The following is an 85,865-nucleotide window of genomic DNA, read 5'->3' on the forward strand; positions in this document are numbered from 1 at the left end:
ATGTGCTGGAGGCGCGCACGTCGAAGAGCCGCCCCGAGCTTGGCATCGTCAAGTTCAAATGCACCGTGCGCAACGCGACGGGACAGGCGCTGTGCGAGATGACCTCGCCGATCCTGATCAAGCGGCGCGAGGGGGCGGTCTGATGCGGTTCTTCGAGGACATCGAGATCGGCCATCGCCGCGAGATCGGCGCCTATACGTTCACGGCGGAGTCGATCAAGGTTTTCGCTGCAAAGTTCGACCCGCAGCGCTTTCACCTCGACGAGGAGGAGGGCAAGAACTCGCTGTTCGGCGGGCTTGCGGCCTCGGGCTGGCATGTTGGCTCGGCCTGCATGAGCCTGCTTGTCGCGGACGGCCAACGCCTGGCGCGGGAGGCCGCAGAGCGCGGCGAGGAGGTCGCGGTGTGGGGCCCGTCACCGGGCTTTCGCGACCTGCGCTGGATCAGGCCGGTGCTCGCCGGCGACACCGTCTCTTACGCCAATGTCGTCATCGACAAGCGCACCTCCGCCTCGCGCCCCGGCTGGGGCATTTTGACGGCCCGCACCACCGGCACCAACCAGCGCGGCGAAGAGGTCTACGCCATCACCGCCAGCGCCTTCGTGCCGATGCGGAAGACGGGTTAGATCAGTTCCAAGATGAACGGCTGAAAAGAGCGCGCAAGTGTTGCCCGCGCGCTATGGACGCTATTCCGGACGGCTGCCATAAGCCTGCGCAACATGGTTACCCGCGAAGCAGTTGGCGGAACCATCGAGTTGCTAACCAATTATGAACCTGTCGCTGTCTATTTGAACGAATAGGCAGAGGATAGGGGACGAGGACCATGGCTGACCGCGGCGCACTCAAGTTTGTTGGATTTATCTTTGCTACCGCGACGCTGGCCGTGATGCTGGTCGCCGGCATGGTGGTGAAGGGCTATGCCGATGGCGCCTACACCCTGGAAGCCTCGACCGTGGAAGCTGCCCGGTAAGACTTCGTTAACTTTCGGGGCCGGCGTCCGGCCTCCGCTCAGCGGCTATAGACGAACGCCAGCACCGCGATCGCAACCGCCAATAATCCAACGAAGCGCAGCATGATCGTGCCGAACTGGTTCGGCGCGGGGCGCAGCGGTATGGGGTCCGTGGTGTCGGGCCGAATGCTTTCCATCTGAAATATCCCCCGGGCCCGGCCGCAAGGCTGCGGGGGCTTGGCATTGGTCGCCGGGAAGGGGCGGAGGGTTCAAAGCCAAATCCTCCGCCGTCATGCCCCGGCTTGACCGGGGCATCCAGCACGCCGCGGCCTCTCGGCTCTTGCCTCACTGTCTCTGGAATACTGGATCACCCGCCTTCGCGGGTGATGACGCCTAGCGTGAGGAGCGTGCGCGCACCCATCACACCCCCAGAATCAAAACCGCCGCGCCCCTTTCGGAACGCGGCGGCCGGTGATGCCTGGTGCTGACCGATCAGCTGTTGCGCAGGCCGTCGGCGGCGCGCTTCCACTGCGCGACGTTGTCGGCGATCATCCGGGTCGACTTCATCGCGGCCTGGCTGAGCTGGGCGTAGCCGGAGATCTCGCGCTGGACGCGCTGGCCTTCGGCATGGAGCAGGTCGCGCAGGCTCTCGAGTTCGGAGATCAGGTTCTCGATCTCGGCGAGCGAGGTGCCGGCGACGCGCTGGATCAGCGAGTTGACGTTGGTGACGGTGGCCTCCGCGCTCGGATCGAGCGCCGGTGCGTCGGTGGTCGTCGCCGCCGGACGGCGCAGATAGGCGATGTCGTTGCGGACGAAGTCACGGATGCCGGCTTCGACTTCCGTCACCGCGGCGAGATTGCTGTCGACGACGGTCTCGGTCTCAGCGGCTTCGATCTTGTCCGGACGAATGGCGTTCATCGTTGTTCCCCTGTTCGCGTTGAGCGCAGCGCGAGTGTCCCCCGCACGACGATGTCTGTAAGGCAATCCGCATCAGGGCGTCGGATTTTGACCGTAACTGGGCCAAGATGCGGCAAGGGCGGACCATTCGGGGGTTTTGCCGTGGCGTATGGTTAGGAATGTCTGAACGACGGCTGCGGCGACGACAGACATGTCCCCTCATGGTGAGGAGCGCGCTCTTCGCGCGCGTAGCGGACGATGCTTCGCATCGCCGCGAGAACCATGCAGGCCCGGCTCTCGCAGCGGGGGCCTCGATCCTTCGAGACGCGCTCCTTTGGAGCGCTCCTCAGGATGAGGGGAGGGAGTGAGGCGCTGGGTTAGCGACTACCAGCTCTTCTTGAACCCCGCCGTCAGGCTCTTGTTGATCGCGCCCTGCGAGGTCTCGCCGACCGAGCCGGAGACGGTGACATTGTCGAACAGCTTTTGCTCGGCGCCGAACTTGCGCAGCCATTTGTCGTCGGTGGTCGACAGCGTCTGGCCTGCCGTGATGCTGGTGCCGGTATCGGTGAGGGTGACCTTGGCGGACTGATCGGTCTCGTAGTTGCGGGTGATGTGACCGCCGATGCCGGGGACCGCGGTCGTGCCCTGCTGGTTGACGCTGTAGCCGTTCTGGAGCGTCAGCGACGTGTCGCCCGACAGCGGCATCGATTTGGTGAGGGAGGCGCCGATCTTGCTCTGCTCGGCGCCGGGATCGACGCGGGCTTCCACCGCCGTCTTGTCCCAGATCGGGCCCGCGCCCGGCGCGGTCGCGGCCGCCCAGGCGCTGCCGGAGGATTGCGGCAGGCTGCCGCCATTGGCGGCCTTCTGCGCCAAGAGCTCGGACATGGTCCGCGGCTCGCTCGTCACCGTCATGTCGGCGCCGATGCGGGCGTCCCAGAACGAGGAGACCGACTGCTTCACCGTCACCGCCGAGGAGCCGTTGGCTTTGGCGTTCGACGACCAGTTCATCCCGTCATTGGCGGCGGCCTGCGCGCGCTTCTTGGCGGCGATGAGGTCGTTGAGCGTGCCGGCGTCGATCGCGAGCTGGCTCCAGTCGAGCTTGTCGACGTCGATGCCTTTGAGCACGTCGGGGTCGTTGACGTCGGGGGCTTCGGCTGCCTCGGCCTCGTCGTCGGGCGTGGCCGCGGGTGGGGAAAAGGGCGGAATGATCTGCGCCGAAACCGTCAGAACCGAGCCCAAAATGAACGCGGCCGCCAGCACCGGCAGCCTGGTCCAGCCGAAACCTGTCGAGAATTCCATCGTCCTGCCCGCGAACCCCAGCGCATGCTCCGATAATATATATCGGCCTTCCGCAATGACCATGCGCCATTCCACGCAAAGGATGCTGATCTATCGTTGCGAAATTGTGGCGGCTCGCCTCGCCCAGAGCATGATCCGGACCCGAAGGGCCGCGCCAGCGCAAAGTGTGCAGCGGTTTTCCCTCGCGACAAACGCGGAACGCGTTTGCGCGGAGATCATGCTCAAACAACTAGAATGGCGAACCAACGGGCCGCGCGAAAGGCGCGCGCCCGATGACGGGCTTCCGGCACGACGGCATCCGGCGGGGCTGGAGGCCAGGACGTCGCGCCACGCATCGTCATCGGTCCCGAAGAGCGGGGCCCGTTGGCGTCTCCCCTCAGCCGACGCTACTCATCTTCGGCAGATGAATGGCGCGGCCGAGTGCCTGCTCGACCAGGTCGAAGGTGTCGATCAGCACGCGCAAGCTGACGAGCTTGCCCGCCCTGAACTGGGCGAACTGCGCGACCCGCAAGGAAATCGGCTTGTTGGAATCCAGCGCCGTCAGCGAATAGCGCAGCATCGAGGCGGCGGAATCGACGCCGAGCATGATGCTCTCGCGGTCGAAGCGGCGGACCTGGAAATTGTCGGCGAGCTGGCGGATGACGTCGAGCACGGCGTCCTTGCCCTGGCGCGCGCCGAGGAACGGAAACATGTCGATCGGGCCGTAGAGCGCCCATTCGACGTCCTCGTCGATCAGGGCCTCGATATCCTCGAAATGCCGGTCGTTGATCGCGCGGTGCAATGCGCGCGAGAAACGCCAGAGGCTGTGCTCTGTCATTTTGGGCAGTCCTGAAGCTGGTTTGCGAAAAACGGAGAACAGCCCGATGCACCGGAAACGTGCCGCGGGGCCGTTCAACTCATTTGTATACGAACAAAATAGGAGATTTCGGCCGAAACGCAATTCACGTTTTCGCAATGCACAATTGACCGAGTTTTGTGAGATTTACAACAGAACCCCGTAATCTTCCGGTCCCTGCCGGGTGCGGGTTCCCGTTCGATCGCGATCGCATCGTCCCGCAGCGCCAGCAGGCGCCTTCAATGTCGTCCTGGCTTTCGCCAGGACGACACCGAGAAGACGGCAAGCAGGTGAGGTCGCGGTTGCCTCAGCCCCCGTCCACCCCCGCTCCCACGATCAGCGGCCCGATCTCGCGCTCCAGCACCTGCTGCACCAGATCGTAGGAATCGATGATCTCGCGGATCTGCGCCACCTGTCCGTTGCGGAAGGTGTAGAACACCGCGATGTCGAACTGCACGACGCGGTCGTTGCTGCGCTTCCTGAAATAGGCGTGCATGTAGGTGGCGACCTCGTCGCCCTCGGCGACGATGTGCGGCGCCTTGTAGCGGACTTCCGAATAGCGCGACCAGACCGTCTGCCAGAGTGTGCGCAATTCGGCCTTGCCGTGGCGCGGCACCATGTGCGGCAGGATGTCGATCGGCGCGTGGGTGAGGAAGTCGACGTCGTCGGTGCAGCACGACAGCGCGGCCTCGATGTCGCCGAGCGCGAAGGCGTCGAGCAGATGCACGACGCGCTGGCGATTGAGCTTCTCGACCGTCATTCCGCCCGTCCTCATTGGCCGCGTGGCGTTGCGCAACGCTAACGCGCGGTTTCGCGCAGCGGCAATCCGCAAAACCACAGGGGTGTTGCAGTCGATTTGACGCGCAAGCGCAATGCCAGGTTCATGGCTGCAATTACGGGTTGAGCGGCCGCGCGCCTGCTCGAATTCACGCTGCATTCGGCTGCCCGGCGCGAGGCGTGTGGACCAATGCGCAATGCCGTGGCCGCGCAGGCGCGTGGAACCGCGATGCGCCCGCGCCCGTTGAGACGCCGACACCGCATCCGGAGACATCGATCCATGAAATCCCCGCTTCTAGCCGTCGCCGCCGCCCTTCTCGTGCTCGGCGCTACCTCCACCGCCAACGCGAAGGGCTGCATCAAGGGCGCCGTCGTCGGCGGCGTCGCCGGCCACTATGCCGGCCATCACGGCGTTCTCGGCGCCGCCGCCGGCTGCCTCTACGGCCGGCATCATGCGAAGGAACAGGAAAGGCAGCGGCAACAGCAGAGCCAGGTGAACGGGCAGGGCAGGCTGTAGCGCCGCGGAAAATTTCGCTCCCCCCGCCTTTGATCGGGCGCGCTCCGATGGTAAGTTCCTATTCGCAAGCGCTAGGGTTGAATCGGGCGAGGGGCGATGGATTTCGGGAAGTTCTTGTGGGGTCTCGTTCTCGCAATCCTGTTTCTATATGCCCTCATCGCTTTCGTGGGAAACGCCTCCCGTTCGCAGGGCGTCAAATACAATTGGCTCGGCGTGCTGCTGTCGTTCTCGACGATTGGCCTCGCAATCTATTTCGTCTTCTTCCGCCAGCTTTGATGCCGCTTGCTCCTGCGCTGCTCCGATACGGTGCGTGAGCCATCTCACATCTCCCTTACGACGTTGTGGCTACCATCATCCGCATGTCATCACGGAGACATGCCATGGCCACCATCGCCGCCGCGAGAAAGTCCCTCCTCCACAACGCGCTCGAAGGCCTTGCGCTGACCGCGATCCTCCAGAGCTTCCCGACCTTCGCCGCCGCCGCCTTCCTGCTCAAGCTCTGCGGCGAACACGACCTCTCCGGCGACCCCGGCGTCGCCATCTTCGTCGCTATCGCCTCGCTGATGCACGCGCTGCTGGCCGTGACCCTCGGCCCGAGCTTCCCCGCTGTCTTCAAGACCGTCTACGAACCGAAATTCTTCGAAGCCCATCTGTCGCTGTCCGACAAGATCACGGCCTGGCGCACCCAGCCGGTCGCCTCGCTCCAGCTCGTGACCATCGTGCTGCTGCTGTCGGTGATGGCGGTGGTGACGGCGAGCGTGGGGTGAGGGGCATACCTCTCCCTCGTCATTCCGGGGCGCCGCAAAGCGGCGAGCCCGGAATCCATAGCCACGACTGGCGCGGGTGATACTGCGCCGCCTACCTCTTCTTCCACCCGCCGCGATGCCCAGGCGCGCCGCCGCTGGAGCGCGGGGTGGGCCCGAACTCCGGCCCCGACTGCCTTGAGTCGGTCGGCTGGATGATCCGGCTCGTGCTGCCGAACGGCTTTGCCGGCAGGCTCGGCTTCTCGCGGTAGGGTAGCGATTCCGGGCCATGCATCTCGTCGAGATGTGGCTTGTGCACCTTCGAGCCGCTGCCGCCGCCGCTGGCTTTCAGCGCCGAGCTCACGGTCTTCTTCTTCATGGCGCTGACGGGCAGGTTGGCGGCGTCGCCGTATTTCTTGGTGCCCGCGTAGGCGCCGGCCTTGCCCTGCACGGTGCGCTGTTTTGCGGTGGGGTCGTCCACGACCGCGAGCTCGGTGGCGCGCAGGCGCTTGACTTCATCGCGCAGGCGCGCGGCTTCCTCGAAGTTCAAATCGGCGGCGGCCTCGCGCATGCGCGTTTCGAGATCGGCCAGCACGGCTTCAAAGTTGTGGCCGATCGAGATGACGTCGTCGGTCATGTCGTGACCGCCGACCTCGACCAGCACGTGGTCGCGCTCGTAGACGGAGTTGAGGATGTCGCCGATCTGCTTCTTCACGCTCTCCGGCGTGATGCCGTTGGCGGTGTTGTACTCGACCTGCTTTTCGCGACGCCGGTTGGTTTCCGCGATGGCGCGCTCCATCGACCCCGTCATCTGGTCGGCATAGAGGATCACCTTGCCGTCGACGTTGCGGGCGGCGCGGCCGATGGTCTGAATCAAGGACGTTTCACTGCGCAAAAAGCCTTCCTTGTCGGCATCGAGAATGGCGACCAGCGCGCATTCGGGAATGTCGAGGCCTTCCCGCAAGAGGTTGATGCCGACCAGCGCGTCGAAGGCGCCGAGCCGCAAGTCGCGGATGATCTCGATGCGCTCGATGGTGTCGATGTCCGAGTGCATATAGCGGACGCGAATGCCCTGCTCGTGCAGATATTCGGTGAGGTCCTCCGCCATGCGCTTGGTCAGCACCGTGATCAGCGAGCGATAGCCGGCCTGCGCGGTGGCGCGCACCTCGCCGACGAGATCGTCGACCTGGGTGCGGGCAGGGCGGATGTCGACGGGTGGATCGATCAGCCCGGTCGGGCGAATGACCTGCTCGACGAACACGCCGCCGCTCTCGTTCAGCTCCCAGCCGCTCGGCGTCGCCGACACCGCGACGGTCTGCGGCCGCATCATGTCCCACTCCTCGAAGCGCAAGGGGCGGTTGTCCATGCAGGAGGGCAGGCGGAAGCCGTATTCGGCCAGCGTCGCCTTGCGGCGGAAGTCGCCGCGGAACATGGCGCCGATCTGCGGGACGGTGACGTGGCTTTCGTCGGCGAAGATCAGCGCGTTGTCGGGCACGTATTCGAACAGCGTCGGCGGCGGCTCGCCGGGGCGGCGCCCGGTGAGATAGCGCGAATAGTTCTCGATGCCGGCGCAGCTTCCCGTCGCCTCCATCATCTCGAGATCGAAGGTGGTGCGCTGCTCCAGCCGCTGCGCCTCCAAAAGGCGGCCCTGGTCGTGCAGCTGGTCGAGCCGTTGCTTCAATTCCGATTTGATCGACTTGATCGCCTGCACCAGCGTCGGGCGCGGCGTTACATAGTGCGAGTTGGCGTACATCTTGATGAATTCGAGCTCGTCCTGCTTGTGGCCGGTAAGCGGATCGAACTCCTCGATGGTCTCGATGGTGTCGCCGAACAGATTCACGCGCCAGGCGCGGTCCTCATAGTGCGCCGGGAAGATGTCGATGACGTCGCCGCGCACCCGGAAAGTGCCGCGGGTGAAGTCGGCCTGGGTGCGCTTGTACTGGAGCGCGACGAGGTCGGCGATGAGCTGGCGCTGGTCGATGCGCTCGCCCTTCTTCAGCGCGAAGGTCATCGCGGTGTAGGTCTCGACCGAGCCGATACCGTAGATGCAGGACACCGAGGCGACGATGATGACGTCGTCGCGTTCGAGCAGCGCGCGCGTCGCCGAATGGCGCATGCGGTCGATCTGCTCGTTGATGGAGGAATCCTTCTCGATATAGGTGTCGGTGCGCGGAACGTAGGCTTCCGGCTGGTAGTAGTCGTAATACGAGACGAAATACTCGACCGCGTTGTCGGGAAAGAAGTTCTTGAACTCGCCGTAGAGCTGGGCGGCCAGCGTCTTGTTCGGCGCCAGGATCAGCGCGGGGCGCTGCGTCGCCTCGATCACCTTGGCCATGGTGTAGGTCTTGCCGGAGCCGGTGACGCCGAGCAGCACCTGCGAGCGGTCGTTGCGCTCGATGCCCTCGACCAGCTCGGCGATCGCGGTCGGCTGGTCGCCGCGCGGCTCGTAGTGCGACTTGATCTCGAAGCGCACGCCGCCTTCGGACTTTTCCGGCCGCGGCGGCCGGTGCGGCGTCCATACCTTCATGGAGCCGTCGTCCTTGCGGAACTCCGGCCGGCCCTCGCGGATCAGCGACTCCAGCGCATCCGCGGTCGCCTTGACGCCCAGCGCCTCCATCTTGGAGCGCGGCGGCCGCGCCAGCGCCTCGGCATCGTCCTCCTCGGTGGGCAGACCAAGCTGCCGCGCCAGTTCCGGATCGAGCGTCGGGATCGTGGCCGCGGTGCCGTAATTGGCCTGCGGCGCCTCGTCCAGTCCCGCCGGGCGGTCGCTGGGGAAGTCCTTCGGCGTGGAGGCCCGCGCGCGATGCGCGGCGGCCTCGCCTCCGGCGCGGCGGTCGCGCGAATTGTCCGGCGGCGGCTGGAGGCCGGTGCCTGATCCAAGCCCGGCATCGCCGCGGTTGATGGCGGGATTGAGCAGCTCGGCCAGCGCCGGCCCGATCGGCTGCACGTCAGGGCGATGCGCCTTCGAGTTCGGGGCTTTGGATTTGGGGGATTTGCCGGATTTTTCGGAGAATGCAGGTTTCTTCGCCATGAGGCGAATATGGGACGAGTCCGCCCCTCAGGAAAGGGCGAATGCCCGTCCGTGCTCAAGCTGCTGACAGCAGGTTGGCAGCAGGCGCAGGATCACGCCACCGGCGGCGGGCCCTCGTCGTCCCCGGCCGCCCGGTGCGGCTTGAGGATGTCGAGGTGGATCCCGCCGCAACCGGTGCAGCGCATGGTCCAGTACTCGCACCCGGCGCGGCCGCCGATCACGCGGACCACAGCGAGATCGCCGTCGCATTCCGGACAATTCGACAGGACGGTGCGGTCGTAGATCCGAGGCCGTGTTGCGTCGTCGAATTCGATGACTGACATGACCGGTTCCCCTTTTGCGCGCTGTCCCTGACCGATCATTCGTCGTCGTTGTCGTCCGCCCGCCGGCGGAAGCGATCGATATGGTGCTTGGCGTCGGCGATCGCGGCGTCGCGATCGGGCCAGGCGAAGCCGACTTCCATGGCCGGAAACAGCACGCCGTCGATGGCAACCGGGCTGAAATCGGCGCGCCGGATGCGGGCGTGCCACAGTCCCTTGCCAGCTTCGAAGGATTCGATGTCAAAGCCGTCGTAGATGGTCGTCATTGGTAGTCCCCAGAGTGTCTAGTTCGAGTCTCTTGCTCGAGTGCCTTGTTGGAGGGTCAGGGGACCACGTTTGCGGATTTCAGGATGTGAAGCCGTTCACAATGGACGGGGTTTTTTGCCGGCGGAACCGCTGAATGTCAGTTCCGCGTGGTGGTGCGGCCGGTCCGCCTCACTGGGCGGGCGGCAGGTTCCGACGCCGCGCGCATGATCCAGCGGCGGAACGCGGCGAAATCGCGCTGCTCGGTCTGGAAGCTGCGATAGACCAGGTACCAGCGCATTCCCTTGGGCACCGAGAGGTCGAACGGCGCCACCAGGCGTCCGGCGGCGAGATCGTCGTCGATATAGGGCCGGATGCCCATGGCGATGCCGAGCCCGTCGGCGGCGGCCTGGAGTGCCTGGCCGTAGAACTGGAACTCGGGCCCGCGCGCATTGATCCGCGCGAGGTTGGCGGCCTTCAGCCAGATCGGCCAGTCCTCGGCTGAATGCGCGACGCGGATCAGGCTGGGTCCCCTGAGATCGGCCGGCCGCTTCAATGAGGCGGCGAGACGGGGCACGCAGACCGGCGTGAGGTCGCCGGCGAACAGCGGTTCGGCGACGAGCCCGGGCCAGTCGCCGGTGCCGAGCTTGATGCCGCAGCTCCAGTCCTCGCCGAACGGCACCGATGCGCCGCCGGTGGTGAAGCGCACCTCGATGTCGGGCTCCTCGTTGCGAAACTCCGACAGGCGCGGGATCAGCCAGCGCATCGCAAAGGTGTGGCCGACGCCGATGGTGAGCACGCGCACGCTGGAGGGCGCCGTCACCTGCGCGGTGAGGCTGGCCAGCGCATCGAAGATCGGCGTTAGCCCGCTCTGATAGGCGCGGCCCGCCTGCGTCAGCACCAGCCTGTTGGCCTTGCGCTCGAACAGCGCGACGCCGAGCCGCTCTTCGAGCAGATGCACCATGCGGCTGACGGCGGCCGCCGACACGTTGAGCTCGACGCCCGCCGCAGCAAAGCTGCCGGTCCGCGCCGCCGCCTCGAATGCCTTAATGCCGTTGAGAAACAGCAGCCGCCGCAAATGACCGACCCTCAGGAAAGCTGATGCCAGGGCAAGATAACTCAGTTTGCGCGAAGGGGGCAAGCGAGGCACGTTCCCCTTCGCCTCTCCCGCGTGCGGGGAGAGGCCGACACGCGAAGCGTGGCGGGTGAGGGGGAGCCTCCGCGAGTCCAACTGCTACCGTCCCCACGGAGGCTCCCCCTCACCCCACCCTCTCCCCGCAGGCGGGGAGAGGGAGTGAAGCAGCCTATGTCCCTGACCGTCCTACAGGAGATTCCCCACGTGACGCCCATCATGATCGCTGCCCTTGGATTGCTGATGGTCGCCACCGCGTTCCTGTCGGGGCTGTTCGGCATGGCGGGTGGGCTGATCCTGATCGGCGTGCTGCTGGCCCTGATGCCGCTGCCCACCGCGATGGTGCTGCATGCGATCACGCAGATGGCCTCGAACGGCTGGCGAGCGTTCCTGTGGCGCGCGCATATCCGCTGGCGGCCGGTCGCGAACTATATGGTCGGCGCTGCCATCGCGCTCGCGGCCTGGTCGCTCACCCGCTACGTGCCTGATAAGCCGACGGCGCTGCTGCTGCTCGGCATCACCCCGTTCATGGCGCGGCTGCTGCCGACGAACATCAAGCCGGACCCCGACAGGCTCTGGCAGGGCACCGTCTATGGCACGATCTGCATGGGCTTGATGCTGATGACCGGCGTGTCGGGCCCGCTGCTCGACACCTTCTTCCTCGGCGGCGATTTCGGCCGGCGCGAGAAGGTGGCGACGAAGGCGATGTGCCAGCTCGTCAGCCATTTCACCAAGCTGATCTATTTCGGCGGCATCATCGACCAGGCGGCGAGCCTCGATCCCGTGCTCGCCGGCGTCGCGATCGCAGCTTCCATGCTCGGCACCACGCTGGCGCGCCGCATTCTCGAAGCCATGACCGACCAGCAATTCATCGCCTGGTCGAACAAGCTGATTACCACCATCGCCTGCTACTACGTCGCCTATGGCGGCTGGCTCCTGGTTCGGACCCCGGTGCTGGCGGCCTTCGACAAGGGAGGTTTGCAATGAGCTGTAACGCCGATCCGCTGGTGCTGGACTTCGTCGAATGGGTCGCGCGCGAGCCGCGTGCCTATGCCGAGGTGGTTTCGACCTGGAGAACCTCGTGCCCGCGCCTCACCATCTGGGAAGACGCCGCCGACCGCGGCTACGTTGCGCGCGAGACGGTTGCCGGTCTCGGGCTGGTCATCGCGGTGACCGAGGATGGCGAAAGGTTTTTGCGAACTAACGGGCGGTAGTTTCTTCGCCTCTCCCCGCGCCCTCGCTGTCATCATCCGCGCAGGCGGATGATCCAGTAAACACCAGCAGCAATGTATCTCACGACCGCCGCGGCGTACTGGATGCCCCGCCGGAGCCTGTCATCGGGCTCGCCAAAGGCGAGACCCGGTGGCGGGGCATGACGACCGAGATTGTTGCGCGCATCTCTCTCCACATCGTCATTGCGAGCGCCAGCGAAGCAATCCAGAATGTCTCCGCGGCGGCAGTCTGGATTGCTTCGCTGCGTTTGCAATGACGGAGCACCAGCCATGTCGCTGAAACTGTTCGAACTCGTCGGCACCGACGCCGCGCGCCCCTTCAGCCCGTATTGCTGGCGCACGCGGATGGCGCTGGCGCACAAGGGCTTGGCGGCGGAATCGCTGCCCTGGCGCTTCACCGAAAAGAGCGCGATCGCGCCGCACGGCTCGGAGAAGGTCCCGGTGCTCCTGCACGATGACAAGCCCGTCGTCGATTCCTGGGCGATCGCGAACTATCTCGAAGACACCTTTCCGGATCGCCCGTCGCTGTTCGGCGGCGAGGGCGGCCGCGCCATGGCGCGCATGATCAACGCCTTCGGCGACATCGCCATCGTCGGCGGCATCTTTCCGCTGATCATCGCCGACATCCCGAAGAATCTCGCCGACGCCGATGCGGCCTATTTCCGCAGCTCGCGCGAAGCGCGCTTTGGCGGCAAGACGCTGGAAGAGATCATGACCAGCCGCGATGCCGGCGTGGTTGCCTTCCGCAAATCTCTCGAAGTCATGCGGCAGACGTTCAAGACGCAAGCCTATCTTGGCGGCAGCGCGCCGAACTACGCCGACTACATCGTGTTCGGCGGTTTTCAGTGGGCGCGGGTGGTGAGCCCGTTCAAGCTGCTGGAGGCGGACGATCCGGTCTATGCGTGGCGCGAGAAGCTGCTCGACGCGTTCGACGGCATGGCGCGGACATCGCCGGGGCACGCGGTGTAGGGCGTACTCCCGCCAGCGTCGTCCCGGCCTAGTGCGCAATTGCGCACGGGGGGCCGGGACCCATACCGCGTGACCTATCCGTTGCGAATGGTCGGAGTACCGAGCGACGAGTCTTCGCCAAAGATCTCCCTGTGGTTATGGGTCCCGGCCTTCGCCGGGACGACAGTGATAAAATGGCACGCTCTCGCGTCTAACCTGCCGCACTCGCCTCCGCCGCCGCCTTGCGCAGACACTCCCGGCACAGACAATCCTCGCCCTTCACCGGCATCGGTAGTCGCGCAGTTTCCTCCGCGCACCAGCAGGTGCCGGAGAGGTCGCAGCCGAACTCGGTGCCGCAGCGGGAACAGGCGAGGCGGCGCGGTTCCTGCATTGGGGATTCCTTCGGAATTGTCATGATTTGCGCAAAAGCTGTGTCGTCATTTTCATGTCGGGTTCATCTCCCGCTGCGGTATATTATCCGCCGCGCACAGACCAGGAAAGCGGTTGGCAATCCGCGAAGGACAAATCGATGGCCCGCGATTCGCAAGCCGCCCTCGTTGCGCTCAACCGTTTCGGCTTCGGCGCCCGCGGCGGGGCATCCGGCGATCTGATCAACGCGGCGTCCGATCCGCGCGGTTTCGTGAAGGCGGAACTGGCGCGCCCCAACGGCGTGCTGCTGGAGGCGCCCGGCCTGCAATCGACGCCGCAGCTCGGCCAGGCCGTGTTCGCCTATCAGGACGAGGTCAAGCAGGCGCGTGAGGCCGCCGCCAAGGCCGGGACGCCGCCCGAAACGCCGCCACAGCCGCCGGCCAATCAGAAGCCCGGACCGCGGCGCAATCTCTCGCTGAACACGGCTGCGACCGAGATCGCCGGCCAGATGACCGATGCGAAGCCGGCCGACACTGCGGCGAAGCCCGAGACCATGCAGCCGAACATGGCCGCACCGCCGGCCGCCAAGCCGGCGCCGCAGCCGCTCAACGTGATCCAGAAAACCTTTCGTGCCGAGGCGCTGGCGCGCTTGCAGCGTGCCACGCTGGTCGAGTGCGGCTTCACCGAGCGGCTGGTCGTGTTCTGGTCCAACCATTTCTGCATCTCCGCGAGCAAGGGCGAGCTGGCGCGGATCTGGGCCGGCGCGTTCGAGCGCGAGGCGATCCGCCCGCACGTGCTTGGGCGCTTCGCCGACATGCTCAAGGCGGTCGAGCAGCATCCGGCCATGCTGTTCTTCCTCGACAACCAGCAATCGCTCGGGCCGGACTCGCGCGCGGGGCAAAACCGCAAGCGCGGGCTGAACGAAAATCTCGCGCGCGAGATCATGGAGCTGCATACGCTCGGCGTCGGCGGCGGCTACACGCAGGAGGACGTCACCTCGCTTGCGCGCATCATCACGGGCTGGACCTTTGCCGGAAGGCAAGGCGGGCTCGGCACACCCGGCTCTTTCGCCTTCAACGTCAATGCGCACCAGCCCGGGCCGCAAGTGCTGCTCGGCAAGACCTATGAGCCGACGGGGCTGGCTCAGGGCGAGACGGCGCTCGCCGACATCGCCCGGCATCCGTCGACCGCGAATTTCATCGCGACCAAGCTCGTCCGGCATTTCGTCGCCGACGATCCCCCTCAGGCATTGGTCGCGCACCTGCGCGACGTCTTCGTCAAGACCGACGGCGATCTCAAGGCGATGGCGGCGGCGCTGGTCGATTCCGACGAGGCCTGGAAGGCGCCGCTGACCAAGATGCGCTCGCCTTACGACTTCGTGGTCGCGAGCGGCCGGCTGCTCGCACGTGTGCCGGAGGATCCCGGCGGCTATCTCAACAATCTCAATCTGCTCGGTCAGCCGCTGTGGTCGCCGGCCGGTCCCAACGGTTTCCCGGACACCACCGCCGCATGGGCGGCGCCCGAAGGCATGAAGCTGCGGCTCGACATCGCCGCGCAGATGGGCGCGCGGCTCGGCAACAACATCGACCCGCTCGACCTCTTGGAATTCGCAGCCGCAGACGCGGCCTCCATCGAAACGCGGCGAACCATCGAGCGCGCGGAATCGCGCCAGCAGGCGCTGGCGCTGCTGCTGATGTCGCCGGAAATGCAGAGGAGATGATGATGATCGACTGCGTCGAGAACCGCCTCCTCACCTCGCGCCGCGGCCTTCTGCTCGGCGGCGCCTCGTTCGCGGCCTGGGCCTATTTGCCGAAATTCGCGCGCGCGGCCGACGGTCGCGATCCCAGGCTGATCGTCGTGATCCTGCGCGGCGCGCTCGACGGGCTCTCGACCGTCGCGCCGGTCGGTGATCCCGATTATGCCGGCCTGCACGGATCGATCGCGCTCGCGTCGGATGGCGCGCATCCCGCGATCATGCTCGATTCCTTCTTCGCGCTGCATCCGGCGATGCCGGAGTTTGCGCGGATGTATCGCGACAAGCACGCCGCGGTGATCCACGCGGTGGCGACGCCCTATCGCGACCGCTCGCATTTCGACGGCCAGGACGTGCTCGAAAGCGGCTATGCCGGTCCGGGCCGCGTGCAGTCCGGCTGGCTCAACCGCGCGCTGGAAGCGCTGCCGCGCGGCGAGCGCGTCTCGAGCGGTCTTGCCGTTGGCCCGACCACGCCGCTGGTGCTGCGCGGCAACGCGCCGACCGTCGGCTGGGCGCCGGTTGCGCTGCCGCAGGCCGACGACGACACCGCGATGCGCCTCGTCGATCTCTACCGTCACCGCGATCCCGCGTTGGCGATGGCGCTGTCGCAGGGCCTCCAGCTCGACAAGGTCGCGAGCGGCGACGACATGAAGCCGAAGGGCGGCAATCAGGTCGCGCAGATGCGTCAGGTGGCGCGCGGCGCGGCAAAGCTGATGGCCGCCGACGATGGCCCACGCATCGCCGCGCTCGCCTTCGACGGCTGGGATACGCATGCCAATGAAGGCGGCCCGGTCGGCCGCCTCGCCTTCCTGCTCGGCGGGCTCGACGGCGCGCTCGCCGAATTCGAGGGCGGCCTCGGCGAGCGCTGGCGCGACACTGTCGTGGTCGTCGCAACCGAGTTCGGCCGCACCGCGCGCATCAACGGCACCGACGGCACCGATCACGGCACCGCCACCGTCGCGCTGCTCGCCGGCGGCGCGGTGAAGGGCGGCCGTGTCATCTCCGACTGGCCCGGCCTCAAGCTCGCCAACCTCTATGAGGCCCGCGACCTCAAGCCGACCACTGATCTGCGCTCGGTGATCAAGGGCGTGCTGCAAGGCCAGTTCGGTCTGTCGGACCGCGTGCTGGCCGAGACGGTGTTTCCGGACAGCGCAAGCGCAAGGCCGATGAAGGGGCTGGTGGCTTAGCCGTCATTCCGGGGCGCGGGTAGCGCGAACCCGGAATCCATACCTCCATACGTTCCGCCGCAAAATGGATTCCGGGCCCGCGCCTTGCGGCGCGTCCCGGAATGACGACATGATGAGCTGAACATCAGGAGACCATCCATGTACATCGCCATGAACCGCTTCCGCGTCGCCAAGGGCTCCGAGGCCGCCTTCGAGCAGGTCTGGCTCTCGCGCGACACGCATCTGGACAAGGTGCCGGGCTTCGTCGAATTCCATCTGCTGCGTGGGCCCGAGCTCGAGGACCACACCCTGTACGCCTCGCACACCGTGTGGGCGAACCACGCGGCGTTCGAGGCCTGGACCAAATCGGAGGCGTTTCGTGCCGCGCATCACAAGGCCGGCGACAACAAGCCGCTTTATCTCGGCCATCCGCAATTCGAAGGTTTCGAGGTGATGCAGACGGTCGGGCGCGGCGCCAAATAGCACCGCGCTTCAGAGGTCAGCCCAGCGTGATCTTGTCGATCTCGGCAAGATCATCAGTGCTGAGCTTCCAGGCGATCGCCTTGACGTTCTCCTCGATCTGCTCGACGCGGGTGGCGCCAGCGATCACGCTCGACACTTGCGGGCGTCCGGCGAGCCAGGAGAAGGCGAGTTCGAGCATGCTGTGTCCGCGCGCCTTGGCGAAGGCCTGGAGCTTCTCGACGATGTCCTCGTTGCGCGGCGTGACGTAGCGGTCGCGCAGCCGCGGCACCTTGCCGAAGCGGCTGTCATCAGGAGCGCTCTCGCCCTTCCGGTATTTGCCGGTCAGAAGTCCGCTTGCGAGCGGGAAGAACGGCAACAGGCCGAGCTTGTATTCCGTTGCTGCCGGCAGCAGATCCTTCTCGATGTCGCGCACCACCAGGGAATATTCGTCCTGGCAGGAGACGAAGCGGCTGACATTCATCGCGCGTGCGACGTACTCCGCCTCGGCGACCCGCCAGGCCGGAAAGTTCGAATTGCCGATGTAGCGGACCTTGCCCTGCCGGACGAGATCGTCGAGCGCGCGCAGGCTCTCCTCGATCGGCGTCAACGGGTCATAGTCGTGCTGCTGGTAGAGATCGATGTAATCGGTCTTCAGCCGCTTCAGGCTCGCTTCCACCGCGTTGATGATGTAGCGGCGCGAGGCGCCCTGCTTGGTCCCGTCCTCCGCCATCGGCTTGGAATACTTCGTCGCCAGCACGATGTCCTTGCGGCGGTCGCCCAGGACAGTGCCGAGCACGTTTTCCGAGCCGCCCATGTTCGAATAGATGTCGGCGGTGTCGAACAGCGTGATGCCGAGGTCGAGCGCGCGATGAATCACCTTGCGCGAGGTCTCGAGGTCGGTGCGCTGGCCGAAATTGTTGCAGCCGAGCCCGACCGCGGACACGCGAAGGCCGGAGGCGCCGAGATTACGAATTTCCATGAGAGATCCTGTCAGATGAGCAGCGGCGCATTGTGACCACCGTGCGCCGCAGCAGCAAGCTGCTCACCGCGCTGCTGCCATGCCGGCAGAGCGGACAAAAAAGTGCGGCCCCTGTCAGACGCGGCGACTGACGGGGACCGCTTGGGGGCGCTTGATCGGTGACGGGGGGCCTGATCAGACGCAGGCGGAGCCTAGTCCCGCTATGTAACGCACAGGTGACATCCGGAGTTATCCACAGGCTGCGCGCTAGAATTAAAACAGCTTGCGATAGACGATGAAGCCGGACCGCTCCGCGACCTTGTCGTACAGGCGCTGCGCCGTGACGTTGGTCTCGTGCGTCTGCCAGTAGACGCGCGGCGATCCCGCCAGTTTCGCCCGCTCGTATACGCCGTGGATCAGCGCCGAGGCGACGCCCTTGCCGCGTGCGGCCTCCAGCGTGAACAGGTCCTGCAAATAGCAGGACGGCTCGATCGCGGTGGTGCTGCGATGGAACAGGTAGTGCGTCAGCCCGAGCAGCCGGCCGTCGCTTTCGGCGACCAGCGCATGCACGGGTTCATAGGCGTCGAAGAAGCGCTGCCACGTCATCCGCGTGATCTCGGGCGCGAGCGCGGTCGGGCCCGAACGGCCGTAGAAGGCGTTATAGCCGTCCCACAGCGGCAGCCATTGATCGTAGTCCTGCTTGGTGACGGAGCGAACGGTGAGCGACATCTGGAAATTCCGCGATCGATGAAGTGCCCTTCATACGTGATGAAGGGCGCGTCGATCAATCGCGCTGTGACGCTATTCAGCGGCGCGCAAGTACCGGATCAGCTTGCGGCCGGTGGGGTCGCGCAGCGCGCGGTAGTAGTCGGCGCGCGAGGGCGCATCGGTGTGGCGTACGAGGTCGGTCACCGGGGTGTAGCTCAGCATGCGCCCGCCGTCGGGCAGCGCGGCGCAGACGAAGCGCAGCACTTCGCCACTGCGCAAGGCGATGTTGATCGGCGTGGCATCGCCGATCCGCACCATCTCCATGCGCTGCGCGATGAAGGTGGCGAGCTCGTCCTCCGGCAGTTCGAACGCGCCGGTGTCGCGGCCGTGATACATCAGCGCGACGAAGGGCGGCTTGCCGTCGGCGATGTCGTCCGGCACAGCAAAATAATCTCGGAACGCGCGGTTGATGAATTCGGCGCGCGTCTCGGCATCGAGCAGCACGATGCCGATATCGACCTGGTCGAGCGCGGCCGACAGCCGCGCGGCGGTGGCGTGGCTCTGACGCTCGGCGGCAAAGGTGCCGAGCAGCCGCTCGCGCATCAGGCCGGTGATCGCGGCAGTGCAGGCGGTCGTCACTGCGAGGAGGCCGAGCTGGACCAGATCCGCGGTCGCAAAGGGCATGGCGCGGTGGAAGAAGAGGAGCAGCGCCGCGCCGGTCACGGCGAGGGCCGCGCTGGTGATGGCGGAGGCGAAACCCGACAGCGCGCCGGCAAGCGCCACGATGCAGACGAACAACGGCGCGGGCGAGGGGACAGAGCGATCGAACAGGATCGCCAGCAGCAGGGTCGCCGCTGTCAGCACCGGACCGCAGATCGCACGCCATCCGAGTCGCATGGCCTGTCTCGTTCCTCCCTGAACGAGGTAAGGCGGCGATACTGACTGATGGGTGCACCGGTGCGGTGTGAATTCGTGCGAAGTGCTTAAGGGCGGCTTGCGGCGGTGCGCAAAGCTTTCGGATGATTTTAGACCAAGTGCGCGTGCCTGACGCGTTGCTGCGCCACGGGCGCATTCAGTGTCGAGGTGCCCGAGCTCTTGCGCATGCCGGTGAAAATCAACAGCGATGCCGCGACCAGGATGGCCGCAGTCAGGGTGATTGCAACGACTACCACAGGTGACTTCATCGATGTCCTGTCGCGATGCCGGTCGGCGCGGGTCACGCGGCGCCCTGAAGGCTGGTCCAGGATGAAACGGGAATCAGACCGGCAGGCCCATCGCCATGGTCGCCTTGGTCGACAGCACCGTCAGGGTGACGATCAGGCACAGCGAGAGCGCGGCGACGGCGAGCGAGGCCGCGACCGCGTTGGTCAGCCGGGAAGACGCAACGGTAGCGGGTTGGCCCTGAAAGCCTGCCGTGCCGGACGCCCGAGTCATGGGTCTAAATCCTTCAACGTGCGAGCGAATCACCCGCGACTTTCCAGAATTTCCCAGTTTCAACCGGCAACATTGCGGCGGCTGCCGCAACGAAAATGGCGGGATTGCGGCAAAGACGACCCTTATGCCCGCTATTTCACCACGAGCGGGCCCGCGACATCAGGCGCTGGCGGCGATGCTGGCGGGGTCGTCGACGTCGGCCGGCCGCCAGTCCATTGAGACGAAGCCGGGCGCAGCCTCCACGCGCTTCAGCCAGTCCCGGATCGCCGGGAAGGTCGAGAGGTCGAAGTCGCAGCGGTCGGCGAGATGGGTATAGCCGTACAGCGCGATGTCGGCGACCGTGAGCTGGCGCGCGGCAAAATAGGCGTTGGTCTTGAGATGGTTCTCCATCACCTGGAGCGCACCATAGCCGCGTTCCATCCAGTCCTCCAGCGAATGGGTCTGGAGGTCGCGGCCGCCCTTGACCAGCGACAGCCAGAAATAGGCGGCGCCGATGTTCGGCTCGAGCGCGTGCTGCTCGAAGAACATCCATTGCAGCGCCTCGGCGCGATCGATGCGGTTCTCAGGCGCGAGCGGCGTGCCGACGGCGACGTACCAGAGGATGGCGTTGGACTCGGCGAGATAGCGGTCGCCGCCGACATCGAGCAGCGGCACCTGGCCTGACGGGTTCTTGGACAGAAAGTCCGGCGTACGGCTCTCGCCGCGCAGAATGTCCACCTCGACCGCTTGGTAAGGCAAGTTCAACAGCGCCAGCGCAAGGCGGACCTTGTAGCTGTTGCCGGAGCGTTGCATCGAATAGAGCTTGTACATTCTGGGAGGTCTAAACCGAGGACGGGAAGGCGCGGCGCTTGTTGCCCCGAACCGCGGCTAAACAATGATGCCGATGCGAATCCGCCGCAAGAGCCAGCCTATAGAAAAACTCGAAAACCCTACCGCACTGCAACGCCACGGAAGATCATTTCCACACGACGATGCAAATCAGATCACGCTTGCGTCAACGTGGGCGACGCATTGCGCCGTGCATTCGTGTGAGATCGCTGAGCGATCCAATCGGGGGTAGGGCGTTGACGCCTCCGCAATCGTCATGGCCGGGCTTGACCCGGCCATCCACGCCTTGCCGCGCGGCACGAAGAACGTGGATGCCCGGGACATAGGCGAGCGCAAGCGACGCCGTCCTTCGGACGACTTTGCTCGGGCATGACGACGGTCTGATTTCATGACGGCCAACACGCAAAATTGCTCCGAGGACAGGCCTTGCCGGATATGAGGGATTCGGGCGGCAAAGTGACGGAATATTGCGGGAAATCGCGCGTCGAAACGCCGGAATCCGTAAACTTTTGCGAGATCGGGCCGAAGTTTCTTGCGGCGCAGCGGCACACGTTTTAGGATGGCTCCATTCCCACAATCAGAGTCGTGACGACCCATGGGTTCACGACGCTTGTCAGGAGATGACGATGTCCTTCCTTGCCGCTGCGCTCGACCGTGTGAAGCCGTCCGCGACCATCGCGGTCACGGATAAAGCACGTGCGCTGAAAGCGGCGGGCCGCAACGTCATCGGCCTCGGCGCCGGCGAGCCCGACTTCGACACGCCCGCCAACATCAAGCTGGCGGCGATCCACGCCATCGAGGCCGGCAAGACCAAGTACACCGCGGTCGACGGCATCCCCGAGCTGAAGGAAGCCATCATCGCGAAGTTTCAGCGCGAGAACGGCGTCGTCTACAAGCCGAACCAGATCATCGTCGGCACCGGCGGCAAGCAGGTGCTCTACAACGCGCTGATGGCGACCATCAATCCGGGCGACGAGGTGATCATCCCCGCGCCGTACTGGGTCAGCTATCCCGAGATGGTGGCGCTCGCCGGCGGCGAGCCGGTGCCGGTGGTCTGCACCGCGGCGACCGGCTTCAAGCTCGGGGCCGAAGCGCTCGAGCGCGCGATCACGCCGAAGACCAAATGGGTGATCCTGTGCTCGCCGTCGAACCCGACCGGCGCGGCCTACACCCGGGCCGAGCTGAAGGCGCTCACCGACGTGCTGGTCAAGCACCCGCATGTGTGGGTGATGACCGACGACATGTACGAGCACCTCGTCTATGACGACTTCCAGTTCACCACCGTCGCGCAGGTCGAGCCCAGCCTCTACGACCGCACGCTCACCGTGAACGGCGTGTCGAAGGCCTATTGCATGACCGGCTGGCGCATCGGCTATGCCGGCGGCCCGGCCCAGCTCATCAAGGCGATGTCGACCATCCAGTCGCAGTCGACCTCGAACCCGTGCTCGATCGCACAGTGGGCCTCGGTGGAGGCCCTGAACGGTCCGCAGGAGTTCATCCCCGCCAACAACAAGGTGTTCAAGGAGCGCCGCGACCTCGTCGTCTCCATGCTCAACCAGGCGAACGGCATCGAGTGCCCGCGCCCCGAAGGCGCGTTCTATGTCTATCCGTCCTGCGCCGGCACGATCGGCAAGAAAGCGCCGTCGGGCAATTTGATCTCCAACGACGAGCAGTTCGTCACCGAGCTGCTGGAGACCGAAGGCGTCGCCGTGGTGCAGGGCTCGGCCTTCGGCCTCGGCCCGGCGTTCCGCATCTCCTACGCGACCAAGACCTCGGATCTCGAAGACGCCTGCAAGCGCATCCAGCGCTTCTGCGGCAATTTGCGCTGAGCCAATCGCGACAATGATTGAAAAGGCCCGCTTCGCGCGGGCCTTTTTTTATTTGTGCGTCGATCGCGCTGAGTCGGATGGACATTTGCCCTGATTGATATGCTGCCATGCCCCTCACCCGGATCGACCGGACGATGCTTCGCATCGCCGAGGCGATCCGACCTCTCCCCGCAAAAGAGCGGGGAGAGGTTAGGGCGCTTGCGTCGTGAGGGACGCAATGCTCGCTCGCTCCCTTGCCCCGTTCTTACGGGAGAAGTGGGGTGAAGGGCTCTCTCCGCGCGTTCGGTTTCAGATGTGTCCGATCTGGCACCGCCAGGACTCTTGTGGCATAGACCATCGCGCGCCACGGGTAGGGTGTCCGCTCTGCTCGCATCACATTCATCGCCGGAGACATTCATGCGCCGCTCATTCCTCCTCGCCGGGCTCGCCGCCGCCAGCCTCGTTGCCTCCGTCGCAAACGGCGGCGCACAGCAGCAGCGGATGGTGCGGGTCGGCGTGCTCGAATGCCGCGGCGGTGCCAGCGTTGGCTTCATCGTGGGATCGGTGACCAATCTCGGCTGCGTCCTGCGTGCCGACGGTTTGCCGGAGGATCGCTACGTCGCGACCATCCGCAAAGTCGGTCTCGACATCGGCATCACCCAGGAGACCGCGCTTGCCTGGGGCGTGTTCGCGCCGGTGGACCGACTCGGACCGGGCGACCTCTCCGGCACCTATGCGGGCGCGCAAGGCAGTGCGTCGGTCGGCGTCGGCCTCGGCGGCAACGTGCTGGTCGGGGGCTCCAACAATTCGATCGCGCTCCAGCCGCTCAGCGTGCAGGGCCAGGTCGGCCTCAACGTCGCCGCCGGCCTCGAGAGCCTGGAACTCCGCCCCGGCCGCTAACAATTATGCGTGTGATCGCGCCGTTCCACCGGCGCGATCACGACGACGCACCGCAGCGACGTTTGACGCTTGCCAAATCTCGGGGACGGGCAGAGCATCCGCGTTTGCCGACCCAATCATGGGCCGAGCTCCACACCAAGGAGGCGGCGAATGGGACAAGACGTCAGAAGTCCCCGAGGTCCACGGTGCATTGCGCTGGTGGGCCCATTCCAAAGCGGTAAAACCACACTTCTTGAAGCGATATTGGCACGAACGGGCGCAATCCCGCGTGCCGGCAGCGTCGATGCCGGAACTTCCGTCGGCGACGCCACGCCCGAGGCCCGTCATCACAAGATGACCGTCGGCCTCACTGCCGCCACCACGAGTTTCATGGGCGACAGCTACACCTTCCTCGACTGTCCCGGTTCCGTCGAATTCGCCCACGACATGCGCGCCGCGTTGCCCGCGGTCGATGCCGTGGTCGTGGTCTGCGAAGCCGACGAGAAGAAGCTGCCCCAGCTTCAGATCATCCTGCGCGAGCTGGAGGAGCTGAAGATTCCGCGTTTCCTGTTCCTCAACAAGATCGACCGCGCCAACAAGCGCATCCGCGAGACGCTCGCAACGCTCCAGCCCGCTTCGCGCGTGCCGCTGGTGCTGCGCCAGATCCCGATCTGGAAGGACGAGTTGATCGAGGGCTTCGTCGATCTCGCGCTGGAGCGCGCCTTCATCTATCGCGAGCACAAGGCCTCCGAGGTGATCGCGCTCGAAGGCGGCGATCTCGACCGCGAGAAGGAGGCGCGCTTCTCGATGCTGGAGAAGCTCGCCGACCACGACGATGCGCTGATGGAACAGCTGCTGGAGGACATCCAGCCGCCGCGCGATGCCGTGTTCGACGATCTCGCCCGCGAATTGCGCGAAGGGCTGATCTGCCCGGTGCTGCTCGGCGCTGCCGGCCGCGAGAACGGCGTGCTGCGCCTGATGAAGGCGTTGCGCCACGAGGCGCCGGGTGTTGCGGAGACCGCCAAACGTCTTGGCGCCCCCGAGAGCAAGGACGCGCTCGGCTATGTCTTCAAGACGCTGCACTCGCAGCACGGCGGTAAGCTGTCGCTGACGCGGCTGCTCGCCGGCCATCTCGACGACGGTGCCACGCTGCAATCCTCCTCCGGCGGCGCAGGGCGCATCTCCGGCATCCTCGCCGTCAACGGCGCCTACGACACCAAGCGCGCCTCGGCGGAAGCCGGCGACACGGTCGCGCTCGCCAAGGTCGATCCGGTCAAGACCGGCGACATGGTCTCGAGCGGCAAGACCCAGCCGGCAGCGCTTGTCGCCGCAGAACCGACGTCGGCCGTGCTCGCGATCTCGGTTGCGGCCACCGACCGCAAGGACGACGTCAAGCTCGGCCAGGCGCTGATGCGGCTGCATGAGGAGGATCCCTCGCTCATGGTCGTGCAGAACGCAAAGACCCACGACACCGTGCTGTGGGGCCAGGGCGAGATGCATCTGCGCGTCGCCAGCGAACGTCTGCGCGATCGCTTCGGCGTCAAGGTTGCCTCGCATCCGCCCGCGATCGGTTATCAGGAGACCATCCGCAAGCCGATCACCCAGCGCGGCCGTCACAAGAAGCAGTCAGGCGGCCACGGCCAGTTCGGCGATGTCGTGCTCGACATCAAGCCGCTGCCGCGCGGCGACGGCTTCAAATTCGCTGAGAAGGTGGTGGGCGGCGCGGTGCCGCGCAACTACATCCCGGCGGTGGAAGAAGGCGTCGTCGACGGGCTCACGCGCGGTCCGCTCGGTTTCCCCGTCACCGACGTGCAGGTGACGCTGACCGACGGCTCCTATCACAGCGTCGATTCCTCCGATCTCGCCTTCCGTACCGCCGCGCGGGTCGGACTCAACGAAGGCCTGCCGCAATGCCAGCCGGTATTGCTGGAGCCGATCCACGTGGTCGAGATCGTCTGCCCGACGGATGCCACCGCCAAGATCAACGCGATCCTGTCGGCGCGGCGCGGCCAGATCCTCGGCTTCGACACCCGCGACGGCTGGAGCGGCTGGGACTGCGTCCGCGCCATGATGCCGGAAGCCGAGATCGGCGAGCTGATCGTCGAGCTGCGGTCAGCCACCGCCGGTGCCGGCAGCTTCACCCGTCAGTTCGACCACATGGCCGAAGTTACGGGCCGCGCCGCCGACCAGATCATCGCCGCGCATCAGCACGCGGCGTAAGTCGCCGCGCGTAGTAAGGGACGCACCGCTCTCTCACTCCCTCTCCCCGTTCTTGCGGGGAGAGGGGGGGCAGGGGCTGCGTCCGAGCGCACGGCGAAAGTTGGACTCACGCACCCTCCTCCTCTTCGTCATTGCGAGCGTAGCGAAGCAATCCAGACTGTCTCCGCGGAGGCGGTCTGGATTGCTTCGTCGCAAGAGCTCCTCGCAATGACGGAGGAGACTGCCGGGCAGCCCTTGCACTCGCCCCACAATGATGTATTTACATCATTGTACATATCTGAAATATCACTTATAAGCTCTGATACGTGAGGCCAAGGTGATCACGTCATTCCAGATGCGGGCAGCCCGCGCGCTGCTCGGCATCGACCAGAAAACCCTGGCCGAGCTCGCCGGCGTGTCGCTGCCGACCATCCAGCGGATGGAGGCCAGCACGGGCAATGTTCGCGGCGTGGTCGAGACCTTGATCAAGGTGGTCGAGGCGTTCGACCGGGCCGGCGTCGAACTGATCGGCGAGCAGGCGCGCAGCGACAGCGGCGGACGTGGTGTTCGCCTGCGGGAGCCCGGGCCGCCGCGTCGCGCCGGAGCATGATCGGGCGTTGATCGTGCTCGGGATCAGAATGACCTAGCGCATCGTCGCGCACGCGGGGGCGCGGGACGCACGATGCTTCGGAGCATTGTGGGGCATGAGCATCACGAGCGATCACGCAAGCCGGCTGCATCAGCTGCGTCAGCCGACCTTTGCCGAACTGTACCTGCCAAAGCTCGTCACCGTCTGGCGTGAGGGCTATGGCCTCGCGGATTTCCGCGCCGACGTCTTTGCTGGTCTCACGGTTGCGATCGTGGCGCTGCCGCTGTCGATGGCGATCGCGATCGCCTCAGGCGTGACGCCGGACCGCGGCCTCTACACCGCCGTTGTCGGCGGCTTCCTCGCGTCGCTGCTCGGCGGCAGCCGGTTCCAGATCGGCGGACCGGCCGGCGCCTTCATTGTGCTGGTTGCGGCGACCGCGGAGCGGCACGGCGTCGACGGTGTGATCCTCGCCACCATGATGGCGGGCCTGTTCCTGATCGCCGCGGGCCTCCTGCGCATCGGCACCTACATCAAGTTCATTCCCTATCCGGTCACGGTCGGCTTCACCGCCGGCATTGCCGTGATCATCTTCGCCAGCCAGCTCCGCGATCTCTCAGGGATCACGCTGGCGGGCAAGGAGCCCAGCGAATTCGTCCCGAAACTCGCAGCGCTGGTCGGAGGCCTGCCTACCCTCAACGCGTCGGCGCTTGCCGTCGCAATCGGCAGCATCGTTATCATCGCCGCCCTGCGGCGCTGGCGGCCGTCCTGGCCCGGTATCCTGATCGCGGTCGTGTTTGCTGCGGTCGTCAGCGCCGTGCTGTCGCTGCCGGTCGAGACCATCGGATCGCGCTTCGGCGGCATCCCGCGCGAACTGCCGTCGCCCGCGCTGCCCGCGTTCTCGCTTGCGAAGGTGCAGGCGGTGCTGCCGGATGCGATCGCCTTCGCGCTGCTGGCCGCGATCGAATCGCTGCTGTCCGCCGTGGTGGCCGACGGCATGACCGGACGCCGGCACCGCTCCAATTGCGAGCTGGTCGCGCAGGGCGTCGCCAATGTCGGCTCGGCACTGTTCGGCGGCATCTGCGTCACCGGCCTGATCGCGCGCACCGCGACCAACATCCGCGCCGGCGCGCGGGGGCCGCTCGCGGGCATGCTGCACTCCGTCTTCCTGCTGCTGTTCATGCTGATCGCAGCACCGCTCGCCAGCTACATCCCGCTGGCCGCGCTCGCCGCCGTGCTGGTCGTGGTGGCCTGGACCATGGCGGAGAAGCAGGAATTCGCGACGCTGCTGCGCTCCTCCTGGGGCGACGCCGTCGTGTTGCTCGCGACCTTCCTGCTCACGATCTTCCGCGACCTGACCGAAGGCATTCTGGTCGGCTTCGCGCTCGGCGCGGTGCTGTTCATCCATCGCATGTCGGAGATGACGGGTATCGAGGAGCGCACGCCGCTGGTGGCCGCCGACCGTCCCGATGACGGCAATGGCGAACGCGTTCCCTACGATCCCGCGCTTGCGGTCGATCGCGACGTGCTGGTCTATCGCATCACCGGCGCGTTCTTCTTCGGCGCCGCGTCCGCGATCGGAGGCGTGCTCGACGGCATCGCCGACAAGCGCAAGGGTTTCGTGGTCGATTTCGCCGCGGTGCCGTTCCTGGATTCGACGGCGGCCAACGTGCTCGGCCGCGTCGCCGCCAAGGCCCACCGCCAGGGCATCAGGCTGTTCATCACCGGCGCCTCGCCCGCGGTCCGCCGCGCGCTGCTGACCCATGGCGTCACCCCGCCGCGCGCCCGCTATCGCGAGACCATCGAGCGCGCGGTCGCCGACATCAAGGGCGGCGCGGCAAAGCGCGCGGCCGCCCCGGATGGTGCCGCCGCGCACTAGTGGCGCTGGCGCGCTTGACAGAGCCCGCGGGACGCGAAATGGATCGCCTCGGATACGATCCGGGGAGAAGATGACCGTGACCAAGGCTCCCGCAGCCTGTCTGATCGGATGGCCGGCAGCGCATTCGCGCTCGCCGCTGATCCATCATTACTGGCTGCGCACGCTCGGGATCGCCGGCGGCTATGTCATCGAGGCGGTCCCGCCCGACGATCTCCGCGATTTCGTGCTGCGGCTGTCGCTGCGCGGCTTCGTCGGCGCCAACGTCACCATCCCGCACAAGGAGGGCGTGCTGGCACTGTCGACGCCCGATGCGCGCGCCAAGGCCGTCGGCGCCGCCAACACGCTGTGGTTCGAGGACGGCGAGCTGCACGCGACCAACACCGACGTCGAGGGCTTCATCAACAATCTCGATGCCAGCGCGCCGGGCTGGGACGTGGCCGAGGAGGCGCTGGTGCTCGGGGCCGGCGGCTCCGCGCGCGCGGTCGTGTTCGGCCTGCGCGAGCGCGGCATCAAGCGCATCCATCTCGCCAATCGCACCATCGCGCGGGCCGAGACGCTGGCGAAGGAGTTCGGGCCGAACGTGCAGCCCGTTACGTGGGACGGGATCAACGACGTGCTGCCGCGTGCAAAACTTCTCGTGAACACGACTTCGCTCGGCATGCACGGGCAGCCTTCGCTTGATGTTGATGTTGCACGCCTGCCGGAGGGGACCGTCGTCGCCGATCTCGTCTATGTCCCCCTGGTGACGCCGCTGCTCGCCGCAGCAAAGGCGCGCGGCCTCAAGACCGCCGACGGGCTCGGCATGCTGCTGCACCAGGCCGTGCGCGGCTTCGAGCTGTGGTTCGGCCGGCGGCCGCGGGTCACGGCCGAGCTACGCGCACTGGTCGAGGCCGATCTCACAAAGTCTTGAAAGAATAGCGCGCGGTCTTCGGAGTTCTCTATCCGTGGGGACAATCGGAGACAATCATGCCTGTTCAACGTGCAACTTTCACACGTCCGCTCATCGCCGTCGCGATGGTGGCCGCTTCCACCCTCTATGCCTTCGCGCAGAAGGCGTCGGTGCCGACGCGCGTGCGCGGCACGATCGAGCGCGTCGACGGCGACACCCTGCAGGTCAAGTCGCGCAGCGGCGAGGACGTCAAGCTCCACATCGCATCCGATGTGCGCGTGTCCGGCATCACCAAAATTTCACTCGCCGACATCAAGCCCGGCTCCTTCGTCGGCGCGACCACGGTGCCGGGACCTGACGGCGGCGACAACGCCGTCGAAGTGCATGTGTTTCCGGAGAGCATGCGCGGCACCGGCGAAGGCTCGCGCCCCTATGACCTCAAGCCCAACTCCAGCATGACCAACGCCACGGTGTCGGAGAGCGTGGTCGGCAATGACGGCCATACGCTGCTGGTCAAGTACAAGGACGGCGAGAAGAAGGTGTTCGTCCCCGACAACACGCCGGTGGTGACCTTCGTGCCCGGCGACAAGACCGACCTGAAGGCCGGCGCCAAGGTGATCGCCTTCATGAAGCAGTTGCCGGACGGCTCGTTCGAGACCAACCGCGTCAACGTCGGGCGCGATGGCCTCACGCCGCCGATGTGATCGTCACGGCCGGGAATAGCGGCGGTCACACGGGGTTGCCGTGTTTGACCGTCGCAACGCCCTGGAGGGGACAATCATGCCGAAGCTGAAAAACTGGATGCCGCGCGCCGTCGCGGCAGCCTTCGCGACCTTTATCGCTGTTTCCTCTGTCTCGGCGCAGCAGGCGCCGACAGTGCGCATCCGCGGCACCATCGCGAGCGTCGACGGCAACATGCTCGACATCAAGACGCGCGAGGGCAGCGACGTGAGGGTACGCATGACCGACAACGTCGCGGTGTTCGCCGTGGTGAAGACGGAGCTGTCGGAGATCAAGGAGGGCTCCTATATCGGCGTCACCGCCATGCCCGAGCCCGACGGCACCCAGAGGGCGATCGCCGTGCACATCTTCCCTGAGAACCAGCGCGGCGCGGCCGAAGGCTTTCGGCCCTGGGACGCGCGCGCCAACTCGACCATGACCAACGCGACGGTCTCGCAGACGATCAAGGGCACCGACGGTCAGAACATCACGGTGAAATACAAGGACGGCGAGAAGAAAGTCGTGGTGCCGCCGGACACCCCGATCGTCACCTTCGTCGCCAGCGACAGGTCCGAGATCAAGCCGGGCGCCAGGCTGATCATCTTCGGCGCGGCGAAGAAGGAGGACGGCTCGCTGGAGGCAAACCGCGTCAACGTCGGCAGGGACGGGATTACGCCGCCGATGTGACACGAAGTGTCATTCTGGGGCGCGCGAAGCGCGAACCCGGAATCTCGAGGTTCCCCGGTGCGCAACTGCGCACCTGAGGTCTGGTCCTTCGGACCATCCCGGAACGACGAACTAAAACTTGTAGGGTGGGCAAAGGCGCAACGCGCCGCGCCCACCGCTTCCCTGCATTTCACGAAGTTGGTGGGCACGCTTCGCTTTGCCCACCCTACGGCACTGCGCTTGTCCGGGACGACGATGTTGATTGTGGCGCGTTCTTCGCGCCTCAACGCCTCACACCGCAATGATGTGATCGTCGATCTCCTCGATCCTGTTGACGCCGCACAGGCCCATGGTCGTCAGCAGTTCCTTCTGGATGATGTCGATCGCTTTGGCGACGCCGGCCTGGCCGCCGGCGCCCAGGCCATAGGCGTAGGCGCGGCCGATCATGCAGGACTTTGCGCCGAGCGCGAGTGCGCGCATCACGTCCTGGCCGGAGCGGATGCCGCCGTCGAACATGATCTCCATCCTGTCACCGACGGCATCGACGATCTCGGGCAGCACCTCGATCGAGGACGGCGCGCCGTCGAGTTGCCGGCCGCCATGGTTGGAGACCACGATCGCCTGCGCGCCGGTCTTCGCGGCGAGCTCGGCGTCCTCGACGTCGAGAATGCCCTTCAGGATCAGCTTGCCCGGCCAGATGCTGCGGATCCAATCGATGTCGCTCCAGTTCAGCGAGGTGTCGAACTGCGAGTTGATCCAGGTCGACAGCGAGGTGATGTCGTCGCTGACCTTCAGATGACCGGCGAGATTGCCGAAGGTGCGGCGCTTGCCCTGCAGCACACCCGACACCCAGGCCGGCTTGGTGGCGAAATCGATCAGCTTCGAGAGCGACCATTCCGGCGGCACGGTCATGCCGTTCTTGATGTCCTGGTGGCGCTGGCCGATCACCTGGAGATCGACGGTCAGCACCAGCGCCGAGCATTTCGCCGCGATCGCGCGTTCGATCAGCGCCTTGATGAAGCCGCGGTCCTTCATCACGTAGAGCTGGAACCAGAACGGCTTCTCGACGCTGGCGGCGATGTCCTCGATCGAGCAGATCGACATCGTCGACTGCGTGAACGGGATGCCGGCGGCCTGCGCGGCGCGGCAGGCGTGGATCTCGCCGTCGCCATGCTGCATGCCCAGGAGGCCCACCGGCGCGAGCACCAGCGGCATGGTCGAGGGCTCGCCGAGGATCGTCGTCGAGGTGTCGCGCTTGGAGACGTCGACCAGGATGCGCTGGCGGAACTTGATCGCCTGCATGTCCTCGCGGTTGGCGCGCAGCGTTTCCTCGGCATAGGAGCCGCGGTCGCAATAGTCGAAGAACGCCTTCGGCACGCGGCGCTTATGCAGCGCGCGAAGATCGTCGATACAGGTGATGTGCTTCATGAACGTGTCCCCGGCCCGTCTCGTATCCGAAAGTCTTGCATCGGAAGATCGAGGCGTCATCTAGCATGGTTGGATGCACAGCCAAATCGTTTGAGAGGAGGGTGCCATGACAAGGCCGCACGCCGCACCGACACCGGAAGAGATCAAGGAGAAGAAGGACCTCGAGGACGCCCTGGAAGAGGGCCTCGAAGAGACCTTCCCGGGCTCGGATCCCGTCAACGTCACCCAGCCGGCGCCGAGCCGCGCTGACGGCCATGTGAAGCGCTCCAAATAGGGGCGGGTTCCGCCCCGTTCCGGTTCCCTAACGGGAAATATAGTGTTAACAATCGGTTAGTGGGGCGAAGTCCGCCCCTATCCCGTAATGATTAATCACATTTTTTGAAGCCAAGTTAGCCGCGATGGCCTTATAAGACCTCAGCAAATCAGGGATGCGGGGCCCGTTCGGGCACTTCGTGGTTGTAGAGGGGATTCCCTGGTTGTTGCGTGGGGGACGATATGAGCCGCAAATATTTCGGGACGGACGGGATTAGGGGCCGCGCCAACGGACTGATCACGCCGGAGCTCGCGCTCAAGGTCGGCCAGGCCGCAGGCCTTGCGTTTCAGCGCGGTGACCACCGCCACCGGGTCGTGATCGGCAAGGACACCCGCCTGTCCGGCTACATGATCGAATACGCGATGGTCGCCGGCTTCACCTCGGTCGGCATGGACGTGCTGCTGGTCGGCCCGATGCCGACGCCGGCGGTCGCGATGCTGACCAAGTCGATGCGCGCCGATCTCGGCGTGATGATCTCGGCCTCGCACAACCTGTTCGAGGACAACGGCATCAAGCTGTTCGGCCCCCAGGGCTTCAAGCTCTCCGACGACGTCGAGAGGCAGATCGAGCAGCTGCTCGACGAGCCCATCGAGAAGCGGCTGGCACAAAGTGCCAGCTTGGGCCGCGCCCGCCGTATCGACGGCGTGCATGACCGCTACATCGAATTCGCCAAGCGCACGCTGCCGCGCGATCTGTCGCTCGACGGGCTGCGCGTCGTGGTCGATTGCGCCAACGGTGCCGCCTACAAGGTGGTGCCGGAAGCGCTGTGGGAGCTGGGCGCCGACGTGGTGCCGATCGGCGTCGAGCCCGACGGCTTCAACATCAACAAGGAATGCGGCTCCACCTCGCCGGAAGCGCTGTCGAAGAAGGTGCGCGAGATGCGTGCCGACATCGGCATTGCGCTGGACGGCGACGCCGATCGCGTCATCCTGGTCGACGAGCGCGGCCACATCGTCGACGGCGACCAGCTGCTCGCGGTGATCGCGCAGAGCTGGAAGGAAGACGGCCGGCTGTCGCGGCCGGGCATCGTCGCCACCGTGATGTCCAATCTCGGGCTCGAGCGCTTCCTGAAGGGGCAGGGGCTCGATCTCGTGCGCACGCCGGTCGGCGACCGCTACGTGCTCGAGCAGATGCTGAGCGGCGGCTACAATCTCGGCGGCGAGCAGTCCGGCCACATCATCCTGTCCGACTACGCCACCACCGGCGACGGCTTCGTTGCTGCCTTGCAGGTGCTGGCCGTGGTGCAGAAGTCGCGCCGGCCGGTGTCGGAAGTCTGCCACCGCTTCGATCCGCTGCCGCAGATCCTCAAGAACGTTCGCCACAAGGGCGGCAAGCCGCTCGACGATTCCGACGTCAAGTCGGCGATCTCCGACGGCGAGAAGCGCCTCAACGGCCACGGCCGCCTGCTGATCCGCTCCTCCGGCACCGAGCCCGTGATCCGCGTCATGGGCGAGGGCGAGGATCGCATCTTGGTCGAGGATGTCGTCGACACCATCGTCTCGGCGCTGGGACAGGCGGCGGCCTGAGCTCGTAGCCATCCTTCGAGACGCCCGCCTTTGGCGGGCCCTCAGGATGAATTCTTGTTTCTCGGCGAAATCTGAAACCCTCATGGTGAGGAGCCCGCCCAAAGCGGGCGTCTCGAACCATGCAGGCCGCGCTGCTTCGCAGTGAAACCGGCCGCGGAGCGCATCCCAGCTATCGACGTTTGGCGGTGGTTCCACCGCCGCTTGCATCGTAGTTAGGCAGTGCGGCGGTTCGCCGCGCCTGCCGGGATCGTTCCATTGAACAAGCCTGTCGTCGTATCTGCGGAAACGCTGACCGAGCCCGTCGTCGTCGGCGACGTGGCGCCCGCCGCCGCCAGGGCGGCGGGGCCGGCCTATGTCGTGCTCGCCGGCATCAGCTTCTCGCACTTCCTCAACGACACCATGCAGTCGCTGATCGCCTCGGTGTACCCGATCCTGAAAGACACCTACGCGCTCGACTTCGCGCAGATCGGCATGATCACGCTGGCCTTCCAGTTCACGGCTTCGCTGCTTCAGCCGGTGGTCGGGCACTACACCGACAAGAAGGCGCAGCCTTATTCGCTGGCGATCGGCATGGCCTCGACCTTCTTCGGCCTCCTGCTGCTCAGCGCCGCGCACCAATATCTCGTTATCCTCCTCGCCGCTGCGCTGGTCGGTCTCGGCTCGGCGGTGTTTCATCCCGAATCCGCGCGCATCGCGCGGCTCGCCTCCGGCGGCCGCTACGGCTTTGCGCAATCGGTGTTCCAGCTCGGCGGCAGTTTCGGCACGTCGATGGGCCCGGTGCTGGCGGCGCTGATCGTGGTGCCGTTCGGGCAGGGCAGCATCGCCTGGTTCTCCTCGATCGCGTTCCTTGCCATCGTCGTTCTCTGGCGCATCGGCCGCTGGTACGCGCCGCAGATCAAGGCGAAGAAGACGGCGGCGGTTCAAGCCCATCCTGATGCGCCGAGCTCGCGCCGCGTCGCGGTCGCGCTCGCCGTGCTGGTGGCGCTGCTGTTCTCAAAACAGCTCTACGTCTCGAGCCTGTCTAGCTACTACATCTTCTATCTGATCGACCGCTTCGGCGTGTCGACGCAGGCCGCCCAGATCTATCTCTTCGTCTTCCTTGCCGCGAACGCGGTCGGCGCGTTTCTCGGTGGTCCGCTCGGGGATCGCTTCGGGCGCAAGATCGTGATCTGGATCTCGATTCTGGGCGCGCTGCCGTTCACGCTGGCGCTGCCCTATGCCGGGCTCTACGCCAGCGCCGTGCTCAGCGTCATCATCGGCCTGATCATCTCTTCGACGACGTCGTCGATCATCGTGTTCGCGCAGGAACTGGTGCCGCACCGCTTCGGCATGATCTCCGGCGTGTTCTTCGGCGTCGCCTTCGGCATCGGCGGCCTCGGCGCGGCCGTGCTCGGCAAGCTCGCCGACCACACCTCGATCGAGTTCGTCTATCAGGTCTGCGCTTATCTGCCGGCGATCGGGCTGCTCGCGGTGTTCCTGCCCGAGCTGCCGCGGCAGACGCGTTAACGGATCCTGTTTCGCTGCATTGCGGCTTCATACATTGTTAGCAATTGGGACGCGTGGCGCTGCATTTTTGCAACGCTACCGCCGCATCCCGCGTGTGCAGTCACAAAAAATCAACCTTAAAAATTAGGGTTAAGTGGCGCTTAAACATTTGCTGCCATCGTCCGCCTGTGAGTTTCCAGAACGTGAGGCGGCTGCATTTTTTGCCTCACCGGCCATAAGGACGAAGCCAAATGCGTAGCGTTAAGTCTCTCCTTGCCGCGGGTGCGGCAACCCTGATCTCGTCGATGGCGTTCGCCGCCGATATGCCGATCGCGGCGCCCCCTCCCATGTACGCGCCGCCGGCCCCTGCGGCTGACTTCGGCGGCTGGTATCTGCGCGGCGACATCGGCTTCAGCAATCAGAAGGTGAAGCAGCTCAACCCGAGCTTCGTCGATCCCGGCATCAGCATTGCGTCCACCCAGGGGCTCGGCTTCGACACGGCCGGCATCTTCGGCCTCGGCGCCGGTTACAGGTTCAACAGCTGGTTCCGCGCCGACGTGACCGGTGAATATCGCGGCAACGCCAATCTGCATGGTCTCCAGATCATCAATTTCAACGGCGCTCCGGCCTTTACCGACGAGTATCATGGCAGCAAGTCGGAATGGCTGGTGCTCGCCAACGCCTACGTCGATCTCGGCACCTGGTGGTGCATCACCCCGTTCATCGGTGCCGGCGTGGGTGCTTCGCGCAACACCATTTCAAACTTCCAGGACATCAACACGCCGAACGGCGGTGTTGCTTTTGCACCGAACACCTCGAAATGGAACCTCGCGTGGGCCGCGCATGCCGGTCTCGCCTACAAGGTCAATCCGAGCCTCACGCTCGAACTGGCCTATCGCTATGTGGACCTCGGAGACGCAGTCACCGGTACGCTCACCGACTTCACCGGCCTCAACCGCGGCCGCACCATGCAGTTCAAGGACATCACCTCGCATGACCTGAAGTTCGGCGTGCGCTGGGACCTCAGCAGCCCGCCGGTCTACGCGCCGCCGCTCGTCACCAAGGGCTGATCGGCAAGCCGATCGGTTAGGACTTCTTAACGGCGCGGGACCCTCCCGCGCCGTTTTGCTTTGCGTATTTTTCATTGCTCGTGGCGACAAGGGCTCCGACGCAACCATTGGTTAAGGTTAACGAGCCATGATCATGGCGAAAGTTCGAGTTCGATGGAGCGTTCCGATGCGTAGGCTTTTGTTGGCGGCGGCGATGTTGGGGACGGTGTCTGCCGCGCAAGCGGCCGATATGCCGGATCTGCCGTTCCTGCGCGGCAGCTTCACGGACGGTCTGTCGAGATCCAACGTCAACTGGCAAGGCTACTATGTCGGCGGTCAGGGCGAGTACGGCGCGATCACGTCGAAGATCTCCTCCACCATCAACAGCGACATCCAGTCGACCTTCGTCACACCGGGCCCGGCCTACAATTGGCAACCGCTCGCGTTCGCGCACAGCAACAGCGCCGGCTATGGCGCGTTTGCCGGCTATAATGGGCAATGGGACGACGTCGTGCTCGGCGTCGAGGCCAACTACATTCATGGTGGTTTCAAGTCGACATCGAACTCGGTCGGACAGACGTTCAACAACCTCAACGCGGTCATTGCCACCACCGCGACATCCGCAGTCGTCGGCGTGTCTGACTTCGGATCGCTGCGCGCGCGAGCCGGCTATGCCTGGGGATGCTTCCTGCCTTACGCCTTTATCGGTGGCGGGGTCGGCAGCCAGACCGTCGATCGCTACGCCTCGGCGTCTCCGTCGTCGGTGCAGCCTGCGACGACCTTCGCGAGCAAGAGCAAGCTGGTCTACGGTTATTCCGGCGGCCTCGGCTTCGACGCCATGCTGGTCGGCGGCCTGTTCGTCCGTGTCGAATACGAATATTTGCGGGTGACGTCGGACATCGAGTCGAACGTCAATAGCGTCCGCGCCGGGCTCGGATACAAGTTCTGAGCGCCGCGCATGGCGCCGATTGACAGGCCCTGCGAGCCCTGATGCTCTGTCGCCAGACAGTGGGGGCGGCAGCGATGCAGATCTACGGCGATACCAATTCCGGCAATTGTCTCAAGGTGAAGTGGGTTTGCGACAAGCTCGCATTGCCCTACGACTGGATCGAGATCGACACCCGCAAGGGTGAGACGCGCACGCCGCAATTCCTTGCCATGAACGGCGCCGGCCAGGTGCCGACCGTCGCCTTCGACGATGGCCGTACGCTGGCGCAATCCAATGCCATCATTCGCTATCTCGCCCGCGACAGCGCGCTGATTCCGCGCGACGCCTTTGTTGCTGCCAAGATGGATGAATGGTTGTTCTGGGAGCAGTACAGCCACGAGCCCTATATCGCGGTGTGCCGCTTCCAGCTCGTCTATCTCGGCAAGGACGCCTCCGAGCTCGACCCCGAAAAGGTCAAGCGCGGCTATGCGGCGCTCGACCGCATGGAGCAGCATCTCTCCGGCAGCCGCTTCTTTGCGGGCGAAGCGGTCTCGCTCGCCGACGTCTCGCTGCTCGCCTATACCCGCGTTGCGCATGAAGGCGGCTTCGATCTCGGCCGTCATGCGGCCGTTCGCCGCTGGATCGGCGAGACCGAGGCCTTTCTCGGCCTTCCGCCGGCGCGTTGAGTCCGGAGTACCTCATGAACGCCGGAACCGTTTCCATTCGTCGCGCGCGCCGCGAGGATGTCGCCGCGATCGTGGCGATGCTCGCCGACGATCATCTCGGGCGCGCCCGTGAGCGGGTGGAGGATCCGCTGCCCCCGGCCTATTACGAAGCGTTCGAGCGGGTCGAGCGCGATCCAAATCTCACGCTGGTGGTTGCCGAGAGCGAGGGCAGGGTGGTCGGCTGCCTGCAACTTGCTGTGCTGTCAGGCATCAGCTCGCAAGGCGGCACCCGTGGTCTGCTCGAAGACGTGCGCGTTGCCACTGATTGTCGCAGCCGCGGCATCGGCGAGCAATTGGTGCAATGGGCCATCGCGGAAGCGAAAGCGCGCGGCTGCAATCTGGTCGAACTGTTGACGCATCAGACGCGAGTGGACGCGCAGCGCTTCTACAAGCGGCTCGGATTCACAGCTAGTCATGTCGGCATGACTGTCCGCTTTTGAGGCAGTAAGAGCGTTTTCGAGCGAAGTGGATACCGGTTCGCGTAAAGAAAACGCGTCAACACAAAAATCAAGAGTCCCATTCCGATTGTATCGGAATGGGGCTCCGGCCGCGCACCTTGCGCAATCAGCAAATTCGGATCGCGCATTCGTTCATGTTAAGAGCCGGTAAACTACCCAGCCGTCGTTCACGTTGAGGTGGGAACGATCGGTGCTACGGCAGCGTCAGACACCGAGCTCGGTCGGTTCGGGGATTTCGATGACAAGCTATTCGATGATCAAGGTCGGCAACGGCTATGTTGTGCAGGCCAACGACAAGTGCATTTTGAAGGTCGGCAGCCGACGCAAGGCCGCGCAATTGATCAGCGAGGCCACGGACTTGCTGAACGCGCTCGCCACGGTCGAATCCCCCGATATCGCGCCGGAAGCGCCATCACTCGCGCGTGAGGTCCCGGAACTTCCTTGACGACTCTTCCCGTTTCCCGTATCAGCCGCGGCGGGACACCTCCCCCCAACGGGAGGCTTACTATCTGGAAGGGTAGATTATGACTGTAGCGAAGCCCGCTTCGCGGCCCAACGTGCCGCATTTTTCTTCCGGCCCCTGCGCCAAGCGCCCCGGCTGGAACGCCCAAAATCTCAAGGACGCAGCGCTCGGCCGTTCGCATCGCGCGAAGGTCGGCAAGACCAAGCTCAAGCTCGCGATCGATCTGACGCGCGAAGTGCTTGAAGTGCCCGCCGATTATCGCATCGGCATCGTGCCGGCCTCCGATACCGGCGCGGTCGAGATGGCGCTGTGGTCGCTGCTCGGTGCACGGCCCGTCACCACGCTCGCCTGGGAATCCTTCGGCGAGGGCTGGGTCAGCGACATCGTCAAGGAATTGAAGCTCAAGGACGTCACCAAGCTCAATGCGGCCTACGGTGAAATCCCCGATCTCTCCAAGGTCGATCCGAAGTCGGACGTCGTCTTCACCTGGAACGGCACCACCTCAGGCGTGCGCGTGCCGAACGCCGACTGGATCAGCGCGACCCGCGAAGGCCTGACCATTTGCGACGCCACCTCGGCGGCATTCGCGCAACCCCTCGACTGGGCCAAGCTCGACGTCGTCACCTTCTCCTGGCAGAAGGCGCTCGGCGGCGAGGCCGCGCACGGCATGCTGATCCTCTCCCCGCGCGCAGTGGAGCGGCTCGAGACCTACAAGCCGGCCTGGCCGCTGCCGAAGATCTTCCGCATGACCAAGGGCGGCAAGATCAACGAAGGCATCTTCGTCGGCGAGACCATCAACACGCCGTCGATGCTCTGCGTCGAGGACTATCTCGATGCGCTGAACTGGGCCAAGTCGATCGGCGGCCTCAAGGCGCTGATCGCGCGCGCCGACGCCAACACCAAGGTGCTGGCCGACTGGAAGGCGAAGACGCCGTGGATCGACTTCCTGGCCAAGGACGCTTCGATCCGCTCCAACACCTCGGTGTGCCTGAAGTTCACCGATCCCGCGCTCACCGCGCTCTCGGACGACGCGCAGGCCGACTTCAGCAAGAAGCTGGTCGCGCTGGTCGAGAAGGAAGGCGCCGGCTACGACTTCGCCTATTACCGCGATGCGCCGGCCGGCCTGCGCATCTGGTGCGGCGCCACCGTCGAGGCTAAGGACGTCGAGCTGCTGACCCAGTGGATCGACTGGGCCTTCGCCGAGACCAAGGCGCAGCTCGCCAAGGCGGCGTAACGCGCTCTAACTCATTCTCGTCATGGCCGGGCTTGACCCGGCCATCCATCGATTAAGAGAGATGGACCCGCGGGTCAGGCCCGCGGGTGACGTTCCGTAAATGCAGCTCGCACCACGGATCATCCCCATGACCAAGCCCAAAGTTCTCATTTCCGACGCGCTCTCGCCCGCTGCCGTCCAGATCTTCAAGGATCGCGGTGTCGAGGTCGACTTCCAGCCCAATCTCGGCAAGGACAAGGACAAGCTCGCCGAGATCATCGGCAATTACGACGGCCTTGCGATCCGCTCCGCGACCAAGGCGACCGCCAAGATCCTCGAGAAGGCGACCAACCTCAAGGTGATCGGCCGCGCCGGCATCGGCGTCGACAACGTCGAGATCCCCGCCGCCACGGCCAAGGGCATCATCGTGATGAACACGCCGTTCGGCAATTCGATCACGACCGCCGAGCACGCCATCACCCTGATGCTGGCGCTCGCCCGCGAGATCCCGCAGGCCGACGCCTCGACCCAGGCCGGCAAGTGGGAGAAGAACCGCTTCATGGGCGTCGAGATCACCGGCAAGGTGCTCGGCGTCGTCGGCTGCGGCAACATCGGCTCGATCGTCGCCGACCGCGCGCTCGGCCTGCGCATGAAGGTGGTCGCGTTCGATCCGTTCCTGTCGCCGGAGCGCGCCAAGGACATCGGCGTCGAGAAGGTCGATCTCGATGACCTGCTCAAGCGCGCCGACTTCATCACGCTGCACACTCCGCTCACCGAGAAGACGAAGAACATCATTGATGCTGCCGCAATCGCCAAGATGAAGAAGGGCGTGCGCCTGATCAACTGCGCCCGCGGCGGCCTCGTCGACGAGCAGGCGGTGGTCGATGCGCTGAATTCCAAGCACATCGCCGGCGCCGCCTTCGACGTCTTCGTCGAGGAGCCCGCGAATGCCAACGTGCTGTTCGGCCATCCCAACGTGATCTGCACGCCGCATCTCGGCGCCTCCACCACCGAAGCGCAGGAGAACGTCGCGCTCCAGGTCGCCGAGCAGATGTCGGACTATCTGCTCACCGGCGCGATCTCGAACGCGGTCAACTTCCCCTCGATCACGGCGGAAGAAGCGCCGAAGCTGAAGCCGTTCGTCGCGCTCGCCGAGAAGCTCGGCTCGTTTGCCGGCCAGCTCACCGAGAGCGGCATCCTCAAGGTCGAGATCACCTATGAGGGCCATGTCGCCGAGATGAAGATCAAGGCGATCACCTCCGCCGTGCTGTCGGGCCTGCTGCGGCCGATGCTGGGCGAGGTCAACGTCGTGTCCGCGCCCGTCGTCGCCAAGGAGCGCGGCATGGTGGTGGACGAGATCGTGCGCGCCGCGCAGAGCGACTATGAGAGCCTGATCACCGTCACGGTCGCGACCGAACGCCAGGAGCGCTCGGTCTCCGGCACCGTGTACCATGACGGCAAGCCGCGATTGGTTGACGTCAAGGGCATCCGCGTCGATGCCGAGTTCGGCAAGTCGATGATCTACGTCACCAACGAGGACAAGCCAGGCTTCATCGGCGCGTTCGCGAGCCTGCTCGGCGACGCCAAGCTCAACATCGCGACCTTCCATCTCGGCCGCGTCAAGCTGGGCGGCGACGCCATCGCGCTGGTCGAGGTCGACGGCGCGGTGCCGGCCGACGTGCTCGCCAAGGTGCTGGCCCTGCCGCAGGTCAAGCAGGCCAAGGCGCTGACGTTCTGAGACACCGTCATTCCGGGGCACGCGAAGCGTGAACCCGGAATCTCGAGATTCCGGGTTCGGCTCTTCGAGCCGCCCCGGAATGACGCTTATCATATATTCCGACCCGCGGAACAACGCCGCCTCCCTCACCGGAGGCGGCGTTTTTATTTCTCCCGCAGCCTGCCGACTTTGTGTACCAATGGCGACCAGGACGCTCCGTTCAAAATCGTTCGACAAGGGAGAAAACAATGCGTGAAGCCGTCATCGTTTCCTATGCGCGCACGGGCCTCGCGAAATCGGGCCGCGGCGGGTTCAACATCACGCCGCCGATGTCGCTCGCGGCCCATGCCATCCACCACGCGGTCGATCGCGCCGGCGTCGAGAAGGACTATGTCGAGGACTGCTACCTCGGCAATTGCGCCCACGGCGCGCCGAACATCGGCCGCCAGGCCGCGCTGCTCGCCGGCCTGCCGAAGACCACCGCCGGCGTCTCGGTCAACCGCTTCTGCTCCTCCGGGCTCCAGACCATCGCGATGGCCGCCAACTCGATCCGCTCCGACGGCGCCGACTGCATCGTCGCCGGCGGCGTCGAGAGCATCTCGATGCCGGGCGGCGGCACGCCGAAGGAATCGATCGATCCGGAGCTGCTCAAGGTCGCCCCTGACATCTTCATGGCGATGATCGACACCGCCGACATCGTCGCCGAGCGCTACAAGCTCAGCCGCGAATACCAGGACGAGTTCTCGCTGGAATCGCAGCGCCGCATGGCCGCGGCCCAGCAAGCGAACAAGTTCAAGGACGAGATCGTCCCGATGAAGACGAAGATGAAGGTCGTCGACAAGCAGACCAAGGCCGAGAGCATCGTCGACTACGTCGTCGATCGCGACGAGTGCAACCGGCCCGAGACCACGTTGGAGGGCCTTGCCAAGCTCGAGCCCGTGAAGGGGCCCGGCAAGTTCGTCACCGCCGGCAATGCCAGCCAGCTCTCGGACGGCGCCGCCGCCGTGGTGCTGATGGAAGCCAAGGACGCCGAGAAGCGCGGCCTCAAGCCGCTCGGCCGCTTCGTCGCCTGGGCGACCGCCGGCTGCGAGCCCGACGAGATGGGCATCGGACCGGTGTTCGCGATTCCGAAGCTGCTCAAGCGCACCGGCCTCAAGATCGACGACATCGATCTGTGGGAGCTCAACGAGGCGTTCGCCAGCCAGTGCCTGTATTGCCGCGACCAGCTCGGCATCGATCCCGCCAAGTACAACGTCAACGGCGGCTCGATCGCGATCGGCCATCCCTTCGGCATGACCGGCGCACGTCTCACCGGCCACCTGCTCCAGGAAGGCGCGCGCCGCAAGGCGAAGTGGGGCGTGGTGACGATGTGCATCGGCGGCGGCCAGGGCGGCGCCGGCCTGTTCGAGATCTACAGCTGATCCAGGGCACATGAATGTGAAAGGCACGGCGCCGCAAGCGCCGTGCCTTTTTCGTTGCAGATCGATCGTCTCGAAACTATATGTCCTCTGTCGGAAAAGGCAGACTTGGTCTGGTAAGCCCAAGTCCTTTCGGTAACGAAAGCTCTGGTCTTTGGCCTTGTGCACGAGATCCCCGCGACGAACATCGGACGCCATCAAGGCGCCCAATCGTTCGTCCGTGTGATTCTCAAGCCCAGGGAACGCTCCGGTCGAACATCGACCACAGGAGCGTCTCATGCACGATCAATCCTCCATTCCATACGACGTCGTCATTGCCGGTGCCGGTCCCGTCGGCCTGTTTCTCGCGTGCGAGTTGCGGCTCGCCGGTCTCCAGGTTCTGGTGCTGGAGCAATCGCAAGATCCGCATTCGGCCCTGAAGCAACTCCCGTTCGGCCTGCGCGGTCTTTCGATCCCCACACTCGAGGCCTTTCACCGGCGTGGCCTGCTGGAAGAGATCGTGGCCGCGCAGCAGCTTGCCTCAGGCGCGATCAAGAGCGCAGCCCACTGGATGCAGCAGACGCGACGGCCCGCGGGGCATTTCGCCGGCATCCAGTTCTATCAGGACGACGTCGATGTCGCGAAGTGGTCCTGGCGTCTGCCGACGTCGGCCGATGCCAACCTCGCGGTCGACATGGAAACGCTCGAATCCGTTCTGGTTGCGCGCGCATGCAGCATGGGCGTCGAGATCCGGCGCGGTTTTGGTGTGAATGCCATTGTCGCCGCGAGCGAAGACGTGACAGTGCAGGCGGCCGGCGAGACCTTCCGGGCACGCTGGCTTGTCGGATGCGACGGCGCCCGCAGCACGGTCCGCAAAACCGGCGGCTTTGACTTCGTCGGCACCGACCCCGAGTTCACGGGCTATTCCATCGATGTCGAGCTGGCCGATCCGGACAGGCTTCGCCAGGGTCGCAACTACACGCCCGCCGGCATGTATACCTATGCGCAGCCCGGGACGATCGCGATGGTCGATTTCGACGGCGGAGCTTTCCACCGGACCGGGCCGATCACGCGCGAGCATGTGCAGAACGTCTTGCGTCGCGTCTCCTGCACCGACGTCACCGTCACGGCGCTTCGGCTCGCCGCCACCTGGACGGATCGGGCCCATCAGGCAACCACGTATCGCAAGGGGCGTGTGCTCCTGGCGGGCGACGCTGCCCACATCCATTCGCCGCTGGGCGGCCAGGGCCTCAATCTCGGTCTCGGCGATGCGATGAACCTGGGCTGGAAACTGGCGGCGACGATCTGCGGCGACGCACCGGCCGATCTCCTCGACAGCTATTCGCGCGAGCGGCATCCTGTGGGCGCGCAAATCCTCGACTGGTCGCGCGCGCAGGTCGCGATCATGCGGCCGACACCGAGCGCCCGCGCGCTCCAAGCCATCATTGGCGATCTGATCGAGACGCGGGATGGTGCGACCTATTTCGCCGAGCGCGTGCGCGGCGTTTCGCTCCGCTACGATCTCGGTGGCAGCCATCCGCTCGTCGGCCGGAGTGCTCCCGATCTCGAATTGCTTGACGGGGCGACCGTCGGACAACGCCTCAGGACGGCGAAGGGAATATTGCTGGACTTCGGCGCCGGTGCACCACTTCGGCTGCTTGCAAGCCGCTGGGGCGACCGGATTACATATGTCGCCGATGACGCGAAGGACCGGCTGGGCCTGAGTGCAGCGTTGGTGCGCCCCGACGGCTTCGTCGCGTGGGCCTGCGACGGTACGCCCGACCATGAAGAGGTCGCTGACGCCGCGTCCCGATGGTTCGGCCAATCCATGGAGGCGCGAGGATTTCCCTGAGCACCGCGCCAATGTCTCCTCATCGTCATGGCCGGGCATAGCCGTCCGAAGGACGGCATCGCTTTCGCTCGCCTATGACCCGGCCATCCACGCCTTACTTGTTGCACGAAGAACGTGGATGCCCGGGACAAGCCCGGGCATGACGGCATGTCGTGAGCCCTAAGCCCGCGCCACCACTGGCGCGAACACCACTTCGATCAGCGTGCCCTGGCCTGCGCTCTTGATGTTGAAGCGGGCGCGGTTGGCTTCGACCAGCGCCTTGGTCAGCGACAGGCTCAGCGCCGAATTGTCCTCGGCATCGCCCGGCGGCGGGGTGCGGAACGGCTCCATCGCGGCCGCGACCTCGCGCTCGCTAAGGCCATGGCCGGTGTCGCGGATGCGAAGGGCGATCTCGCCGCGATCGGTGAGCGCGGTCGAGACGATGACCTGGCCGCCGGCGCTGGCGAGCCGGATCGAGTTCGAGATCAGGTTCATGGTGATCTGCCGCATCGCGCGCGCGTCCACCGTCACCTGCGGCAGCGCATGGGCGAGCGAGGTGCGGATGATGATGCGTTCGCGGTTGGCCTGCGGCTGCATCACCACGACGCAGGCCTCGACCAGATCGTTGAGGTTGAGGTTGGCGAAGTCGAGGTCGAGCTTGCCGGTCTCGATCCGCGACAGCTCCGAGAGGTCGTCGATGATCGCGATGACGCGCTCGCCGGAGGCGCGGATGTCCTTCATGTATTCGCCGTAGCGCTCGTTGCCGAGCGCGCCGAAGCGTTCGGAGATCATCACCTCGGCAAAGCCGATGATGGCGTTGAGCGGCGTGCGGATCTCGTGGCTGATCCGCGCCAGCATGTCGGCCTTGGCGTTGGCCGCGCCGTCGACGAGACGGCGGGCCTGCGTCAGCTCGCTCTCGCCCTTCTTGCTCTGCGAGAGGTCGCGGAACACGGCGAAGAAGTTCGGGCCGTCGGGCCTGGTGCGGCCCATGATCATCGCAAGCGGAATGACGCCGCCCTTCTTCTCGCGCCCCAGCACCTCGCGGCCGTGGTCGAGCAGGCTCGAAATGTCCTGGCTCTTGACGCTTTCGAGATAGTCGGCGACGACCTGCTGGCTCTCCGGCGCGAACAGCGTCACGAGGTTCTGCTCGAGCAGCGCTTCGCCGTCGTAGCCGAACAGCGCCTCGGCGCTGCGGTTGCAGACGTGGATGTTGCCTTCGGCATCGAACATCACGATGCCCTCGGCCGTGGTGTCGAGGATCGCGGCGAGATCCTCGGCGTCGGCATCGCCGGCCTGGGATTCTAGCTCGGAGGCGTAGGGGAAGGACTCTGCTACAAGAGGCTCGGCGACAACAGGCGCGGCGGCAACGGGCTCGGCGACAACGGGCGCTGCCACAACGGGTGCAGGATTGGGCAGCGCGCAGATCAGCGCATGCGCGCTCTCGCCGTCCCAGTCGATGGTGTGCAGATGGGCTTCAGTCGTCGGCAGCGGCTCCTCGCCATTGGCGAGCGTCGCGCTGATCGTCACCGGCGTGCCGCCATGCGAGGTGCTGCTGGCGGCCGACACGCCCGGCTCGACATAGAGCGCATCGAGGCCGCCGGCATGCTCCAGCGCGCTCACGCTGGCATGGCCCATGCGCGCGAGGAACGCCGGGTTGGCGTAGAGCAGGCGGTCGAGGCGATAGATCAAAATGCCCGTCGGCAGCAGGTCGAGCAGCGCGCGGTCGCGCATGCTGTGGCCGCGCGCCGGCGGCGCCGGCTCGGTCAGCCATTCGGCCGGCGTGTGCGGCGCATCCGGCGCCTCGATCGGCGGTTCGGGGGCGGTCTCCGCCGCAGGTTCAGTCGCGCTGGCTGAGATCGTCTCCCGCTCGCGTTCGAGGCGCTCGGACAATTGCCGGGCGAGCTCGTTGAACGCGCTGTTCTCGATCGGCGTCAGCGTCGGCGATCTCTGATCACCAGGTGATCTGGCATCGCCGGGCGGGCGGAACGGCACGACGTTGGGGGGCGTTTCCACTGGCGTTTCCGGATCGGTTGGTTGTGAAGTCGCGTCGGGTGCGGGCAGTTCAGCTTCAGGTGGAGGCTCAGGCGTGGGCTCGGGCGGCTCGGCTGGCGGAGGCGGCGCCTCTGCTACGGGCTCCGGCTCCGGCTCAGGCTCGACGATGTCGGCGGGCAGGCGGTGCTGCGCGTGCGGTTCCGCGAACTGCTCGAAGCGCCGGAGCGCATCGAGCCGGTTGAGGCCGTCGAGATCGCGGCAGACGCCAAAGCCCTTGAAGCCGGCGAAATTGCGCGCGTGGTCGTAGACCGGCAGGCCCGCGAGCTCGACCGGCAGATGCTCGCCGCCATCGGCCGGCCAGTTCACGGTGATCCCGGCCCAGGTGTCGTGGCTGGCCAGCGCCTGCGCCACGCGCCCCTCCGGGTCGAGCGAGAATTGCTCGGCGATCTCGCGCCAGGGGCGGCCGAAGCCGGCGGCCGTGTGCGCGCCCATCAGGCGGGTGAACTCGCTGGTTGCGAGCACAAAGCGGCCCTCTGCATCCACCTGCCAGAGGAAGCGCAGCGGATGCTGATGCGGCGCGGGCGTCTGTGCGGGACCCGACGGCGGCTCGACCATGCCTGATGTGATCGGCGCGGCCTGAGGCGACACAATGGCTGAGAGCTGGTTTTCAACCGGAGTTTTGGGCGCGGCGTCGGCCGGTTCTTGAGCCGGTTCTTGGGCCACTTCGTCTACGGCTTGCTGGACTGCTGCGATCTCCGGCGCCGCCTCGCGCGCGGGCAGCTCGGCGATCGTCGCCGCTGGCGCGGGCGTCTCGACCGGCTCGGCGAAGGCGTCGAAGAATGCGATGGCGGCCGGCGCGTCGCGCGACGGCGACGGCGCGCTTGGCGCCTCCGCGGCTTGCTGCGTGGATTGAGCCGGCGCCGCGGGCGTGGCATCAGGCGTGCTCTCGGGTGCAGATGCCGCCGGCGCGGCATCGCTCGCCTCTGCCGCTTGCGCCGCGGCCGGCTCGATCAGCGCGACCAGGCCGATATCAGCCCCGAGCCCAACCCGTTGCAGCACCATCTGGCCGATGCCGATCGGCGTCTCGGCGCGGCCGCTGCGAAGCGCATCGCTGCGGGCCTGTTCGAGCCCGGCTTCGCCGAGATCGCGGAAGCCGAGCAGGGCGCGGGCGGCTTCGCTGGCGCCGACGAACATTCCGTCGGGCGCGAACGCCGCCATCGGCATCCCGGCGCCCGCGACGAGGCGATGCAGGCGCTCCACCAGCGGCATGGTGCGCACCGATGGATCCACCGCGGTGACGAGCACGGCCTGGCCGCCATCGGCGAAGCTCAGCCGCGTGCAGGCGCAGGTCATCAGCATGCCGAGCCGGGCGCCGAAGCCGCGCAGCCGTTCGAGCCTGACAGTGCCGTTCGCCGGCAGCTGGCGGGCGAGCCGGGCGACCTGGCGGCGATGGCTGTCAGCCGGGCCGAAAACCTTGTCCGCCAGCGCTGCGGCATGGGCCGCGCCGAAGAACTTTGCGCCGACCGGATTGGCCCACAGCACGCGCGTGCCGTCGACCGACCAGAGCCACGCGGGCAGCGGGGACGTCGCATGCACGGCCAGCCGGGGATCGCCCACGCCTCGCAACTGGAAATCCGAATGACTCATCCAACCGGCTTTAGGTACTCGCTGACACGCGTCTGGCCTTAAGGCTGCCGGGAATGACAGCCTTAAGAAAGGGTTAGTATCGCGCGCAGGCGCGGGCAGGTCCACGGCCCCAGCCTACGGGGAAGGCCCTAAAGCCGCGATAACCTTAATCCGGCCAGACCCGCAAGCCGCGGAGGCGCTGCATCCGCAGGATTCGCGGGGAAGCCCGATCGTCAGCCGCGCGGCGATGGATGCGGCCCGGCCGAAGCACGCGAGCCCCTCCGTCATTCCGGGGCGCGCCATTTGGCGCGAGCCCGGAATCCATGTCCCTGCGATCTCCGCGGCCTGATGGATTCCGGGCTCCCTCGCTCCGCTCCGGCCCCGGAATGACGACCTCAACCACGGGTTCCCTCAGGCAGGAACCTCATCCTCTCCGGGATTAAATTTTCCCTGCGCACCCCGGATCGCATTGCGCTGCACAAAGTTGACATGTTACGCAGCGATACTGCTGGGCGTTGGACGAGCCATCTTTTTCGTTACGCGTATCCAGTCTTCGTACCCGCCAACAGAAGGGCCCCGGTTGGCCGGCGGGCGCGCCAGAAGGCTCACTCCATTTTTCCATGACCGTGAGGGACCAAAATGACAGGTGCGACTGATCCATTCTCCGCCTCCATCATCCCGTTCGAGGTGCCGGAGCAGATGCGTGCGTTCGCCGAAAAGGGCGTTTCGCAGGCCCGCGAGAGCTATGCCAAGTTCAAGGACGCGGCCGAAAGCCATAACGGCACCATCGAGGCCGTGTTCTCGTCCGCCAGCAAGGGCGCGAACGAGTACACCGCCAAGCTGATGGAGTTCATGAAGGCCAACACCACCGCCCATCTGGACTTCACCCAGGAGCTGCTCGGCGTGACGTCGCCGTCGGATGCGTTCGCGCTGTGGAGCAGCCATGGCAAAAAGCAGCTCGAGACCTTCCAGGCCCAGGCCAAGGAGCTCGCCGAGATCGCCCAGCGCGCCGCAACCGCCGCCGCCGAGCCGATCAAGGCCAGCGCCTCGAAGCTCTACCCGCCCGCCGCCTGAGCGGATCGGGCCGGTTTGATTGGGGCCTGATCCGGACCCGAAGGGCCGGGCGCGAAGTGCGCAGCGGTCTTCGGATAAGATCATGCCCAAATAATAAGAAACCCGGGCCCAGGCCCGGGTTTTCCTTTGGAAATAACGTCGTTTGGGGGTGGATTCCGCCCGTTTGCGGCCTTGCCAAAAACGGCCGTTGCACCTAGTTTCCGCCCCGTCCAGCCCCCCTTGGTTCTCGGCCCGTTCAGGGCGCCCCCGGGCGGCTCGCAAGGATGCAGTTGTAGCTCAGTTGGTTAGAGCGCCTGTCTGTGGAACAGGAGGTCGGTGGTTCGAGCCCACCCAACTGTACCAATAAAAACAAATACTTACAGAAATCATCGAAGGCTTGCGGATTGTTGTAGCTACCAGATAGCTACCACGAGAGCGCTAGTGTGCCAGGCACGTGAATTTCGGTCGCGCTGAAGCGGGCGCAATGCACGTTGCCCAGATGCCGCTTAGTCCGGCCTGTGGGTTGCGGTCGGTGTGAATGAAAATGAAGGGACTCACACCGGCATCGTCTCGGATCCGCCGGTCGATCGTTGACACCAATGCTCTCAAACTCAGGCACTTAGGTAGCCATCGGCCGGATTCGTTGAATAACGGTCGAATAAGACGCTGGTGAACAGCGGCGAACGCTTGAGGAATGCCGCAGAGCCGAGCACGATGCCATTCGCCCAGCGGCTCACCTGCACGATTGACAATGCATGCGAAGTGACCGGCTCGGGACGCACGAAGCTTTACGAGTTGATAGGAGCTTGGCATATCGTCACGACAACGATCGGCTACGCTTGGGCGTCTACACCGGTCGCAGCCTCTCTTGGCTCCAGTCGGATCTTACCTATAACCTTGTTCCGTCAGGAAACATCGCGCTCGGGTTCACCTACAAGCACGGCAACGATCAGGATACGGGCGTCTTCGCCAGCTCATATCGCGTCGGATTGACTGGAAAGCTCTGATTCGCGCACGCGCCATCGTGTTTTGCTCACAGCCCGCGGCCGGCTGCTGTTCCTAACGTAAGGACTCGATTAAAGGAGAAAGGCAAGATCCGGGGGGCGGCGCGAGGTCGATGGTGGAGGCGGCAACCCACCGGTCGAGTTTCCGTCGGCTCCTGCCGGGCACCCCCGTCAAGGACAATGGCCGAGGCGGCGTTTCGTGGAGCGAAATTGTATGGTCGCTGAATGAGGCTCGACTACATACCTCGCATTCTTCATCTCGAAGCCGCGGTCATTTCCCAAGAAGACCTACTCGCTCAGCACCAGGTCATCATCGTTCTCGCCGAGCCCGGAGCGGGAAAGACGGAGCTCTTGCAGAGCCTTGCCGAGAGGCTCGGAGTTCAATCGTGCCGGGCCAGCCTTTTTCGTCACCGGCGTATCCAGACGCCGGCAGCCGCGGTGGTCGTGGATGCGGTCGACGAGGTCGCTAGAATTGACGTTGCCGCCATTGATCTCATCATCGAGAAAGCAAGAGAGACGCAAGCGACGACGGTCGTGTTCTCATCGCGTTCAAGCGAATGGGACAGGGCGAGAACGAAACTGGTCAAGGACTGCTTCGGACAGAACCCCGCGGTCGTGCGTCTCCAGCCGTTTTCCACCGAGGAGCAACGGCTCCTATTCGAATCCTATCGCCCCGGAGAGGAATTTTCCCGATTTGAAAGTGAAGCGGCACGGTTTGAATTGACCCCGCTTCTGGGAAACCCGCAATTCTTAAGGCTCTTTGCAGACGCCTATGTCCAAGGCGGCAGACGCTTTACGTCCAAGCATCAGATCTTCATCGATGCGATTGAGAAGCTGGCTTCTGAACTCAATACATCGCCATGGCAACGAGATCGCCCCTCGACGAAGGCTATTGTCTCGGCGGCGAGCGAAATCTTTGCGAAGCTGTTGCTCAGTGGTGGCAGCGGGATCTCGATCGCCGACGAAGGCGACGTCGATTACCCTTATCTTCAGTCTCTGAGTGAGCCCGCTCCCGCATTGAGTTTCGTTCCCAACACTCGTCTCTTCAAGCCCGCGATGGAGCCGGATCGACATGAACCCGTGCATCGCATCGTGGCCGAGTATTGCGCGGCCCAGCATTTGGCAGCCCGAGTAGGGGATCCGGCGGCGCAGCTCTCGGTGAGGCGCCTGCTGTCAGTGATGGCTCCAAATTCCGTGGTTCGTGACGAGCTGCGCGGGGTACTGGGTTGGATGGCTGCCCTTGGAAATCTCCCTGTTCAAGAGATATGTGTCCGGACCGACCCATATGCGGTCCTGTCAAACGGAGATCCATCCCAACTTGCGGCATCCTCCAAGCGGTTGCTGCTTGCCGAGCTGAAAAAGCTATCGGAAATCGACCCATATTTCCGCCGTAGCGACGCCTGGCGGCGTTTCAGTGTGGCCGGCTTCTTTGATCGTGCCATGGTCTCCGAATTGGAGGAGGTCCTCACCGGCAGAGACGTCAATCCAGAACTACGCAATCTAATCTTGGAGCTTCTGCACGGATCAGATGTAGCTTCGTTGCTGACCGCGCAACTGGAAGCTCTGGTACTGGACAGCAGCATTGATATCTACACGCGGCTCCGTACTCAGCAGGTTCTTTCGGGCCTCGGCACCGCTGCGCCGTCTGCGACAGTAAATTCACTGCTCGCCAAAGGCGATGCCGGCTCGCTGCGAATTGTTCTGGAGATCGCTGGCGAGCTCGGATCGGGTGCAATCGGCATGGAGGCACTCCGTGACCTTCTGGAGTGTGTCGGGAAGAGCGAGAACCGTGGTCGAGTTCCGCGTTCCAGAGATCGGGATGCCAATCTCAATCTGTCATATCTGACCAAACAGGTCATTACTTCGCTTGACGCTAGGTCGGTCATTTGGCTGCTGAACGAACTGACCCGCAATCTGCGCTGCAGTTGCGGGAAATCGCAACCGTACGAATGCGAGTGCTTGCCCGGGCCAAGCAAGACTGTCGGTTGGCTTCTTGATCGTTATTTCGAAATCGAGGCTGGTCCGCACGATCCCGCAAGGATCTGGGCATGGACAAGGCATTTGATCTTTTCGGGGCAGAGCGTTCCTCGAGAGAGTGCCGCTGTGCGCGCTTTGATGGAAGACGACAAGCTACGCCACGCCATCCATCGCTTGGCATTTTCGGAGTCCACCGACCTCGACGGGGTGTGGGAAACCCGCATTAGGCTGATGAGTGGGTTCGGTCACGCGGGGTTGGGCATAAAGCTGATGGACTTCCTCGAGCTGAGCGAGCACGCCTTGTCGACCGACAATGCGGCGCTTTGGCAAGGGTTCTATCTTGCGCACAATTTTTATGCGCTGCAGAGAGGTCCCGATGCGCACCGCGCCATTCTAAAGCGGCAAGCCCGAACTAGTCCGCTGCTGTTGGCCGTGTGGTCGAAGCTTGAGCGACGCAACCGCGAGAACCTGCGGAAGGAGCGCCGACTGAGACTGCGTCGTCAGAACCGCTGGCAGCTTCGGGAAGAAGCGCAAAAGAAAGATCGGCGGCAGTTCTATCGCGACAACAAGGCGCTGATTGAAGCCGGTCAGCACTTTGGCGCGCTTCGTGAGCTGGCAGCATATTATCTGCTCAAACCGGACGATCGTGACGAGATACCCGACGACCCGCAGATGGCTGAGCGGGCATTGCTCAATTGCTTCCCATTGCTTGATGCGTACGTGCCGACCCTCTCTGCGAGGTCCGGCAACGACCGCCCCGATATCGTTCTAGTTCTTCATGCTGCCTGCATGGTGATCTACCGGGGACAGGGAAATCTGGATGGCGTAGATCGAAAGATCTTACGGGCGGTGAAGACCGACATCGGTGGTTATTCCGGCGTTTCCAATGAGGAGGCAGCCGCGTTTGAAGCCGAAATCGACAAACTAATCCTGCAATCGGTCGCCGATGCTGAGGCATTCGCTCGTGAATTCATAGAACCAAGCCTTACTGCGCAGACGGATCTGGGAACGAACGTCGGCTGGCTTCGGTACAAGACAGCGTTCAAGCCGCTTCAAAGGACACTGGCGCTGCAGTGGCTCGAGCGCTATCCGAACATGCCGCGCCAGGCTCGAGATAGCCTTTTTGATATGTCCGCCGAGCACGCGGACCGCAACGAACTGATCAGATTGATTGTGGCTCGTTGCGATGAGGTGTTGCAAGCGGCTCCCAACAGCCAGCCTGAGGACCGCGAATTCTGGCTGCTGAGAGCGCTCTTCTTTCTCAACGATCCGCCTTCGGGGATCTGGGAATTACTTGAGAGCAGCGGCGACACGATCTTTGGTATCGAGTCTCGTGCAGGTCGTCTGAGCAGCGGTGAAACTGCCGGCTGGCCGAAGCTTTCCGCCGAAAAGGTATACAAGATCCTCAACATCTATGTGGAGGTGTGGCCGAAAGTCTTTCTTCCCAGCTCGTGGGGGACCGGATCTCCGCGTCCCGAAACGGCTTATCGCTTTCTTAGAGATGTAATCTTCGCCATCAACGGGGATGAGCCTGCCCGAGCAGTGGCAGTCCTCGACAGGATCCTCTCCAATACACGCCTCACTGACTTCCATACGGACGCGAGGAGCCTAAAGGCGGCGGCGCTCCGTAAGCTGGCACTCCGGGATTTCAATCCGCCCTCACCGGAAGCGGTCGCAAACATGCTCGACAATAACCGGATTGCGACGGTGGAGGACTTGCGCGCATTTCTGCTGGAAGAGCTCGAAGCTTATCAGGTCTGGCTACGGAACGCCGAGACCAACCCGCTGGACGTATTTTATGAAAGCGGCGTACGGCTCAATGAGAACGACTCGCGCAACCGCATTGTCGAGCATCTTCACGGTAGATTGGTCAGTCGCAATTTGTCGGTGACCATTGAACACCACATGGCGCACGCTTATCGATGCGACATTACTGCTGCGGCTATGGTCGAGGCCCGGCGGCGTCTTCTGGTGATTGAGGTAAAGGGGCAGTGGCACACCGAGCTCTTTACCGCGGCTTCAGCTCAACTCCATGAGCGCTACAGCGTCCATCCCGATGCGGCCCTGCAAGGTATCTACTTGGTGCTTTGGTTTGGACCGGATGAGACGGTCGCTGGCCGACGGGAGCCATCGATATCAACACCGGAAACGTTGCGCGATCAGATACGGCATAGGATGCCTGTCGAATTGCGTGATTTCGTCGACGTCTTCGTTATTGATCTGTCTCGGCCTCGGTAATAGGGAGGATTGTTCAAGCGTCGCCCAGCAGGTTCCTCATCGGCTCGGCTGCTGTCGGAATCCACGAAGCAATACGTGAGGCGATGCTGCAGAAGCAACGCGCGAAGGCCGCTTGCGCCTTGACGACGTTAGCGGTCTGCCCGAGCTCACCGGTGTGCACGATGCTGCCGCGGGCATAATAGACTTCGCGTACGCTCTGCTTGTATTCGGCCACTCCGGGAAAGCCGCGCAGGCAGATGCCAACGCGTCGGATGATGCGTTCGGCGACACCTTGTTGATAACTGTCCGTGAGCAAAGTCTCGAACGCGACAGCGATCGCGACGATGGCTTCGGATTCGTTTGCATGTGAGCCGAACGACTGTCGAAACCAATCGAGGGCGGTCACGAGCCGCTTGTAAAACCGCGCCTGGGCCTTGGATTTGCTCGTAAGGTTGACGTGCTGAAAATAGCCTCGCTCGACCGTCGTCAGCGCGGCCACGATCTGAGATTCGAAACGCTTCATTCGCGAGGTCGCCATTACCTCGGTCGATATCGTTGCCGCGACGTCCGATAGCCTGACAAGATCGAGAGGAGAGACGTTCATGGGGACCCGCCTGGTCGAGATCTTTCCGTTCGGCAAGCCTTCGCCGATCAGGTAATGACGGATATCGAGCGTTTGAAAGTTGTTGACGTGCAAAGATGAACGAAATTTGTCGACCGGTCCCTGTGCTTCGAGCGAGAGCGCGTGAAGCATCAGCAGTGCCGAAGCAGCCGATCGGATTTTGAGCCTGTAGACAAATTGGTTTTCGTACATATCGCCGGTGTGAGACGTGAGTCTTACCAGCAGAAGAGGATTGCTTCTGAGCCAGGTGGCGCTGTGAGCAAAGTGTTCGATGTCGTCCCAGTCTATTCTTCCTCGGATACCGAGGGCGCGCGCCATCTCATCGAGGCGGCGGTAACCGGCCTTGACTGAGTTGACCTGTGTGCTCGCTGCGAACCCTGCTGTTCGGAAGACGATATAGTCTTTCAAAGTCGGATCGGACTGGAACAGTCCGGGCATTTTCATGCCGAAGCTGGTCAAGGGGTAAAGGACAAATCCGGGCGTCTCCGCTCCGGCGGTTGCCAGGTTGGTCAGCACGCGGGCCGCGGCGCCAGGGCCCCCTTGTTTGGCGGCGCTGAATACGAATTCATCCAGGAGGGATCGGCCGACGTATATTTCTTTCGACCACAGCGCCCGCGCCGTAGCAGCGCGGATGTTCAAAATGTGGTGCTCGATAGCCTGCCGGTCGTCTTCGCTTAGTTTGGTCTCATCGAGCACAAGATCTTCGACGGACTCTAGGCGGTTTAGTTGATTGTGTTTTGCTGCGAGAAAGTCCTCGGGATTGTTTGATCGATTTACCTTGAGGTACCGAAACAGTCGCAATTTTAGGTGCTGCCACGAATCCCCCCGCCAGATCGAACGATTTGATGCTTAACCGGCGTCTGGAATCTGTGCCACGAGTGCGCGAACGGTGTCGAGGCACGTCTCCTGCTCATGCTCCCAGCCAGGTTGGATGTCGAGCTCTGCAAGATCGGCCTTGAGGTAATCGACACGGATGCCATTGACACGCTGGAGAAGGTCGTTCTTCTTCGAAGTGACTGCGCCTAGGTTTGCGGTGAGGGTGTCGCCGTAATTGTTCTTGATGACCGCGATATCGAAGATGTCGCGCGGCTTCAGCATCGTTGAACGATGGTACATCTTCTTGAGCGCGATCTCCGCTGGCGGCTCGATCATGATCGTTGGCTTCCATCCCGCTCGAATTGACGTCAGGTCGATTTCCTTTTCAACGGGATCAAGGTCCGAGAGAGTCCCGCTGACGATGAAGTCAATCTCTCCCTCGGGATATCTGAGTTTGAGATAGTGCGCGGCCTTGTCCCAATCGGTGCAATTCCATACGTCTGTGGTGTCTGGCGACAGCGAGGCAAGATATTGCGGGTCATCGATGAACGCATCGATGTCCCGGCTCAGTCGATGGTTGGTGTATATCATCAGGGCTGTGCCGCCGCCCAGGACCCAATCGGGGACCGGCTGTCCCTGCTGCTTGAGATCCGCGAGCCCGTCGAGGGTTCGGCCAAGGAGTTTACGCCAGCCGCTCAAGTGCGTTCTCCAATGCAGGGTTGCTTTCGCCGGTGGCCGACTTCATCGATCGATAAGAGCCCGCCAAATCTTGAATGGGAATATCGTGGCGCCGAGCAAACTCCAAGATGAGCTCTGGCCGCACTTCCGTGAAGAACGTCGCGACATGTGCGATCCAGTTTTGCCAGTCCCGCGAGGTGATACGAGCCACAAGGTCGGTCGAACTCATCGTTCGGCGATACGGAGCGTTCGTGGTGCCGAGAACGAGTTGATCGATATCACTTGATCTGAAGGCGCGACTGGAAGAGGGCTCGCTGCTCGTCCCAGCTTTTGTCGCAGGACCTGTCGGTTTGTCTGTGTCGACCCCAAGCGCATCCGCCAAGCCGCGACGGCGATCCTCGATGCGCTTCAGTGTCATGACATCGTTGACGAGGACACGTCGATGCCTTCCGACCAGCCGGAAAGGAAGCTTGCCCGAGTCCATCCGTTGGTAAACCAGCGGCCGAGAGATGCCGAGAATTTCGGCCGCCTTCTCGGCTGAGATCTCCGGGTCTGATCTTAGAAGGAGAACCTCACCCGTTTCAGCCAGCGCTGTGAGAATGCTTCTCATCGCACGTAGCAGGGATGGCGGCAGTTCTGACGCGAGTATCTGGCCGTCAGCCTGGGTAACGAACACACCGCCATGCTCAAGCGTCACGGCGTGCTCCAGGAGGTTAGCTCCCTTACGCGCCTTGTCCTGGTCACTACTTTCTATTTTCAGGCGGGTCAGATCTTCGGCCATAACGGCCTCCATCTGTAATAATTGAAATCAATGTAATATCTGTAAAGTCTCTTAACAATCCGTAAATTCGCTACGTTTGCTGTCGGATTCACGAATTTAGCAGGTCATCGACTGCCGCCAGCAATTGCATAAATTGCATTCTTCGCTTCGGGGCGAGGCCCTCCAATTTTGTCGCGATCGTCGCCAGGGATGTCGGCGAAGGGGGCGGAGCGGGTGCCTCGGTGGGCGCGGTGAGCCAAGATTCCAGCTTTGCCGCTGTCTTCTTTGCGAGTTTTATCTTTCGGTTCAATACCTTACTTAGATGAGGCTGCGACAATTCGCACACCTTCGCCACGGTCGACTGGCTCGCCCCAATCTCGCGCATTCTGGCTTCGATATGGGTCAGCAAATCGTCCGGGAGCATTGACCAATTCTATGTAATGCATGATATTGCTTATTCATTGCATAAGAGATTGTCGCATGCAACGCGTCATTGGGAAGTTTGGCGATCGGTTCAACTTCTTGGATCTGCCGGATCCGGAGGCACATCTGCTTGGTGACCTACGCTGGGGCTCATTCGAGCACCCTCTCACGCCGGCGTTTTGGGTTGCCCAGGCATGGATGACGGGAACGCCGTCCGCAGGCAGCTTCCAGCTTGGACGCACGCTTGAGGAAGAGGTGACGTATTGCGTCCTTGGTGGTTACGGCATCCCGGCCGAAGTGGGTGTCGCTGCCGCGGAGAAGGTGTGCCGCGCACTTCCGCAGCTAGCGACCGCTGACGATCAATGCTCGATGCTCCGCGAGCTTCTGTCAAATCCGCTCCAGATTGGTGGCCGCAGCGTGAAATATCGCTTCGCAGCGCAACGTGCGGCGTACCTGGCGCGTGCGCTTTCGATGCTGACCGCCTTGGATGAGTCTGAGTTGTCGGATGTTGCGCTTCGAAACTCGCTTCTCAAGCTACCTGGCGTCGGCCTCAAGACGGCATCGTGGATTGTCCGCAATCGTCGCGCGAGCAACGACGTTGCGATCCTGGATATTCACATCGTCAGGGCTTGCAAGATCATGGGGGTATTTCCACGCGCCGCCGATCCGGCGCGGCGCTATTTCGAATTGGAAGAACGATTTCTTGCGTTCTGTCGAGCCACTGGTTCGGCCGCATCAAGCATGGACGCTGTCATGTGGAGTACCATGAGAGCGCTAGGCCAAAAGTTTATGCAACAACTGGTTGACGGCGTGATGTGCGTAGGAAACTCTTCGGACAGAAATTATTCGGAGGGGGCAAATGACGGGGTCGAGTGGCTCGCGCGATAGCGATGGCGATAGCTTCAGTGGAGGGAGCGGGGGAAGCAGCGATCAGTGCACGCGAAGCCGGCGTGGGCCGATAAACAGCCCAAAATCCGCGGTGCTGTCCGCACTCGGTGTCGGCTCTGTCCTGGGGGTCGAGGTGAGGCGGCCCGGCCCTTCGCCAATCTTGACCGTCGTTGATGCCGCCGGCACCCCCGCCGGTTCGCTAACATTCGTAGGCTATCTTGAGCTCATCGATTGTATCGAGAACCGCAATTTCAAGTATAAGGCGACCATCACGAACATTGCGGGTGGATCCTACGAGGTCCGAGTCGATCCGGTATGACGCGGGATCTTACGATCGTTGGCGGCATCTACCTCGAGCGATGCATTCAGCCATTATGGGATGCCGTCTACGGCTCTGCCGGCCGCGCGGCGCACGCCGCTCGTGACCTGATTCCAGGGCACATAACCCTGCACTCTTATGTTGGGCCTGCGATCAAACCACAGGCAGAACATTTGGCTGAAGATTGCGGCGCAACGCTGGTGCCGTCTCCCGCGGAGCATGGCGTAAGTTTCAGCTACCTTCATCCCATGTCCGTTCCGATCATTCGGCCTTCGCTCGAGCGAATAAGGACGCATGCGGCGATACCCGTGAAGGGCGACGTCGTCCTGCGTTTCGGAATGCTTGAGGGCGATGCGGTAGTTGACGCCGATGTCGCTGTCTACGATCCGCAATCCGCGTTCGGTGCGCCATCGTTCGATGCCAATGGATCTCGCGCTCGTCGCCTAGCGGTCGTGATGAATCGCCATGAGGCTGAGCATGTCACCGGTCACGCCGATCCGGTCGTCGCTGCAAGCAGTCTGATCGCCAGCGGCTCGGCCGAAGTCGTCATTGTGAAGATGGGGGGCAGTGGGGCAACCGTGACAACTCGCAGCGGCGTGACCGTGGTCCCAGCCTACCGCTCGACGCGCGTTTGGAAGATCGGATCTGGCGATGTCTTTTCCGCGACATTTGCCGCACTGTGGGGGTGTCACGACATGGACCCCACGCAGGCGGCCGATCTCGCCTCGCGCGCGGTCGCCCTCTACTGTGACACGCGAACGCTGCCTGTTCCGAGTATCGCCGATTTGCAGGCTCTGACTTACGAGCCTGTTGTGCCAACGAAGGGCACGGTCTACCTCGCTGCGCCATTCTTCGATCTTGCTCAAAGGTGGCTTGTTGAGGAATCGCGCGATCAACTTCGTGCCTTGGGCGCGTCTGTCTTTTCGCCGCTTCACGAAGTTGGTCCTGGACCAGCGTCGATCGTCGGACCGGCGGACATTGCTGGACTCGAACGTTCCGACGCGGTCTTCGCGATCCTGAATGGACTTGATGCGGGAACGATATTTGAGGTCGGCTACGCCGTGAAGAAAGGAATCCCCGTCGTTTGTTTTGCCCAGAACGTCAGCAGTGAAAGTCTCAAGATGATTGAGGGGACGAACTGCGAAGTGATCGATGAGTTTGTTTCGGCGCTGTATCGCACGATTTGGAGGCTGCCCAAGGCATGAAGGCCGTTCTGATGTCTGGAGGCATGGACTCCATCAGTATCGCTTGGTGGAAGCGGCCAGAGATCGCTATTTTTGTCGACTACGGGCAAAAGCCAGCGGCGGCGGAACGCGATGCGGGGCTTGCGGCGTGTCGAGCGATGAACATTCGCTACGAGCAAGTGAAGGCCGATTGCAGCGCACTCGGATCTGGCGACATGGCCGGCACGGCTCCCAGCCCTCATGCCCCTGTCTCGGAGTGGTGGCCATTTCGAAACCAGCTGATCCTTACGCTTGCGGGTGCTGCGGCATTGCGTCTCGGCGCCACCGAGTTGCTGATTGGCACGTTGAGGACTGACGGTCAGCACGCCGACGGTTTGCCGGCTTTTGTTGAGAGAATTTCCGACCTGATGGCGATGCAAGAGGGCGGCCTGATTGTGAGCGCGCCGGCAATCGCACTTTCCGCGCCCGAACTGGTCGTCGCGTCGGGCATAGACAAGCAAACCTTGGCTTGGGCGCACTCCTGTCATACTGGCGAACTGGCGTGTGGGCAGTGTCGCGGTTGCGTCAAGCACTATGAGACTTGGAAGGCACTGGGTTGGGATGCGCACTGACGAACCAAAACCACGCAACATGCCGTTAGTGTGGTCACCCTACCACTTCGCGGTCGTCACCTCGGAAGTGCTGACGCGTCCCGATTCTTGCTCGTCACGGAGCTTTGCGGATGTGATCGCGAAGCGACGCTCAGCCGTCGGCGATCCGGTTGATTTGAACTCCGTCGCCGAATTGCTCTGGTACGCGGTTGGCTGGAAGGGCTATGCCTCATGCGGACGGGCCGGCTTGCCGATTGCCTGGGCTACGAGTCCTTCATCTGGAGGGCTTCAGTCGGTCAATGTCGTTTGCATCGCGGACGATGGTTCGGCACCGAGATTGTATGATCCGGTCAATCATGCCTTTCTCACTCTGCGAGCCGACGATGAGCTCGTGCATACTGAGAATCGTCAATCCGTTTTGTCAGTCACGGGCCTGCAAAGCGGATGCACGCTGCGCTTCATCAGTGATCGCTCGAAAATCTCGGCTGCCTACGACAACGTCGATTCTCTCGTGTTTCGCGACGGGGGAGCCGCCTTGGCAACCATCTGTCTATGTGCCGAATGGCTCCGTCTTGCGGCGTGTCCACTGGGATTTCTCGGGAGCGCGATGTTACCCCTGCTCGGCCTGCCGCAGGATCGTTTCCAAGCCGTTGGAGGCGTCCAGATATCACGTCCAAGAGACGCGAACGGCTGACAGATCGGGCGTCCGAACGGAATGCAACTCGACTGCCCCTTTCTTGTGCTAGCCGCCCGATTGCAGGCGCGCAGGCCGTCGCGCTTTCCTCAAGAGGTCGGCGACGTGGCTCGTCAATCCGACATCCCCTCGGATCAGCAGGCCGATATGTGCCGGGAGTTGTGCGAGCAGTCTTCGTAGTTCTTCCAGCCCGCTGGATACGTCGAAGACTTCCCACTGATCCGCATCGCCAGGCACCAGCGTGGAAGCTGAGCTGTCCGTTGCGCCCTTGTGCAATTGCACGATCCAGACCCGCGAGCCGTCATGCACCCACTCAAATCTGACCGGCCCTAGCTTCGCTTGCGCGAAGCGGTATGTCTCCTGGATGTCGCGAAGCACGGCGTCTGGCAAACGTTCCGGCAAGCGTTTGCCCACCATGAATCTATCGCCCTCGCCAGAAGCTCCCTCGATGACGATCTGTTGGTCTGCATCCATGATCGCCGCCCCGGCAAATGCGGCGGGTACGGCTTGTTGACATAAGACAGCCGAGATTGCTTCGCCCGTCGGGTCTTCCTCGGCCAGAAGGCGAAAAGGATCGATCCAGCCTTTCGCCGTGGTGAACTTGCCGGGCTCTTGCTCACGCGGGCAGGTTCGGATCCACACCTCGTTCGATGGCGTCGGCTGACCGAACGCGAACGGCGCAATGCGCCGAGAGATGCACGTTGTTCGCGGAACGGGAAGTCCAATGAGATTGGCGATAAGCAGGCCGAATGTCTTGTCACCGATGAGCCGGCTGAAACGATTGGGCCATTTCAGCGCCGCCATCGCTGGCGCGCTATCTGAAGCCTCGTACTCCCACATCAGCGTATGGCCGCGGCGCCAGCCTCGCGGTTTTGGATGGATGCTGAACTCCAGTCTTCCGCGGCCGGCGTCGACCGTCGCTAGCGGAAAGCCGTAAACCGTTTCGAGCAGCGAAAGCCCCCAATCCAGAGGCAGGGAAGCCGTGCCTCCTTTTTCCACGCAGCGAGGTGTGTCGTCGGGGGCAAATTCGATGACGCCCCCCTGGATAACGCCCGAGACGCCGCCGTCCGAGACGTCGACGGTTTCATTGGCAATGACGTAGAGGCCTTCGGTGGACATCTTCCGGACCAGCGCTTCTATCTCCGCGGGGTCCACCAGACCGTAATGGAAGTCGCGGCTCCTCGGGCTGTCCGGCGTGAAGCTCCGTAGATTGATGGTTCCTTCCGGACACCGCTCGAGAAGGCAGCGCAAGCTTTCGGCGACACCGGAGAAGGTGTGATTGGCATCAAAGCCGGCAACGCGGCTGAACTCCTGCTTGGGCTCATCGGACCCTGGGGAGTAACTAACGAACTGCGCGACGTTTCCGACCCGGGCAAGCTCGTCGAGAGACTTGTCTTTCCTGAACAGCATCAACCGGGTCCTTGTACGTGAAGCCTTTCGGGCCCGCTCCAGCGGGAATGGGACGTGCAAGCCCGCTGCTTCCGGGGAACGTTACCGCCTACTACCAGCCAAGCGAGTTGGCCCTGTGCACCGCGCGACCTCCTAGGAGCCCCTACAGCGAGTTTTCCCACTTTTTAGTGCCGCTAGCCAGCCGTGAGGGCAAGCCTTGAGGCGACCAAATATGTGGACGGCACTCGGGTTCGGCCGCTCCGTACGGCTCGCGTACAGACGTTCCAATTCGGGCCAACGTCCTGCTGAGGCCCTTGGATTTCTTGGCAAAAAGTGATGTTACGGCCCACCCAATAGCGGAAAATTAAGCGTGGCGGACCAAACTGAGTGGACCTTCTGCTGCGGTCTAGCGTAGTGTCATACAAAGAGGGACCGAATCATGACCGCCTACGCCGCTGTACTCGAGGCTCGATATATAGCTGAGAAACGGGTCGCTATCCTAAGGCGGGTATTGCTGAAGAAGGGCGCTTCCGGAAAGCTAGCGGGTCCTGTGTCCGCTTCGCCAAATACGAAGCGGGTCAAGTTTGGCCGCAAGAAAAAGGCCTAGCCTTTACTCAGAAAACGACTGGAAGCGCGAGGTCGACGAGGGCGGTGATACCGATCCTTGGCGCCTGCCTGTCGGCCGGGACTACGGAAGAATTGTCCACAGCGCGAGCTTCAGGCGGCTTCAGGGCAAGACACAGGTCTTCCCTGGTCACGAGTCTGACTTTTTCCGAAATCGTCTGACGCATTCTCTCGAGGTCGCTCAGATTGCGAGCGGCATTGCCGAGCGACTTAATCACGTTGATCCTTACTTCAGTGAGAAAAAGCTGGATCTGCGGCTCTGCGAGGCAGCGGCACTTCTGCACGACATCGGTCATCCGCCTTTCGGTCATAACGGCGAACGCGCGCTCGACGACCTGATGCGTGACGCCGGAGGGTTTGAGGGAAACGCGCAAACGCTGCGGATCATATCGCGGCTGGAGAAGAAGGTTCGCAGAGCCGCGGATTTCAAGGGAGACGATCGTGCGGGGTTGAATCTGACTTACCGCCTGATGGCTGCCGTTCTCAAATATGATCGGGTCATACCGGCGCGCCGAGCCAAAAACAAAAAGCTCGTGAAGGGATATTACGAATCCGAGGCGGATGTTGTCCGCAGGATCAAGTCGCATACGGCGGGAAACGTAGGCGGTCGCGCGTTCAAGACGATCGAGTGCGCAATCATGGACCTGGCAGACGACATCGCATACTCGACCTACGACCTCGAAGACTCGATGAAGGCCGGCTTTCTTACTCCGGCTTCGATTCTTGCGTCCAGGGAGGACCTGCTTTCAAAGGTGGCAAAGAAGACCTCTGAAGAGTTGGAGCGTTCGATCACGCCAGACGACATCCTGGAGGTCTTCAGCGATATATTTGCAGTCATCGTTCCCGAAGACTCGGAGAACTCACTGCTGTCTTTCGTCGAAACGTTCCAGACCTCACAGGAATTGAGCGAGTCTGGCTATCTCAGGACCAAGCTGTCTTCGGCCTTGGTCCACGAGGCCATCAATTCGGTTGAGGTGGAACTCGACCCCAAATATCCGATGCTCAGCAAGGCATACCTCAATGACAGGGCGCGTCTGAGGGTCGAGATTCTGAAACAGTACACGTTTGAGAGCACGATTTACTCATCGAGGGTCAAGCTGCCCGAATTTCGCGGGTACGAGGTCGTGAAGAGCATTTTCGAGGCGCTGGCGAGCGAAAGAGGCTTCCTCATGATGCCCGACGATGTGCGAGAGCACTATCGCAGCGCGTCGAACAAGGCGCAGCAACTCCGCATCATTTGCGATTTCGTTGCTGGCATGACCGACCGATACGCGACCGAGTTTTTCGATCGGCTGCATTCCAACGCCGGTCACAGCATGTTCAAGCCCGTTTGAAACGAGTCGGTGCCGTTTTCGTTGATCAGGCCAGGATTCATTCGTCCAGGTGGTCAGAACCAACTGCTCGGATCCATGGCACGAAGAACTTTGCGGAATTCGGAGTTGCTGCCTCCCGCGACCTGATTGAAGACGGAATTATCTCCGCCCCAGATCTGGCCGGGATTGTTGATCATGCTGTTTGAGCCACCGAGTAACTGGCGCGGATTGTTGATCACAGAGTTGGGGCCGCCGGTGACCTCGCCGACGGCGCGGATGGCCTTCACAATCTCATTGTTGGGGCCCGGGCCTTTCGTAAGATCGTTGAATGCATTCGTCAGGGTCAGGACGATCGTATTGTTCTGGCCGAAGCAACTGGTGCCGATCCCGCCTTTGAAGCATTTCGTGAGTTCGTTAATGGTGAGTTGGGTGGCGGTGCAGCCGGCAAAGCCAATCGGATTTCCGCCGGTTTCGACCGCGCATTCCGCCGCGATCCGCCATTCTTCATTCATCGCGGGGCCCGCGGCGCAAAGGGCGAATGAGGTGGCTCCGGAACTGGTCGTGGCACAACTGACGACTCTGGCGGCGTCCGGCGGCAAGACCGCGCCGGCGGCGCAGCCCGCCAACTGAGCCTTATCGCCGTTGGCGTTTGATACGCAGGACAGGACCTGGCTTGTCTTGGGGTCCAGGACACCGTCAGCGCAATTTGCAATGAGCGAACTGGCGCTCCGGCCGGATGAGATGCAGGTCAGAACGTGCTGGGCGGTTCGTACTTCTGGCTTGTCGCCGAGCAGGCAAAGCGCGACGTCGGTCGACGATTTGCTGCCATCTCCAACGCAGGCCGCCGCACGAGCGGCATCGCCGCCGACAGCTGTGGCGGCGCAATTTGTCCAAGTCCCCTTGCCACCCGAATTCATGCAATCGAAAAGCTGCTTGGCCTTTGCAAAATTGGGTGAAAGGTTGCCGAGACAATCGGCAGAACCGGATGTGGTATTAGTCTTTGTCAGACAGTCAGCCATCTTCTTTTGGGCGTCGGGCAGGTCTGCGGCGACGCAACCTGCTGCGGATGCGTAGCCGCCGGCCTGCTTCACGCAGTCTCGGATCTTTTCTGCCTTGGCCTTGATCTCGGCGCTGGGATTGCAGGCAAGGACACTCTCGGCCGAGGGCGTTCCCCGGATGGCACAACCGACCTGAAGCGCGAGGTTGGGATCGTTGACCTTATCCGTAAAGCAGAGCAGCCGCTCGCCTTCGGTCTTTTTGCTAAAACAGTCGAGCAACGCCTTCTTGTCGGCGCTGATGGTCGGCATGACGCAATCAGTGAAAGCGCTTTGAGAATTGGCCGCGGCGTTGCATCGCTCGATGTCGGCCTTGGCCGGCATTGCGGGAATGTCTGCCTCCGACAACATGAGGGGGCTCGCGCGGCTCAGACCACGAGCGGCAAGAGCGGAATCAAGCGCCGCTCGTCCGCTGACAGTATCGGCGTATACGGGGCACTGTTGACCGAGTGCACAGCGCAGCAACGCCTTAGGAGTGATCCACACGCCGGAGCAGAGAAACATCTGCTCGACGGTGACGGTCCTGTCATGTGACGCACGCTCATTGTAGCACGAGAGTACTTTTTTCGCGGTTGCCACCTGGTCAAGTGAGCGCCGGTTCAGACCCGCAACCTTGCGATCGGGTTGACGCACGTCGGGTTCATCCAGCGGTCCCGATGCAACTGGCTTCCAATCTCCGATATCGATGTTGTCGGGTATTTTCCAGACGACCGGAGTCAAAGTGATGGCAACAGCACGGGCGAGAGCGGCCGTCTGAGCTGCCCGAGCTTGACTGACGTAGGACGCCAAGACAATTTTCCAATTGTGCTGATCATTGTTGGGAGGGTAGAGCGCGAACGCTTCGAACGGAAACGAGCTTCGCAGGCGCTCAAATTGGGTGCGGGCTTCCGGTTCGGTCGTGCCGCTTGCCACGATCGTGAAGTAGGATCTCGCGGCCGTCATTTGCTGCGGACGGTCGTTGAGACGACTCAGTGTGGCGGTTTTGGTTGCTGCCAATTGTGCGAACCGATCACGATATTGATCCATCAGACAGGAGCGCGCCACCAATGCGTCCTTTGGCATGAGAAAGCCCATATCTGGAATGGCGCACTTTGCCTCGAGACCGCCGGCCCAGCGATTATGCTCGCGTGTCAGCGACGACCGTTCCGGTCCTGTCAGGCCTTCCAGTTGCGCGGCGTACAGCCTGCTTTCTTCCTCTTTGAGAGCTGCGATTTCAGCGTCGAAGCAGCTGAACATCGCGATGGGCCTCATCAGGCCATCGCAGCTCTGGGCCGAAGCCGATTTGCCAAATATCGAGATCGCAACAAGAAAAATACAAACAAAATAACCTGCGCGCATCGGTCATCCTCCGAGTTTCACGCAGCTTGTATGAAACATCGAAAGCAACCAAAAGTAAAGTGCCTCACTTGCAAGCTCTGCAACTCGAAAGTGGGGGCGGGCTCGCTTTGTCATCGGCATGCCTCTCACATCTGTCTGTTGTGAGGGCTGAGCTCGGCACGCACGAACATCGGCGAGGTCGTATGACGATGCGATCGGGCGTGATGCCGTTTCGGATGTTGATCAGGGGCATGTCGACCGACACGACCACCCAATCCGAGTAGCCTTCATCGCCGCCCTCGATCATATGGATCTCGTACCCCGCTTCCCAACTTCAAACATGAGGCTCCTCGCCGGAATCTGGTGATTCGTTCGGAAGGAAAACCTGCCACTCCCGCCGCGAGTGGTGGAGCGATAGTTCGCGTTTCCCGCGCTGTTCATAGGCCAATCAAAGTAGGCATCCCGGACAGTTACGTCCTATCTAAGTGGCCGGACATATGATTGCCGATTGTCCTCGGCGGCGCGGATCTCTTGATCAATATCCTCTTCGCTCATCCCGACTTCTTGCTGCCAACCGCCATCCGGCATCTGCCGAACCATGATTACTCTTGCGTCCCAGAGAACGGTGGGCACCATCAAATAGCAGCGAACGTCGCTGAGCCCGTCCTGAATTCGTCGCCGAAGACGATGGGCGCCGTCGATCAAATGCACTCCGTCGCCAGCAACGATGAAAAGGACCGGCTCGTCGCGGCGGGTGACGCTCATGGTGTCGACCACCGATTGATCAAAGTCGTAGGACGCAATGTTCTGCTTCACCCCCTCATTGATGGAGGTGATCTGCGGGCGGCCACCTTCGCGCTCGATTTCGTCCCAACACTTCGAGATGTTGATCATGCCCCAGCGGTCGTGGATGTGACACTCGTCGCCACGCATGCTTCCAAGGAAGGCGCATTGGCCGGTGGGCGAATCGAAACAGTAACCGCGATTTCCCTTGACCGGCTTATAGCTGGGTAGGGCGGCGAGCTCCGCTTTCGAAACGATTCTTCTGGGCTCCTACAGCACCTTCGCGCGCGGTTTGTTGACGTCGTGAACCTGTAGAGTATCGGGCGGCCGCCGGCTGAAGCGGCCTCCGCTCCAACTTTGAATTGGATAGACATTAAGCGTGAATTTTCGGATCCAAATTTCCGTGGTCCCTTTGCATCAATGGAGTAACCTGTTTTCGCCTTTGGGGGGCGTGGGGATGGCGCACTACGGAGCTTACCTTTTGGATCAGCACCACCACGTTATAAGCGTGGCCAATTTGCAGTGTGCCGACGAGCAGGAAGCACGAGAACGTGCTCAGCAGCTAGTTGATGTCAACGGCATTGAGCTATGGCAACTTGATGACCGTATTGCGGTGTTTGAGGCCGCCATAACCCGAACCTCGCATGGCGGTACAGGGAAGCGTTCAGCGGGCGCAACCGCCTACAATGAAGCCTAAGTAAAGCTGCGACCTAAAGAGCCGCAGGACCCGGTCGAGCGCGAGGATGGCGGCTTGGGCTTGTGGTGATGCTGTAGAAATTGCAAATATGAAAACACCGGCGGCCGACCTACTCGACCTTGATTATTCGCTCCCTGGCGGCCCGCAGGCTGCGGAGGTAGTAGCCTTCTGCCTGAACGGCTGACTTGATTTCGCCGCTGACCTTGAGAACTCGTTTTCTGCTCTTGCGCCACTTATGTGCAGAGTAAAGCACGGGTACGGCAGAGCCTGTACCTAGAACGAGCAAGTTGCGCTTGTCATTGCGATAGACATCAAACACCTTCCCCCCTGATCATACTCAACTAAGAATGGAATATGTTTGGTCGTCTCAATGGACGAGCTTAGTATCTCGAATGGCTGTGCGGGTGTAAATCTGCCCCCGACTTTTGCTTCACCCCGGATTTGGAACGAATCAAGCGAGCCCGGACCATCGCCAAATTGGGCGCGCTAGGCAGTTACTTCAGCGATGAAGTGAACGGCACGAGACAGTAGGATCAGCTTGTAACCCTCCCGTACGGAGCGGAGATGCCCTGGAGCCCCAACAGCAATGATCAGGCGGATGTGATCCAGGGAAGATAGAACGAACTAACCACCGAGGAGATTTAGTGACGGACAAATTCTAGAGAGGGTGTCCAGCCTCAGGGTTGGTCTCATCGGGAGTAACGCACATGGCAGGTCCTCCAACCCAAAAAGACATCGAGCGCCGAGCGTATCATCTGTGGCAGCAAGCCGGAATGCCAAAGGAGAGGGATCAAGAGTTCTATTTGGAAGCAGAACGATAGCTAAGATTAAAGTAGAAACGGGCCATTCGTTCGCTCGCTTCGTTGCCCCACGGGAGTAATGATAGTATTGGGCAATTAGGCAGAAGTTCTCTGATGTAGGCCTCATGATGCCGAAAATCTGCGAATGATTGGCGAAATGCGAAGCGCTTTCGTGCGTGGGCTTTGGAACGGATTGAGCCCGCACGAATTTCTGCCGACGCCGAGAACGCCTCGTTCTATGGTCCAGAGATGCAGTGCTATTTGTTCTGCTCGTCTGCGCTGCCCGGCTGCGCTGGCCGCAGAAACTTCTGCAAAGCGGATGCTGCGTCCCATCGGCTGGCGAAGGCTGTCTGCCAAATCGTCACCACGTTTCATGGCACAGAGCGAGATGCGGTATCGATCGGATTCCACGGGGCGCGACAACACGGCGGACCCAAGCTGATTGAGCAGAAAGACTGCGGATCACAACCATCAAACGCTGCTAAGCGTCTTGGTTGCAATGCTAAAGTGCCTCGCCGACCGGCTGGGGGACAACGTGGTTAAGGCAATTCGCAATACCGTCATGGCACTTACTTTTGTCGGCGTCGCAGGCAGCAACATGTTTTGGAATTTCATGAATGATTATATCGCCTGCGGCCTTGCGCTGGCGGCTTCAGTCACCGCCGGCCTTTGCGTTGAGCGCGTCTTCATCGAGCGGTCCCGTCGCGAGATGATCCGCCTCCACGGCGCGGACTGGCATTCGGCAGAGGACCAACAGCCCGGCGCATGAACGCCACTCCTCGCACGCTCGTGATCTTCATCATTGGATTCTTCGCATTCGATCCGAGGGGCCTGCCCTGATGACCAAGCCGGCCCATCCATTCCGGATCCCTCGCATCGAGCGCTTGGTGGAGCTGCTCGAGGCAGACTACAGAATGACAGTTGATCCGAATACCAGTGAGAGCAACACGAAATCGGAGGCGTCCGATCCGGAGGTGCTTGATTGCCAAGCGCTACCCGGTCCTGATCCAGGAGGATGCGAGCAGGCGCCTTCGTTGCGAGCGAACCCTACGGCATGGAGGGCTCGACCAAGGCGGTCGGCACGCCCGAGGAAGCGATAACGATCTGGAACGGCGACCGCCACAAGCTGACCCCGACGTAATCGAGGTACGCAATGATCAAGAGGCCGCGCTTGGCTGCAGCTGGTTTGTGCAGCAGCCCCAGGAATGGATTCGGAAACGTTGCGCGTGTTCGGCTTCATCAACCGCGAGCACATCGAGCACAAATTCAACATCTCGACGCCGCACGGCTCGAGCGACCTGCAGTTGTTTCAGCGGCGGCGTTCGGGCGTGATATATTTCAGCGCTTCCGCCAAGCGCTACCAGCCGGTGATCGAGATTGCCTCCGGCATCGAGCCGGTGCAGCTGAGAAGGAGAGACGACTGTCCAGGCGCCGCGTTCGTCGAGATAGTTGGCCGTCAGGTCGATGTGGACCGACTGCAAGTGATCCTTGGTCTTGGGCATGAGGACCAGGCGGTATTGTTCAAAGGTGATAAGCGCTTCCTCCTTGGGCCACGTGACCTGGTGATCCACGCCGATCTGGAGAGGTGGGAGCCGTTGCGGACGCAGAGTTTCCGGCAACGCTCCTGCTCGGCTTCCTCAGGGGCGTACTCTGAGGCGTCGCCGTCAAGCGGCGCGAAAAAGCGCGCGGCCAGCTCACACCCCGAGCCAGCCGGCGAAAGTACTCTTGAGTAAACGACATTTCGCGCAATGCCGGCCCGCCCATCCGGTTGCGGTCAGGATCGAAATCCACTTCGCGCCCCATTAAGGAGCGAGACAGCTTCCTTTGGTACAAAACCAGCGCGCCGCTCTTCTCCATTGCGCTGGTAGACTAGCCGTTGAAGTAAGACCACAAGTCGTGTGCATGAGAGAGGAGCTCGGTGGTAAAAATCTGTGATCCGATCATATGCCAGTTCGGCGCGTCAATCCTGTCATCGACTGCTAGATCGACTCGTTGTCATCAGTGATGGGCTTGATACTTCCTGCACCAGGTTTCAAGCATTTCGAACCGCGCTAGCTATTGAATATTCCCTGGAGCGCAGTAGATGTGCCGCGAAGCGCGACAGCAGGTCGCCCATCCGTGGAGTGTCCGTATCGCCGACCGTCTTTCACTCGCTATCAGCATGAAGCTAGCTCCTGATAACGATGAATCTTTGTTTCCCGTCATTCGTTCCGGCTGCTAACGCAATGGTGGGATGCGCAACGGCGGGAGCTCGAGCCTTTGAGCGCAATACGCGCCCGCGAACTGCTCACTTCCGGTTACGCGATTGGAGTGCATCGCCTGCTGAAGAACGAATTTGCGATCCGGGTCGGGTCCCGCCGTCATTTCATTCCGGCGTCGCTATCACTGCCCCTCTGCGGGTGCCTTCTTATCCGACATGCCGCAAGACTTGGTAGCAGCGTCGCCCATGGGCGGCGGGCGTGCGGCGTTCAATGCGGTAATGCAAGGGAATAATCCACGTTACGCCGACAGGAGGCGAGAATGCGCAATAGCTTCCACAATCCCCACGACGGTTCAGTGGAGCGCACTTAATCTTCCGCCCTCCGTTGCACGCGCACCGGTACTCGCTTTGCGGGCGCGTGCTCTCTACTCGCAGATTCAGCGCAGAAGCTATCGTTACACTGGCTTGTGCGAAAGCCATGGCACGCGCCAGTGCCAACCGCCGCACCGTTCGTCATAGTTGAGCAGGCCGGCGGCGACATTGCAGCCGACGAGCGGCGGCAAGCTCACGCCGGGGCAGTGAGTTGTCAAACCATCGGAGATGCCGTCGCATCGCTCGCAAACCTTGAAGCTGAAATCCCGGCTGAAATAATGGCCAGGGAAACTTACTACCTTTCCCATACCTCTACGCAACCTCATCGTTGACATCATTGAATTGCGATTGCGTCGGATCGCCCAGATCTGCGAGAGCGAGAAGGCGCAGATCGCCTGCAGAAGCCGCAGGTCATGCCGCAAACTTCAACGCCGGGCCTGGCTTCGTGCGCTTAACGCCGGTGTCTGTTAGTCGGCCCGCTCCACCATTCTTTGGTTCGAAAATGGGCCGTGCGGACGTTCCGCACGGCCAAGTCAGGGAGGAAACGCCCCAAAGGGCGACTGAAGGAAGCATCGGGATGAGTAGATCGCTCACTCACCGAGAACCCCAAGCTTGCGCGAACGCCGTCTAATCGCGCAAGCCAGCGGCTCGAATACGCGTTTCCTCGCGCTGGTTGGCGGCGATTTTCGCGCGTGACTCGCATGTTTTGTGCGCAAATGACGCTTCAGCCGCAGCTACTGCGTCAGCCGCTCGACCTGAACCGTGGTGGCCACACTACAAAGGTTTTTTTCGCTCGATGGCGGCTACAACAACAGTGGGATCGAATTCGCGCGGTCCGGTGGCGTTGGAATTAGCGGCGCGCGAGGGGGGCGTCTGGGCCAGGAACGCCCTTTGGTTTGCGGTTGTGTCATCGACATCGACGACAAGGGTGATGAGTGGTTTGAAGGCCCGCACATTTACGTGGGCGAGTTCGATCCACTGCGAGGTCCATTTCGTGACTACCGACGAGTGAGGCTCTGTACTATCGGGCAATGGTCGGCGCGGCATGCGGAAGCGAACCCGAAAGCGAGAGTGAAGAAATTTCCTCGCGATGAAGGGCTCGCTCGGTGAAGGACAATCGCTCCAATGTGGATTTTTCGATCACTGATACCCATACTAGTGCCTTCTCGATGCTCAAAATAGCTACCTCTTCATCGCGATATTCCAATCGATATCGAATCCCGCAGCCTGCAATTCACGGCTCAGGGCCTGTTTCCACGCCCCGCCGGCATCGAATGGTTCATAGACAACGCCTCCAAAGTCGGACGGCACTTCAATATCGCCGCGCTTGAGCGCACAGACACGTGCTCGTCCGAGGCGGCCTATGAAATACCCCAATTCGAGCAAGACGTTCTGACGCGCGCGGGGTTGAAGATCATCGCTGTTCTTCATGCCGCCAATGTCATCTGGCGTCAGCAAAATGACGGCAAAGCCGACTTCGCCGTGCGCTTCAATCTTCTCAATAATGGTGCGGCCTTGGTTGGCCTGTTCGTGCAGAATGATCGCCTCGAACCCGAGCTGTTCAAGAAACCGGGCGACGGACTCGCGCGCGCCCTCATCATGGCCGTGGACGATGAAGACCTTGCGTGCTGCCGGACCGGAGCGGAGCGGTAGCAGAGTGGCTTCTGTCGTACCTGTGACCGTCTTCACGTGCTCGATGTAGTCCCGGGCAAACGGAACGATCATCTGCGCGGCCATGTTCTGCACGTTGGCCGTCAGCTTGTTCCCGGCATAATAAAACGTGTGTGAGAAATCCATGGCCACATCAGGGGTCTCGGCGAATCTGTCGATCAGGAGAATGACCAGACCGAGCTCTCTCTGCGGATCGCTCGGCCATTCCAACGCAGCAGTGCCGACCATGCCGCCTTGTGTCGCTTCTCCTGACTTAATCCAGCCATCAAGATCGAGATCCGTCACCAAGGCGCTCGAAATCGGTTCGAGCGTCTCCGAATGAATTAGGCGCGACAGCTTCTTGATGTGCCGGTCGAACGTATTGAATTCGGCCGAGCGCAGGTCGTTCACGGTGTTTTCGATCTGCCTCAAAATGCCTTGGTCCACATTTCCGCCCACCGTCTTGTCTCCGTCGGTTGGTCTCGCCGCTGCTGCACGCGCTAGAATGTCTTCTTCATATTTCTGCTTGAGCTCAGCCACGAGGTTATCGACCATGGCGCTGCTCCGAAAGCCGCTCACCTTTTGGTCAATCGCCAGTTTCATGTCGGCGATCGCGCGCTCGACGCTTGTTTGATCGTGGGCATCAAAGTTGACGGTCGCAAGCCTGCCGTCGAGCGCTTCGGCGACCTGGCTGAGAAGCGTCATCTCGCGCTGAAGATCATCCAGTCCCTTGATCTTGAACCCCATGGGTGCTCCTGCGAATCACGTCGCAGCATGACCTAATCCCGATATTGAAGGGAGACATCAGCAACTGAGTAAGTGAAGGTTTGGTGTCCGTAAGTGATTGTTCGAGATAGAGAATTGCGAGGGTGATAATGCATTTACGAAAAATGTGCGTCTACTTGGGTTTCGATTTGAGATTTAGGGTCACCTTGTTGCAGGCGCAACGCAGAGACTCGGGGATTGGTTTGGGCGATGCGTAAAGCCACGAGCCACAGTCATCGCAGCGAAAGCATTCGAGCAGGCTCTTGAAGGCGGCGATGACGGGTTCAAAATCCTTTTTGCCGAAATTGGCCCATTCGTTGTAATGAACCGCCTTGTTGACGGCCCACTGTTCAACGCTGCGTGCGCCGTTTGACTCGGATAGCGCCGTCTTGCGGCTAAGAGCCTCCTCCTTTGCCGCGATATTACCCCAGGATTGGGCGGCATCCCCAGCTTTGCCGCAGAGTTCTTTCATGCGCACCAGAACGCTCGGGAGTAGTTCACCAAGCTCGTAATTTCCGTCACTTCGGAACGCAGGCCGCGCCGCCAGCTGGTCTGCCAGGTGCCGAGACGCATATTCAAGATGATGACGCAATCCATGAGCGGCGGTTTCAACCTTGCCGCGCGAAAGTGCGGCCGCGATTTCGTCCCAGATTTCTTCATTTGATTCGACAAGCGGACCTGTATCAACGGTCCAGCTGTGAAATGCGAGCGATGTCTTGGTGGTAACCAGGCCTGCCGAGCGCATCTGCTCCGCCCAAAGGCGGTCGTGGGTCGTAATGATGAACTGGGTATTGGGGAAATATGATTTAAGCAGCTTGCAGAATTGATAACGATGTCCGGAATCGACGGACATGACCACGTCGTCAAGCAATGCAAGCGTGAAGCGATCTCCGAAAAGACGCTTCATGAGCGCCAGATAGAGGCATACGCCCATCCCGTCCTGATGGCCTTCACTGTGATAGGCCCCCGGCGGAAACAGGCCGCGTTCGTAAAAATTGACGTTAAAATCCAGCTTGCCCTCGCTTGGGCTGAGCTTCGCCGTGAATTTCACTTCGTCGTCTTCGTTGACCGCCTTATAGTAGGTGCTGAAGTCCTTTTCGACGCTGTCATAGAGCGCATTGAGTTCGGTCTCCATGACATCGCAGTAGGCGTCATACGCGGTTTTGCCGAGCTTGGCTGCTTTCTGGGCTGCGGTGCCTTTACGCATAGCCTCGCGATAATCATCGAGGCGCAACTGTGCCGTCGTAAGAAAAGTATGCGCGTCTACATGGGTTGTCTGGTCGGGTTTCGCGTCCACGGCGGCCCTGATAGCAACGAGCATTGTTGCGAGCTGCCCCGGTAGACCATGCCAGCCGCGTTCAAGCCGCGATTTCATGCCGGCAAGGCCCTGCAGGTCGGAGAGGCCGCCTTTGAAGGTCTCAATATCTTGCGCCCAGCCATCAAGCAGCAAGCGGGTGGCATCATTGTGCTCGGCTGCGATTTTGACAACTGGTGCAATGAGCCCGCCCAGCCGTGTGCTGTATTGTGCGAGCGTCGAACCAGCGCCGAGCATCTCGGCCTGAAGCTTGGCGGCTTCTCCAGATTTCGACAGCTTCGTTTCCAGATGCTTGCGCAGGTGATCTTCATTATCCCAGGAGTGATCACAGAGTGGACACTCGGCGCCGTCTAACAGTTCAAGGCCCTTCTCGATCAGAGCGCGGCGCTGAAATGCATCCAGAAGCGATGGGTCGGCTTCAAGGCGGGAGATGGCTGCTAAAATGACTGTGGCGGGTTCTGCGCCGGCAGGCCCAATCTTCTCCAGGGCGCCAGAAAGGGCGTCAAGATCGCGCAATTGGGATGCCTTGTTGAACTCTGGCAGTTTATCGCCGCCGGAAAGTCCCGCATCGAGCTTAGTATTCGCTGCAAGGGTCGCGATCTCCGGCAGCCCAAGAGCCTTTCGCCGCGCATTGACCGCGCTGAGGAGGTCAGGCGCGCGGAATTCCGCAATCTGTAGATGCCGCTGCAGCGTGTCCCGACTGGTATCGACCTGTGTCGACGCCAGCTTTTGCGCGGATTGAAGTCTGTTGGCTGCGGTGTTCAGGGCCGCGCGCGTCTGGCCGATCTCATCAAGCTTCAAGATCGCCTGAATCTCTTCTGACCGTTTGGTGGGTTCGATCAAGATGAAGCGTAGGATGTCCCGGCGCGACAGTGTAATTTCGGGATGTCCGGCGATTTCGTCGAAGGCCGCCCGGATATCAGGTTCGTCGGGATTGATCGTCGGCTTTTTTGGAGCGGAAACTTTACGCGTGATGGTCGCCGCTTTCCCAAGTTCCTGGAAATGGACGGTCAGGCTGACGAAGGCCGCATCAGGAAATTTGGTCTTGTCGACATGAGGCCCATGCTCGGCCACGGATAGGCCCTTGGTGCCGGCACCGGTCAGACGACTCATCTTGCCTGTGAGCGCGAACTCGATTGCATCGATCACGCCGCTCTTACCAGATCCATTGGGGCCGGAGACCGAGAACGTATCCTTGCCGAACGTGATATCCAGCTTGCGGATGCCACGTACCTCTTCGATATGGGCGCTCTCGAGCTTAATCATTCGATGTCGCCGGCATCATCAGACGCGAACACCTTGGCGAAATCGTCGGCCTTTGGCTTCTTATCGGCCGCCAAGAGAACGGTAATCTGCTCGATCTTTTTTGAATCGAAGTCCGCGTCCTCGGCCAATTTGGCGAGAAACTTCTCTGCAATCGTCTTCTGCAACGTGCTCATAAGCCAATCTCGGCGATTCGCAGATCTTACCTGCTATTGAAAAGATATCTTAGTCAAGTTCTGCCGCGATTCGATGATGCGCGGATCCTCGCAGGTACTGTCACAATACCACAGTGGTCGTTAAGGATGGCTCACGGCGACCGGTTTGCCGCAACGATTCAGATTGTCGCGCTGCTCGACGATGCGGATAATGCATACATGCCGACGTAGATCATCTTGCGCTCAGGGCACGGGGGCGTCACCTGATCGTCGTCTTCGTCGGTCACGCCGCGGGCCCGATTGGATCTTCCTTGACGCCGCGGGCGACGATCCGGAGCGACCCATCCGGAAGCGGCCGCTGCAGCTTGAGTGCCTCGTCGCTAGTTGCGGTCATCCAGGTCTCGACCTCGTCCGGCGTGGTCAGGATCACGGGCATCGCCTTGGGGTGGATGGCGCCGACCTCGGCGTTGGGCTCCGTCGTCAGGAACGCGAAGATGTCATTGGTGGTTTCGCCTTCCTTGACCTTCCCGACCGACGTCCAGTTGGTCCAGATGCCGGCGAAGCAGGCGAGGGGTCGGGTCTCGTCGAGCGCGAACCAGATATCGCCGCCCTCGGCCTTGTTGAACTCGCTGAAGGAGTTGAACGGCACCACGCAGCGGTTCTCGGCTCCCAGCCATCTCGTCCAGTGCTTGCTCTTCACGTTGCGGATGTTCGTCGTGCCGCCGTCCGGCTCCATCCGTAGCAGCTCCTTGAAATCGACGGTTTTGCCTTTGGCCTGCAGCTTCTCGGCTCGTCTCTTGGTGGCGTCCATCAGCGCCTTTGATGACGATGGCATGCCCCACCGCGCCTTGGCGAGTTCGCGGCCCTCGGCACCGTTGCGCACGATTGGCGCCTGGTAGTCCGGAAAAAACCCCTGGCATCGGCGCCAGATTGCCGACGTATCGTTTCACGACGCGGAACAACGCACTGATCGCGGCTTGGTTGGTCGTGATCGAGTAGAGATTGCAGATGTGGACGGCCCCCCACTTGTCAGGATGGTAGCAGACTTTTGACCTGATCGCTTGCTATCAGATGTCCGGCCTGTTTGCGCGGACAAAGTCCGCTGGCCAAGATGGTGTTCGCTACGCACGCTCCAAGCACATAGGCGACCTTGATGATGCCAGTGTAATCTACGGAAGCTCGCGCGTATCGACCGATCGGTCCTTCCATCTACTGCGTCCTGCAAGTTCGTGGGCTATCCGCCGAGCAACTCGCTCGCGGTGCCGATTTCAGATCAGACGGGCATGGCGGCTACCGGTCGGTTGTATACTCCGCCCGATATCATCAATCGCCAAGCGATACGGGCGAACTTGTTGGCCAAGGCCACCGCCACCAATTTCGGCGGCTTTCGCTCCAGTAGCGATGCAAGCCAGGGTGTCGGCTTATGACGGCCCTTTCGAATGTGCCTTAGCAGCGCGGTCGCGCCGACAATCAACGTCGATCGGAGCATTGAGTCTCCGGCCTTTGTGATTCCGCCATATCTTTGCCGGCCGCCCGTCGAATGATCCTTGGGTGTCAGTCCGAGCCAAGCGGCAAAGTCGCGGCCTGACCTGAACGTCTCCGGCGGCGGCGCCTTCATGCTTAGCATGGACGACCCAATCGGACCGACGCCGGGAATCGTCGCGATCCGCCTGCTGACATCATCGTCGCGGTGCCACCTCATCAGCTTGGCTTCGATCTTTGCCAGGCGGGCTTCGACCGTGGCATATTCCTCTGCTTGGAGTCGGAAGAGATCCTTTGCCATTTCCGGTAAGCTATCATCCTCGAGCACCCGCTTGATAAGTTGCGCGACATTCTGCCGACCGGCGGGGCCGACGATGCCAAACTCAGCCGCATAGCTCCTGAAAGCATTGGAAAGCTGCGACTTCACGCTGACCAGGCGTTCCCGCACAGTCATTAACATGCAGGCCGCTTGGCGTTCCTTCGATTTGACCGGTACAAACCGCATACTCGGCCGGGTGACCGCCTCGCACAGCGCTTCGGCATCGGCCGCGTCGTTCTTGCCGCGCTTAAAGGTCGATACCGATACCTTCATCGAGGTGACCAAGGAGGAGCTCGAGAACGTCGCGCTGGAATCGACGCGAACCATCGAGATCGACGAGTTCGTCGACCGCAGCGAGATCGATCCGCGATATCTCATTCGCCCCTACTACCTGCGTCCTGACGGTAAAGTCGGGCACGATGCCTTCGCCGTCATTCGGGAAACCATCCGCGAGATGAACAAGGTCGCAATCGGTCGTGTGGTGCTGACCAATCGCGAGCACATCATTGCGCTCGAGCCGCTCGATAAAGGGTTGATGGGAACGCTGTTGCGCTATCCCTACGAAGTCCGTTCCGCGGATGAGTATTTCGATGATATCCAGGACGTCAAAGTCACCAAGGACATGCTTGATCTCGCCAAACACATCGTCAACCAGAAGGCGGGCCACTTCGAGCCGGACAAGTTTGAAGACCAGTATGAAACCGCCCTCATCGATCTCATCAACCAGAAGCGCGCCGGCAAGCCCATCACCGCGAAAGCACGTCCGCGCGGTGAGAACGTGGTCGATCTGATGGACGCGCTGCGCAAGAGCATCGGAGGAGGCGCGGCGGCAGCGACAGAGGCGCCGAAGAAGCCAGCCAAGAAGGCGCGCAAGGCGGCGGCCGGGCAAAAGGAAATGCTGATGCCAATTACCGGCAAGAAACCGGCCAAGGAGGCTGCAGCAAAGAAGCCGGCGGTCAAACCGCAGCGGAAGTCGGCTTAAGCTTGTCGTGAAGCATCCGGTGACGCCGGACGGTCGTTATTTCGTCGTCCGCAGCAAGCTCTGGCGGATGGCGAACCCGGATCTCGACCAAGCCGAGCGTACAGATCTCGTTAGTCGGCTCAAGGCAGCTCGCCGGGCGGTGCGTGAAGCCAAGAAGGCAGCTGACCGCGAGGCGGAAGCCGCCGCGCACGAGATCGTGGACAAGGTCACGCAAGCGCTCGGCGAGCGCGGTCCGGTTAGGTGGGATGACGGTATGCCGGATTACAACCGGTATATGGCGAAGAACACTCCATGTGCTGACTGGTATGCGGGCCTTGCTCGCGTCGACCACGGAGGACGGTGAATTGCCGAAAGCCGCAATCTTCGACTTGGACGGTACGCTTCTGGATTCGGTGGATCTCCACGCGATCGCATGGCAGGAAGCTCTGCTCAAGTTCGGCCACGAGGTGAGCTTCGAGCAGGTGAGAGGCCAGATCGGCAAGGGCGGAGACAAACTGATTCCCGTCTTCCTGTCCGACGGTGAACAGAAAGACCACGGCAAAGAACTGGAAGAGTGGCGCGGCAATCGTTTCAAGACCGAGTATCTGCCCCTTGTGCGTCCCTTCTCGGCCGTCCCGGACCTGTTGAGGCGCGTGCGCGAGGCGGGACTTCAGGTCGCTGTTGCTTCCTCGGCCAAGAAGGATGAAGTCGACAAGTATCTCGATATCGCAGGCATCACCCATCTGGTCGATCTAAAAACTTCTTCCGACGACGTGGAAGAATCCAAACCCGCACCGGACATCTTCGAGATCGTTCTCAAGAAGCTCAAGCTCGAGGGCGCCGACGCCGTCGCTATCGGCGACACGCCGTACGATGCGGAAGCGGCGGGGAAGGCGGGAGTTCGTACGGTGGGCGTACTCTGCGGAGGCTTCACGGAGGACGAATTGCGGAAAGCTGGGTGCGCCGAGGTGTATCCGGGACCTGCTGCGCTTCTGGCCTGTTTCGAACGTTCTTTGTTGCGCAAGTAGCCAGTCGCCGCTCCTCAGATCTTCCGCCGTTGCTTAATACTCGGTCTGCGCCGCAAAATAGGAGCGATATGGCAGCGTTGACAAAGATTACCAAGCGATGGACGTTGAGCGCGGGCATTTTGGCCTACCGGAAGGGCGCTCGCGGGCTCGAGGTCCTGCTCGTTCACCCCGGCGGTCCGTTCTGGCGCAACAAGGACGAGGGCGCCTGGTCGATTCCGAAGGGCGAAATCGATGCCGCGGATGCTCCAGAGCAGGTCGCGCGGCGCGAGTTTGCCGAGGAACTCGGCACCAGCGCTTCGATTGGTCCACTCCAGCCGCTGGGGGAGATCCGGCAGCGAGGAGGGAAGCGCGTCATCGCATTCGCAGGCGAAGGCCATTTTGACCCGACTGCGCTGACCAGCAATACCTTCGATATCGAATGGCCGCCCCGAAGCGGTCGACGGCAGAGCTTTCCCGAAGTAGACCGCGCGGAATGGTTCGATATCGAGTTCGCACGGACCAAGATGCTGTCCGCTCAGGTAGAACTTCTCGATCGTCTTTTGGCGATCGCGGCTGAGGGCTACGGAAAATGATGTTCAGGATTGGAATCATTTCGGACACGCACGGCCTGTTGAGGCCCGATGCGGAACGAGGCCTGACGGGCGTCGATCACATCATTCATGCCGGCGACATCGGGCACCCCGAGATCGTCGACGCGCTTCGCCGGATCGCGCCTGTCACCGCCATCCGTGGAAACGTGGATAGTGGCGAGTCGCGAATACCCCGACACGAACCTTGTGCGCTTGGCGAGAAAGTCGATCTACGTTCTGCACGACCTGAAGATGCTGCAGGCCGACCCCGGCGCCGGTATCGACGTCATCGTCTCCGGGCATTCCCACGTGCCAAAGATCCACACGGTCGGTGGCGTTCTCTATCTGAATCCCGGCAGTGCGGGACCCCGACGCTTTAAGTTGCCAGTCACGCTTGCGACGCTCGAAGTCACGCCTGAGGGCATGCGACCGGAAATCCACGACCTTGGAGGGGACTGAACACACGACCGCGGAGGGAATTCACAGCGGAGGAGGTGAAGGCGTCAATTCGTTTTGCCGGTTACTTCCGAACGGAATCGCTATTTGCGCGAACGTTCTCGCTCGCGCACGACATCCTTCGCCCGCTTGTCGGACCTGAGCCCGAGGTAGACGGGCTGGCGCAGTTCGCGCTTGCTTGTCCACTCCGCAAATTTGACCTCGGCGACCAGCGAAGGCCTGACCCAGGTCGTGGCGGCCTCGTCCTTCACTTTGGCAGGAAAGGGTGACTTAGGGGTCGTCAGCTTCACGAGCTTGGCATGGAGGTCTTCCAGGGCCTTGTGGCTAAAGCCAGTGCCGACATGTCCGATGTAGCGCCATGCGTCATCTTCCCTCACGGCGAGGACCAGGGCGCCGAAGAACGGCCGAGTGCGCCTTGGCGCCGTGAAGCCGGCGATCACCACTTCCTGGCGCTTTGCCGTCTTGATCTTCAGCCAATCCGGGGTTCGGTTTCCGGACGCATACGCGCTGTCGGCGCGCTTCGCCATGATGCCTTCGAGACCCTTCCGCTGGGCCTCGGCGAAGAATTTCGTGCCGTTCGCTTTGCGGTGATGGCTGAAGGCGATCAGCTTGTCGCGCGGCAGTATAGTTCAGTCGCTTCTTACGCTCGAGGAGAGGCTGCTTGCGCAAATCCACTCCGTTCTCAAACATAAGATCGAAAGCGCAATACAAGAGCTTCGCTTCATGGCGCAGCGCGTTTTGAAGCAGCTGGAAATGCGAGACGCCGTCCTTTCCGATCGCGACGAGCTCGCCGTCGATCACGGCGTCGCCCTTCACGCCCTCCAGCGCTTTGGCGACCTCGATATAGCTACGGCTGATGATCTTGCCGTTGCGGCTGTAGAGCGCAACCTTACCCCGCCGGATTTCCGCGATCATGCGGAAGCCGTCGTACTTGTCCTCGAAAACCCAGTCGGGGTCGTCGAACGGCGCGTCGGTAAGAGTAGCGAGCATCGGCTGCAGGCGCTTGGGCAGGGTCGACGTCCGGCTCATTCGAGGCCAATCCTTAAGAGCGCGTTGCGAAATGCATGGACGTCCTTCAAGGATGAGGGAACGCTTCGAGGCCGCGTGGTGTTCCGCACGTGCCGCGGCACGGCGAGCTGGACGATTTCGGTAAGGGCGGATCAGGCCGATGGCCAGAAAATTGAAGACCTATCAGACCTCGCTGGGCTTTTTCGATCAGGCGATCGCCGCGCCATCCATGAAGGCGGCTCTGGAGGCGTGGGGCGCCGACAGCAATCTCTTCCACCAGGGCGCGGCAAAGGAGAGCCACGATCCGGACGTCGTCGCCGCGACCATGGCAAAGCCCGGCGTCGTTCTCAGGCGTCCGGTTGGAACCGACCGACCCTTCAGCGAGCATGCCGAACTGCCCACCGATCTTGGCGGTACCGGGCCAACGAAAGCCGCCCGCAAGTCGAAAGGTCCTGGGCCGAAAGGGCGTTCGTCTCGCCCAGTCGACAAGGCGGCGGAACGAAAGGCCGCTCTCGCCTACGAACGAGAGCAGAAGCGTGTCGAGCGCGAACGGGCGAAGGAAGAGGCCGCCAGGCAGAAGGACCGTGAACGGCGTCAGGAGGCCATCGACAAGGCGCAGGCTGCGTTGGACAAGGCCGAGCAGGAGCACGGGAAGCGGGCCGCCGTCATCGAGGCTGAGGTCGAGGCTCTCGAGAAGAGATTGCAAGCCGAAAAAGCCCGCTGGGATAGGGAGAAGGAGCGATTGGAAGCTGCGCTGCGGCGCGCGCGAGGTTAGTCTTTGGCCGTACCCACGGGTGCGGCCAGCGGTCCCTTCAAGCGTTCATCGTTCGGGATCTGGCACGCGTGCTGCAGCTTGGTTCAACGCGGCCCGGTCACGTCGGTCCTCAGGAGTGAGCTCCATGACTGCGTGATGTAGCTCGGCCGGAATCGTCAGGTGACTTTCCAAGGGCTTGTTGGCCCACTGCCAGAAGCGATCGAATGCATCCATCACAGGTCCTCCCGCAGGCCCCGGAAGAACGGGTGCCGGACCTTTCCCTCGGCCGACTTAGCGCGATACTCGATCTCGGCCAGAAGCTTGGGTTCAACCCAGATGCCCTTGTGGCCGATGCGCTTGGCATAGGGCTGGGTCTTTCGGATGAGGGGTTTAAGACGCTTCTGCAGATCGGCGGCCGAGACCTTGTCGAAGCCGTGGTCGACCTTGCCGGCGTAGACCAGATCGTCGCCCTTGCGCCGGCCGACGTAGAGCCCGTCCCACTTCGTACCATCGAGCGCGAAGCCGGCAATGGTCAGCGTTTCTCGCTGCGCGCAGGTCTTCTTGACCCAGTCGTTCGTGCGTCCCGTCGGATAGGCGCTGCCCCTGACCTTTGAGACGACGCCTTCGAGGCCGAGCTTGCAGGCGTGTGCGAACATCTCCCGGCCGTCGATCTCGAAACTTTCGCTGAACTGGATGTCGGAGCCGCTCAGGATCTTCTTAAGTTCGGCCTTGCGCTGAAACAGCGGTAGCTTCCGGATATCGCAGCCGTTCAGATAGAGCAGATCGAACGCCACAAGCACGATGCTCGTCGACTTGCCTTTGAGTTCGTTCTGCAGGACCGAGAAGTCGGTGGTCCCATCGGCGGCCGGTACCACGATCTCGCCGTCCACCACAGCCGAGTTCGCTTTGATCCGCCAGGCGTCATGGGCAACCTTCTTGAAGCGATGCGTCCAATCATGGCCGCGCCGGGTGAAGATCTTCGCAGCCTCGTTAGCCAGATGGACCTGGACACGGTATCCGTCGAACTTGATTTCGTGAATCCAGCGCTCTCCGGAAGGCACCTTCTCGATCGAGGTGGCCAAGGCCGGTTCGATGAAGCCGGGGAAGGGCGCCTTGACGCCGATGGCCGCCGGTTTTCGACGCGCAAACGCCACTGACAAACTCCACGCTACAAACCGATTCAAATTGGCACAGTTCGAATAGTTCCGGAACCTGCGAATGCCCGTCGCGTTGCTTCGATGTCACAACAGGAGGCACCCATGGCGGTAGCGAAGAAGAAGACGGCGCGCGGGCGAAAACAGGATCGGGCGAGGGTAGCTGGCGGGCAGGGCTACGAAGTGCAGTACGAGGCGAAGAAGACCGGAAAGTCGGCACCGGCAGTGAAAAAGGCCGTCAAAAAGGTCGGCAACGCGCGCAAGCGCGTGGAGAAACGGCTAGGCCGCTGAGGCAGAGGCCTAGGTTGGCGTCAGTGTTCGGCGCCGATCCTTCTAGTCAGGGGGGCATTCTGGGCAGGTGTCACCGATCGAGTTCAGCACGTCGCGAACCTCGGCGGCCGCTGCATCAGGGGAGACCCCTGCTGGCGGGTCTTCACGGGCGATATCGATCGCTCGCTCCCATGCATGCGGATCCGCTCGGTCCTGCATCCAGCCGTGCTCCTCGCACTCGCGGATGGCGCCAGCTTCCTGGAGCACGTGGATCGCCCATCCGCGCATCGTCCGTATCGCCGGCCTTCGTTCACTTGTCATCAGCATGGAAATGGCTCCTGAACGGCGAATCGTTTTGTCCGTCATTCGTTCCGGCTGCTAACACATGGCTGGGATTCGCAATGCCGGGAGCTCAAGGTTTGACGGACGCGCAGACACCCAGTCCCTGAACTTAGTCTTCCTGGCTTTTCGTTTGGGCGCGTGCGGCAAGTGCCGCACCGGGCTCTCGTGTTGGGGTGGACGGCCCCCTTCCGCCACACTGCGTGGCAAGATGAGGTCGTCGCTGAC

82 protein-coding genes, 1 tRNA gene and 5 pseudogenes (1 of these 88 cut by a window edge) are annotated in these 85,865 nt (G+C 62.6%); 52 read left to right on the forward strand and 36 right to left on the reverse strand.

The window, feature by feature from the left end:
* From XI08_RS09230 to XI08_RS09240, 3 genes are all read left to right on the forward strand, one after another.
* Positions 1–143, forward strand: partial view of a MaoC family dehydratase gene (locus XI08_RS09230; RefSeq protein WP_167771145.1) — the final stretch only. It extends 310 nt beyond the left edge of the window; only the last 143 of its 453 coding nucleotides appear in the window; its start codon lies beyond the left edge, outside the window; its stop codon occupies positions 141–143.
* Positions 143–622 carry a MaoC family dehydratase gene (locus tag XI08_RS09235; protein ID WP_271574176.1) on the forward strand — a complete coding sequence of 160 codons (480 nt, stop codon included), beginning with the start codon at positions 143–145 and terminating at the stop codon, positions 620–622. Before XI08_RS09230 ends, XI08_RS09235 begins: the two co-directional genes overlap by 1 nt.
* A 197-nt stretch (positions 623–819) precedes the next feature.
* Complete coding sequence (locus XI08_RS09240; protein WP_027545961.1) at positions 820–966, forward strand: hypothetical protein; 147 nt, start codon at positions 820–822, stop codon at positions 964–966.
* Positions 967–1,004: 38 nt separating this feature from the next.
* Here XI08_RS09240 and XI08_RS09245 read toward each other — a convergent pair whose 3' ends face one another.
* From XI08_RS09245 to XI08_RS09265, 5 genes are all read right to left on the reverse strand, one after another.
* Positions 1,005–1,142, reverse strand: coding sequence for a hypothetical protein (locus XI08_RS09245; protein ID WP_018648329.1), 138 nt, complete (start codon positions 1,140–1,142; stop codon positions 1,005–1,007).
* A 295-nt stretch (positions 1,143–1,437) separates the two neighbouring features.
* The gene (locus XI08_RS09250) at positions 1,438–1,863 is read right to left on the reverse strand and encodes a hypothetical protein (protein WP_027545960.1); all 426 of its coding nucleotides are present in this window, start codon (positions 1,861–1,863) and stop codon (positions 1,438–1,440) included.
* A 363-nt stretch (positions 1,864–2,226) separates the two neighbouring features.
* A complete protein-coding gene (locus tag XI08_RS09255) occupies positions 2,227–3,141 on the reverse strand; it encodes a hypothetical protein (RefSeq protein ID WP_271574177.1) in 915 nt (304 codons plus the stop codon).
* A 376-nt stretch (positions 3,142–3,517) separates the two neighbouring features.
* Positions 3,518–3,958, reverse strand: coding sequence for a nuclear transport factor 2 family protein (locus XI08_RS09260; protein ID WP_011090168.1), 441 nt, complete (start codon positions 3,956–3,958; stop codon positions 3,518–3,520).
* Positions 3,959–4,283: 325 nt separating this feature from the next.
* Positions 4,284–4,736: a nuclear transport factor 2 family protein gene (locus XI08_RS09265; protein ID WP_271574178.1), complete on the reverse strand. Its 453-nt coding sequence runs from the start codon at positions 4,734–4,736 to the stop codon at positions 4,284–4,286.
* A gap of 297 nt (positions 4,737–5,033) precedes the next feature.
* Here XI08_RS09265 and XI08_RS09270 point away from each other — a divergent pair, with 297 nt between their 5' ends.
* The 3 genes from XI08_RS09270 (at position 5,034) to XI08_RS09280 (ending at position 6,037) form a co-directional block, all read left to right on the forward strand.
* Positions 5,034–5,270 carry a hypothetical protein gene (locus tag XI08_RS09270; protein ID WP_271574179.1) on the forward strand — a complete coding sequence of 79 codons (237 nt, stop codon included), beginning with the start codon at positions 5,034–5,036 and terminating at the stop codon, positions 5,268–5,270.
* A 96-nt stretch (positions 5,271–5,366) separates the two neighbouring features.
* Positions 5,367–5,546 (forward strand): hypothetical protein, encoded by a 180-nt coding sequence (locus XI08_RS09275; protein WP_271574180.1) that lies wholly within the window; start codon positions 5,367–5,369, stop codon positions 5,544–5,546.
* Positions 5,547–5,650: 104 nt separating this feature from the next.
* Positions 5,651–6,037 (forward strand): hypothetical protein, encoded by a 387-nt coding sequence (locus XI08_RS09280; RefSeq protein ID WP_271574181.1) that lies wholly within the window; start codon positions 5,651–5,653, stop codon positions 6,035–6,037.
* Positions 6,038–6,128: 91 nt separating this feature from the next.
* Here XI08_RS09280 and uvrB read toward each other — a convergent pair whose 3' ends face one another.
* The 4 genes from uvrB to XI08_RS09300 form a co-directional block, all read right to left on the reverse strand.
* A complete protein-coding gene (gene uvrB / locus XI08_RS09285; RefSeq protein ID WP_271574182.1) occupies positions 6,129–9,044 on the reverse strand; it encodes an excinuclease ABC subunit UvrB in 2,916 nt (971 codons plus the stop codon).
* A 92-nt stretch (positions 9,045–9,136) separates the two neighbouring features.
* Positions 9,137–9,367, reverse strand: coding sequence for a hypothetical protein (locus XI08_RS09290; RefSeq protein WP_271574183.1), 231 nt, complete (start codon positions 9,365–9,367; stop codon positions 9,137–9,139).
* Between the two features lie 35 nt (positions 9,368–9,402).
* The gene (locus XI08_RS09295) at positions 9,403–9,630 is read right to left on the reverse strand and encodes a hypothetical protein (protein WP_271574184.1); all 228 of its coding nucleotides are present in this window, start codon (positions 9,628–9,630) and stop codon (positions 9,403–9,405) included.
* Positions 9,631–9,767: 137 nt separating this feature from the next.
* A complete protein-coding gene (locus XI08_RS09300) occupies positions 9,768–10,685 on the reverse strand; it encodes a LysR substrate-binding domain-containing protein (RefSeq protein ID WP_135176551.1) in 918 nt (305 codons plus the stop codon).
* 261 nt (positions 10,686–10,946) lie between these two features.
* On the opposite strand from XI08_RS09300, the gene XI08_RS09305 reads away from it, so the two are divergent.
* From XI08_RS09305 to XI08_RS09315, 3 genes are all read left to right on the forward strand, one after another.
* Positions 10,947–11,726: a sulfite exporter TauE/SafE family protein gene (locus XI08_RS09305; protein WP_271574185.1), complete on the forward strand. Its 780-nt coding sequence runs from the start codon at positions 10,947–10,949 to the stop codon at positions 11,724–11,726.
* A complete protein-coding gene (locus tag XI08_RS09310) occupies positions 11,723–11,953 on the forward strand; it encodes a hypothetical protein (RefSeq protein ID WP_271574186.1) in 231 nt (76 codons plus the stop codon). The genes XI08_RS09305 and XI08_RS09310 overlap by 4 nt, the downstream gene beginning before the upstream one ends.
* A 288-nt stretch (positions 11,954–12,241) precedes the next feature.
* Positions 12,242–12,940, forward strand: coding sequence for a glutathione S-transferase family protein (locus tag XI08_RS09315; RefSeq protein WP_271574187.1), 699 nt, complete (start codon positions 12,242–12,244; stop codon positions 12,938–12,940).
* 190 nt (positions 12,941–13,130) lie between these two features.
* On the opposite strand, the gene XI08_RS09320 is transcribed toward XI08_RS09315, so the two are convergent.
* Complete coding sequence (locus tag XI08_RS09320) at positions 13,131–13,334, reverse strand: cysteine-rich CWC family protein (protein WP_271574188.1); 204 nt, start codon at positions 13,332–13,334, stop codon at positions 13,131–13,133.
* A 114-nt stretch (positions 13,335–13,448) separates the two neighbouring features.
* Here XI08_RS09320 and XI08_RS09325 point away from each other — a divergent pair, with 114 nt between their 5' ends.
* The 3 genes from XI08_RS09325 (at position 13,449) to XI08_RS09335 (ending at position 16,690) form a co-directional block, all read left to right on the forward strand.
* Positions 13,449–15,008 (forward strand): DUF1800 domain-containing protein, encoded by a 1,560-nt coding sequence (locus XI08_RS09325; RefSeq protein WP_271574189.1) that lies wholly within the window; start codon positions 13,449–13,451, stop codon positions 15,006–15,008.
* A 2-nt stretch (positions 15,009–15,010) separates the two neighbouring features.
* Positions 15,011–16,228 carry a DUF1501 domain-containing protein gene (locus tag XI08_RS09330; RefSeq protein WP_271574190.1) on the forward strand — a complete coding sequence of 406 codons (1,218 nt, stop codon included), beginning with the start codon at positions 15,011–15,013 and terminating at the stop codon, positions 16,226–16,228.
* A 138-nt stretch (positions 16,229–16,366) separates the two neighbouring features.
* Complete coding sequence (locus XI08_RS09335; protein WP_008544592.1) at positions 16,367–16,690, forward strand: antibiotic biosynthesis monooxygenase family protein; 324 nt, start codon at positions 16,367–16,369, stop codon at positions 16,688–16,690.
* A gap of 16 nt (positions 16,691–16,706) precedes the next feature.
* Here the strand turns inward: XI08_RS09335 and XI08_RS09340 are convergent, their stop codons facing one another.
* The 6 genes from XI08_RS09340 to XI08_RS09365 all read right to left on the reverse strand — a co-directional run bounded on the left by XI08_RS09340 (position 16,707) and on the right by XI08_RS09365 (position 20,579).
* Positions 16,707–17,648 (reverse strand): aldo/keto reductase, encoded by a 942-nt coding sequence (locus tag XI08_RS09340; protein WP_271574191.1) that lies wholly within the window; start codon positions 17,646–17,648, stop codon positions 16,707–16,709.
* Positions 17,649–17,900: 252 nt separating this feature from the next.
* Positions 17,901–18,356 (reverse strand): GNAT family N-acetyltransferase, encoded by a 456-nt coding sequence (locus tag XI08_RS09345; protein WP_027548413.1) that lies wholly within the window; start codon positions 18,354–18,356, stop codon positions 17,901–17,903.
* A 72-nt stretch (positions 18,357–18,428) separates the two neighbouring features.
* A complete protein-coding gene (locus tag XI08_RS09350; protein WP_271574192.1) occupies positions 18,429–19,232 on the reverse strand; it encodes a PAS domain-containing protein in 804 nt (267 codons plus the stop codon).
* A 128-nt stretch (positions 19,233–19,360) separates the two neighbouring features.
* Positions 19,361–19,555: a hypothetical protein gene (locus XI08_RS09355; RefSeq protein ID WP_271574245.1), complete on the reverse strand. Its 195-nt coding sequence runs from the start codon at positions 19,553–19,555 to the stop codon at positions 19,361–19,363.
* 37 nt (positions 19,556–19,592) lie between these two features.
* Positions 19,593–19,769, reverse strand: a complete 177-nt coding sequence (locus tag XI08_RS09360) for a hypothetical protein (RefSeq protein ID WP_164937506.1) — start codon at positions 19,767–19,769, stop codon at positions 19,593–19,595.
* A 159-nt stretch (positions 19,770–19,928) separates the two neighbouring features.
* A complete protein-coding gene (locus XI08_RS09365; RefSeq protein WP_271574193.1) occupies positions 19,929–20,579 on the reverse strand; it encodes a glutathione S-transferase family protein in 651 nt (216 codons plus the stop codon).
* A 644-nt stretch (positions 20,580–21,223) separates the two neighbouring features.
* Here XI08_RS09365 and XI08_RS09370 point away from each other — a divergent pair.
* The 8 genes from XI08_RS09370 to XI08_RS09405 all read left to right on the forward strand — a co-directional run bounded on the left by XI08_RS09370 (position 21,224) and on the right by XI08_RS09405 (position 30,244).
* On the forward strand, positions 21,224–22,426 hold the full coding sequence (locus XI08_RS09370) for a pyridoxal phosphate-dependent aminotransferase (protein ID WP_027548410.1): 1,203 nt from the start codon (positions 21,224–21,226) through the stop codon (positions 22,424–22,426).
* A 396-nt stretch (positions 22,427–22,822) separates the two neighbouring features.
* Positions 22,823–23,305, forward strand: coding sequence for a DUF992 domain-containing protein (locus tag XI08_RS09375; RefSeq protein ID WP_027548409.1), 483 nt, complete (start codon positions 22,823–22,825; stop codon positions 23,303–23,305).
* Between the two features lie 150 nt (positions 23,306–23,455).
* Complete coding sequence (locus XI08_RS09380) at positions 23,456–25,504, forward strand: elongation factor G (protein ID WP_271574194.1); 2,049 nt, start codon at positions 23,456–23,458, stop codon at positions 25,502–25,504.
* Positions 25,505–25,820: 316 nt separating this feature from the next.
* Positions 25,821–26,093, forward strand: a complete 273-nt coding sequence (locus XI08_RS09385; RefSeq protein WP_271574195.1) for a helix-turn-helix domain-containing protein — start codon at positions 25,821–25,823, stop codon at positions 26,091–26,093.
* A gap of 94 nt (positions 26,094–26,187) precedes the next feature.
* The gene (locus XI08_RS09390) at positions 26,188–27,948 is read left to right on the forward strand and encodes a SulP family inorganic anion transporter (protein WP_271574196.1); all 1,761 of its coding nucleotides are present in this window, start codon (positions 26,188–26,190) and stop codon (positions 27,946–27,948) included.
* A 70-nt stretch (positions 27,949–28,018) separates the two neighbouring features.
* The gene (locus tag XI08_RS09395; RefSeq protein ID WP_271574197.1) at positions 28,019–28,858 is read left to right on the forward strand and encodes a shikimate dehydrogenase; all 840 of its coding nucleotides are present in this window, start codon (positions 28,019–28,021) and stop codon (positions 28,856–28,858) included.
* A gap of 56 nt (positions 28,859–28,914) precedes the next feature.
* Positions 28,915–29,541 (forward strand): hypothetical protein, encoded by a 627-nt coding sequence (locus XI08_RS09400; protein WP_271574198.1) that lies wholly within the window; start codon positions 28,915–28,917, stop codon positions 29,539–29,541.
* Positions 29,542–29,638: 97 nt separating this feature from the next.
* Positions 29,639–30,244, forward strand: a complete 606-nt coding sequence (locus tag XI08_RS09405; protein ID WP_442869787.1) for a hypothetical protein — start codon at positions 29,639–29,641, stop codon at positions 30,242–30,244.
* Positions 30,245–30,514: 270 nt separating this feature from the next.
* On the opposite strand, the gene XI08_RS09410 is transcribed toward XI08_RS09405, so the two are convergent.
* Positions 30,515–31,651: an alpha-hydroxy acid oxidase gene (locus tag XI08_RS09410; RefSeq protein ID WP_271574200.1), complete on the reverse strand. Its 1,137-nt coding sequence runs from the start codon at positions 31,649–31,651 to the stop codon at positions 30,515–30,517.
* A gap of 106 nt (positions 31,652–31,757) precedes the next feature.
* On the opposite strand from XI08_RS09410, the gene XI08_RS09415 reads away from it, so the two are divergent.
* The 12 genes from XI08_RS09415 to XI08_RS09470 all read left to right on the forward strand — a co-directional run bounded on the left by XI08_RS09415 (position 31,758) and on the right by XI08_RS09470 (position 44,777).
* Complete coding sequence (locus XI08_RS09415; protein WP_167771152.1) at positions 31,758–31,925, forward strand: hypothetical protein; 168 nt, start codon at positions 31,758–31,760, stop codon at positions 31,923–31,925.
* A gap of 221 nt (positions 31,926–32,146) precedes the next feature.
* Entirely contained in the window at positions 32,147–33,490 is a 1,344-nt protein-coding gene (glmM, locus tag XI08_RS09420; RefSeq protein ID WP_027547690.1) for a phosphoglucosamine mutase, read from the forward strand.
* A 255-nt stretch (positions 33,491–33,745) separates the two neighbouring features.
* On the forward strand, positions 33,746–34,996 hold the full coding sequence (locus XI08_RS09425; protein ID WP_271574201.1) for an MFS transporter: 1,251 nt from the start codon (positions 33,746–33,748) through the stop codon (positions 34,994–34,996).
* 230 nt (positions 34,997–35,226) lie between these two features.
* The gene (locus tag XI08_RS09430) at positions 35,227–36,045 is read left to right on the forward strand and encodes an outer membrane protein (RefSeq protein WP_271574202.1); all 819 of its coding nucleotides are present in this window, start codon (positions 35,227–35,229) and stop codon (positions 36,043–36,045) included.
* Positions 36,046–36,211: 166 nt separating this feature from the next.
* The gene (locus tag XI08_RS09435; protein WP_271574203.1) at positions 36,212–36,973 is read left to right on the forward strand and encodes an outer membrane protein; all 762 of its coding nucleotides are present in this window, start codon (positions 36,212–36,214) and stop codon (positions 36,971–36,973) included.
* 74 nt (positions 36,974–37,047) lie between these two features.
* On the forward strand, positions 37,048–37,638 hold the full coding sequence (locus XI08_RS09440; RefSeq protein WP_271574204.1) for a glutathione S-transferase family protein: 591 nt from the start codon (positions 37,048–37,050) through the stop codon (positions 37,636–37,638).
* Positions 37,639–37,652: 14 nt separating this feature from the next.
* On the forward strand, positions 37,653–38,117 hold the full coding sequence (locus tag XI08_RS09445; RefSeq protein ID WP_271574205.1) for a GNAT family N-acetyltransferase: 465 nt from the start codon (positions 37,653–37,655) through the stop codon (positions 38,115–38,117).
* A 271-nt stretch (positions 38,118–38,388) separates the two neighbouring features.
* A complete protein-coding gene (locus tag XI08_RS09450) occupies positions 38,389–38,580 on the forward strand; it encodes a hypothetical protein (protein ID WP_235885730.1) in 192 nt (63 codons plus the stop codon).
* Positions 38,581–38,659: 79 nt separating this feature from the next.
* Positions 38,660–39,832, forward strand: a complete 1,173-nt coding sequence (locus XI08_RS09455) for a phosphoserine transaminase (protein ID WP_271574206.1) — start codon at positions 38,660–38,662, stop codon at positions 39,830–39,832.
* 127 nt (positions 39,833–39,959) lie between these two features.
* A complete protein-coding gene (gene serA, locus XI08_RS09460; RefSeq protein ID WP_271574207.1) occupies positions 39,960–41,549 on the forward strand; it encodes a phosphoglycerate dehydrogenase in 1,590 nt (529 codons plus the stop codon).
* A gap of 227 nt (positions 41,550–41,776) precedes the next feature.
* Positions 41,777–42,949: a thiolase family protein gene (locus XI08_RS09465; protein ID WP_271574208.1), complete on the forward strand. Its 1,173-nt coding sequence runs from the start codon at positions 41,777–41,779 to the stop codon at positions 42,947–42,949.
* Between the two features lie 274 nt (positions 42,950–43,223).
* Positions 43,224–44,777 (forward strand): FAD-dependent monooxygenase, encoded by a 1,554-nt coding sequence (locus tag XI08_RS09470; protein ID WP_271574209.1) that lies wholly within the window; start codon positions 43,224–43,226, stop codon positions 44,775–44,777.
* A 159-nt stretch (positions 44,778–44,936) separates the two neighbouring features.
* Here the strand turns inward: XI08_RS09470 and XI08_RS09475 are convergent, their stop codons facing one another.
* Positions 44,937–48,395 carry a PAS domain S-box protein gene (locus XI08_RS09475; protein WP_271574210.1) on the reverse strand — a complete coding sequence of 1,153 codons (3,459 nt, stop codon included), beginning with the start codon at positions 48,393–48,395 and terminating at the stop codon, positions 44,937–44,939.
* A gap of 618 nt (positions 48,396–49,013) precedes the next feature.
* Here XI08_RS09475 and XI08_RS09480 point away from each other — a divergent pair.
* From XI08_RS09480 to XI08_RS09490, 3 genes are all read left to right on the forward strand, one after another.
* Positions 49,014–49,448 carry a phasin gene (locus tag XI08_RS09480; RefSeq protein WP_027547678.1) on the forward strand — a complete coding sequence of 145 codons (435 nt, stop codon included), beginning with the start codon at positions 49,014–49,016 and terminating at the stop codon, positions 49,446–49,448.
* A 265-nt stretch (positions 49,449–49,713) separates the two neighbouring features.
* Positions 49,714–49,790: transfer RNA gene (locus XI08_RS09485), tRNA-His, on the forward strand.
* A gap of 866 nt (positions 49,791–50,656) precedes the next feature.
* Positions 50,657–54,646: a hypothetical protein gene (locus XI08_RS09490; protein WP_271574211.1), complete on the forward strand. Its 3,990-nt coding sequence runs from the start codon at positions 50,657–50,659 to the stop codon at positions 54,644–54,646.
* A 13-nt stretch (positions 54,647–54,659) separates the two neighbouring features.
* On the opposite strand, the gene XI08_RS09495 is transcribed toward XI08_RS09490, so the two are convergent.
* The 4 genes from XI08_RS09495 to XI08_RS09510 all read right to left on the reverse strand — a co-directional run bounded on the left by XI08_RS09495 (position 54,660) and on the right by XI08_RS09510 (position 57,925).
* Positions 54,660–55,943 (reverse strand): HEPN domain-containing protein, encoded by a 1,284-nt coding sequence (locus XI08_RS09495; RefSeq protein WP_271574212.1) that lies wholly within the window; start codon positions 55,941–55,943, stop codon positions 54,660–54,662.
* 153 nt (positions 55,944–56,096) lie between these two features.
* Positions 56,097–56,762, reverse strand: a complete 666-nt coding sequence (locus XI08_RS09500; protein ID WP_271574213.1) for a nucleotidyl transferase AbiEii/AbiGii toxin family protein — start codon at positions 56,760–56,762, stop codon at positions 56,097–56,099.
* Complete coding sequence (locus XI08_RS09505; RefSeq protein ID WP_271574214.1) at positions 56,746–57,522, reverse strand: helix-turn-helix domain-containing protein; 777 nt, start codon at positions 57,520–57,522, stop codon at positions 56,746–56,748. Before XI08_RS09505 ends, XI08_RS09500 begins: the two co-directional genes overlap by 17 nt.
* Before the next feature lie 88 nt (positions 57,523–57,610).
* Positions 57,611–57,925, reverse strand: a complete 315-nt coding sequence (locus XI08_RS09510) for a hypothetical protein (RefSeq protein WP_271574215.1) — start codon at positions 57,923–57,925, stop codon at positions 57,611–57,613.
* Between the two features lie 56 nt (positions 57,926–57,981).
* Here XI08_RS09510 and XI08_RS09515 point away from each other — a divergent pair, with 56 nt between their 5' ends.
* From XI08_RS09515 to XI08_RS09530, 4 genes are all read left to right on the forward strand, one after another.
* A complete protein-coding gene (locus XI08_RS09515) occupies positions 57,982–58,812 on the forward strand; it encodes an 8-oxoguanine DNA glycosylase (protein WP_271574216.1) in 831 nt (276 codons plus the stop codon).
* Between the two features lie 315 nt (positions 58,813–59,127).
* Positions 59,128–60,336, forward strand: a complete 1,209-nt coding sequence (locus XI08_RS09520; RefSeq protein WP_271574217.1) for a PfkB family carbohydrate kinase — start codon at positions 59,128–59,130, stop codon at positions 60,334–60,336.
* Positions 60,333–60,926, forward strand: coding sequence for a 7-cyano-7-deazaguanine synthase (locus XI08_RS09525; RefSeq protein ID WP_271574218.1), 594 nt, complete (start codon positions 60,333–60,335; stop codon positions 60,924–60,926). The genes XI08_RS09520 and XI08_RS09525 overlap by 4 nt, the downstream gene beginning before the upstream one ends.
* Positions 60,916–61,599: a nitroreductase family protein gene (locus tag XI08_RS09530; RefSeq protein ID WP_271574219.1), complete on the forward strand. Its 684-nt coding sequence runs from the start codon at positions 60,916–60,918 to the stop codon at positions 61,597–61,599. The genes XI08_RS09525 and XI08_RS09530 overlap by 11 nt, the downstream gene beginning before the upstream one ends.
* 48 nt (positions 61,600–61,647) lie before the next feature.
* Here the strand turns inward: XI08_RS09530 and XI08_RS09535 are convergent, their stop codons facing one another.
* Positions 61,648–63,009 (reverse strand): hypothetical protein, encoded by a 1,362-nt coding sequence (locus XI08_RS09535; RefSeq protein WP_271574220.1) that lies wholly within the window; start codon positions 63,007–63,009, stop codon positions 61,648–61,650.
* A gap of 563 nt (positions 63,010–63,572) precedes the next feature.
* On the opposite strand from XI08_RS09535, the gene dgt reads away from it, so the two are divergent.
* Positions 63,573–64,946, forward strand: a complete 1,374-nt coding sequence (gene dgt, locus XI08_RS09540) for a dGTP triphosphohydrolase (RefSeq protein WP_271574221.1) — start codon at positions 63,573–63,575, stop codon at positions 64,944–64,946.
* 53 nt (positions 64,947–64,999) lie between these two features.
* On the opposite strand, the gene XI08_RS09545 is transcribed toward dgt, so the two are convergent.
* Together XI08_RS09545 and XI08_RS09550 are read right to left on the reverse strand one after the other, a co-directional pair.
* A complete protein-coding gene (locus XI08_RS09545; RefSeq protein ID WP_271574222.1) occupies positions 65,000–67,318 on the reverse strand; it encodes a hypothetical protein in 2,319 nt (772 codons plus the stop codon).
* Between the two features lie 456 nt (positions 67,319–67,774).
* On the reverse strand, positions 67,775–68,191 hold the full coding sequence (locus XI08_RS09550) for a hypothetical protein (protein ID WP_271574223.1): 417 nt from the start codon (positions 68,189–68,191) through the stop codon (positions 67,775–67,777).
* A 268-nt stretch (positions 68,192–68,459) separates the two neighbouring features.
* Here XI08_RS09550 and XI08_RS09555 point away from each other — a divergent pair, with 268 nt between their 5' ends.
* Positions 68,460–68,777 (forward strand): hypothetical protein, encoded by a 318-nt coding sequence (locus tag XI08_RS09555; RefSeq protein WP_271574224.1) that lies wholly within the window; start codon positions 68,460–68,462, stop codon positions 68,775–68,777.
* A gap of 109 nt (positions 68,778–68,886) precedes the next feature.
* Here the strand turns inward: XI08_RS09555 and XI08_RS09560 are convergent, their stop codons facing one another.
* Complete coding sequence (locus tag XI08_RS09560; RefSeq protein WP_271574225.1) at positions 68,887–69,096, reverse strand: hypothetical protein; 210 nt, start codon at positions 69,094–69,096, stop codon at positions 68,887–68,889.
* Positions 69,097–69,484: 388 nt separating this feature from the next.
* Here XI08_RS09560 and XI08_RS09565 point away from each other — a divergent pair, with 388 nt between their 5' ends.
* The 4 genes from XI08_RS09565 (at position 69,485) to XI08_RS09580 (ending at position 71,310) form a co-directional block, all read left to right on the forward strand.
* Positions 69,485–69,598 carry a DUF2934 domain-containing protein gene (locus tag XI08_RS09565; RefSeq protein ID WP_271574226.1) on the forward strand — a complete coding sequence of 38 codons (114 nt, stop codon included), beginning with the start codon at positions 69,485–69,487 and terminating at the stop codon, positions 69,596–69,598.
* Positions 69,599–70,019: 421 nt separating this feature from the next.
* Positions 70,020–70,346: a hypothetical protein gene (locus tag XI08_RS09570; protein ID WP_232674571.1), complete on the forward strand. Its 327-nt coding sequence runs from the start codon at positions 70,020–70,022 to the stop codon at positions 70,344–70,346.
* 246 nt (positions 70,347–70,592) lie between these two features.
* Positions 70,593–70,718, forward strand: coding sequence for a hypothetical protein (locus XI08_RS09575; protein WP_271574227.1), 126 nt, complete (start codon positions 70,593–70,595; stop codon positions 70,716–70,718).
* A 64-nt stretch (positions 70,719–70,782) separates the two neighbouring features.
* Entirely contained in the window at positions 70,783–71,310 is a 528-nt protein-coding gene (locus tag XI08_RS09580) for a hypothetical protein (RefSeq protein WP_271574228.1), read from the forward strand.
* 922 nt (positions 71,311–72,232) lie between these two features.
* On the opposite strand, the gene XI08_RS09585 is transcribed toward XI08_RS09580, so the two are convergent.
* From XI08_RS09585 to XI08_RS09610, 6 genes and pseudogenes are all read right to left on the reverse strand, one after another.
* The gene (locus tag XI08_RS09585) at positions 72,233–72,571 is read right to left on the reverse strand and encodes a hypothetical protein (protein WP_271574229.1); all 339 of its coding nucleotides are present in this window, start codon (positions 72,569–72,571) and stop codon (positions 72,233–72,235) included.
* A gap of 760 nt (positions 72,572–73,331) precedes the next feature.
* Positions 73,332–74,546 (reverse strand): nucleotide-binding protein, encoded by a 1,215-nt coding sequence (locus XI08_RS09590; RefSeq protein ID WP_271574230.1) that lies wholly within the window; start codon positions 74,544–74,546, stop codon positions 73,332–73,334.
* Positions 74,547–74,697: 151 nt separating this feature from the next.
* Positions 74,698–77,145: an AAA family ATPase gene (locus XI08_RS09595; RefSeq protein ID WP_271574231.1), complete on the reverse strand. Its 2,448-nt coding sequence runs from the start codon at positions 77,143–77,145 to the stop codon at positions 74,698–74,700.
* Positions 77,142–77,309 carry a hypothetical protein gene (locus tag XI08_RS09600; protein WP_271574246.1) on the reverse strand — a complete coding sequence of 56 codons (168 nt, stop codon included), beginning with the start codon at positions 77,307–77,309 and terminating at the stop codon, positions 77,142–77,144. Before XI08_RS09600 ends, XI08_RS09595 begins: the two co-directional genes overlap by 4 nt.
* Positions 77,310–77,580: 271 nt before the next feature.
* Positions 77,581–78,307 (reverse strand): annotated as a pseudogene (locus XI08_RS09605) (SOS response-associated peptidase).
* A gap of 263 nt (positions 78,308–78,570) precedes the next feature.
* A pseudogene (locus tag XI08_RS09610) lies at positions 78,571–79,347 on the reverse strand (IS110 family transposase); the annotation flags it as partial.
* Between the two features lies 1 nt (position 79,348).
* Here XI08_RS09610 and ku point away from each other — a divergent pair.
* The 5 genes and pseudogenes from ku to XI08_RS09635 form a co-directional block, all read left to right on the forward strand.
* Positions 79,349–80,080, forward strand: a pseudogene (gene ku, locus XI08_RS09615) (non-homologous end joining protein Ku); the annotation flags it as partial.
* Between the two features lie 7 nt (positions 80,081–80,087).
* Positions 80,088–80,423: a hypothetical protein gene (locus tag XI08_RS09620; RefSeq protein WP_271574233.1), complete on the forward strand. Its 336-nt coding sequence runs from the start codon at positions 80,088–80,090 to the stop codon at positions 80,421–80,423.
* On the forward strand, positions 80,386–81,087 hold the full coding sequence (locus XI08_RS09625; protein WP_271574243.1) for an HAD family hydrolase: 702 nt from the start codon (positions 80,386–80,388) through the stop codon (positions 81,085–81,087). The genes XI08_RS09620 and XI08_RS09625 overlap by 38 nt, the downstream gene beginning before the upstream one ends.
* 68 nt (positions 81,088–81,155) lie before the next feature.
* Entirely contained in the window at positions 81,156–81,659 is a 504-nt protein-coding gene (locus XI08_RS09630) for an NUDIX domain-containing protein (RefSeq protein WP_271574234.1), read from the forward strand.
* A pseudogene (locus XI08_RS09635) lies at positions 81,656–82,115 on the forward strand (metallophosphoesterase family protein). The gene XI08_RS09630 and the pseudogene XI08_RS09635 overlap by 4 nt, the downstream one beginning before the upstream one ends.
* An 80-nt stretch (positions 82,116–82,195) precedes the next feature.
* Here XI08_RS09635 and ligD (XI08_RS09645) read toward each other — a convergent pair.
* Positions 82,196–83,141: pseudogene (gene ligD / locus XI08_RS09645) on the reverse strand (non-homologous end-joining DNA ligase).
* Positions 83,142–83,280: 139 nt separating this feature from the next.
* Here ligD (XI08_RS09645) and XI08_RS09650 point away from each other — a divergent pair.
* Positions 83,281–83,895 carry a cell envelope biogenesis protein TolA gene (locus tag XI08_RS09650; RefSeq protein ID WP_271574237.1) on the forward strand — a complete coding sequence of 205 codons (615 nt, stop codon included), beginning with the start codon at positions 83,281–83,283 and terminating at the stop codon, positions 83,893–83,895.
* Between the two features lie 45 nt (positions 83,896–83,940).
* Here the strand turns inward: XI08_RS09650 and XI08_RS09655 are convergent, their stop codons facing one another.
* Both XI08_RS09655 and ligD (XI08_RS09660) read right to left on the reverse strand, forming a co-directional pair.
* On the reverse strand, positions 83,941–84,108 hold the full coding sequence (locus tag XI08_RS09655) for a hypothetical protein (protein WP_271574238.1): 168 nt from the start codon (positions 84,106–84,108) through the stop codon (positions 83,941–83,943).
* Complete coding sequence (gene ligD, locus XI08_RS09660) at positions 84,108–85,028, reverse strand: non-homologous end-joining DNA ligase (RefSeq protein WP_271574239.1); 921 nt, start codon at positions 85,026–85,028, stop codon at positions 84,108–84,110. Before ligD (XI08_RS09660) ends, XI08_RS09655 begins: the two co-directional genes overlap by 1 nt.
* A gap of 105 nt (positions 85,029–85,133) precedes the next feature.
* On the opposite strand from ligD (XI08_RS09660), the gene XI08_RS09665 reads away from it, so the two are divergent.
* Positions 85,134–85,319, forward strand: coding sequence for a DUF3606 domain-containing protein (locus XI08_RS09665; protein WP_271574240.1), 186 nt, complete (start codon positions 85,134–85,136; stop codon positions 85,317–85,319).
* 42 nt (positions 85,320–85,361) lie between these two features.
* Here XI08_RS09665 and XI08_RS09670 read toward each other — a convergent pair whose 3' ends face one another.
* A complete protein-coding gene (locus tag XI08_RS09670) occupies positions 85,362–85,625 on the reverse strand; it encodes a hypothetical protein (protein WP_271574244.1) in 264 nt (87 codons plus the stop codon).
* Positions 85,626–85,865 lie beyond the last annotated feature (240 nt).

Source organism: Bradyrhizobium sp. CCBAU 11361 (genome assembly GCF_028128935.1).
Taxonomy (GTDB): domain Bacteria; phylum Pseudomonadota; class Alphaproteobacteria; order Rhizobiales; family Xanthobacteraceae; genus Bradyrhizobium; species Bradyrhizobium niftali.

Excerpts from the sequence above, each read along its gene's own strand:
- XI08_RS09400 (WP_271574198.1), top strand. The coding sequence starts at position 28,915 with ATGCCTGTTCAACGTGCAACTTTCACACGTCCGCTCATCGCCGTCGCG.
- XI08_RS09480 (WP_027547678.1), top strand. The coding sequence starts at position 49,014 with ATGACAGGTGCGACTGATCCATTCTCCGCCTCCATCATCCCGTTCGAG.
- XI08_RS09455 (WP_271574206.1), top strand. The coding sequence starts at position 38,660 with ATGACTGTAGCGAAGCCCGCTTCGCGGCCCAACGTGCCGCATTTTTCT.
- XI08_RS09470 (WP_271574209.1), top strand. The coding sequence starts at position 43,224 with ATGCACGATCAATCCTCCATTCCATACGACGTCGTCATTGCCGGTGCC.
- XI08_RS09410 (WP_271574200.1), bottom strand. The coding sequence starts at position 31,651 with ATGAAGCACATCACCTGTATCGACGATCTTCGCGCGCTGCATAAGCGC.
- XI08_RS09395 (WP_271574197.1), top strand. The coding sequence starts at position 28,019 with ATGACCGTGACCAAGGCTCCCGCAGCCTGTCTGATCGGATGGCCGGCA.
- uvrB (WP_271574182.1), bottom strand. The coding sequence starts at position 9,044 with ATGGCGAAGAAACCTGCATTCTCCGAAAAATCCGGCAAATCCCCCAAA.
- XI08_RS09655 (WP_271574238.1), bottom strand. The coding sequence starts at position 84,108 with ATGGATGCATTCGATCGCTTCTGGCAGTGGGCCAACAAGCCCTTGGAA.
- XI08_RS09360 (WP_164937506.1), bottom strand. The coding sequence starts at position 19,769 with ATGACTCGGGCGTCCGGCACGGCAGGCTTTCAGGGCCAACCCGCTACC.
- XI08_RS09340 (WP_271574191.1), bottom strand. The coding sequence starts at position 17,648 with ATGGAAATTCGTAATCTCGGCGCCTCCGGCCTTCGCGTGTCCGCGGTC.
- XI08_RS09625 (WP_271574243.1), top strand. The coding sequence starts at position 80,386 with ATGCGGGCCTTGCTCGCGTCGACCACGGAGGACGGTGAATTGCCGAAA.
- XI08_RS09430 (WP_271574202.1), top strand. The coding sequence starts at position 35,227 with ATGCGTAGCGTTAAGTCTCTCCTTGCCGCGGGTGCGGCAACCCTGATC.
- XI08_RS09550 (WP_271574223.1), bottom strand. The coding sequence starts at position 68,191 with ATGATCAACATCTCGAAGTGTTGGGACGAAATCGAGCGCGAAGGTGGC.
- glmM (WP_027547690.1), top strand. The coding sequence starts at position 32,147 with ATGAGCCGCAAATATTTCGGGACGGACGGGATTAGGGGCCGCGCCAAC.
- XI08_RS09290 (WP_271574183.1), bottom strand. The coding sequence starts at position 9,367 with ATGTCAGTCATCGAATTCGACGACGCAACACGGCCTCGGATCTACGAC.
- XI08_RS09475 (WP_271574210.1), bottom strand. The coding sequence starts at position 48,395 with ATGAGTCATTCGGATTTCCAGTTGCGAGGCGTGGGCGATCCCCGGCTG.
- XI08_RS09255 (WP_271574177.1), bottom strand. The coding sequence starts at position 3,141 with ATGGAATTCTCGACAGGTTTCGGCTGGACCAGGCTGCCGGTGCTGGCG.
- XI08_RS09575 (WP_271574227.1), top strand. The coding sequence starts at position 70,593 with ATGCGAGCAGGCGCCTTCGTTGCGAGCGAACCCTACGGCATGGAGGGC.
- XI08_RS09270 (WP_271574179.1), top strand. The coding sequence starts at position 5,034 with ATGAAATCCCCGCTTCTAGCCGTCGCCGCCGCCCTTCTCGTGCTCGGC.
- XI08_RS09240 (WP_027545961.1), top strand. The coding sequence starts at position 820 with ATGGCTGACCGCGGCGCACTCAAGTTTGTTGGATTTATCTTTGCTACC.
- XI08_RS09415 (WP_167771152.1), top strand. The coding sequence starts at position 31,758 with ATGACAAGGCCGCACGCCGCACCGACACCGGAAGAGATCAAGGAGAAG.
- XI08_RS09440 (WP_271574204.1), top strand. The coding sequence starts at position 37,048 with ATGCAGATCTACGGCGATACCAATTCCGGCAATTGTCTCAAGGTGAAG.
- XI08_RS09315 (WP_271574187.1), top strand. The coding sequence starts at position 12,242 with ATGTCGCTGAAACTGTTCGAACTCGTCGGCACCGACGCCGCGCGCCCC.
- XI08_RS09295 (WP_271574184.1), bottom strand. The coding sequence starts at position 9,630 with ATGACGACCATCTACGACGGCTTTGACATCGAATCCTTCGAAGCTGGC.
- XI08_RS09375 (WP_027548409.1), top strand. The coding sequence starts at position 22,823 with ATGCGCCGCTCATTCCTCCTCGCCGGGCTCGCCGCCGCCAGCCTCGTT.
- XI08_RS09650 (WP_271574237.1), top strand. The coding sequence starts at position 83,281 with ATGGCCAGAAAATTGAAGACCTATCAGACCTCGCTGGGCTTTTTCGAT.
- XI08_RS09445 (WP_271574205.1), top strand. The coding sequence starts at position 37,653 with ATGAACGCCGGAACCGTTTCCATTCGTCGCGCGCGCCGCGAGGATGTC.
- XI08_RS09350 (WP_271574192.1), bottom strand. The coding sequence starts at position 19,232 with ATGCGACTCGGATGGCGTGCGATCTGCGGTCCGGTGCTGACAGCGGCG.
- XI08_RS09435 (WP_271574203.1), top strand. The coding sequence starts at position 36,212 with ATGCGTAGGCTTTTGTTGGCGGCGGCGATGTTGGGGACGGTGTCTGCC.
- XI08_RS09505 (WP_271574214.1), bottom strand. The coding sequence starts at position 57,522 with ATGGCCGAAGATCTGACCCGCCTGAAAATAGAAAGTAGTGACCAGGAC.
- XI08_RS09245 (WP_018648329.1), bottom strand. The coding sequence starts at position 1,142 with ATGGAAAGCATTCGGCCCGACACCACGGACCCCATACCGCTGCGCCCC.
- XI08_RS09260 (WP_011090168.1), bottom strand. The coding sequence starts at position 3,958 with ATGACAGAGCACAGCCTCTGGCGTTTCTCGCGCGCATTGCACCGCGCG.
- XI08_RS09365 (WP_271574193.1), bottom strand. The coding sequence starts at position 20,579 with ATGTACAAGCTCTATTCGATGCAACGCTCCGGCAACAGCTACAAGGTC.
- XI08_RS09320 (WP_271574188.1), bottom strand. The coding sequence starts at position 13,334 with ATGACAATTCCGAAGGAATCCCCAATGCAGGAACCGCGCCGCCTCGCC.
- XI08_RS09235 (WP_271574176.1), top strand. The coding sequence starts at position 143 with ATGCGGTTCTTCGAGGACATCGAGATCGGCCATCGCCGCGAGATCGGC.
- XI08_RS09525 (WP_271574218.1), top strand. The coding sequence starts at position 60,333 with ATGAAGGCCGTTCTGATGTCTGGAGGCATGGACTCCATCAGTATCGCT.
- XI08_RS09405 (WP_442869787.1), top strand. The coding sequence starts at position 29,639 with ATGCCGCGCGCCGTCGCGGCAGCCTTCGCGACCTTTATCGCTGTTTCC.
- XI08_RS09520 (WP_271574217.1), top strand. The coding sequence starts at position 59,128 with ATGACGCGGGATCTTACGATCGTTGGCGGCATCTACCTCGAGCGATGC.
- XI08_RS09345 (WP_027548413.1), bottom strand. The coding sequence starts at position 18,356 with ATGTCGCTCACCGTTCGCTCCGTCACCAAGCAGGACTACGATCAATGG.
- XI08_RS09595 (WP_271574231.1), bottom strand. The coding sequence starts at position 77,145 with ATGATTAAGCTCGAGAGCGCCCATATCGAAGAGGTACGTGGCATCCGC.
- XI08_RS09510 (WP_271574215.1), bottom strand. The coding sequence starts at position 57,925 with ATGCTCCCGGACGATTTGCTGACCCATATCGAAGCCAGAATGCGCGAG.
- XI08_RS09310 (WP_271574186.1), top strand. The coding sequence starts at position 11,723 with ATGAGCTGTAACGCCGATCCGCTGGTGCTGGACTTCGTCGAATGGGTC.
- XI08_RS09515 (WP_271574216.1), top strand. The coding sequence starts at position 57,982 with ATGCAACGCGTCATTGGGAAGTTTGGCGATCGGTTCAACTTCTTGGAT.
- XI08_RS09275 (WP_271574180.1), top strand. The coding sequence starts at position 5,367 with ATGGATTTCGGGAAGTTCTTGTGGGGTCTCGTTCTCGCAATCCTGTTT.
- XI08_RS09535 (WP_271574220.1), bottom strand. The coding sequence starts at position 63,009 with ATGCTGTTCAGGAAAGACAAGTCTCTCGACGAGCTTGCCCGGGTCGGA.
- XI08_RS09390 (WP_271574196.1), top strand. The coding sequence starts at position 26,188 with ATGAGCATCACGAGCGATCACGCAAGCCGGCTGCATCAGCTGCGTCAG.
- XI08_RS09450 (WP_235885730.1), top strand. The coding sequence starts at position 38,389 with ATGATCAAGGTCGGCAACGGCTATGTTGTGCAGGCCAACGACAAGTGC.
- XI08_RS09565 (WP_271574226.1), top strand. The coding sequence starts at position 69,485 with ATGGCAGGTCCTCCAACCCAAAAAGACATCGAGCGCCGAGCGTATCAT.
- XI08_RS09545 (WP_271574222.1), bottom strand. The coding sequence starts at position 67,318 with ATGCGCGCAGGTTATTTTGTTTGTATTTTTCTTGTTGCGATCTCGATA.
- XI08_RS09670 (WP_271574244.1), bottom strand. The coding sequence starts at position 85,625 with ATGCTGATGACAAGTGAACGAAGGCCGGCGATACGGACGATGCGCGGA.
- XI08_RS09590 (WP_271574230.1), bottom strand. The coding sequence starts at position 74,546 with ATGGGGTTCAAGATCAAGGGACTGGATGATCTTCAGCGCGAGATGACG.
- XI08_RS09630 (WP_271574234.1), top strand. The coding sequence starts at position 81,156 with ATGGCAGCGTTGACAAAGATTACCAAGCGATGGACGTTGAGCGCGGGC.
- XI08_RS09370 (WP_027548410.1), top strand. The coding sequence starts at position 21,224 with ATGTCCTTCCTTGCCGCTGCGCTCGACCGTGTGAAGCCGTCCGCGACC.
- XI08_RS09325 (WP_271574189.1), top strand. The coding sequence starts at position 13,449 with ATGGCCCGCGATTCGCAAGCCGCCCTCGTTGCGCTCAACCGTTTCGGC.
- XI08_RS09665 (WP_271574240.1), top strand. The coding sequence starts at position 85,134 with ATGGCGGTAGCGAAGAAGAAGACGGCGCGCGGGCGAAAACAGGATCGG.
- XI08_RS09330 (WP_271574190.1), top strand. The coding sequence starts at position 15,011 with ATGATCGACTGCGTCGAGAACCGCCTCCTCACCTCGCGCCGCGGCCTT.
- XI08_RS09490 (WP_271574211.1), top strand. The coding sequence starts at position 50,657 with ATGAGGCTCGACTACATACCTCGCATTCTTCATCTCGAAGCCGCGGTC.
- XI08_RS09335 (WP_008544592.1), top strand. The coding sequence starts at position 16,367 with ATGTACATCGCCATGAACCGCTTCCGCGTCGCCAAGGGCTCCGAGGCC.
- XI08_RS09380 (WP_271574194.1), top strand. The coding sequence starts at position 23,456 with ATGGGACAAGACGTCAGAAGTCCCCGAGGTCCACGGTGCATTGCGCTG.
- XI08_RS09250 (WP_027545960.1), bottom strand. The coding sequence starts at position 1,863 with ATGAACGCCATTCGTCCGGACAAGATCGAAGCCGCTGAGACCGAGACC.
- XI08_RS09265 (WP_271574178.1), bottom strand. The coding sequence starts at position 4,736 with ATGACGGTCGAGAAGCTCAATCGCCAGCGCGTCGTGCATCTGCTCGAC.
- serA (WP_271574207.1), top strand. The coding sequence starts at position 39,960 with ATGACCAAGCCCAAAGTTCTCATTTCCGACGCGCTCTCGCCCGCTGCC.
- XI08_RS09280 (WP_271574181.1), top strand. The coding sequence starts at position 5,651 with ATGGCCACCATCGCCGCCGCGAGAAAGTCCCTCCTCCACAACGCGCTC.
- XI08_RS09465 (WP_271574208.1), top strand. The coding sequence starts at position 41,777 with ATGCGTGAAGCCGTCATCGTTTCCTATGCGCGCACGGGCCTCGCGAAA.
- XI08_RS09530 (WP_271574219.1), top strand. The coding sequence starts at position 60,916 with ATGCGCACTGACGAACCAAAACCACGCAACATGCCGTTAGTGTGGTCA.
- XI08_RS09580 (WP_271574228.1), top strand. The coding sequence starts at position 70,783 with ATGGATTCGGAAACGTTGCGCGTGTTCGGCTTCATCAACCGCGAGCAC.